This window comes from Herbaspirillum sp. NPDC101397, from assembly GCF_044767325.1.
Classification (GTDB): Bacteria; Pseudomonadota; Gammaproteobacteria; order Burkholderiales; family Burkholderiaceae_D; genus Herbaspirillum.
Genome location: NZ_JBIWNS010000010.1, coordinates 1 through 113777, shown reverse-complemented (window position 1 = coordinate 113777; position 113777 = coordinate 1). Strand labels below are relative to the sequence as shown.

107 protein-coding genes (1 of these 107 running past the window's edge) are annotated in these 113777 nt (G+C 61.9%); 59 read left to right on the top strand and 48 right to left on the bottom strand.

Going from position 1 to position 113777, the window contains the following annotated elements; genetic code table 11:
* The 5 genes in view from ACIROW_RS22235 to ACIROW_RS22215 are tightly spaced (at most 48 nt apart) and all read left to right on the top strand, a layout consistent with a single transcriptional unit that may run on beyond the window.
* Nucleotides 1-400 carry the 3' portion of an ABC transporter ATP-binding protein gene (locus tag ACIROW_RS22235; protein WP_402278951.1) on the top strand. Its footprint begins 380 nt before the window's first position, so 400 of the gene's 780 nt are visible here — the last part of the coding sequence; its start codon lies beyond the left edge, outside the window; it ends in the stop codon at nucleotides 398-400.
* Entirely contained in the window at nucleotides 397-1101 is a 705-nt protein-coding gene (locus ACIROW_RS22230; protein WP_016833809.1) for an ABC transporter ATP-binding protein, read from the top strand. The genes ACIROW_RS22235 and ACIROW_RS22230 overlap by 4 nt, the downstream gene beginning before the upstream one ends.
* A 48-nt stretch (nucleotides 1102-1149) precedes the next feature.
* Entirely contained in the window at nucleotides 1150-2406 is a 1257-nt protein-coding gene (locus ACIROW_RS22225) for a Zn-dependent hydrolase (RefSeq protein WP_402278949.1), read from the top strand.
* 24 nt (nucleotides 2407-2430) lie between these two features.
* A complete protein-coding gene (locus ACIROW_RS22220; RefSeq protein ID WP_402278947.1) occupies nucleotides 2431-3930 on the top strand; it encodes a M81 family metallopeptidase in 1500 nt (499 codons plus the stop codon).
* 43 nt (nucleotides 3931-3973) lie between these two features.
* A complete protein-coding gene (locus ACIROW_RS22215; protein WP_402278945.1) occupies nucleotides 3974-4897 on the top strand; it encodes a DMT family transporter in 924 nt (307 codons plus the stop codon).
* Here ACIROW_RS22215 and ACIROW_RS22210 read toward each other — a convergent pair whose 3' ends face one another.
* A complete protein-coding gene (locus tag ACIROW_RS22210; RefSeq protein ID WP_402278943.1) occupies nucleotides 4898-6952 on the bottom strand; it encodes a putative bifunctional diguanylate cyclase/phosphodiesterase in 2055 nt (684 codons plus the stop codon). It abuts the gene before it with no gap.
* A gap of 294 nt (nucleotides 6953-7246) precedes the next feature.
* On the opposite strand from ACIROW_RS22210, the gene ACIROW_RS22205 reads away from it, so the two are divergent.
* Nucleotides 7247-8953, top strand: a complete 1707-nt coding sequence (locus tag ACIROW_RS22205; RefSeq protein WP_402278941.1) for a methyl-accepting chemotaxis protein — start codon at nucleotides 7247-7249, stop codon at nucleotides 8951-8953.
* A gap of 119 nt (nucleotides 8954-9072) precedes the next feature.
* Here the strand turns inward: ACIROW_RS22205 and ACIROW_RS22200 are convergent, their stop codons facing one another.
* The 5 genes from ACIROW_RS22200 to ACIROW_RS22180 form a co-directional block, all read right to left on the bottom strand.
* Nucleotides 9073-9597: a peroxiredoxin family protein gene (locus tag ACIROW_RS22200; RefSeq protein ID WP_402278972.1), complete on the bottom strand. Its 525-nt coding sequence runs from the start codon at nucleotides 9595-9597 to the stop codon at nucleotides 9073-9075.
* Between the two features lie 209 nt (nucleotides 9598-9806).
* Nucleotides 9807-10469 carry a BON domain-containing protein gene (locus ACIROW_RS22195; protein ID WP_402278939.1) on the bottom strand — a complete coding sequence of 221 codons (663 nt, stop codon included), beginning with the start codon at nucleotides 10467-10469 and terminating at the stop codon, nucleotides 9807-9809.
* Entirely contained in the window at nucleotides 10462-11058 is a 597-nt protein-coding gene (locus ACIROW_RS22190; protein ID WP_402278938.1) for a phosphoheptose isomerase, read from the bottom strand. Before ACIROW_RS22190 ends, ACIROW_RS22195 begins: the two co-directional genes overlap by 8 nt.
* Nucleotides 11059-11221: 163 nt before the next feature.
* Nucleotides 11222-11626 (bottom strand): YraN family protein, encoded by a 405-nt coding sequence (locus tag ACIROW_RS22185; protein WP_402278936.1) that lies wholly within the window; start codon nucleotides 11624-11626, stop codon nucleotides 11222-11224.
* Nucleotides 11627-11632: 6 nt separating this feature from the next.
* Nucleotides 11633-12853, bottom strand: a complete 1221-nt coding sequence (locus ACIROW_RS22180; protein ID WP_402278934.1) for a penicillin-binding protein activator — start codon at nucleotides 12851-12853, stop codon at nucleotides 11633-11635.
* Nucleotides 12854-12864: 11 nt separating this feature from the next.
* Between ACIROW_RS22180 and rsmI the strand changes: the two genes are divergently transcribed.
* Nucleotides 12865-13785 carry a 16S rRNA (cytidine(1402)-2'-O)-methyltransferase gene (rsmI, locus tag ACIROW_RS22175; RefSeq protein WP_402278932.1) on the top strand — a complete coding sequence of 307 codons (921 nt, stop codon included), beginning with the start codon at nucleotides 12865-12867 and terminating at the stop codon, nucleotides 13783-13785.
* A 17-nt stretch (nucleotides 13786-13802) separates the two neighbouring features.
* Here the strand turns inward: rsmI and ACIROW_RS22170 are convergent, their stop codons facing one another.
* The 7 genes from ACIROW_RS22170 to ACIROW_RS22140 form a co-directional block, all read right to left on the bottom strand.
* Nucleotides 13803-14135, bottom strand: a complete 333-nt coding sequence (locus ACIROW_RS22170; protein WP_016833797.1) for an SMR family transporter — start codon at nucleotides 14133-14135, stop codon at nucleotides 13803-13805.
* 31 nt (nucleotides 14136-14166) lie between these two features.
* Nucleotides 14167-15243 carry a septal ring lytic transglycosylase RlpA family protein gene (locus ACIROW_RS22165; protein ID WP_402278930.1) on the bottom strand — a complete coding sequence of 359 codons (1077 nt, stop codon included), beginning with the start codon at nucleotides 15241-15243 and terminating at the stop codon, nucleotides 14167-14169.
* Nucleotides 15244-15372: 129 nt separating this feature from the next.
* Nucleotides 15373-16482 carry a rod shape-determining protein RodA gene (gene rodA / locus ACIROW_RS22160; protein WP_402278929.1) on the bottom strand — a complete coding sequence of 370 codons (1110 nt, stop codon included), beginning with the start codon at nucleotides 16480-16482 and terminating at the stop codon, nucleotides 15373-15375.
* An 8-nt stretch (nucleotides 16483-16490) separates the two neighbouring features.
* A complete protein-coding gene (gene mrdA, locus ACIROW_RS22155) occupies nucleotides 16491-18431 on the bottom strand; it encodes a penicillin-binding protein 2 (RefSeq protein WP_402278928.1) in 1941 nt (646 codons plus the stop codon).
* Nucleotides 18432-18449: 18 nt separating this feature from the next.
* Nucleotides 18450-18962, bottom strand: coding sequence for a rod shape-determining protein MreD (mreD, locus tag ACIROW_RS22150; RefSeq protein WP_053195515.1), 513 nt, complete (start codon nucleotides 18960-18962; stop codon nucleotides 18450-18452).
* Complete coding sequence (mreC, locus tag ACIROW_RS22145) at nucleotides 18959-20017, bottom strand: rod shape-determining protein MreC (protein ID WP_402278927.1); 1059 nt, start codon at nucleotides 20015-20017, stop codon at nucleotides 18959-18961. Before mreC ends, mreD begins: the two co-directional genes overlap by 4 nt.
* A gap of 249 nt (nucleotides 20018-20266) precedes the next feature.
* Nucleotides 20267-21310 (bottom strand): rod shape-determining protein, encoded by a 1044-nt coding sequence (locus ACIROW_RS22140; RefSeq protein WP_050463753.1) that lies wholly within the window; start codon nucleotides 21308-21310, stop codon nucleotides 20267-20269.
* 272 nt (nucleotides 21311-21582) lie between these two features.
* On the opposite strand from ACIROW_RS22140, the gene gatC reads away from it, so the two are divergent.
* The 5 genes from gatC to ACIROW_RS22115 all read left to right on the top strand — a co-directional run bounded on the left by gatC (nucleotide 21583) and on the right by ACIROW_RS22115 (nucleotide 26741).
* Complete coding sequence (gatC, locus tag ACIROW_RS22135) at nucleotides 21583-21885, top strand: Asp-tRNA(Asn)/Glu-tRNA(Gln) amidotransferase subunit GatC (RefSeq protein WP_402278925.1); 303 nt, start codon at nucleotides 21583-21585, stop codon at nucleotides 21883-21885.
* An 82-nt stretch (nucleotides 21886-21967) separates the two neighbouring features.
* The gene (gene gatA, locus ACIROW_RS22130) at nucleotides 21968-23434 is read left to right on the top strand and encodes an Asp-tRNA(Asn)/Glu-tRNA(Gln) amidotransferase subunit GatA (protein WP_402278924.1); all 1467 of its coding nucleotides are present in this window, start codon (nucleotides 21968-21970) and stop codon (nucleotides 23432-23434) included.
* A gap of 47 nt (nucleotides 23435-23481) precedes the next feature.
* A complete protein-coding gene (gene gatB, locus ACIROW_RS22125; RefSeq protein ID WP_402278923.1) occupies nucleotides 23482-24942 on the top strand; it encodes an Asp-tRNA(Asn)/Glu-tRNA(Gln) amidotransferase subunit GatB in 1461 nt (486 codons plus the stop codon).
* Between the two features lie 214 nt (nucleotides 24943-25156).
* Nucleotides 25157-26053 carry a TauD/TfdA dioxygenase family protein gene (locus ACIROW_RS22120; protein ID WP_402278922.1) on the top strand — a complete coding sequence of 299 codons (897 nt, stop codon included), beginning with the start codon at nucleotides 25157-25159 and terminating at the stop codon, nucleotides 26051-26053.
* Between the two features lie 175 nt (nucleotides 26054-26228).
* Entirely contained in the window at nucleotides 26229-26741 is a 513-nt protein-coding gene (locus ACIROW_RS22115; RefSeq protein ID WP_116435956.1) for a LapA family protein, read from the top strand.
* A gap of 97 nt (nucleotides 26742-26838) precedes the next feature.
* Here ACIROW_RS22115 and pyrE read toward each other — a convergent pair whose 3' ends face one another.
* On the bottom strand, nucleotides 26839-27504 hold the full coding sequence (pyrE, locus tag ACIROW_RS22110; RefSeq protein ID WP_053195508.1) for an orotate phosphoribosyltransferase: 666 nt from the start codon (nucleotides 27502-27504) through the stop codon (nucleotides 26839-26841).
* A 125-nt stretch (nucleotides 27505-27629) separates the two neighbouring features.
* Here pyrE and ACIROW_RS22105 point away from each other — a divergent pair, with 125 nt between their 5' ends.
* A complete protein-coding gene (locus ACIROW_RS22105) occupies nucleotides 27630-28406 on the top strand; it encodes an exodeoxyribonuclease III (protein ID WP_402278921.1) in 777 nt (258 codons plus the stop codon).
* Between the two features lie 87 nt (nucleotides 28407-28493).
* Here ACIROW_RS22105 and ACIROW_RS22100 read toward each other — a convergent pair whose 3' ends face one another.
* From ACIROW_RS22100 to ACIROW_RS22085, 4 genes are all read right to left on the bottom strand, one after another.
* Complete coding sequence (locus ACIROW_RS22100) at nucleotides 28494-31151, bottom strand: DNA topoisomerase III (protein WP_402278920.1); 2658 nt, start codon at nucleotides 31149-31151, stop codon at nucleotides 28494-28496.
* Between the two features lie 355 nt (nucleotides 31152-31506).
* On the bottom strand, nucleotides 31507-31983 hold the full coding sequence (locus ACIROW_RS22095) for a DUF494 family protein (protein WP_053195505.1): 477 nt from the start codon (nucleotides 31981-31983) through the stop codon (nucleotides 31507-31509).
* A 171-nt stretch (nucleotides 31984-32154) separates the two neighbouring features.
* Nucleotides 32155-33270, bottom strand: a complete 1116-nt coding sequence (gene dprA, locus ACIROW_RS22090) for a DNA-processing protein DprA (protein ID WP_402278919.1) — start codon at nucleotides 33268-33270, stop codon at nucleotides 32155-32157.
* A complete protein-coding gene (locus ACIROW_RS22085; protein ID WP_402278917.1) occupies nucleotides 33267-34202 on the bottom strand; it encodes a hypothetical protein in 936 nt (311 codons plus the stop codon). Before ACIROW_RS22085 ends, dprA begins: the two co-directional genes overlap by 4 nt.
* 54 nt (nucleotides 34203-34256) lie before the next feature.
* Here ACIROW_RS22085 and def point away from each other — a divergent pair, with 54 nt between their 5' ends.
* Nucleotides 34257-34769 carry a peptide deformylase gene (gene def, locus ACIROW_RS22080; protein WP_402278915.1) on the top strand — a complete coding sequence of 171 codons (513 nt, stop codon included), beginning with the start codon at nucleotides 34257-34259 and terminating at the stop codon, nucleotides 34767-34769.
* Between the two features lie 65 nt (nucleotides 34770-34834).
* On the opposite strand, the gene ACIROW_RS22075 is transcribed toward def, so the two are convergent.
* Nucleotides 34835-35902, bottom strand: a complete 1068-nt coding sequence (locus ACIROW_RS22075; RefSeq protein ID WP_402278913.1) for an MBL fold metallo-hydrolase — start codon at nucleotides 35900-35902, stop codon at nucleotides 34835-34837.
* Nucleotides 35903-36062: 160 nt separating this feature from the next.
* Here ACIROW_RS22075 and ACIROW_RS22070 point away from each other — a divergent pair, with 160 nt between their 5' ends.
* The 11 genes from ACIROW_RS22070 (at nucleotide 36063) to ACIROW_RS22020 (ending at nucleotide 47940) form a co-directional block, all read left to right on the top strand.
* Complete coding sequence (locus ACIROW_RS22070; protein ID WP_402278911.1) at nucleotides 36063-36503, top strand: MerR family DNA-binding transcriptional regulator; 441 nt, start codon at nucleotides 36063-36065, stop codon at nucleotides 36501-36503.
* 121 nt (nucleotides 36504-36624) lie between these two features.
* Nucleotides 36625-37809: an isovaleryl-CoA dehydrogenase gene (locus ACIROW_RS22065; protein ID WP_402278909.1), complete on the top strand. Its 1185-nt coding sequence runs from the start codon at nucleotides 36625-36627 to the stop codon at nucleotides 37807-37809.
* A gap of 36 nt (nucleotides 37810-37845) precedes the next feature.
* Entirely contained in the window at nucleotides 37846-39051 is a 1206-nt protein-coding gene (locus tag ACIROW_RS22060) for an acetyl-CoA C-acetyltransferase (protein ID WP_402278907.1), read from the top strand.
* A 14-nt stretch (nucleotides 39052-39065) separates the two neighbouring features.
* Entirely contained in the window at nucleotides 39066-39677 is a 612-nt protein-coding gene (locus tag ACIROW_RS22055) for a 2-hydroxychromene-2-carboxylate isomerase (protein ID WP_402278905.1), read from the top strand.
* Nucleotides 39677-40093: a YchJ family protein gene (locus ACIROW_RS22050; protein WP_402278904.1), complete on the top strand. Its 417-nt coding sequence runs from the start codon at nucleotides 39677-39679 to the stop codon at nucleotides 40091-40093. The genes ACIROW_RS22055 and ACIROW_RS22050 overlap by 1 nt, the downstream gene beginning before the upstream one ends.
* A 29-nt stretch (nucleotides 40094-40122) precedes the next feature.
* The gene (locus ACIROW_RS22045) at nucleotides 40123-41745 is read left to right on the top strand and encodes a carboxyl transferase domain-containing protein (protein WP_402278902.1); all 1623 of its coding nucleotides are present in this window, start codon (nucleotides 40123-40125) and stop codon (nucleotides 41743-41745) included.
* Between the two features lie 20 nt (nucleotides 41746-41765).
* Nucleotides 41766-42926 (top strand): dienelactone hydrolase family protein, encoded by a 1161-nt coding sequence (locus ACIROW_RS22040; protein ID WP_402278900.1) that lies wholly within the window; start codon nucleotides 41766-41768, stop codon nucleotides 42924-42926.
* 50 nt (nucleotides 42927-42976) lie between these two features.
* Nucleotides 42977-44998 carry an acetyl/propionyl/methylcrotonyl-CoA carboxylase subunit alpha gene (locus ACIROW_RS22035; RefSeq protein ID WP_402278899.1) on the top strand — a complete coding sequence of 674 codons (2022 nt, stop codon included), beginning with the start codon at nucleotides 42977-42979 and terminating at the stop codon, nucleotides 44996-44998.
* A gap of 24 nt (nucleotides 44999-45022) precedes the next feature.
* Nucleotides 45023-45958: an MBL fold metallo-hydrolase gene (locus tag ACIROW_RS22030; RefSeq protein WP_402278897.1), complete on the top strand. Its 936-nt coding sequence runs from the start codon at nucleotides 45023-45025 to the stop codon at nucleotides 45956-45958.
* A 65-nt stretch (nucleotides 45959-46023) separates the two neighbouring features.
* On the top strand, nucleotides 46024-46953 hold the full coding sequence (locus ACIROW_RS22025) for a 2-hydroxyacid dehydrogenase (RefSeq protein WP_402278896.1): 930 nt from the start codon (nucleotides 46024-46026) through the stop codon (nucleotides 46951-46953).
* Between the two features lie 78 nt (nucleotides 46954-47031).
* Nucleotides 47032-47940 carry a hydroxymethylglutaryl-CoA lyase gene (locus ACIROW_RS22020; protein ID WP_402278894.1) on the top strand — a complete coding sequence of 303 codons (909 nt, stop codon included), beginning with the start codon at nucleotides 47032-47034 and terminating at the stop codon, nucleotides 47938-47940.
* A gap of 75 nt (nucleotides 47941-48015) precedes the next feature.
* On the opposite strand, the gene ACIROW_RS22015 is transcribed toward ACIROW_RS22020, so the two are convergent.
* Both ACIROW_RS22015 and ACIROW_RS22010 read right to left on the bottom strand, forming a co-directional pair.
* Nucleotides 48016-49851: a methyl-accepting chemotaxis protein gene (locus ACIROW_RS22015; protein WP_402278892.1), complete on the bottom strand. Its 1836-nt coding sequence runs from the start codon at nucleotides 49849-49851 to the stop codon at nucleotides 48016-48018.
* A 115-nt stretch (nucleotides 49852-49966) separates the two neighbouring features.
* Nucleotides 49967-50089 carry a hypothetical protein gene (locus ACIROW_RS22010; RefSeq protein ID WP_402278890.1) on the bottom strand — a complete coding sequence of 41 codons (123 nt, stop codon included), beginning with the start codon at nucleotides 50087-50089 and terminating at the stop codon, nucleotides 49967-49969.
* 242 nt (nucleotides 50090-50331) lie between these two features.
* On the opposite strand from ACIROW_RS22010, the gene ACIROW_RS22005 reads away from it, so the two are divergent.
* Together ACIROW_RS22005 and ACIROW_RS22000 are read left to right on the top strand one after the other, a co-directional pair.
* Nucleotides 50332-51303, top strand: coding sequence for an NAD(P)H-dependent flavin oxidoreductase (locus ACIROW_RS22005; protein WP_402278888.1), 972 nt, complete (start codon nucleotides 50332-50334; stop codon nucleotides 51301-51303).
* A 141-nt stretch (nucleotides 51304-51444) separates the two neighbouring features.
* The gene (locus ACIROW_RS22000; RefSeq protein WP_116435977.1) at nucleotides 51445-51711 is read left to right on the top strand and encodes a hypothetical protein; all 267 of its coding nucleotides are present in this window, start codon (nucleotides 51445-51447) and stop codon (nucleotides 51709-51711) included.
* Between the two features lie 194 nt (nucleotides 51712-51905).
* Here the strand turns inward: ACIROW_RS22000 and ACIROW_RS21995 are convergent, their stop codons facing one another.
* Genes ACIROW_RS21995 through ACIROW_RS21985 form a run of 3 tightly spaced genes read right to left on the bottom strand, consistent with a single transcriptional unit; the run spans nucleotide 51906 to nucleotide 54282 of the window.
* Nucleotides 51906-52601 carry an alpha/beta fold hydrolase gene (locus ACIROW_RS21995; protein WP_402278885.1) on the bottom strand — a complete coding sequence of 232 codons (696 nt, stop codon included), beginning with the start codon at nucleotides 52599-52601 and terminating at the stop codon, nucleotides 51906-51908.
* 27 nt (nucleotides 52602-52628) lie between these two features.
* Nucleotides 52629-53081, bottom strand: coding sequence for an META domain-containing protein (locus ACIROW_RS21990; protein WP_402278884.1), 453 nt, complete (start codon nucleotides 53079-53081; stop codon nucleotides 52629-52631).
* Nucleotides 53082-53103: 22 nt separating this feature from the next.
* On the bottom strand, nucleotides 53104-54282 hold the full coding sequence (locus ACIROW_RS21985) for an MFS transporter (protein ID WP_402278882.1): 1179 nt from the start codon (nucleotides 54280-54282) through the stop codon (nucleotides 53104-53106).
* A gap of 103 nt (nucleotides 54283-54385) precedes the next feature.
* Between ACIROW_RS21985 and ACIROW_RS21980 the strand changes: the two genes are divergently transcribed.
* Nucleotides 54386-54973, top strand: a complete 588-nt coding sequence (locus tag ACIROW_RS21980) for an HD-GYP domain-containing protein (protein ID WP_402278880.1) — start codon at nucleotides 54386-54388, stop codon at nucleotides 54971-54973.
* A 106-nt stretch (nucleotides 54974-55079) separates the two neighbouring features.
* Complete coding sequence (locus ACIROW_RS21975) at nucleotides 55080-56300, top strand: YbfB/YjiJ family MFS transporter (protein WP_402278878.1); 1221 nt, start codon at nucleotides 55080-55082, stop codon at nucleotides 56298-56300.
* On the opposite strand, the gene ACIROW_RS21970 is transcribed toward ACIROW_RS21975, so the two are convergent.
* Nucleotides 56297-56752 (bottom strand): carboxymuconolactone decarboxylase family protein, encoded by a 456-nt coding sequence (locus ACIROW_RS21970; RefSeq protein ID WP_402278876.1) that lies wholly within the window; start codon nucleotides 56750-56752, stop codon nucleotides 56297-56299. The two genes, ACIROW_RS21975 and ACIROW_RS21970, sit on opposite strands and share 4 nt — an antisense overlap.
* 104 nt (nucleotides 56753-56856) lie before the next feature.
* Here ACIROW_RS21970 and ACIROW_RS21965 point away from each other — a divergent pair, with 104 nt between their 5' ends.
* From ACIROW_RS21965 to ACIROW_RS21955, 3 genes are all read left to right on the top strand, one after another.
* A complete protein-coding gene (locus ACIROW_RS21965) occupies nucleotides 56857-57759 on the top strand; it encodes a LysR family transcriptional regulator (RefSeq protein WP_402278874.1) in 903 nt (300 codons plus the stop codon).
* A gap of 120 nt (nucleotides 57760-57879) precedes the next feature.
* Nucleotides 57880-58491, top strand: a complete 612-nt coding sequence (locus ACIROW_RS21960) for a glutathione S-transferase family protein (RefSeq protein ID WP_402278873.1) — start codon at nucleotides 57880-57882, stop codon at nucleotides 58489-58491.
* Nucleotides 58492-58516: 25 nt separating this feature from the next.
* Nucleotides 58517-60571, top strand: coding sequence for a pyridoxamine 5'-phosphate oxidase family protein (locus tag ACIROW_RS21955; RefSeq protein WP_402278871.1), 2055 nt, complete (start codon nucleotides 58517-58519; stop codon nucleotides 60569-60571).
* 32 nt (nucleotides 60572-60603) lie between these two features.
* On the opposite strand, the gene hisC is transcribed toward ACIROW_RS21955, so the two are convergent.
* Entirely contained in the window at nucleotides 60604-61671 is a 1068-nt protein-coding gene (gene hisC / locus ACIROW_RS21950; RefSeq protein WP_402278869.1) for a histidinol-phosphate transaminase, read from the bottom strand.
* A gap of 216 nt (nucleotides 61672-61887) precedes the next feature.
* Here hisC and ACIROW_RS21945 point away from each other — a divergent pair, with 216 nt between their 5' ends.
* Nucleotides 61888-62466 (top strand): DUF4337 domain-containing protein, encoded by a 579-nt coding sequence (locus tag ACIROW_RS21945; protein ID WP_402278867.1) that lies wholly within the window; start codon nucleotides 61888-61890, stop codon nucleotides 62464-62466.
* A gap of 44 nt (nucleotides 62467-62510) precedes the next feature.
* Here ACIROW_RS21945 and ACIROW_RS21940 read toward each other — a convergent pair whose 3' ends face one another.
* From ACIROW_RS21940 to ACIROW_RS21870, 15 genes are all read right to left on the bottom strand, one after another.
* Nucleotides 62511-63098: a molybdopterin-dependent oxidoreductase gene (locus ACIROW_RS21940; RefSeq protein WP_402278866.1), complete on the bottom strand. Its 588-nt coding sequence runs from the start codon at nucleotides 63096-63098 to the stop codon at nucleotides 62511-62513.
* Between the two features lie 114 nt (nucleotides 63099-63212).
* Complete coding sequence (locus ACIROW_RS21935) at nucleotides 63213-64133, bottom strand: bile acid:sodium symporter family protein (RefSeq protein WP_402278864.1); 921 nt, start codon at nucleotides 64131-64133, stop codon at nucleotides 63213-63215.
* Between the two features lie 243 nt (nucleotides 64134-64376).
* Nucleotides 64377-64670 (bottom strand): hypothetical protein, encoded by a 294-nt coding sequence (locus ACIROW_RS21930; protein ID WP_402278862.1) that lies wholly within the window; start codon nucleotides 64668-64670, stop codon nucleotides 64377-64379.
* Nucleotides 64671-64791: 121 nt separating this feature from the next.
* Complete coding sequence (locus ACIROW_RS21925; protein ID WP_402278860.1) at nucleotides 64792-65949, bottom strand: branched-chain amino acid ABC transporter substrate-binding protein; 1158 nt, start codon at nucleotides 65947-65949, stop codon at nucleotides 64792-64794.
* 209 nt (nucleotides 65950-66158) lie between these two features.
* Nucleotides 66159-67826 carry an energy-dependent translational throttle protein EttA gene (gene ettA / locus ACIROW_RS21920; protein ID WP_402278858.1) on the bottom strand — a complete coding sequence of 556 codons (1668 nt, stop codon included), beginning with the start codon at nucleotides 67824-67826 and terminating at the stop codon, nucleotides 66159-66161.
* Nucleotides 67827-67885: 59 nt separating this feature from the next.
* Complete coding sequence (rarD, locus tag ACIROW_RS21915; RefSeq protein WP_402278856.1) at nucleotides 67886-68764, bottom strand: EamA family transporter RarD; 879 nt, start codon at nucleotides 68762-68764, stop codon at nucleotides 67886-67888.
* Nucleotides 68765-68900: 136 nt separating this feature from the next.
* Entirely contained in the window at nucleotides 68901-69425 is a 525-nt protein-coding gene (locus ACIROW_RS21910; protein ID WP_402278854.1) for an ureidoglycolate lyase, read from the bottom strand.
* A complete protein-coding gene (locus ACIROW_RS21905; RefSeq protein ID WP_402278853.1) occupies nucleotides 69412-70623 on the bottom strand; it encodes an amidase in 1212 nt (403 codons plus the stop codon). Before ACIROW_RS21905 ends, ACIROW_RS21910 begins: the two co-directional genes overlap by 14 nt.
* A 61-nt stretch (nucleotides 70624-70684) precedes the next feature.
* Entirely contained in the window at nucleotides 70685-71689 is a 1005-nt protein-coding gene (locus ACIROW_RS21900) for an ABC transporter ATP-binding protein (RefSeq protein WP_402278851.1), read from the bottom strand.
* Nucleotides 71682-72731 (bottom strand): ABC transporter ATP-binding protein, encoded by a 1050-nt coding sequence (locus ACIROW_RS21895; RefSeq protein WP_402278849.1) that lies wholly within the window; start codon nucleotides 72729-72731, stop codon nucleotides 71682-71684. Before ACIROW_RS21895 ends, ACIROW_RS21900 begins: the two co-directional genes overlap by 8 nt.
* On the bottom strand, nucleotides 72728-73642 hold the full coding sequence (locus ACIROW_RS21890) for an ABC transporter permease (RefSeq protein ID WP_402278847.1): 915 nt from the start codon (nucleotides 73640-73642) through the stop codon (nucleotides 72728-72730). The genes ACIROW_RS21895 and ACIROW_RS21890 overlap by 4 nt, the downstream gene beginning before the upstream one ends.
* Nucleotides 73639-74592 (bottom strand): ABC transporter permease, encoded by a 954-nt coding sequence (locus tag ACIROW_RS21885; protein WP_402278845.1) that lies wholly within the window; start codon nucleotides 74590-74592, stop codon nucleotides 73639-73641. The genes ACIROW_RS21890 and ACIROW_RS21885 overlap by 4 nt, the downstream gene beginning before the upstream one ends.
* 98 nt (nucleotides 74593-74690) lie before the next feature.
* Nucleotides 74691-76343, bottom strand: coding sequence for an ABC transporter substrate-binding protein (locus tag ACIROW_RS21880; protein WP_402278843.1), 1653 nt, complete (start codon nucleotides 76341-76343; stop codon nucleotides 74691-74693).
* An 85-nt stretch (nucleotides 76344-76428) separates the two neighbouring features.
* Nucleotides 76429-77115, bottom strand: a complete 687-nt coding sequence (locus tag ACIROW_RS21875) for a FadR/GntR family transcriptional regulator (RefSeq protein ID WP_402278841.1) — start codon at nucleotides 77113-77115, stop codon at nucleotides 76429-76431.
* 319 nt (nucleotides 77116-77434) lie between these two features.
* On the bottom strand, nucleotides 77435-78658 hold the full coding sequence (locus ACIROW_RS21870; protein ID WP_402278839.1) for a Bcr/CflA family multidrug efflux MFS transporter: 1224 nt from the start codon (nucleotides 78656-78658) through the stop codon (nucleotides 77435-77437).
* Between the two features lie 395 nt (nucleotides 78659-79053).
* Here ACIROW_RS21870 and ACIROW_RS21865 point away from each other — a divergent pair, with 395 nt between their 5' ends.
* The 3 genes from ACIROW_RS21865 to ACIROW_RS21855 all read left to right on the top strand — a co-directional run bounded on the left by ACIROW_RS21865 (nucleotide 79054) and on the right by ACIROW_RS21855 (nucleotide 84102).
* Entirely contained in the window at nucleotides 79054-80376 is a 1323-nt protein-coding gene (locus tag ACIROW_RS21865; protein WP_402278837.1) for an ABC transporter substrate-binding protein, read from the top strand.
* 47 nt (nucleotides 80377-80423) lie between these two features.
* On the top strand, nucleotides 80424-82151 hold the full coding sequence (locus ACIROW_RS21860; RefSeq protein WP_402278835.1) for a diguanylate cyclase: 1728 nt from the start codon (nucleotides 80424-80426) through the stop codon (nucleotides 82149-82151).
* A gap of 223 nt (nucleotides 82152-82374) precedes the next feature.
* Complete coding sequence (locus ACIROW_RS21855; protein WP_402278833.1) at nucleotides 82375-84102, top strand: methyl-accepting chemotaxis protein; 1728 nt, start codon at nucleotides 82375-82377, stop codon at nucleotides 84100-84102.
* A gap of 91 nt (nucleotides 84103-84193) precedes the next feature.
* Here the strand turns inward: ACIROW_RS21855 and ACIROW_RS21850 are convergent, their stop codons facing one another.
* The 4 genes from ACIROW_RS21850 to ACIROW_RS21835 form a co-directional block, all read right to left on the bottom strand.
* On the bottom strand, nucleotides 84194-85738 hold the full coding sequence (locus ACIROW_RS21850; protein WP_402278831.1) for a methyl-accepting chemotaxis protein: 1545 nt from the start codon (nucleotides 85736-85738) through the stop codon (nucleotides 84194-84196).
* A gap of 156 nt (nucleotides 85739-85894) precedes the next feature.
* On the bottom strand, nucleotides 85895-86440 hold the full coding sequence (locus ACIROW_RS21845) for a chlorite dismutase family protein (RefSeq protein WP_402278829.1): 546 nt from the start codon (nucleotides 86438-86440) through the stop codon (nucleotides 85895-85897).
* A 76-nt stretch (nucleotides 86441-86516) separates the two neighbouring features.
* Entirely contained in the window at nucleotides 86517-87563 is a 1047-nt protein-coding gene (locus ACIROW_RS21840; protein WP_402278827.1) for an oxidoreductase, read from the bottom strand.
* A gap of 25 nt (nucleotides 87564-87588) precedes the next feature.
* Nucleotides 87589-87930 (bottom strand): zinc ribbon domain-containing protein YjdM, encoded by a 342-nt coding sequence (locus ACIROW_RS21835; protein ID WP_402278825.1) that lies wholly within the window; start codon nucleotides 87928-87930, stop codon nucleotides 87589-87591.
* A gap of 142 nt (nucleotides 87931-88072) precedes the next feature.
* On the opposite strand from ACIROW_RS21835, the gene ACIROW_RS21830 reads away from it, so the two are divergent.
* The 3 genes from ACIROW_RS21830 (at nucleotide 88073) to ACIROW_RS21820 (ending at nucleotide 90924) form a co-directional block, all read left to right on the top strand.
* Nucleotides 88073-88504, top strand: coding sequence for a hypothetical protein (locus ACIROW_RS21830; RefSeq protein ID WP_402278824.1), 432 nt, complete (start codon nucleotides 88073-88075; stop codon nucleotides 88502-88504).
* A gap of 122 nt (nucleotides 88505-88626) precedes the next feature.
* Nucleotides 88627-89610 carry a sulfonate ABC transporter substrate-binding protein gene (locus ACIROW_RS21825; RefSeq protein WP_402278822.1) on the top strand — a complete coding sequence of 328 codons (984 nt, stop codon included), beginning with the start codon at nucleotides 88627-88629 and terminating at the stop codon, nucleotides 89608-89610.
* Between the two features lie 9 nt (nucleotides 89611-89619).
* A complete protein-coding gene (locus tag ACIROW_RS21820; RefSeq protein WP_402278820.1) occupies nucleotides 89620-90924 on the top strand; it encodes an LLM class flavin-dependent oxidoreductase in 1305 nt (434 codons plus the stop codon).
* A 79-nt stretch (nucleotides 90925-91003) separates the two neighbouring features.
* On the opposite strand, the gene ACIROW_RS21815 is transcribed toward ACIROW_RS21820, so the two are convergent.
* Nucleotides 91004-93688 (bottom strand): DbpA RNA binding domain-containing protein, encoded by a 2685-nt coding sequence (locus tag ACIROW_RS21815; RefSeq protein WP_402278818.1) that lies wholly within the window; start codon nucleotides 93686-93688, stop codon nucleotides 91004-91006.
* 239 nt (nucleotides 93689-93927) lie between these two features.
* The gene (locus ACIROW_RS21810; RefSeq protein WP_402278816.1) at nucleotides 93928-94182 is read right to left on the bottom strand and encodes a hypothetical protein; all 255 of its coding nucleotides are present in this window, start codon (nucleotides 94180-94182) and stop codon (nucleotides 93928-93930) included.
* A gap of 473 nt (nucleotides 94183-94655) precedes the next feature.
* Here ACIROW_RS21810 and infA point away from each other — a divergent pair, with 473 nt between their 5' ends.
* From infA to dapA, 5 genes are all read left to right on the top strand, one after another.
* Complete coding sequence (gene infA / locus ACIROW_RS21805) at nucleotides 94656-94919, top strand: translation initiation factor IF-1 (RefSeq protein ID WP_007881321.1); 264 nt, start codon at nucleotides 94656-94658, stop codon at nucleotides 94917-94919.
* A 25-nt stretch (nucleotides 94920-94944) separates the two neighbouring features.
* A complete protein-coding gene (locus ACIROW_RS21800) occupies nucleotides 94945-95256 on the top strand; it encodes a hypothetical protein (protein WP_402278813.1) in 312 nt (103 codons plus the stop codon).
* A gap of 230 nt (nucleotides 95257-95486) precedes the next feature.
* Nucleotides 95487-95699 carry a cold-shock protein gene (locus ACIROW_RS21795; protein WP_016836527.1) on the top strand — a complete coding sequence of 71 codons (213 nt, stop codon included), beginning with the start codon at nucleotides 95487-95489 and terminating at the stop codon, nucleotides 95697-95699.
* A gap of 218 nt (nucleotides 95700-95917) precedes the next feature.
* Nucleotides 95918-96604: an HD domain-containing protein gene (locus tag ACIROW_RS21790; protein WP_402278811.1), complete on the top strand. Its 687-nt coding sequence runs from the start codon at nucleotides 95918-95920 to the stop codon at nucleotides 96602-96604.
* 325 nt (nucleotides 96605-96929) lie between these two features.
* Nucleotides 96930-97799, top strand: coding sequence for a 4-hydroxy-tetrahydrodipicolinate synthase (dapA, locus tag ACIROW_RS21785; RefSeq protein ID WP_402278809.1), 870 nt, complete (start codon nucleotides 96930-96932; stop codon nucleotides 97797-97799).
* 8 nt (nucleotides 97800-97807) lie between these two features.
* On the opposite strand, the gene ACIROW_RS21780 is transcribed toward dapA, so the two are convergent.
* A complete protein-coding gene (locus ACIROW_RS21780; RefSeq protein WP_402278807.1) occupies nucleotides 97808-98746 on the bottom strand; it encodes a LysR family transcriptional regulator in 939 nt (312 codons plus the stop codon).
* 109 nt (nucleotides 98747-98855) lie between these two features.
* On the opposite strand from ACIROW_RS21780, the gene ACIROW_RS21775 reads away from it, so the two are divergent.
* The 15 genes from ACIROW_RS21775 (at nucleotide 98856) to ACIROW_RS21705 (ending at nucleotide 113052) form a co-directional block, all read left to right on the top strand.
* Nucleotides 98856-100103 (top strand): MFS transporter, encoded by a 1248-nt coding sequence (locus tag ACIROW_RS21775; RefSeq protein WP_402278805.1) that lies wholly within the window; start codon nucleotides 98856-98858, stop codon nucleotides 100101-100103.
* 103 nt (nucleotides 100104-100206) lie between these two features.
* Complete coding sequence (locus ACIROW_RS21770) at nucleotides 100207-101043, top strand: ferritin-like domain-containing protein (protein ID WP_402278970.1); 837 nt, start codon at nucleotides 100207-100209, stop codon at nucleotides 101041-101043.
* 223 nt (nucleotides 101044-101266) lie between these two features.
* Entirely contained in the window at nucleotides 101267-102520 is a 1254-nt protein-coding gene (urtA, locus tag ACIROW_RS21765) for an urea ABC transporter substrate-binding protein (protein WP_265215780.1), read from the top strand.
* Between the two features lie 206 nt (nucleotides 102521-102726).
* Nucleotides 102727-104343: an urea ABC transporter permease subunit UrtB gene (gene urtB, locus ACIROW_RS21760; protein ID WP_402278803.1), complete on the top strand. Its 1617-nt coding sequence runs from the start codon at nucleotides 102727-102729 to the stop codon at nucleotides 104341-104343.
* Complete coding sequence (gene urtC, locus ACIROW_RS21755) at nucleotides 104340-105464, top strand: urea ABC transporter permease subunit UrtC (protein ID WP_402278801.1); 1125 nt, start codon at nucleotides 104340-104342, stop codon at nucleotides 105462-105464. Before urtB ends, urtC begins: the two co-directional genes overlap by 4 nt.
* The gene (gene urtD, locus ACIROW_RS21750) at nucleotides 105461-106315 is read left to right on the top strand and encodes an urea ABC transporter ATP-binding protein UrtD (protein ID WP_402278799.1); all 855 of its coding nucleotides are present in this window, start codon (nucleotides 105461-105463) and stop codon (nucleotides 106313-106315) included. The genes urtC and urtD overlap by 4 nt, the downstream gene beginning before the upstream one ends.
* Nucleotides 106316-106347: 32 nt before the next feature.
* The gene (gene urtE, locus ACIROW_RS21745; protein WP_402278797.1) at nucleotides 106348-107046 is read left to right on the top strand and encodes an urea ABC transporter ATP-binding subunit UrtE; all 699 of its coding nucleotides are present in this window, start codon (nucleotides 106348-106350) and stop codon (nucleotides 107044-107046) included.
* Between the two features lie 129 nt (nucleotides 107047-107175).
* The gene (locus tag ACIROW_RS21740; protein ID WP_402278795.1) at nucleotides 107176-108078 is read left to right on the top strand and encodes an urease accessory protein UreD; all 903 of its coding nucleotides are present in this window, start codon (nucleotides 107176-107178) and stop codon (nucleotides 108076-108078) included.
* A gap of 32 nt (nucleotides 108079-108110) precedes the next feature.
* Nucleotides 108111-108413 carry an urease subunit gamma gene (locus tag ACIROW_RS21735; RefSeq protein ID WP_094561945.1) on the top strand — a complete coding sequence of 101 codons (303 nt, stop codon included), beginning with the start codon at nucleotides 108111-108113 and terminating at the stop codon, nucleotides 108411-108413.
* A gap of 11 nt (nucleotides 108414-108424) precedes the next feature.
* Nucleotides 108425-108748, top strand: coding sequence for an urease subunit beta (locus tag ACIROW_RS21730; protein ID WP_402278793.1), 324 nt, complete (start codon nucleotides 108425-108427; stop codon nucleotides 108746-108748).
* Nucleotides 108748-110448 carry an urease subunit alpha gene (ureC, locus tag ACIROW_RS21725; RefSeq protein WP_402278791.1) on the top strand — a complete coding sequence of 567 codons (1701 nt, stop codon included), beginning with the start codon at nucleotides 108748-108750 and terminating at the stop codon, nucleotides 110446-110448. The genes ACIROW_RS21730 and ureC overlap by 1 nt, the downstream gene beginning before the upstream one ends.
* Before the next feature lie 9 nt (nucleotides 110449-110457).
* Entirely contained in the window at nucleotides 110458-110967 is a 510-nt protein-coding gene (gene ureE, locus ACIROW_RS21720) for an urease accessory protein UreE (RefSeq protein ID WP_402278789.1), read from the top strand.
* Nucleotides 110968-110982: 15 nt separating this feature from the next.
* Complete coding sequence (locus tag ACIROW_RS21715) at nucleotides 110983-111663, top strand: urease accessory protein UreF (protein WP_402278787.1); 681 nt, start codon at nucleotides 110983-110985, stop codon at nucleotides 111661-111663.
* A gap of 68 nt (nucleotides 111664-111731) precedes the next feature.
* On the top strand, nucleotides 111732-112361 hold the full coding sequence (ureG, locus tag ACIROW_RS21710) for an urease accessory protein UreG (RefSeq protein ID WP_116436027.1): 630 nt from the start codon (nucleotides 111732-111734) through the stop codon (nucleotides 112359-112361).
* A 76-nt stretch (nucleotides 112362-112437) separates the two neighbouring features.
* The gene (locus tag ACIROW_RS21705; RefSeq protein WP_402278785.1) at nucleotides 112438-113052 is read left to right on the top strand and encodes a HupE/UreJ family protein; all 615 of its coding nucleotides are present in this window, start codon (nucleotides 112438-112440) and stop codon (nucleotides 113050-113052) included.
* Nucleotides 113053-113777: the final 725 nt, after the last annotated feature.

Genomic DNA, 113777 nt, shown 5'->3' with positions numbered 1-113777 from the left:
CGACGTCGCAGAGCAACTGGTGGCGCGCCTGAACCTGCAGGCCGTCGCCGATCGCCTGTCCTCCGAGCTCTCGCACGGCCAGCAACGCCGCCTCGAAGTCGGCATGGCGATGGCGGGTCAGCCGAAGGTGATCTTCCTCGATGAGCCGACCTCCGGCATGGGCATCGACGACATCGCCGAGATGAAGAAACTGATCCACAGCCTGCGCGACAACTACACCGTGGTGCTGATCGAACACAACATGGACATCGTGATGGACATCTCCGACAGCATCACCGTGATGCAGCAGGGACAGATCCTGGCGCAAGGCAAGCCCGACGAAATCCGCAATGACGACCGCGTGCGCCGCGCTTATCTGGGCAGCATGATCACCGGTGGAAAGAACGGAGGAAAAGCATGATCCTCAACGTACAGGACATTCACGGTTATTACGGCAAGAGCCATGTGCTGCAAGGCGTGTCGCTGCAGGTTGCGGCCGGCGAAGTGGTGACGCTGCTGGGCCGCAACGGCGCCGGCAAGAGCACCACCTTGAAGAGCATCGTCGGCGTGGTTCAGCCGCGCCAGGGCAAGGTCATGTTCGAAGGCAACAACGTCGCCGGCCTGCCCGCTTACAAGATCGCTGCGCGCGGCGTGTGCCTGGTGCCGGAACATCGCGGCATCTTCAAGCTGCTGACGGTGGAAGAAAACCTCACCATGGCGGCACGCAAGGATTCGGCCTGGGGACTCGAAGACGTGTACAAGATCTTCCCGCGCCTGAAGGAACGCCGCAAGAACGGCGGCGGCCAGTTGTCCGGCGGCGAGCAGCAGATGCTGGCGATTGCGCGCGCGCTGATGACGCATCCCAAGGTGCTGATGCTGGACGAGCCGGTCGAGGGACTGGCGCCGGTGATCGTCGACGAGATCGTCGCGCAGATCAAACTGATCAAGGCCACCGGCATGTCGATCATCCTGGTCGAGCAGAATCTGGAGGTCTGCACGCAACTGGCGGATCGGCATTACATTGTGGAGCAGGGACGCATTGCCTATACCGCGACCAATGCGGAATTTCTCGCCGACGACAGCGCGAAAGATCGCTATCTTGGCGTGAATTTAGCTGCATGAGTAGCTGCCTGATTTAACCCAAACACTATCGCATTTGACGGAATCATCATGAACACGACAACCAGCATCACCAATTTACGCATCGACGGCAAACGCCTGTGGAACTCGCTGATGGATCTCGGCGCGATCGGCGCGACACCGAAGGGCGGCGTCTGCCGTCTGGCGCTGACCGATCTCGACAAGCAGGGCCGCGATCTCGTCAGCAGCTGGGCCAAACAGGAAGGCATGAGCGTCACGGTCGACCAGATCGGCAACATCTTCATGCGCCGCGCCGGCCGCAATAACGACCTGCCGCCGGTGGTCACCGGCTCGCACATCGATACGCAACCGACCGGCGGCAAGTTCGACGGCAACTACGGCGTGCTGGCCGGCATGGAAGTGATCCGCACGCTGAACCAGCACAACATCCAGACCGAAGCGCCGATCGAAGTCGCGGTGTGGACCAATGAAGAAGGGTCACGTTTCGTGCCGGTGATGATGGGTTCGGGCGTGTTCTGCGGCGCATTCACGCTGGAGCATGCTTACAGCGCGACCGACACTGACGGCAAGAACGTCAAGGATGAATTGACGCGCATCGGCTACATCGGTGAACAGAAGTGCGGCGATCATCCGATCGGCGCGTATTACGAAGCACACATCGAGCAAGGTCCGGTGCTGGAAAACGCCGACACCGTCATCGGCGTGGTGCCGGCCGTGCTGGGCCTGTCATGGTACGACTGCACGGTCACCGGATTCGAATCGCACGCCGGTCCGACGCCGATGGAAATCCGCAAGGACGCGCTGCAAGTGTCGACGTACATCATGCAGGAAGTCGTAGCGATCGCGAACCGCTATCCGCCCTACGGCCGCGGCACCGTCGGCCAGGTGCAAGTGATGCCGAACAGCCGCAACGTGATTCCGGGCCAGGTGAAGTTCTCCATCGACCTGCGCAACGTCAGCGATGAAACCCTGAACCAGATGCACGAAGACTTGCTGGCGTATCTCGAACAAACCCGCCAGAAGACCGGGCTGAAGATCGAGCTGGAACGCGTGTCTTATTTCCCACCCTGCCCTTTCCATCCCGACTGCGTCGGCGAAGTCCGCAATGCGTCGGCGATGCTTGGCTACGCCACCATGGATGTGGTTTCGGGTGCAGGTCACGATGCCATCTACGCCGCGCGCCTGGCTCCGGCCGGGATGATTTTCGTGCCGTGCAAGGATGGCGTCAGCCATAACGAAATCGAGGACGCCAAACCCGAACATCTGGAAGCCGGCGCCAACGTGCTGTTGCATGCGATGCTGGCCAGCGCAAAAGTCGTCGCCTGAATAAAGAACCCGCAAGGAATAGTCATGCCGTTAAAGATTGTCGTCGCCCGCCTCAACCACGAGACCAATACCTTTTCGCCGATCCCGACGCCGCTGGAGGCCTTCCTGCCGCAATGGGATGCCGCGGCCTACCAGGATCAGAAAGGCGCGCGCACTGCGATGGGCGCCTTCCTCGATATCGCTGACGGCCTGTCGGCCACCATCGTGACGCCCTTGTCCGCAACGGCCAACCCGAGCGCAACGGTCGCGGCCGATGCTTATACGTTGATGACCGACGCCATCGTGCGCGCCATCGAAGCCGGTTGCGACGCCATCATGCTCGACCTGCATGGCGCCATGGTGGCGGAGAACGCCGACGACGGCGAAGGCGCGCTGCTGGAACGCATCCGCAAGATCGCCCCGCGCGTGCCGCTGTGCGTGGCGCTCGACCTGCACGGCAACGTCACGCAAAAGATGGTCGACAACGCCGACATCATTGTCAGCTTCAAGACCTATCCGCACATCGACATGTATGAAACCGGAGAACACGCCGGACGTCTGCTGGTGGAATTACTGCGGGAAAAATCGCGCCCCGTCACCGGCTGGCGGCAGGTGCCGCTGCTGTCGGCGACGCTGACCAGCAATACATCAGCCTCGGCAATGCTGCGCGCAGTAGAGCAGGCCAAGCTTGCGGAAAAGCAGACCGGCGTATTGGCGGTATCGGTGCTGGCAGGATTTCCACTGTCCGACTTCCGCGATGCCGGCATGTCGGTGGTGGTGGTGACCGACAACGATGCGGCGCTCGCGCAAACCGTCGCCGACACGATTGCGAAACAGATCTGGGCCGAGCGCGATGATTTCGTCTACGACAGTCAGCCGCTGCGCCACTCATTGGCGCATGCGCGCGAAATCGCTGCGGGTTCGGGCAAGGGCCCGGTGCTGTTGCTTGACCATAGCGACAATGTCATGTCAGGCGGCACCTGCAACACCATGGACGTACTGGAAGCGGCGCTGGCCGAAGGAATGAGCGGCATCGCCGCCGGTCCGATCAGCGATCCGGAAGCGGTCGCGCAATTATTGAAAGCGGGAGTGGGCGGCACAGTCACGCTGGCGGTCGGCAACAAGGTGGCGCTGACGCAGCAGGGCATCGTCAAGACGCCACTGCAACTGACCGGCAAGGTGCTGGCGATCACCGACGGCGTGTTCCGCGTGTCGGGCCCGATCTATACCGGATCAATCATCAACATGGGCAACAGCGTGCTGTTCGATATCGGCGCGGCAAAGATCGTCATCACCGAAGAGCGCGTCGAACCGTATGACCTGGGCGTGTTCACCAGCCTCGGCCTGGATCCGGCAAGCATGGATTACGTCATCCTGAAGTCGCGCATGTATTGCCGCCCAGTGTTCGTGCCGATCAGCAAGGGCCTGGAAGAATGCGACTCCGACAGCGGCGGCCCGACCAGTTCCAACTTCGACCTGTTCCCGATCCGCAAGGTGCGTCGCCCAGTCTATCCGCTCGACGTTGCAACGCCTCCACCCGTCTGACGGTCTGACGGTCTGACGGTCTGACGATCTGAGTAATACGACCATGCCATCGACGAGCGCGCAGGGCCGCAAGGACAGCGCCAAGGCCAGACTGTTGCTGCTCGTCCTCGGTGTGCTGTGGGGACTCAACTGGCCTGCGGTGAAGGTGTCGCTGAGCGGAATTTCGCCATGGACCTTGCGCAGCATCGGCCTCGGCGCTGCGGCGTGCACGCTGTTCGCGCTGGCGTTCGCACGCGGGCGCAGCCTGCATATCAGCCGGCGCGATCGTCCGCACATCGTCATGACGGGACTGCTCAATATCGCGCTGTTCAATATCCTGCTGACCTTCGCACAGCTCGGTGCGGCGACCTCGCGCGTGGCGATCATCACTTATTCCATGCCGTTGTGGGCGACGCTGTTTGCGCGCATTGCACTCGGCGAAAAACTTGATCGCGTGCGCGGCATCAGCCTGGCGTTCGGCGCCGGTGGCCTGGCCGTATTGATCGCGCCATTGATCGGCGGCGGCTTGCTGAATCTGCCTCACGGCATCCTCTACGCATTGGCCGCGGCGCTGACCTGGGCGGCCGGAACCGTCTATATGAAATGGGCCAGGATCAATGCGGAACCGCTGGCGGTCGCCGCCTGGCAATTGCTGATCGGCGCGCTGGTGGCGCTGGCCGGCTTGCTGTCGTTCGAAGGCTGGCCGCACCTGGGCGCGCTGCATCTGACGGTGATGATCGCGCTGGCGTATCACATCTTTTTCGGCATGGCCGCGGCCTATATCCTGTGGTTCGAAATCATTGCCAGATTGCCGGCCGGCGTCGCCGCATTGGGCACTTTGCTGGTGCCGGTGGTCGGCGTCAGCAGTGCGGTGTTGCTGCTCGGTGACCGGCCCAGCATGCCCGACCTGGTTGGCTTCGCGCTGATCTTCGGCGCCGCCGTTTGCGTGCTGCTGCCCACGGGGTCCCTGCGCCTGAACAGGGCCTGATCAGCTCTGCGCTGTCTGCAGAGAATTGACGAAGGCGGTCTTGAGCACGTGATGCGGCACGTAGAGCAAATCCGTCACCGTCTCCGGCGCCAACGCGCGCGAAAAGAAAAATCCCTGTCCGAAATCGCAACCGATGTTGCGCAGGTGGTCGACCTGCATCTCGGTCTCGGTTCCTTCCGCCACCACCTCGATGCCGAGATTGCGCGCCAGCGTCATGATGGTCTGCACGATCTGCAAGCGCTCGTGATCCTCGTTCATGCGCATGACGAAGGAACGATCGATCTTCAACACGTCCAGCGGGAAACGGTGCAGGTAACTCAGGGATGAATAGCCGGTGCCGAAATCGTCAACGCTGAAGCGCACGCCGATCTCGCGTAGTTGCGACAGGATACGGATGGTGCGCTCGACGTCGCCCATGGTCACGCTCTCGGTGATCTCCAGGCGCAGCGTATTGGGATCGATGCCGGTCTCGGCGACGATCTGCTTGATCTGGTCCACCAGATTCGGCTGGACGAACTGGCGCGGTGAAATATTGACGCTGATGGTGAGCGGTTTGGCGCGCGGGAATTGCCGGTGCCATTGATGCATCTGGCGGCAGGCTTCGCGCAGCACCCACATGCCGATGTAGAGGATCAGGCCGGTGTCTTCGGCGACATCGATGAAGTCGCCCGGATAGACCAGCTCGTCCGGCCCACGCTGCCAGCGCACCAGCGCTTCGACACCGACGATGGTGCCGCCCTGCAGCTCGATGATGGGCTGGTAGTGCAGCACGAATTCGTTGTTCTTCAGGGCATGGCGCAAGGCGGTCTCGATGGTGAGGCGGCTGACCGCCCCCTTGCGCATGCTGCGGTCGAACACTTCGTAGCGGCTCTCGCCCATCGACTTGGCGCGGTACAGCGCCAGATCGGCGTCTCGCAGGACTTCATCAGCCAGGGTGTGGCCGACGTCGCCGAACACAATGCCGGTGCTGGCGCTGGCGTAGATCTCCTGGTCACGGATCAGGAACGGCAAGGCCATCGCTGCCTGGATGCGCTCGGCGATGCGCACCGCTTCGCCGACGTCATCGATATCGCTCAGCAGCACAGTGAATTCATCGCCACCCATGCGCGCCAGCGTGTAGCTGGGGCTGACGCCGTCGACGCGCAAGGTGTCGGGGGAGGAAGGCGCGGCGGGGTGATCCGGACGCAAGGCATTCCTGAGACGCGCCGCCACCTGGATGATCATGCGGTCGCCGGCGAGGTGGCCGAGGCTGTCGTTGACGATCTTGAAACGGTCGAGATCGATGAACAGCACCGCAAAGCGCGCGTTGTCGTCATCCCACTGGCGCTGCAGCGCCAGGTCCAGCTGCTGCAGGAACAGGTTGCGATTGGGCAGGCCGGTCAGTGCATCATGCGAGGCATCGTGCGCCAGCCGTCGCATTGCCTGCGCGCGCTCGGCGACGTGCCCCAGGCGCGTGCCGATCTGGCGCATCAGGTTCATCAGGCGCAGCAAGTGGTCGTCCAGCGAGAGGATGCGCACTGAGAAAAATTCCAGCACCGCCACAACATCTCCACCGCTCATCACCGGAAAGGCGATTGCCGCGCGGATGCCTGCCGACCGTGCGACGTCGGCGCGCAGCGCATCGCGATCGGCGCCGAGATTGACGATCCAGACCGGCGCGGCCTCCGCGAGCACGCGGCCGGGCAGGTCCTGCTCGGCGAGGAATTGCGGGTCGCCGGACATGCAGCGGAAGGCGGAAAATTCAGGCCGGTGGGCGCCATGCCAGATACCGCTTGAAACCAGGGCGGATGGTCTGGCGCTTTTGCGCACGTGGAAACAATGACCCAGCGGCCAGCCGGTGTAGCGGCAGATCTCGTCGACGGCGAATTGCAACGCCTGCTCGAACGTGTCGGCTTCGTTGGCGGCCGCGGTGACGGCTTCCAACACTTGCAATCGGCGCAGGCTGCTTTCCGTGGCGGCATCGGCCTGCAGGCGGGCATCGCGGTCACGCACCAGCGACTGCGTCAGTTTCTCTAATTCCGCGGCATGCGCTGCCACGTCCGGTTTTGTTGTCATGTGATCGTGAGAGTGATCGTGAAGCGAACAAGACGGCAGCCATGCGCATTGCCGTAGTGCACTTCCGAAGCACTGGATTATAGCGGCACGTTGTCACTATTGCATGAAGGCATTTCGCTCATGCCGGCTTAATTTGCCCCAATCCTGACGCAGAGTTGACAAAAGGCCATACAAACCATCGCTCACCTGCGATTTGAAGCCATTTCGCTGTGATACGCTGAACCGATAACAATAATTCAACGCCCGCGCATACCGGCGCGGAAATGAAAAGCAGTACGGGAAAAGGAGACGGCCATGAAGAACTACAGGATAGGTGTACGGCTCGGTATCGGTTTTGTGGCGATGCTGATGTTGATGGCGGTCATGGTGGGTATCGGCGTATGGCGCCTGCAAGGCATCGGCGACGCCACCGACGACATGGTCAAAAATGCCCTGCAAAAAGAACGCGACGCCTCCCGATGGCACGCCGCCATCAAGGAAAACGGCGTACGCACCTTCGCCGTGATGCGCAGCGACGACGCCGAATTCCAGAAATACTTCCAGACCCAGATCGATGCCGAGTCGAAGAAGGTCAGCGATACCCAGAAACGGGTGGAGGCGGCGATTTCGTCACCGGAAGAAAAACAGCTGTTCGACGAAGTCGGCAAGCTGCGTACCGCCTATCGCACCGCGCGGGAAGATATTTTCAAGATGAAGGCAGCCGGAAACGCAGAGGAAGCCAAACAGCTGACCAACACCAAGTTGGTCAAGATGATGGACGATTACTCCGGCAGCGTATTGAAGTACGCCAACTACCAGACCGAGATCATCAATCTGGCCGCGCAACGTATCAACGACAGTTATCAATCGGGACGCACCCTGCTGCTCAGCCTGGGGATGATCGAACTGATCCTCGGCGGGCTCCTCGGCTGGCTGCTGACGCTGAGCATCACGCGTCCGCTCAACCAGGCGGTGAACATCGCCGAGACGGTGGCCTCGGGCGACCTGACCTCGCACATCGACGGCAGCGGCAAGGATGAAACCAGCAAGTTGCTGCAGGCGCTCAAGACCATGAACGACAACCTGCTCAATATCGTCGGCGAAGTACGCAGCGGCACCGACACCATCGCCACCGCCTCGAGCGAGATCGCCAGCGGCAATCTCGACCTGTCGGCGCGCACCGAAAGCCAGGCCGGCGCGCTGGAAGAAACCGCCTCGGCCATGGAAGAACTGACCTCGACCGTGAAGCAGAACGCCGACAACGCACGCCAGGCTAACCAGCTCGCGGTATCCGCATCCGAAGTCGCGGTGCAGGGCGGCAGCGTGGTGGGCCGGGTGGTCGATACCATGGGTGCGATCAATGAATCATCGAAGAAGATTGTCGACATCATCAGCGTGATCGACGGCATCGCCTTCCAGACCAACATCCTGGCGCTGAATGCCGCAGTGGAAGCAGCGCGCGCCGGTGAACAGGGCCGCGGCTTTGCGGTGGTGGCATCGGAAGTGCGCAGCCTGGCGCAGCGCTCGGCGGCGGCGGCGAAGGAAATCAAGGCGCTGATCGACGACTCGGTGGAAAAGGTAGGTTCCGGCAGCAGGCTGGTCGAACAGGCCGGCGCCACCATGACCGAAGTGGTCGCCAGCGTCAAACGCGTGACCGACATCGTCGGCGAAATCAGTTCGGCCAGTCAGGAACAGAGCGACGGCATCGAGCAGGTCAACCGCGCCATCACGCAGATGGATGAAACCACGCAGCAGAACGCCGCACTGGTGGAGCAGGCCGCAGCGGCAGCGCAATCGCTGCAGGATCAGGCCAGTACGCTGACCCAGGTGGTCAGCGTGTTCAAGCTGGATAATACCGGCGTGGCGGTCAAGCCGGCGCTGCGCACCGTCGATATCACGCCGCAGCGCAAGCCGGCTGCAACGATGCGCGCGCGCGTACTGAAAGCGGATACACCCAAGCTGAAGCAGGCGCCGGCGCAGGTCCCCGCCAAGGCATCGGAAGGGGACTGGGAACAGTTCTGATGGTGATGTTCAACTCGAGATTCAGCTAGAAATTCGGCTGAGAGTACTCAGATCTGGAAGCCCCATGAAAAACGCCGGCATGCAGCCGGCGTTTTTTGTTGCTGAACCAGATACCTGCCTCAGGCGGCCAGCGCCTTTTCCAGCAGCTGATGCAGTTCGGCGAACTGCGGCTCGCCGACATAGCGCTTGAGGATGCTGCCATCCTTGCCGATGACGAAGGTGGTCGGGGTCAGCTTGACGTCGCCGAAGGCCTTGGCCAGCGTGTCTTGCGGATCAAGCGCAACCTTGAACGGCAGCTTGCGGGTCTCGGTGTAGTTGAGGACGTAGTTCGGCGGATCGTAGCTCATGGCGACGGCGACGAAGTCCAGGCCCTGGTCCTTGTACTTGTTGTAGGTCGAAATCATCTGCGGCATTTCGCCGATGCAGGTAGTGCAGCTGGTGGCCCAGAAGTTGACCATCACGACCTTGCCGCGCAAGTCCTTGAGTGCGACCTTTTGACCGTCCAGCTTGACGAAGGTGACGTCCGGAGCGGCGTTGCGCGCCGACAGCGAACTGTAGCCGAACAGGGCGACGGCGGCGACGACGGCCAGTCCGCCCAGCTTGAGGCCGAGGCGACGACGGGGCGCGGCAGCGGCTGCGGGCATTGATGAAGTGGCGTTTTTGGCTTCCATGTTCTTTCCGTAGCGGTATTGCCGGATGACAAGGCGACAACATGAAGCATGTGTCAGCCATCCGGAAACATCAGTCGATCAACACATTATAGACGCGCCATGAAAAAGCCGCCGGGCCATGAATAATCACGGACCCGGCGGCTCCGGCCTGCTGCAGAGACTTGCCCTGCGGCGGGCTCAGCTTACTTGGCCGGATCCGGCGGCGCCTGGCGGGAATACTGCTTGAGTTCTTCTTCCGAGATGTATTCGTACAGCGTCACGACCTTTTGCACGCCGCTCACGCCGCTGGCGATATCCGCCCCACGCTTGCCTTCGCGTTCCGTCACGCGTCCCATCATGTAGACGATGCCGCGTTCGGTAGTGACCTTGAATGCGCTGGAATACAGATCCTTGGCGTCAACCAGGCTGGCCAGCACCTTGCTGGTCACGAGCGCATCGCCGGAACGCGCCGAGAAGTTGGACGAACCGGAAATGGCGAGTTCATTGTAGACGGTCTCAACGCCGGGCAAGCTCTTGATTTCACGTTCGGCGGCGGCCTTGGATGCTTCGTCAGGCACCTCGCCGCTCAGCAGGACCTTGCGGTTGAAGCTGGTGACGTTGACGTGGGAGCCCTGCGGCACGACGCCGGGGATGTTCGCTTCGCCCTTGACCACGATGGACTTGTCCTCGGTCTGCGCGCCCAGCGTGCGGCGATCGGTAGCGGCAAAAGTGCCGGCCAGCAAACCGCCGGCCAGTACGCCGAAGCAGCCCTGCAAACCGATTGCCAGCATGCCGCATACGGCGGCGGCCGCCAGCGGACGGCGCAACTTCAACAACGTGGTCCAGCCAGCCTTGACATCATTCATACACATCACCTCCAAAGAGCGCGACATCGATACCGTCGCAAATACAATGTAAAGTCAGCAGATGTACTTCCTGGATGCGCGCGGTACGGTCATGCGGCACACAAATATGCACATCGGCATCGGTCAGTTTCTTGCCGATGGCGCCACCGCCCTTGCCGGTCAGCGCCACCACGCGCATGTCGCGTTCCTGAGCGACCTCGATCGCCGCCAGCACATTGCCGGAATTGCCCGAGGTGGAGAAAGCCAGCAACACGTCGCCGGCCTGGCCGAAGGCCTGGACCTGCTTCGAGAAGATTTCCAGGTAGCTGTAGTCGTTGCCGACTGCGGTCAGGATCGAAGTGTCCGTCGTCAATGCCAGCGCCGGCAGCGGCAGGCGCTCGCGTTCAAAACGACCGACCAGTTCAGCGGCGAAATGCTGACAGTCCGCTGCCGAACCGCCGTTGCCGCAGGCAAGAATCTTGTTGCCATTCGACAGCGCCGTGAACATAAGTTCAATCGCCTGCTCGATCGGCTGCGCCAGCACGGCGCCGGCGTGGATCTTGAGTTCGGCGCTTTCCTGGAAATGCGAAAGGATACGTTGATTGGTCATGGTGCGAGTAAATTTAACGATGCATGAAGAGCGACATTGTCTGGCGCGTCCGCCCGGGTTGCCGGCCTGGAACCGGCAGGCCGCGGCAGACAGTGCCAATAAGCCCGGCAATTATAGTGTAGTTGGGCGGCGGCTCCGCCGATGCAAGCGGCGAAGAAGCGTATCAATAGGCGTCCGGACTTGCTTCCACGGCATTTTTCAGCCAGTGCATGCGATCGTGGTCGTAGCCGATCACGTCAAAGCGGCAAGCCGGCGGCATGCGGTAGCGTTGCAGGAAAATCTGGGCCGCAACGATCAGGCGGCGCTGCTTGGCGCGTGTGACGCTGGCCAGTGCGCCGCCGTAGCTGTCCTTGCTGCGCTTGCGCACCTCGACGAACACCAGCGTGTCGCCATCCTGCATGATGAGATCGATTTCGCCACCCTTGCAGCGGAAGTTGCGCTCGACCTGGCGCAGCCCCTCGCCTTGCAGGAACGCCAGCGCGGCATCCTCGGCGGCGTCGCCGCTGACTTGCTTGCTGGTGCGCGGAGCGGTGTCGGCCTTGCCGCGCAGCCGGTCGAACAAGGCCATGCGCGCTCAGCGCTGGTTGGCCACCGGCACCGCGATGCCGTCCTGGTAGACGGCCTGGGTTTCCTTGCGTTGGAAATAGGTGGCGCCGGCGCCCATGTTGACGTTGATCTGGCCGGTCACGCCATCGATGTCGAAGCCGGAGTGCTGCGCGGCGATTTCACTGGCGACCCGGAAGGCGTCGATGCCGAGCGCGTACAGACGCTCAAGGTCGGCGTTGGGCTTGCCGTCGATATTGGCGACCGAGCGCGGATACGCCGCCACAGCGGCATGGTCGGCCTGCAATTGCCACGGCATGTCGACCAGGTGCACGCCGTCAAGCTCGGGCAAACGGCTGTCGTTGGCCGGCGGTGCGGTGTTGGTGGCGGCCGCTTTCGCTGCCGCATTGATTGCTGCCGTCGCCGTCGCCAGCGTCAGGGGATTGAGCTGGGAAGTGCCATAAAGTGGAATCTCGTTGCCGATGGCGCTGCGCAGCTGGATAGTCTGCGCGGCATCGAGTGCGACGAACAGCAGCGCCGGTTTTTCCGCCTGGATGCGCTGACCGAGTTGCGCCAGGCCACTGGCGCTGAGCGCATTGTTGGGCACGCTCAGTTCCAGATTGTCGACCGTCAGACCGATCTGCCGGGCCTGCTGTGTGAAGGCCTTGGCGGCGCGGCGTTGCCAGGCGATGTTGGTGGAGATCGAAAAGATCTTGCCGGGCGTCTTGACGCGTTCGGTCCAGGCCGCGACCTGGCGCGCTTCATCCTCGATCGACAAACCCATCAGCAGCAGTTGGCGCGGCAGGCGCTGATCGGCGCCGTCGGGAAGATCCGGCTGCGCCAGCGCGATGGTCGGCTTGACGATATTGTTCGATTGCGCCAGCGCGGTCACGGCGCTGCGCGCCAGCGGGCCGACGATGATGTCGTACTTGACGGCGGCGTCGTTGTACGCGCTCAGGACGTCCTGCACCGAGTCGCCGGTTTCGATGATGGTGATGACGAGATTGTCGCGCGTGCGTTCGGAGGCGGTCAGGAAACCGGTGCGCACCGCATCGGCGGCGGCGCCGAATACGCTGGAGCGCAGCGGCAGCAGCAGCGCCAGGCGTTTGGGTGGCGGCGCGTTGTCGCTTTGTGCGAGCGGCGCCGGTTCAGCCGGGGCATTTTCCGCAACGGTTGTATTTGCCTGCACGGAAGCGCACAATCCGCTCAGCATGACAGTCTGCAAGATGACTTTCGCCCATTTTCCCAACATTATTTTCTCCAATGAGTCACCCCAACTCCAGCGCGGCAGCCGCGTCGTCAGTCCTGAGCGAGGCCGCGCAGCAGACGTATCCTGAGTCGGCATTATATGTGCTGGCCACGCCCATCGGAAATGTTTGCGATGTGACGTTGCGCGCTTTGCACGTCCTGGCCATCGCCGACGCGGTCGCCTGCGAAGACACCCGCAACACCAGCCACCTGCTTACGCGCTACGGCATCAGCCAGACGCTGATCGCGGCGCACGAGCACAACGAGCGCGAGGCCGCCGAGAAGATCATCGCGCGCCTGCAGCAGGGCCAGCGCATCGCCTTGGTGTCGGACGCCGGAACGCCGGCGGTGTCGGATCCGGGCGCGCGCATCGTCGAGGCCGTACGCGCGGCGGGACTGCGGGTAGTACCGCTGCCGGGCGCATCGGCGGCGGTGACGGCGCTGTCGGCGAGCGGACTGGTCAACGATGCTTTCCGCTTCGTCGGCTTCTTGCCAAATAAATCAAAACAGCGCGAACATGCACTGCAAAAACTGGCGGGTGATACGGCCACGCTGGTGTTCTATGAAGCGCCGCATCGCATCGTCGAGACCATCGATGCGCTGCGGCTGGCCTTCGGTCCCGAGCGCCACGTCGTCCTGGGACGCGAACTGACCAAGCTGTTTGAAACCGTGCACCGTTGCCCGCTGGCCGAAGCGCCGGCCTGGCTGGCCGAGGATGCCAACCGACAGCGCGGCGAGTTCGTGGTGCTGGTGGAAGGCGCACCAGCGGCCGGCGACGACAACGACGCTGAAGCCGAACGCGTGTTGCGTATCCTGCTGGAAGAATTGCCGCTGAAGCAGGCGGCCGGATTGGCCGCGCAAATCACCGGCCAAAAGAAAAACGCGCTCTATGAGCGCGCTCTTCAGATCAAGGATGCGGGTGAAGCGTCGACGTGACGCCCCGTGCACTGATCTCAGTGCACGGTCGATTTTGAAAACAGGTTGAGCACGACCACGCCGACCAGGATCAATGCCATGCCGATGATGGCGGGCAGGTCCAGCGATTGGCCGTACAGGAAGTACGCCACCACCGAAATCAGCACAATCCCCAACCCCGACCAGATCGCGTAGACGATGCCGACCGGGATCGATTTCAACGTCAGCGACAGACACAGAAAAGCCACCGCATAGCCGATCACCACCATGATCGACGGCAGCAGGCGGGTAAACCCTTCGGCCGCGCGCAGGGCGGAGGTGGCAATGACTTCGGCCACGATGGCGATGCCCAGCAATAAATAGGGATGCATGTGTCTGTCCTGTAACGTGAGTTGAAGCGAATCAGCGTTCGACCACGAACGGCGTCACGCTGCTGCGTTGACGCACCACCTGGGCGGCGTCCATGGCCGCCGGGCGAGTAGCGTAAGGGCCGGCGTACAAGCGATACAGACCGTTGACGACGACCGTTTCCATTTTCTCAACAGCGCCGCCGAGGCCTTGCATCAGCTTGTCGCGCGCAGCCAGGGCGTTGGCTTCCTGCGCATAGGCGCCGAACTGCAGGTAGAAACCGCTGGCCAGCGCTGCGCCTGCGGGAGCTGAGGCTGAGGCTGGTGAAGAGGAAAAGGCCGCGACCGCCGGCGCAGTCGTCATCGCCACCGGCATGATCTGTCCGGGTGGCGCCACACTGCCGACCGATACAGGTTCTGCCACAGGCGCGGCGGCGGCGGTATCCGGAATGCCATTGCGCTTGTTCTCGGCCATGCGCGTGATTTCATCTGGCAGCAGGCGCTCGACTTCCAGTTCGCTGCTGCCGGACGACAGGTAGCCCAGCTTGAGCGCTGCGGTATAGGACAAGTCGATGATGCGCGTGGAATGGAACGGTCCGCGGTCGTTGATCCGCACGATCACCTGCGCGCCGGTCTTGAGGTTGGTGACGCGCGCATAGGACGGGATCGGCAACGTCGGATGCGCGGCCGACATCTTGTACATGTCGTAGAGCTCGCCCGATGATGTCTTCTGGCCGTGGAATTTCTTGCCGTACCAGCTGCCGATGCCGCGTTGCTTGAACGGACGGTTATCGCTGATGGGGGTGTAGGTCTTGCCGAAGACAGTGTACGGACGCAGCGCCGATTTCGAATACGGCTCGACGCGTGGTTCGGCGTCAGGAGTCTCGAGCAAGCCTTCCGGCGGCTGGTCGCCCGGACCGTCGTCCTTGTAATAGCCGCCGCGGCCGGAGCCCGCAGCAGGCAGCGCCGGCAATGGCTTGCCGTTGGCGCTGCGCGCCACCGGTGTCGGGCTCGACGTCGCCGACGGCGACGGATTGAGTGGCGGCGCGCTGCTGCACGCCGCCAGCGCCAGCGGCGCCAATAAGGACAACCAGCGCATCACGCGCGGCGTCGAGACAAGAAAATCCCGCATTTGCAATGTTCCCTGAGCTTGTATTGTTGTGTGACTTCGAGCGCAACGATACCAGAGTATCCACGATGCTACGTGGAAATGCCCGCTGCGCCCACCGGCCGTTACAAAATCAGGTCGCCGGCCGGGTTGTCAGGTTTGCACCAGTTTGCGATGGCGCTGGATACTCATCAGGATGCCCGCTCCCAGTCCCAGCGTCACCAGCGCGGTGCCGCCGTAGCTCATGAACGGCAACGGCACGCCGACCACCGGCAGGATGCCGCTGACCATGCCCATGTTAACGAAGGCGTAGGTGAAGAAAATCATCGTGATGGAGCCGCCCAGCAAACGCGTAAACAGCGTTGGTGCGTTCGCCGTGATCATCAGGCCGCGGCCGATCAACAGCAGGTACAGCACTACCAGGATGGTGTTGCCGATCAGGCCGAACTCTTCGGAGAACACCGAGAAAATGAAGTCGGTGGTGCGCTCGGGGATGAATTCCAGATGGGTCTGCGTGCCCATCAGCCAGCCCTTGCCGGTGACGCCGCCGGAACCGATGGCGATGGTCGACTGGATGATATGGAAGCCTTTGCCGAGCGGATCGGAAGTCGGGTCGATCAGCATCATCACGCGCTGGCGCTGGTAGTCGTGCAAGACCGACCAGATCACCGGCAGGCTGGCGGCGCCCGCTATAGCCAGGCCAGTCAGCACTTTCCACGACAGGCCCGCGAAGAAGATCACATAGAAGCCCGCCGCCAGCACCAGCACGCCGGTGCCGAGATCGGGCTGGCGAATGATCAGGCCGACCGGCACCGCCAGCAGCAAGCCTGCGATCAGGAACACCGGCCAGCGGATCATGCCTTCGCGCTTCTGGAAGTACCAGGCCAGCATCAGCGGCATGGCGATTTTCATGACTTCCGACGGCTGCACCACCATGCCGATGTTGAGCCAGCGCCGCGAGCCTTTCTTGACGATGCCGAACACCGCCACGGCAATCAGCAGTGTCACGCCGACGGTGTAAATCGGCACCGCAAACCGCAACAGCGTCTGCGGCGAGACATTGGCTGCGATCCACATGACGATGAAGGCAACCAGAATATTGCGCAACTGGTCTTCGACACGGCCGGGGAAATTCATGCCGGCCGAATACAGCGTGACGATGCCGACCGACATGATCAGAAAGATGATCAGCGACAAGGCGCCGTCGAACACCGCCAGATGCGGTTTGATGATTTGCCACAAAGGTGGTCGATGGAGACTCATAGTATTGTTCAGTCCCTGAGATCGTTGCCGACCGCGTCCGTTGCGGGTTGTGAGGTGGCTTCGCTATCCTTGGCGGCCGCAGCCTTGGCCTTGTCCCCGGGACGTTTGCCAAGCAGGTAGAAGTCGATCGCCTTGCGCGCCAGCGGTGCAGCGGCTTCGGCGCCCCAGCCACCGTTTTCGACGATGACCGACAGCGCAATGCGCGGTTTGTCGGCCGGGGCGAACGCCGTGAACAAGGCATTGTCCAGCAAGTGCGTGGCCAGGCGCTTGGCGTCGTACTTCTCGTTCTTCTTGATCGAGACCACCTGCGCGGTGCCGCTCTTGCCGGCCGAGGTGTATTCCGCGCCGGCGAACACGCGCGCACCGGTGCCTTCCTTGTTGACGCCGACCATGGCCTGCTTGATGACGTCGATGTTTTCCTGCTTCAGCGGAATGCGATAGCTTTCCTTGGGCACGGTGATGGTGCGGTCATGCGTGACGCCGTCTTCGATCATCTTGACCAGATGCGGCTTCATCACGATGCCGTTATTGGCCAGCGTCGCGGTGGCGTGCGCCATCTGGATCGGCGTGAACGCGTTGTAGCCCTGGCCGATGCCCAGCGAGATGGTTTCGCCGGCGTACCACTTGCGCTGCTCCGGCTTGCGGTAGGCGTTGCGCTTCCATGTCGTGGAGGGCAGCAGGCCCTTGCGTTCGTGTTCAAGGTCGATGCCGGTCACCTGGCCGAAACCGAACGGCTTCATGAAATCGTGGATGGCGTCGACGCCGAGGTCGTTGGCCAGCATGTAGTAGTAGGTGTCGCAGGAGACCACGATCGAGCGGTACATGTCGACCACGCCGTGACCGCCCTCTTTGTCGTCGCGGAATTTATGGTTGCCGAGCCAGAAGAAGCCGGGGTCGCGGATGGAGTCGGCCGGCTTGCGCTTGCCCAGCTCCAGCGCGGCCAGCGCCATGAACGGCTTGTAGGTCGAACCGGGCGGATAGGTGCCGGACAGCGGGCGGTTGATGAGCGGGCGATCGGGTGAGTTGTTGAGCTCGTCCCAGGTCTGCTGGTCGATACCTTCGACGAAAACGTTGGGATCGAACGATGGCTGCGAGACATAGGCGAGGATATCGCCGGTGGCCGGATCGATCGCCACCAGCGCGCCCTTGCGGTCGCCGAAGGCTTCTTCGATCACTTTTTGCAGCTCGATGTCGATCGACAGGATCAGGTTCTGGCCTGGACTCGCAGGCGTACGCGAAAGCGTGCGCACGGCGCGGCCGCCGGCGGAAATCTCGACTTCTTCGTAGCCGGTAGTGCCGTGCAGCTGGGTCTCGTAGCTCTTCTCCAGGCCTTCCTTGCCGATGTAGTCGGTGCCGTTGTAGTTGGCTTCGTCGTCGGAGTCGGAGATGCGGTCGGCGTCGCGCTGGCTGATGCGGCCGATGTAACCGATCACGTGCGCGGCGGTTTTGCCGTACGGGTATTGGCGGAACAGGCGCGCCTGGATGTCGACGCCGGGGAAGCGGTAACGCTGCGCGGTGAACTTGGCCACTTCTTCGTCGGTCAGGCGCGTGCGGATCGGCAGGCTTTCGAAGTTCTTGGATTCTTCCAGCAGCTTGCGGAAACGGCGCCGGTCCTTCGGCTGGATGTCGACCAACGCACTGAGTTGATCAACCAGATCGTCGAGGCTGCCGGCGATCTTGGAGGGCGTGATTTCGAGCGTATAGGCGGAGTAATTGCGCGCCAGCACCACGCCGTTGCGGTCCAGGATCAGGCCGCGATTGGGCACGATGGGCACCACCGAAATGCGATTTTCTTCGGCCTGAGCGGCGTAGGCGTCGTGGCGCACGATCTGCAGCCAGACGAAGCGCGCCATCAGCAGGCTGAAACACACCAGCACCAGCACCGCGACCGCGAACAGGCGCAGCCGGAAGAGCTTCAGTTCATGCTCGGTGTTTTTGAACTCTGTCATATCGGCGCGTGTTGTGACCTAGATCGGACGATTGTCGTCGCGATTGATCGCACGTCGTTGCGGCGCCAGCAGCAGCCACGCCACCACCGGCCACAGCAGGGCGCAGACAAAGCTTTCGCTGAAGTAGTACCAATGCGGGAATTTGCCGCTGACAATCAGGCGCACCACCAGCTGCACCGCCTGCGTCAGTAGCAGCAACGGCAGGATGTGCAAGGCCTGGGTGCCGACAGGGAACCACAGCACGCGGCGATGGATCATGATCGAAAAATAGGACAGCAGCGTATAGGCCAGCGCGTTTTCGCCCAGCAGCGTGGCTTCGTTGACGTCCATTAGCAGGCCCATCATGAAGGCGATGCTGATGCCGATCTTGCGCGGTTCGTGGATCGCCCAGAACACCAGCACCAGCGCCACGAAATCAGGCACCCCGACCCATTGCCCCCACGGCAGCAGGTTGAGCAGGAAGGCGGCTACCAGGCTCAGTGCGATGAACAGCGGATTGGCCGGCAGCAGGATGTAATGCGGATCGTTCATCGGGCGCTCTTGGCGGGTTGCGCCGGCGTTGCCGCGGGCGTTGTGGCTGGTTTGGCGGCAGGCGCGGCAGCCGAAGTAGCCGCAGCGGGAGCGACGCCCTTGCGTTCTTCGGTCGGCGCATCCTTGGGCGCCACGGCGTCGCTCTCCTTGGCGCTGTCGCGCAGGCGGCGCTTGAGCAGCTTGTCGACCTTCTCGCCGGCGCCTTCAGGGTCGGGACGCGGCGCAATGCTTTGCTCAACCAGCAGGATCAGCAATTGTTTGTGGCGGTCGACGCCGGCAGCCGGCAGGCAGACGATGTGGGCGAAGGCGTCGGTCGACTTGGTTTCGACCTGTTGCACCGTCGCCACCGACAAACCGGGGGGATAGATGCCGTCGATGCCTGAGGTGACCAGTGCGTCGCCCTTCTGGATGTCGGCGTTGGCTGCCATGAAGCGCAGATCCAGCACGCCCGACTGGCCGCGACCGTAAGCCACGCTGCGCAGGCCGTTGCGCAAGACCTGCACCGGGATCGCCTGGTCCTTGTCGGTCAGCAGCGTGACTTCGGCCGTGAACGGGAATACGCGTGTGACCTGGCCGACGATGCCGACGTCGTCGATCACCGGCTGGCCGGGCGCGACGCCCTGCTGCGAACCGCGATTGAGGATGATCTTGCGGGTGAACGGATCGCGCGCATCGTAGAGAATTTCACCGACCACCGATTTGTTGGTCATGCGTTGCTGCATGCTCAGCAGCTTGCGCAGCTGGCTGTTTTCGGCGGCCATCTGGCGTTCCTGCTGCATCAGCTGGGCGTTCATGGCCTGTTGGCGGCGCAGCCCGTCGTTTTCCTTTTGCAGCGCCGTCAGGGAATTGAAGTAGTCATCGACCTTGTAGGCGGCATCGCGCGGCACCATGGCGACCACCTGGAACGGATACAGCACCGTGCCGACCGCCTGGCGCACCATCGACAGCGCATGCATGCGCGAATCGATCACCAGCATGATGATCGCAATCAACGCGAAAAAGCCGGCGCGGGCGCGGGCCGAGGCGCCTTGCTTGAAGAGTGGTGGGATATCCATGTGTCGTCAGGCCGAGACCGATGCCGGGTAAGCTGAAAACCGCAACAGCCCGCACACGGCGGGCTGGAGGGAGAAGAGCGGGCGGATACCGGGAAGATTCCGGCCAATGTCAGGAAGGCAACGCGCTGCAGCAGTCGAGATTTGGCCGTTGTGCGAACGTTTGGTTCGCAGCACCGACCCAATCTGCTTGTGCTCAGTCATAGGCGCGTTTCGGTTCCTCGAGGTTGGCCGGACTCCTGTGGCGGAGAATTATTCGTTGGAGAAGATCGAACCCAGTTTGTCCATGCGATCGAGCGCCATGCCGGAACCGCGCACCACGCAAGTCAGCGGGTCTTCCGCCACGATCACCGGCAGGCCGGTTTCTTCCATCAGCAAACGGTCCAGATCGCGCAGCAGCGCACCGCCACCGGTCAGCATCATGCCCTTTTCGGCGATGTCGGCACCCAGTTCCGGGGGCGTCTGTTCCAGCGCGTTCTTGACGGCGGACACGATGTTGTTGAGCGGATCGGTCAGCGCTTCCAGGATTTCGTTGCTGGAAATGGTGAACGAACGTGGAATGCCTTCGGACAGGTTGCGGCCCTTGACTTCCATTTCCTTGACTTCGGAGCCCGGGAAAGCGGAACCGATGGCCTTCTTGATCGCTTCAGCGGTTTGCTCGCCGATCAGCATGCCGTAGTTGCGGCGGATGTAGTTGACGATGGCTTCGTCGAACTTGTCGCCGCCAACGCGCACCGAACCCTTGTACACCATGCCGCCCAGCGAAATAATGCCGACTTCCGTGGTGCCGCCGCCGATGTCGACCACCATCGAGCCGGTGGCGTCCGAGACCGGCAGGCCGGAGCCGATTGCCGCAGCCATCGGTTCTTCGATCAGGTAGACCTGCGAAGCGCCGGCGCCGAGCGCCGATTCGCGGATCGCGCGGCGTTCCACCTGGGTCGAGCCACACGGCACGCAGATGATGATGCGCGGGGACGGACGGAACAGCTTGGAGTCGTGCACCATGCGGATGAATTGCTTGAGCATCTGCTCGGTGACGGTGAAATCGGCAATCACGCCGTCTTTCATCGGGCGGATCGCCTCGATGTTGCCGGGAACCTTGCCCAGCATCTGTTTCGCTTCCTTGCCGACCGCCTGGATGGTCTTCTTGCCGTTCGGACCGCCTTGCTGGCGGATGGCGACCACGGACGGTTCGTCGAGGACAATGCCCTGACCGCGTACGTAAATCAGTGTGTTTGCAGTTCCAAGGTCAATTGCGAGGTCGTTAGAGAAATAACTGCGTAAAAATCCAAACATGAATTGTCCTGATGCGCCAGAGTCGCGCGCGTTGCATTTGGTAAGTGGGGGTGTCTTTTTAAGCCGCGGCGACACAAATACGGCGCCCGCAAGGCATTAGTCCTACATTCTACCTTATAATTTGGCAGAAACCAGCAGGCAAAATAGCCAGCCATCCTTGCCTGATAAGAGATTTTTCTGCGTTTTTGCAGGCTTTTACCTGCGCATTTGCCGTCATGGCGATCCGATTTTTCAACACATTAGTTTTTGCGCCCGACGCGCACCTTCCTATCATGACTCTTGCCCTTTCCGATGTGAAACGCATTGCCAACCTGTCCCGTCTCGAGTTGACGGATGAACAAGCAGGCCAAACCCTGGAAAAACTCAACAGCATCTTCTCGCTGGTGGAACAGATGCGGGCCGTGGATACGACGGGCATCGAGCCGCTGAGCCATCCGATTGCGGCGCTGACGGCCGACCTGTCGCTGCGCCTGCGCGACGACAAGGTGACCGAAAGCAACCAGCGCGAGGCCTACCAGCAACCGGCGCCGGCGACCCAGGACGGCCTGTACCTGGTGCCCAAGGTCATCGAATAAATCACGCTGCTGTGCAAAAAACTGCACACAAAAAAAAGACGCTTCGGCGCCTCAGCCTCACCGAACCTGAAACGACATTTTCATGCATACCAAGACCATCAAAGAGCTGTCGACGCTCTTGCAGACCAAGAAAATTTCCGCGGCCGAACTGGCCACGCTGTTCCTCGACCGCATCGGCCAGAGCGACCTCAACGCCTTCCTGCATGTCGACCGCGAACTGACCTTGCAGCAGGCCGTACAAGCTGATCAGCGGATCGCCGCAGGCGACGTCACTCCGTTGACCGGCATCCCGATCGCGCACAAGGACTTGTTCGTGACGCGCGGATGGCGCACCACGGCCGGCTCGAGGATGCTGGAAAATTATGTAAGCCCGTTTGATGCAACCGTGGTGGAACAGTTCAACGCTGCCGGCACTGTTACATTGGGCAAGCTCAACTGCGATGAATTCGCGATGGGTTCGGGCAACGAAAATTCTTATTTCGGCGCCGCGAAAAATCCGTGGGACAAGCGTGCCGTGCCGGGTGGTTCGTCCGGCGGTTCGGCCGCCGCGATTGCCGCGCGCCTGGCGCCGGCCGCCACCGGCACGGATACCGGCGGCTCGATCCGCCAGCCGTCGTCGCTGTGCGGCGTGACCGGCATCAAGCCGACTTACGGCAGCGTCTCGCGCTACGGCATGATCGCGTTTGCGTCGTCGCTCGACCAGGGTGGCCCGATCGCCAAGACCGCCGAAGACTGCGGCCTGCTGCTCAACGCCATGAGCGGTTTCGATCAGCGCGACTCGACCAGCATCGAGCGCCCGAAGGAAGATTTCACGCGTTCGCTCAACGACAGCATCAAGGGCTTGCGCATCGGCGTGCCGAAGGAATTCTTCGGCGCCGGCCTGGCCGCTGATGTCGAACAAGCCGTACGCGCTGCACTCGCGGAATACGAAAAACTCGGCGCCACATTGGTCGACATTTCGCTGCCGAAAACCGAACTGTCGATCCCGGTCTACTACGTGATTGCGCCGGCTGAAGCATCGTCGAATCTGTCGCGTTTCGACGGCGTGCGTTACGGTCATCGCGCCGCCGACTACAAGGACCTCGCAGACATGTACCAGAAGTCGCGCGCGGAAGGCTTCGGCGATGAAGTGAAGCGCCGCATCCTGGTCGGCGCCTATGTGCTTTCGCACGGCTACTACGACGCCTACTACTTGCAGGCGCAAAAAATCCGCCGCCTGATCGCGCAGGATTTCCAGAACGCGCTGACCGGTCAGGACCGCAAGTGCGACGTCATCATGGGACCGGTCTCGCCGACCGTGGCATGGGACCTGGGCGACAAGACCGACGATCCGGTGGCCAACTACCTGGCCGACATCTTCACGCTGTCGACCAGCCTGGCGGGCTTGCCGGGCATGTCGATTCCGTGCGGTTTCGGTCAGGGCGAAAAGAACAGCAAGCGTCCGGTCGGCCTGCAAATCATCGGCAGCTACTACGATGAAGCGCGCCTGCTCAACGTCGCCCACCAATACCAGCAAGTCACCGACTGGCACCTGCGCGCGCCGGCCTGAGCGACGTTTGCCAAAGTAAAACAGATACAGAATCAGCGAGGAATACTATGCAGTGGGAAGTCGTCATCGGTCTGGAAACGCACACGCAGCTTTCGACCGAATCCAAAATTTTCAGCGGCTCGTCGACGCAGTTCGGCTCCGCTCCCAACACCCAGGCCAGCCCGGTCGACCTGGCCTTGCCGGGCGTCTTGCCGGTGCTGAACAAGGGCGCGGTCGAACGCGCCATCCAGTTTGGCCTGGCGATCGGCGCGACGATTGCGCCGCGCTCGGTGTTCGCGCGTAAAAACTATTTTTATCCCGATCTGCCCAAGGGTTACCAGATCAGCCAGTTTGAAATCCCGGTGGTCCAGGGCGGCAAGATTTCCTTCGTGCTCGAAAAAGACGGCAAGGCCGAAATCAAGACGCTGCAACTGACCCGCGCCCACCTCGAAGAAGACGCCGGCAAGTCGCTGCATGAAGACTACCAGGGCATGACCGGCATCGACCTCAACCGCGCCGGCACGCCGCTGCTGGAAATCGTCACCGAACCCGACATGCGCAGCGCCGCCGAAGCCGTGGCCTACGCCAAGGCCCTGCACTCGCTGGTGATGTGGCTGGGCATCTGCGACGGCAACATGCAGGAAGGCTCGTTTCGCTGCGACGCCAACGTCTCGGTGCGCCCGGTCGGCCAGAAGGAATACGGCACCCGCTGCGAAATCAAGAACCTCAACTCGTTCCGCTTCATGGAAGACGCGATCAATTACGAAGTGCGCCGCCAGGTCGAACTGATCGAAGACGGCGGCACCGTGGTGCAGGAAACCCGCCTGTACGATCCGGACAAAAAGGAAACGCGCTCGATGCGCAGCAAGGAAGACGCGCAGGATTACCGCTATTTCCCCGATCCCGACCTGCCGCCGCTGGTGATTGCGCAAGAATGGATAGAACGCGTCAAGGCCACCATGCCGGAATTGCCGGGCGCGATGCGCGAGCGTTTCGTCGGCGATTACGCGCTGACCGAATACGACGCCGCCGTGCTGACGCAATCGAAGGCGATGGCGTCCTATTTCGAAGCGGTGGTCGCCGCAGCCGGCAAGGAGCAGGCCAAACCCGCCGCCAACTGGCTCATGGGCGACGTCGCCTCGACGCTCAACCGCGAAGACACCGACATCGCCGCCGCGCCGGTCAGCGCCGTGCAATTGGCGCTGCTGCTGAAACGCATCGCCGACGGCACCATTTCCAACAAGATCGCCAAGGAAGTCTTCGCCGGCATGTGGGAAGCCAGGTCCGGCAAGGACACGCTGGCCGACGACATCATCGAAGCCAAGGGCTTGAAGCAGATTTCCGACAGCGGCGCGCTGGAAGCCATCGTCGACCAGGTGCTGGCGGCCAATGAAAAGTCGGTGGCGGAGTTCCGCTCCGGCAAGGAACAGGCCATCAACGCCCTGATCGGCCAAGCCATGAAGGCCACCAAGGGCAAGGCCAATCCGGCGCAACTGACCGAGTTGCTGCGCAAGAAGTTGACATCCTGACCATCATTTTTGCTGCAAGAACGACGAAAGCCGCTGCTGTTGCAGCGGCTTTTTCTTTTCTGGATTTCGCATGGCGCAAAAAACGCATATGGTTATGAAAACTTATTACTTGCTGGCCCGGCCGGTGAGGCGTGTAATCCTTGTTTTACCCATACTCGGAGCGGGGTCGCCAGCTGCAAGCTGACCACCGCCCGGCAACGGAGCAAGATTCATCATGTCCAGCGCAAGCGCACTGCAAACCTCTTCCGTCCAGACGGAACAAGATTTCACCATCCGCGCCTTCGGCGGCCCGCTGGGCGCCGAAATCACCGGCCTCGACCTCAACCTGCCGGTGTCGGACCGTGAACTGGCCGAGATCCGCGCAGCGCTGGTCAAACACAACGTGGTGGTGTTTCGCGACCAGCGCATCACGCCGGACCAGCACGTGGCGTTCAGCCGCCGCTTCGGCCCGCTGCAGGTGCATGTGCTCAACCGCTTCCACCTGAAGAATTATCCGGAAATCCTGATCGTCTCCAACGTGCTCGAAGACGGCAAGCCGATCGGCCTGGTCGACGCCGGCGCCGACTGGCATTCGGATCTGTCCTACATGCCCAAGCCCAGCCTGGGGGCGCTGCTGCATTCGCAGGAGCTGCCGGCGGAACAGGGCGACACCTTGTTCGCCAACACCGCCGACGCCTACGACACGCTGCCGGCCGAGATCAAGAAGCTGCTGGAAGGCAAGCGCGCGGTCCATTCCTATGTCTACCGCTACGAACGCCTGCGCAAGCTGTCGCCATGGCGTCCGGAACTGACGCAAAAGCAGATCGACGAAGTGCCGCCGGTGGAACATCCGGTCATCACCACGCATCCGGAAAGCGGCCGCAAGATCCTGTTCGTCAGCGAAGGCTTCACCTCGCACATCGTCGGCATCCCGCGCGATGAAAGCGATGAGCTGCTCAAGACCCTGCACGCGCATATCACGCGCCCCGAGAACGTCTATCGCCATCAATGGCAACCGCACGACATCGTGTTCTGGGACAACCGCAGCACCCAGCACTATGCCGCGATCACGCCGCAACACCTGCGCCGTACGCTGTACCGCACCACGGTCGAAGGCGACGTGCCGGTCTGAAGCTTGCTCATCCGACAAGATTCAATAAAAAAAAGCCCTCGCATGAGGGCTTTTTATTGCCTGCAAGGCATTGTTTCCGATCGATAAGGAACGGCGACGCCCGCCGCCGGTCCAAACTTTGGACGGCCCTGCCTTGCGCCTGCGGCCTTATTCGAACAACAACAGGAGAATGCTCATGAAATTCCGTACAACCTTTATGATCGTGGTGCTGGCGCTGGTCGCCATCTTTGCCGCCGTCAATTGGGAAGCCTTCCTGGCGCCGACGCCGCTGACGCTGGTGTTTACCGACTTCCAGGCGCCGCTGGGACTGGTGATGCTGGGCGTGGTGGTGATTCTCACCGCGGTTTTCCTGATGTACGTGATGGCGCTGCAAACCAGCGCGCTGTTCGAAGCGCGCAGGCTGACCAAACAGCTCGATACGCAGCGCGAGCTGGCCGACCAGGCTGAAAAATCGCGCTTCATCGAATTGCGCGGTTACCTGCAAAGCGAATTGCAGCAGTTGCAGCAGCGCCAGAACGCCCACCTGAGCGCGTTGACCAACAAGATCGAATCGGTGCAGCAGGACATCCAGCAACGCGGCCAGCTGACGGAGAATGCGGTCGCTGCACAGATCGGCGAGCTTGACGATCGCCTGCAACGCCTTGGCGTCGGTACGACCGGAGTAGCAGGCGTCAGAGCCACCGTCTGAAGCTCGCTGCAAAAGCACAAGCGTCAGCAGTAAAAAAAAGCCCCGGGTCGCAATGACCCGGGGCTTTTTCAATGCCTGCAGCTTTACGGGGATTGCTCTATTGCACGCCGTAACGCGCACGGTAAGCCGCCACCGCATCCTTGTACTGCGACAGCTGCGCATCGGCGCCGGCCTGCGCCAGGTATTGCAGCAAGTCGTTGAGGTTGCCGATCGAGATCACCGGCATGTCGTAGGCCTTGCCCACCTCCTGCACCGCTGAAAGCGCCGACAGGGCGTCGTCCTTGCCGGAGCGCTCCATGCGGTCCAGCGCGATGAGCACCGCGCAGGGGGTGGCGCCGGCGGCACGGATCATGTCCACCGATTCGCGCACCGAGGTGCCTGCCGAAATCACGTCATCGATGATCACCACGCGGCCTTGCAGCTTGGCGCCGACGATGGTGCCGCCTTCGCCGTGGTCCTTGGCTTCCTTGCGGTTGTAGGCGAACGGCACGTTGCGGCCCTGGCCCGCCAGCGCAACGGCGGTGGCCGACGCCAGCGTGATGCCCTTGTAGGCGGGACCGAACAGCATGTCGTATTGCAGGCCGGACTCCTGCAAGGTCTGGGCGTAGAACTGAGCGACTCTGGCCAGCGCCGCGCCTTCGTTGAACAACCCGGCGTTGAAGAAGTAAGGCGAAGTGCGGCCGGCCTTGGTGACGAACTCGCCGAAGCGCAACACGCCTGCGGACACGGCGAACTCAATGAACTCTTGTCGTAAGTTGCTCAAAATACATTCCTGAAAAGTAAGATGCGAAGCGGCCCTGACAGTGGAAAAGCGCTGCGCAGGCCGCAAGACCCACATTTTAAATGAATCAGGTATGCTACGCGCCTGACTTTTACGTGAGTTTCCCCATGCCAAAAATCGTCTCCGCCAATCTCAACGGCATCCGCTCCGCCGCCAAAAAGGGTTTCTTCGAATGGATGGCCAAGGAATCCGCCGACTTCATCTGCGTGCAGGAACTGAAGGCGCAGGAAGCAGACATGTCGCCGGAGTTCCTCGCACCCGAGGGCTACGTCGGCCATTTTCACTACGCCGAGAAAAAGGGTTACTCGGGCGTGGGCGTCTACAGCAAGCGCACGCCAAACGCGGTGCGTATCGGCTTCGGCGTACAGGAGTTCGACGACGAAGGCCGCTATGTCGAATGCGACTTCGGCGACCTCACCGTGATCTCGCTGTACTGCCCGTCGGGCTCGTCGAGCGAAGAGCGCCAGCAGGCCAAGTTCCGCTTCATGGAAGTGTTCCTGCCGCACTTGCAGGAGTTGAAAAACAGCGGCCGCGAGATCGTCATCTGCGGCGACTGGAACATCGCCCACAAGGAAATCGACCTGAAGAACTGGAAGAGCAACCAGAAGAACTCGGGCTTCCTGCCGGAAGAGCGTGCCTGGCTGACGCGCGTGTTCGACGAACTCGGCCTGGTCGACGTCTACCGCACCATCCATCCGGAAACCACCGGCGACGCCTACACCTGGTGGAGCAACCGCGGCCAGGCCTGGGCCAACAACGTCGGCTGGCGCATCGATTATCACATCGCGACTGCCGGCATCGCCAAGAAGGCCAAGACGGCGGCGATCTACAAGACCGCGCGCTTCTCGGACCATGCGCCGCTGACGATCGATTACAAGGCGTGAACCTGAATGCAGACTGAGCGTTTGCATTCGCACCAGCCATGAAAAAAGCCCTCGCTAGCGAGGGCTTTTTTATGCACCGCTGAATGCTTAAGCAGCGGCGACTTTCTTCGGTGCAGCCTTTTTCGCAGCGGGCTTTTTAGCCGCAGGTTTCTTGGCGGCCGGCTTCTTTGCGGCTGCCGCCGCCGGCTTGGCCTTGGCCTTGCTCGCCGTTGCAGTCGCTGCGTCCTCGTCACCTTCCGCAGCAGCTGCCGCAGCCTTGCCCTTGGCCGGCGCCTTGGCCTTGCGTTCTTCGAACTCGAAGCTGATCTTGCCGTCCTTGCCGCGCGTCAGGTACGCCTTGAACGGACGGCGCGTGCGTTGCGAGATGAAGCCCGGCAGCAAATCGGTCTTGCCTTCGTTGAGCAGCTTGGCCATCTGTTCCGGCAGGATTTCCTGCTGCAGGATGATACGGCCGCTGCGGAAATCGCAGGCCTTCGGCTTCGCGACCTGCTTTTCACAGACGTACGCCAGGCCCATTTCGTACACGCCGCTGCCGCATTTCGGGCAAGGACCGAGCGGGGTCTGCTCGCTGAAGTCGACCGGTTCACCGCTTTCGTCGTCGTTCTGGCCGAAGTCGAATTCCAGCTTGAAGTTCTTGATTTCTTCGTCGCGTGAAATCTTCAGGATCGCCGCAAACGGTCGTCCCATCTTGGAGCGGAAACCCTGCAGCGGACCGATGGTGCGATTGGCCAGCAACTCCTCCACTTCCGGGATCTCAAACTGGCGACCGGCCGGCGTCTTGCTCATCGAGAATTCGCATTTGGTGCAGGCGAAGCGGCGATAGTTTTCCTTCACCACGCTGCCACAATTCGGGCACGGCGTCTTCAGCGTCGCATAGTCGCCGGGGATGGTGTCGTTGTCGTATTCCTTGGCGCGCTTGACGATGATTTGCGTCATCTGGGCGATCTCGCGCATGAATTCTTCACGGCTGATCTTGCCGCGTTCCATCTGCGCCAGCTTCTGCTCCCATTCACCGGTCAGCTCAGGTTCGGTCAGTTCGTCCACACCCAGGCCGTGCAGCAGCGTCATGAGCTGGAACGCCTTGGCGGTCGGCATCATTTCGCGGCCTTCGCGCAGCAGGTATTTTTCGTTGAGCAGACCTTCGATGATGGCCGCACGCGTCGCCGGCGTGCCGAGGCCCTTGCCGGCCATCGCTTCGCGCAGCTCGTCGGAATCGATCAGCTTGCCGGCGCCTTCCATGGCCGACAGCAGCGTCGCTTCGGTGTAGCGCGCAGGCGGTTTGGTGACCAGGCCGTTGGCGGTGATCTTGTCGGTCTTGACCTTTTCATCCTTGGCGACGGCGACCAGCGTGCCGCTGTTTTCGTCTTTCTCGTCGACCACGTCCTTGCCGTAGATCGCCAGCCAGCCGGGGTTGGTCATGACCTTGCCTTCGGTCTTGAACTGATGGCCGGAGACTTCGGTGAAGCGCGTGGTGACCTGGAATTCCGCAGCCGGGAAGAACACCGCCATGAATCGGCGCGTCACCAGGTCGTACAGCTTTTGTTCCGGTTCGGACAGATTCTTCGGTGCTTGCGTGGTCGGGATGATCGCAAAGTGATCACTGATCTTGGTGTTGTCGAAGATGCGCTTGTTCGGCTTGACCCAGCCCTGCTTGAGGATCTGCTTCGAGAACTGATGGTAATTGTTGCTCTCGGACAGGGTGTCGAGCGTGTCCTTGACGGTCTGCACGTAATCTTCCGGCAGATGACGCGAGTCGGTACGCGGATAGGTCAGCACCTTGTGCTTTTCATACAGCGCCTGGGCCAGGCCGAGCGTGTTCTTGGCCGAGAAGCCGAAGCGCGAGTTGGCTTCGCGTTGCAGGCTGGTCAGGTCGAACAGGCCAGGCGCCATTTGCGTGGTCGGCTTGGATTCTTCGGTGACGTTGCCGATCTTGCCGCGGCAGGCGGCCACGATCGATTCGGCGGCAGCCTTGCTCCACAGGCGCTCAGGGCGCTTCTCCGGATCGTTCTCGTCCTTCTTGTGCTGTTTGTCGAGCCAGCGGCCTTCATAGATGCCGGCGGCGCAGACGAAGTCGGCGCGTACTTCCCAGAAATCGCGGGAAACGAACTTCTTGATCTTCTCTTCGCGCTCGACCACGATCGACAGGGTCGGCGTCTGTACGCGACCGACGGTGGTCAGGTAAAAGCCGCCTTCCTTCGAATTGAAGGCGGTCATGGCGCGCGTGCCGTTGATGCCGATCAACCAGTCCGCTTCGCTGCGGCAGCGGGCGGCGTCGGCCAGCGGCAACATGTCTTCGTCCTTGCGCAGGTTCGCGAAACCGTCGCGGATCGCGCCCGGCGTCATCGATTGCAGCCACAGGCGCTGCACCGGCTGCTTGGCCTTGGTGTATTGCGCGATCAGGCGAAAAATCAGTTCGCCTTCCCGCCCGGCGTCGCAGGCGTTGATCAGGCCGGTGACGTCCTTGCGCTTGATCAGCTTGTTGAGCGCCTTGAGGCGCGACTCGGTCTTGGCGATCGGATTGAGCGCGAAGTGCGGCGGAATCATCGGCAGATGGGTGAAGGTCCACTTGCCGCGCTTGACGTCGTATTCCTCGGGCACCGCGATTTCCAGCAGATGGCCCACGGCCGAGGACAGAACGTATTCGTCGGATTCGAAATACTCATCGTGCTTGGTAAAGCCGCCGAGCGTCTTCGCGATGTCGTTCGCGACAGAGGGCTTCTCGGCAATGATGAGGGTCTTGCTCATAAATGTGTTCTCAAAAGAGGATGCAAAGGGGTCGTAGGCTGATGCCCGGCCGCGCCAAAATGCGACGCTGAGGCGCAATTTGTATTGCGTATTGGCAATATGCTTTTTATATAGTAGCTAATATTTGAGCAGTGCGGGGGAATGATAAGCGCGTTGCAGAACAAACGGCAAGCACTGCGCTGCGGCCGTGACTCTCCGGTGACTTGGCGGTTTTGGACAATCTGCAGGCAAATCCGGATAAAACAAGCGCTGATCGCGCCGCCCTGCAGCGGGCATGCAAAGTGTCGGCCGCATGAAAAACGGCGTCGCAATGGACGCCGTCTTTCGTTGCACTCGATGCAAGTTTGGTGCAGGTTCAGTGCAACAGCCGCGGTTCGGCGTCGTCTTCGTCAAGGAACAGTTCGTCGAACATCAGGCCGTCCGGTTCCTTGCCTTGGCTCCACAAGACCATCAACACGATAACCTTGAGCTTTTCCAGCGATACCGGCGCGTCGCCGACCGCGAGGGCGCGTTCGATGACGATTTCGCGCTGCACGGCGTTGAGCATCTTGGCGGATTCGAGGAACTGGATGAAGCCGACGGCTTCGGTGCCGAGCACATCCATCTCTTGCTGGGCGTAAATGCGGATACCGAAGGAGAAGGCGGTTTGCTGAGGATACTGATCAGCGAACTCGTGATTGGCTTCTTCCAGATCGGTGAGCCAACCGAGCGCCCTGGTGATTTCCTCGTCCTCAAAACCAATGGCGGTCAATTTCTTGACCAAGGCCGCTGGTTCAGGGCAGGCATCGGGGCGGTAATAGGTTTCGTACAGATAAACAAGGACGTCAAACATGGCTCTACTCTATCGCGAAGGTTGACACAACACAAGTCTACGAATCCAGTATGGCAGGATTTTGAGATTTGCGCAGAATATCTTGCGAGTTGTTGTCTGACCATTATCTGATTATTCACGTCTTGTTTGACGTCCGTTTTCAGCATGATTTTTCAGCGCTATTTATCTCCGTCAGTTCACGCGCCGATAGCGTCCTCCGGGCAGACATTCCACTGCGCCGTCGAGCTCCAGCGCGAGCAGCCGTTCGCTCAACGCGGCGACGCCGAGACCGCTGCGCATGCTGAGCGCATCGGCATCGACGGGATCGAAACCCATCGCGCCGAGCAGCGCGTCGGCGGCACTATCTCCAGGCGCAATGACTGGCATTTGCTCACGCCGCGCAGGTAATGGCAGCTTGCCGAGTTCTTCGAGGATGTCCTGTTCCGACTCGACCAGTTTGGCGCCCTGCTTGATCAGTTGATGACAGCCCTTCGACAGCGGCGAATGAATCGAACCGGGAATCGCGAAAACATCGCGCCCCTGCTCGGCCGCCGTGCGCGCTGTGATCAGCGAGCCTGATTGCGCCGCCGCTTCGACAACCAGCACCGCACGCGCCAGGCCGGAAATGATGCGATTGCGGCGGGGGAAATTGGCGGCCACCGGCGGCATGCCGAGCGGGTATTCGCTGACGATGCAGCCCTCTTCCTCCAGGCGTTGCGCCAATCCCCGATTGCGCATCGGGTAGACGATGTCGATGCCGGTGCCGATCACGGCGACGCTGGAGCCGCTGCCGCGCAGGCCACCGTGATGCGCCGCCGCGTCGATGCCCAGCGCCAGCCCCGACACGATGGTCAGCGCCGCGCGGCTGGCGGCTTCGGAAAATCGCTCGGCGTTCTGTATCCCCTGCACCGTCGCGTTGCGACTGCCGACGACCGCCAGCGAGGTGGCCGACAACAATGCGCTGCGTCCCTTTATGTAGAGCAGGATCGGCGGATCGGCAATGTTCAGCAGCGCTTGCGGATAATCGGCATCCGCCAGCGTGAGGATGCGATGGCCGGGTTGTGCCGCCCAGTCCAGCGTCAGCCCAAGCCGGTTCTGCATCATCGCGGTCGGCGGTCGCAGCAAGGCCCGCGCGATGCGTTCCGGCGCAACGGCGCGCAGGTCGTCGAAGCCGGCGCTGAAGATGTCGCCCGGCAGACCGAAGGTTGATAGCAATCTGCGCGCCATGTCGACGCCGACACCGTCGGTTTGCATGAAGCGGATCCAGTCGCGCAGTTCCGCTGCGTCGTTGAGGTTGGCAATGGTCAATGTGGTGTGTATTCCATGAATGGCGCGAACGCCTTGTCCCCCACCTGCAGCGCTTCGACTGACTCCGTGATGAGCCCGTACGACACGCTGTCATAGACGCGAAATATCAACAGGCGACCGCTCTCGTTTCCCGGCGATCTTGTTGCCTGCTGCTGCGTATTTTTTGCCATCAGCCCCAGCGACATGCCTGCGGCAATGTGGTCGCGAGCGCCTTTGTTGATGCCGACCGCTTGGTGCTGCGCCGCATGTGCGGCCCCGCCGACGATGGAGATGATCTGTGCGTCCACGGCTGCACCGGGTCGGGTGGTGGTGGAATCTCTGGTCGGAGCGGCATCGGGAATCAGCAAGTCGCCCTGCATGATTTCCTGTGTAGACGACGTGACGATGAAACTGTGCACACTGTCGGCGCCCTCATGCTGCAGCACCGCTTTGCCAAGCACAACAGCTTCGTCGCCGAGATGTTCTCCGCTCAATGGATCGCGTAGTTTCAACGATGGCCGCACCACGCGGAATTCAGACACGCCGTGCAAACTGCCTTCCCCCACGATGCGATCGCCCTTGCCCGCCAACGTACGCCGGTCGGGCATTGCGACGATGCGCAGGGCCTGCGCCAGTTGCGCGGCGTTGATCAGCAGCGGCGCGATCGCAATCGCTTGTCGCGTCCGTTGCACGGGCTGCGGCAACACGCCTGAACGCATCTCCGGCGCCAGCCGTACGACTGCGTCATCGTCCTCCGAAACCGAGACCTGGACCGCGCAGGACAGGTCTGACAAAAGGAGAAGCACGGCGGCTATGATAAAATTTTTCAAAAATCGCGCCCAAAAAGCGATAAATCCCGGCAATTGACCGAATCGGCAAGCTGAAGCATGCACAACTTTGTTGCCACAAAGACAACAAATGCCGATTCTGCCGACAATTCCTTGAACTGGCAAGAACAACCCTCAGCTATCTGTATAGAGCGCAGATAGCGCAGTGAACAGAAAAGTATGGCCTTATTGAATATCCTCCGTTATCCGGACCCCCGCCTGCACAAGGTCGCCAAGCCCGTCACCGTATTCGACGAGCGCCTGAAGAAACTCGTCGCCGACATGGCTGAAACCATGTACGACGCACCCGGCGTCGGCCTTGCCGCGACCCAGATCGACGTGCATGAGCAAGTGATCGTGATCGACGTGTCCGACACCAACAACGAACTGCGCGTGTTCATCAATCCGGAAATCACCTGGTCCAGCGACGAGAAGCAGGTCTACGACGAAGGCTGCCTGTCGGTGCCCGGCATCTACGACGGCGTCGAACGTCCGGCACGCGTCAAGGCGCGCGCCTTCGATGCTGACGGCAAGGAATTCGAAGTGGAAGCCGACGGCCTGCTGGCGGTCTGCATCCAGCATGAGATGGATCACCTCAAGGGCAAGGTTTTCGTGGAGTATCTGTCGCCGCTCAAGCGCAATCGCATCAAGACCAAGATGCTCAAGGAAGAGCGCGAACTGAAGCGCGGATAAGTAGTTACAGGAACCTCGACGCGTCAAAAAAACGGCCCGCACTCTGCGGGCCGTTTTTCATTGCATCAGGAGGCGACCGTGAAACGAAAAATCCCGTCGTCGCCGAGCCGTCTTTGCAGCACGCCGTCAAACCACAGCTTGTGCAAATGCGCTACCGCCTCGCCCAGCGCGAAGCTCAGCTGATGCGTGTCGAGCGGACGCTTGAACATCACCGGCAGGATCTCCACCGCCGTCTTCGGCGTGGCGCATGCCTCCAGCACCTCCGCCAGGCGCGCGCGATGATGATCGTTGAGTTGCGTGATGCGCGTATGCAAGCCGCGGAATGGTTTGCCGTGCGACGGCAGCACCAGCGTGTCATCGGCCAGGCCGGTATATTTTTTCAGCGAATCAAGATATTGCTGCACCGGATTCGCTTCCGGCTCGATGGCGAATACCGACACGTTGGTCGAGATGCGCGGCAGCACCATGTCGCCGGAAATCAGCAGGCGCGCCTCGTCGGCATACAGCGAAACATGTTCCGGCGAATGGCCGAAGCCGGTGATCACGCGCCAGTCGCGCGTACCGATGCGCACCGTGTGCTGGTCCTGCATGCGCGTGTACGCCAAGGGCACGGCCGGCACCAGATCCTTGTAGTAGTTGTTGCGGCCGGAGAGCTTGGAGATCAGTTCTTCATCGACCAGCCCATGGCGGCGGAAATGCGGCGCCGCCGACGTGCCGTCGGCGCCCGGCAATCCGGCCGACATCAAGCGCGCAAAACCGTATTCACCGGTACTCATCCACAGCGGCGCGTTCCAGCGCGCGCACAGCCAGTCCGCCAGCCCGACGTGGTCGGGATGGCAATGCGTGACCAGCACGCGGATGATCGGCAGGCCGCGCAGTTGCGTGGCGAAAATACTTTCCCAGCTTTCCTTCGTGGCGTCGGCGGCGATGCCGCAATCGACTGCGGTCCAGCCGCGTACACGTCCGGTCGGCGTCTCGATCTCGTCTTCCAGCAGCCACAGGTTGATGTGGTCCAGCGCGAACGGCAGGCCCATGCGCAGCCACAAGACGCCAGGCGCGACTTCCAAGGTGGCGCCCACGGCGGGCAAGGTGTCGCCGAAGGCGTATTCGAGCTGGGATTCAAGAGCGTTCATGGGTACCTGACTGTGGACGATGCTTTCCGGCATGTTGGCAAACTGGCAAAACCGAACAAGGGGTTTTCATTTTTTTGCGGACAAGCCTACAATATACTTTACGTTAACGTAAAGTGCCACGACCGCCCCAAAAACCGCAACGCGTCATCCCCAAGAGATCATGCCGACCTACACCATTACCGAGCTGGCCAAGGAATTCGACATCACGCCGCGCGCGATCCGGTTTTATGAAGACCAGGGCTTGCTGAGCCCGAAGCGCGAAGGCAGCGGCGGCCGCAACCGGGTCTATGCAGCGCGCGAACGCACCCGCCTCAAGCTCACGCTGCGCGGCAAGCGACTCGGCCTGACTCTCTCGGAAATCAAGAACCTGGTTGACATGTACGAATCGCCCAAGGATACCGAGGCGCAACTGCAGCGCTTCCTCGGCGTGCTCGCGCAGCATCGCGAAAAGCTTGAACGCCAGCGCGAAGATCTTGAAGTAACGCTGGAAGAAATCGCCGCGCACGAAGCCGAATGCCTGCAATTGCTGGAAACCGACCTGCCGCTCAAAGCGCCCGCAAAGCGCAACGCCCGCACCGCCGCCGCAAGAAAATCCGCCTGACCCCATGAAACGCGCTGCCCATTATTTAGGCATAATTCGCAATTGAATTGACGTTAACGTAAAGCACCACGCCCGCACATAAACCAAGACCAATTACCTTATCCAAACGAGGAGACACAACATGATCCATCTGCCAGGTTTGACCTTCGATCACGGCGAAGACATCGCCGCCTTGCGCGAGAGCGTGGCCGCCTTCGCCCAGGCTGAAATCGCGCCGCGCGCCGCGGAAATCGACCGCAGCGACCAGTTCCCGATGGACTTGTGGAAAAAGATGGGCGACCTCGGCGTGCTCGGCATCACCGCCGACGAAGAATACGGCGGCGCCGCCATGGGCTATCTCGCGCACATCGTCGCGCTGGAAGAAATCTCGCGCGCCTCGGCCTCCGTCGGCCTGTCCTATGGCGCGCACTCCAACCTGTGCGTCAACCAGATCAAGCGCAACGGCACTAACGAACAAAAGAACAAGTACCTGCCCAAGCTGATCTCAGGCGACTTCATCGGCGCACTCGCCATGTCCGAACCCAACGCCGGCTCCGACGTCGTCAGCATGAAACTGCGCGCCGACAAAAAGGGCGACCGCTACGTCTTGAACGGCAGCAAGATGTGGATCACCAACGGCCCCGACGCCGACGTGCTGGTGGTATATGCCAAGACCGACCTGGAGGCAGGCGCGCGCGGCATGACCGCCTTCCTCGTGGAGAAAGGTTTCAAGGGATTCTCGGTCGCACAAAAACTCGACAAGCTCGGCATGCGCGGCTCACACACCGGCGAACTGGTGTTCCAGGATTGCGAAGTGCCGGAAGAGAACGTGCTCGGCGGCGTCGGCCGCGGCGTCAATGTGCTGATGTCCGGCCTCGACTTCGAACGCGCAGTCTTGTCCGGCGGACCGCTGGGCATCATGCAAGCTTGTATGGACGTCGTCGTCCCTTACGTGCATGACCGCAAGCAGTTCGGCCAGGCCATCGGCGAGTTCCAGCTGATGCAGGGCAAGATCGCCGACATGTATTCGACCATGATGGCCTGCAAGGCCTACGTCTACGCCGTCGGCCAGGCCTGCGATCGCGCGAAGACGCCGGACGCGGCGCGCGCCCTGCGCAAGGACGCCGCCGGCGCTATCCTCTACTCTGCAGAAAAAGCCACCTGGATGGCCGGCGAGGCGATCCAGACGCTGGGCGGCAACGGCTACATCAACGAATATCCGGTCGGTCGCCTGTGGCGCGACGCCAAGCTCTACGAAATCGGCGCCGGCACCAGCGAGATCCGTCGCATGCTGATCGGCCGCGAGCTGTTTGCCGAGACCATGTAAGCATTTTTGAATCATCCATCCGAGCAGGAGAAGAACATGCAAGACCGTATTGAAGATCGCGTTGAAGACCCTATCGTCATTGTCGGCGCCGCGCGCACTCCCATGGGCGCCTTCCAAGGCGAACTGTCGGCGTTGACCGCCAGCGATCTCGGCGCCGCCGCCATCAAGGCTGCGCTGGAACGCGCCGGCGTTGCGCCCGAGCAAGTGCAGGACGTCTTGTTCGGCAACTGCCTGATGGCGGGACAAGGCCAGGCGCCTGCGCGCCAAGCGGCGATCAAGGCCGGCATCCCGGTCTCGGCCGGCGCCGTCACCTTGTCGAAGATGTGCGGCTCGGCCATGCAGGCGACCATGTTCGGTTTCGACTCCATCCTGGCCGGCACCAATGACGTGGTGGTCGCCGGCGGCATGGAATCGATGACCAACGCGCCCTACCTGATCCCGAAAGCGCGCGGCGGCTATCGCATCGGCCACGGCATGATCTACGACCACATGATGCTCGACGGCCTCGAAGACGCCTACGACAAGGGTCGCGCGATGGGCACCTTCGGCGAAGACTGCGCGGCGAAATACCACTTCACGCGCGAAGACCAGGATGCCTTCGCAATCGCCTCGGTCAAGCGTGCGCAGCAAGCCACCGCGGACGGTTCGTTCAAATGGGAAATCGCACCGGTCACCGTGGCCACCCGCGGAGGCGACGTCGTGGTCGATACCGACGAAGGTCCGCGCAAGGCCAAGATCGAAAAGATCCCGACATTGAAAGCCGCCTTCAAGAAGGACGGCACCATCACCGCCGCGTCGTCATCCTCCATCAATGACGGCGCTGCCGCGCTGGTGCTGATGCGCGAATCGACCGCGAAAAAACTCGGCAGCACGCCGATTGCACGCATCGTCGGCCACGCGCGTCACTCGCAGGAACCGAACTGGTTCACCACCGCGCCGATCGGCGCCATCAACAACCTGTATAAGAAGATCGGCTGGAGCACCGCCGACGTCGACCTGTTCGAAATCAACGAAGCCTTTGCCGCCGTGCCGATGGCCGCGATGAAGGAACTCGGCATCACCCACGACAAGGTCAACATCCACGGCGGCGCCTGTGCGCTGGGTCATCCGATCGGCGCGTCCGGCGCGCGCATCATCGTCACGCTGATCGGCGCGTTGAAGAAGACCGGCGGCAAGCGCGGCGTCGCCTCCCTGTGCATCGGCGGCGGCGAAGGCACGGCGCTGGCGATTGAATTGCTGTAAAACCCGGGACCCCTATGAGCGACCAAAAATCACCCGTCGATTTCTACTTCGACTTCAGTTCGCCTTACGGCTACTTCGCTTCGCTGGAGATTGAAAAGCTGGCGGCGAAATACGGCCGTACGGTCAACTGGCGCGCCATCCTGCTCGGCCCGGTGTTCAAGACCATGAACATCGCGCCGATCGCCAACGTGCCATTGAAAGGCGACTATGCGCGCCATGACATGGAACGCAGCGCGCGCTTCCACAACATCCTGTTCCGCCATCCCGACGTCATGCCGATCGCCACGCAGCATGCGGCGCGCGCGGTGCTGTGGGTGCAGCAGAACAATGCGGCCAAGGCGATCAACCTGATCCATGCCTTCTACAGCGCCTACTTCACCGAGAACATCGACATCAGCGCACTCGAGACGGTGGTGCGCATCGCCGGCGATAACGGCATCGACGTCGGCAAGCTGACCGCCGCGCTCAACGACGACACTGTCAAGGACGCACTGAAAACGGAAGTCGCGGCCTCCATAGCACGCGGCGTGTTCGGCTCGCCGTTCGTGATCGTCGACGGCGAATCGTTCTGGGGCTTCGACCGCTTCGACCAGCTCGAGGCTTTCCTGAAGAACGGAAAGATCTGATGGCAGGCAAGGCAGACAAACAGGCTTGTCCCTGCGGCAAAGGCGTCTACGGCGCCTGCTGCGGCCGCTTCATTGCTGGAGAAGCGGTGCCGGCGACGGCGGAACAATTGATGCGCTCGCGCTATACGGCATTCTCGTTGCGCGAGGAAGACTACCTGCGCGCGACCTGGCATCCCGACACGCTGCCGGACGAGCCGATCACCGCCGAGAGCGACGTCAAATGGATAGGACTCGACGTGATCAAGCACAAGCATGTGAAGGATACCGATGAAGCCACGGTGGAATTCGTCGCACGCTTCAAGGTCGGCGGCCGCGGGCATCGCCTGCACGAAGTCAGCAGCTTCGTACGCCAGCCGGATGCCGCCGGCGTGGCGCGCTGGTACTACGTCGACGGCGCTTTTCCGGACGACGAATAAAAAATATTAAGACAGAGACAAAGGACAATATGCCGCAACTCGACAGCAAACTGAACACGCGCAGCGACGACTTCCAGAGCAACACGGCGGCGATGCAAGCCATCGTTGACGATCTGAAGGAAAAGATCGCCGTCATCGCGCAAGGCGGCGGCGAAGCCGCGCGCAACAAGCATCTGGCGCGCGGCAAACTGCTGCCGCGCGATCGTGTGCAGATGCTGCTCGATCCGGGCACACCTTTCCTCGAGTTCTCGCAACTGGCCGCGTACGCCATGTACCAGGAGAAGGAGGGCAAGGATGCAGCGCCCTCCGCCGGCATCATCACCGGCATCGGCCGCGTCGCGGGGCAGGAATGCGTGATCGTCTGCAATGACGCCACGGTCAAGGGCGGCACCTATTATCCGATGACTGCCAAGAAGCATTTGCGCGCGCAGGAGATCGCCGAGTTCAACCACCTGCCCTGCATTTATCTGGTCGACAGCGGCGGCGCCAACCTGCCGAACCAGGATGAGGTATTCCCCGACCGCGATCACTTCGGCCGCATCTTCTTCAATCAGGCCAACCTGTCAGCCAAGGGCATCCCGCAAATCGCGGTGGTGATGGGTTCCTGCACGGCCGGCGGCGCGTATGTGCCGGCCATGAGCGACGAGTCCATCATCGTCAAGGACCAGGGCACCATCTTCCTGGCCGGACCACCGCTGGTGAAGGCCGCCACCGGCGAAGTCGTCACGGCCGAAGAGCTGGGCGGCGGCGACGTCCATACGCGCCTGTCGGGGGTGGTCGATCATCTGGCGCAAAACGATCTGCACGCGCTGTCGATTGCGCGCAGCATCGTCGCCAACCTCAACCGCACCAAGCCGCAGCAGTTGGCGATGCGCGACGTCCGTGAGCCCAAGTATCCGGCGCGTGAACTGTACGGCGTCATCCCTACCGACACGCGCAAGCCCTTCGACGTACGCGAGGTGATCGCGCGCGTGGTCGACGGCAGCGAGTTCGACGAATTCAAGGCCCGCTACGGCACCACGCTGGTGTGCGGCTTCGCGCACCTGTACGGCATGCCGGTCGGCATCATCGCCAACAACGGCATCCTGTTCTCGGAGTCGGCGCTCAAGGGCGCGCACTTCATCGAGCTGTGCTGCCAGCGCAAGATTCCACTGATCTTTCTACAGAACATCACCGGCTTCATGGTCGGCAAGAAATACGAAAACGAAGGCATCGCGCGCAACGGCGCCAAGATGGTGACGGCGGTGTCGACCGCCGCCGTGCCGAAGCTGACGATGATCATCGGCGGAAGTTTCGGCGCCGGCAATTACGGCATGTGCGGCCGCGCGTTTTCGCCGCGCTTCCTGTGGATGTGGCCGAATGCGCGCATCTCGGTGATGGGCGGCGAGCAGGCTGCCAGCGTGCTGGCGACCGTCAAGCGCGATGGTATCGAATCCAAGGGCGGCAGCTGGACGGCGGAAGAAGAAGCCGCCTTCAAGACGCCGATCCGCGAACAGTACGAACACCAGGGCCATCCGTACTACGCCTCGGCGCGCCTGTGGGACGACGGCGTGATCGATCCTGCCGATACGCGCATGGTGCTTGGACTGGGATTGAGCGCGGCGTTGAATGCGCCGATTGAAGAGACGAAGTTCGGCGTATTTCGCATGTAAATCTTTCGTACGCGATAAAAATGAAAAAGCAAGTCTCCATCGCCTTGTTGGTTGCGTTCTGTATGTGCCTGGTTCCGGCTTTTAGCGCCGAACTGCCGCGGAACAAAGGATTGCGCGAGGAAGTCGTCATGACTCCCTCCGGCACGGGCATGTTTTCCGTGAATTTGGAAACCACAATCTACAAGCCTCCCGGCGATGGACCTTTTCCACTACTCATCATGAATCACGGGAAAGCTGCCGGGATACCGGCATTCCAACTCCGTGATCGCGGCATATCCATCAGCAACGAATTTGTGCATCGCGGCTATGCGGTCATCATTCCCATGCGCAAAGGCTTCTCCAGATCCGGCGGGCTCTATGTCGATGGTGGCTGCAATATAGGCGGCAACGGCGATGCCCAGGCGGAAGATGTGCAAGCTGCGCTGGACTATGCGATCCAGCAACCCTGGGTCGACAAGGACAATGTCATCATCATGGGGCAATCGCATGGCGGTCTGACGACGATGGCTTTCGGCGCGCGCAATCCTCCGCACGTCAAGGCATTGCTCAATTTTGCCGGCGGGCTGCGCTACGACATGCTGGGCTGCGGCTGGAAACCGGCATTGATTGACGCTTTCGAACGCTATGGCAAGACCACGCATATCCCCAGTCTCTGGTTCTATGGCGAAAACGACAGTTACTTCAATCCGGAGTTGGTCCGCAAGATGCATGAGGCGTACATCCGATCCGGCGCCGATGCCAAACTGATTGCCTACGGCCCGTTCAAGAATGATTCGCACGGCATGAGTGGCAGCCGCGATGGCGTTGCCATCTGGTGGCCGGAGACAGAAGCACTGCTCAAGCGTCTGGGGTTGCCGACCGAAAAGACGGTTGTGTTGGCGGATGAATTGCCGAAGACCGATTTTGCCAAATTGGAAAATAGCGCTGCGGTCCCGTATCTGAATCAAAAAAACCGAGAACACTACGAGGCCTTTCTCAAACTCGCGTTGCCTCGGGCATTTGCCATTTCATCGTCCGGTGCAACCGGCTGGGCTTGGACCGGAGAAAATACAACTGAACGTGCTCTGCAGCAATGCCAGAAAAATTCCAAGGACGCTTGCCGTCTCTACGCCATCGACCGGAACGTGGTCTGGATCGACGACAAACAAAATGAGAGTGACAAGAGCGCCGCCTTGCACTGACGTATCTACATATCGGCACATAACAAACAGGTCACATTGAAGGAGACAAGATGTTCAGCAAAATTCTGATCGCCAATCGCGGCGAGATCGCCTGCCGGGTAGCTGAGACCGCGCGCAAGCTCGGCATCAAGACGGTCGCTGTCTATTCCGAAGCCGATGCGCACGCCAAGCATGTCGCGGCCTGCGACGAGGCGGTTCTCATCGGCCCGGCGCCGGCCAAGGAAAGCTACCTGCTCGGCGACAAGATCATCGCCGTGGCGCTGGCCACCGGTGCGCAGGCGATCCATCCCGGCTACGGCTTCCTGTCCGAGAACGCCGGTTTCGCCGAGGCCTGCGCCAGGGCCGGCCTGGTCTTCATCGGCCCGCCGGCGTCGGCAATCCATGCGATGGGTTCCAAGTCGGCGGCCAAGGCCTTGATGGAAAAAGCCAACGTGCCGCTGGTGCCCGGCTATCACGGCGACAACCAGGATGCCGATTTCCTGCAGCAGGAAGCCGACCGCATCAGCTACCCGGTGCTGCTCAAGGCCAGCGCCGGCGGCGGTGGCAAAGGCATGCGCATTGTCGAGAAATCGGAAGACTTCAAGGCTGCGCTGGCATCTTGCAAGCGCGAAGCCATCAACAGCTTCGGCGACGACAAGGTGCTGGTGGAACGCTACCTGACGCGCCCCCGCCATATCGAAATTCAGGTGTTCGCCGACGGCCACGGCGCATGCGTTTACCTGTTCGAACGCGATTGCTCGGTGCAGCGTCGTCATCAGAAAGTGCTGGAAGAAGCGCCGGCGCCGGGCATGAGCGAAGAACGCCGTCGCGCCATGGGCGACGCCGCCGTGGCGGCGGCGAAAGCGGTCGGTTATGTCGGTGCGGGCACGGTGGAGTTCATCGCAAACCAAGATGGCTCGTTCTACTTCATGGAGATGAACACCCGCTTGCAGGTCGAGCATCCGGTCACCGAAATGATCACCGGCCTCGATCTGGTCGAATGGCAATTGCGCGTGGCCTCCGGCGAACGCCTGCCGCTGCGCCAGGAGCAGTTGCAACTCAACGGCCATGCCCTCGAGGCGCGCATCTATGCCGAGAATCCGGAGAAAGGTTTCCTGCCGTCGATCGGCACGCTGCGTTATCTGCATACGCCGCCGGCAGTCAACTTCCGCGTTGATAGCCTTGACAGCCATGTGCAGACGCCGGCTGCCGTGCGCATTGATTCCGGCGTGCGCGAAGGCGATGCAATTTCGCCGTTCTACGATCCGATGATCGCCAAGCTGATCGTCTGGGGCAAGGATCGTGATGCTGCGCTGGCGAACATGGCGGCAGCGCTGGCGCAGTACCGCATCGTCGGATTGGCCACCAATATCGGCTTCCTGCAGCGCCTCATTGCCGGCCAGGCATTCTCCACGGCGGATCTCGATACCGGGCTGATCGAACGCAATCACGATCAGCTTTTCCCTGCCGTGCAACCGGCATCGACTGCCACGCTGGCGCTGGCAACTTCGTTGCTGCTGGCGCAGGAAGCCGACCGTATCGGCGACGCTCGCGATCCATGGGCGCACACCAGCGGCTGGCGCATGAACGGCAGCCTGCTGCGCGCCTTGCAGTTTGCCGACGAAGCCGGCGCGTATCGGATCGGCGTCGAGTATCGCAGCGAAAAACAATGGATCCTGCATCGCGACGGCGTACAGCATGCCCTGCACTTTGAACGCCAGGGCGACACCGGCCTGCGCGTGACATTGGACGATCAGATCATCGCCGGCAACGTGGTGCGCGACGGCGACATTTTCCACGCCTTCCACCAGGGCCGGCATGCCTTGCTGACCTGGGATGATCCGCTGGCGCACGCCGGTCATGTCGAAAGCGAAGGCGGCCGCCTCACCGCGCCGATGCCGGGCAAGATCGTCGCGGTGCTGGTCGGAAAAGGAGACAGCGTGACCAAAGGCGCGCCGCTGCTGATCATGGAAGCGATGAAGATGGAGCACACGATTGCCGCACCGGCCGACGGCGTCATCGATGAGCTGCTGTACGCAGTCGGCGACCAGGTGACGGAAGGCGCACAGTTGCTGGCGTTTACGCCGGGCTGAGCGGTCACTGATCACTGATCCCCGATGAGAGCCCATCCTTACGGTTTGCCATCCAGCGTGTATGTGTTGGAACGCGGCTGGTTGTCTTCCAACAACGTGCTGTTTCTGGGCACGCACGAGACCGCGCTGGTCGACACCGGCTACGTCACCCATGCGGCGCAGACCCTGGCGCTAGTCGACCACGTCCTCAACGAAAAAGGTCGCGCGCCGCAACTTGACCGCGTGATCAACACCCATCTGCATTCCGATCATTGCGGCGGCAACGCCGCCTTGCAGGCGCGTTATGCCTGCCGCACCAGCATTCCGCACGCCGATGCCGACAAGGTGACGCGGTGGGATGGAGATGCACTGAGCTATCGCGCCACCGGCCAGCAATGTCCGCGCTTCGCTTTCGACGACACTTTGCAGGACGGCGACACGCTGATGCTGGGCGATCTGGAATGGTCTGCGCTCGCCGCGCCGGGACACGATCCGCATTCGCTGATCCTGCATTGTGCGCACGAGGGCATCCTGATTTCAGCCGATGCGCTGTGGCAAAACGGCTTCGGCGTGATCTTCCCCGAACTGGAAGGCGAATCCGGTTTTGCCGAGGAACGGGCGACGCTGGATCTGATATCGGGACTTGATGTGCGCGTGGTGATTCCCGGTCATGGCGCGCCGTTCACGGACGTGAAGCAGGCGCTGGCGACGGCGTATTCGCGCCTCGATTATCTGCAGGCGGAACCGATGCGCAACGCGCAGAACTGCGTCAAGGTGATGCTCAAGTTCCTGCTGCTGGAAAGACAGGAGATTCCCCTGCCCGAGGTGGCGGCGCTGATGGCTGGCGTTCCCTTGCTGGCGCTGTGCAACCGTCGCTATTTCCATCTCTCCGACGATGCACTGGCGCAGTGGGCGAGCGCGCAACTGATCAAGGCTGGCGCAGCGAGCAGCGACGGCGTCTCGCTGCTGAACGCCGGCTGACGACGACCGGTTTGCGTTGCAGGTAAAATCACCGGCTTACTCCACTCACTCCCCAGCCCGCTCCGATGCGCATCCTTTTCCAGACCGCCGATCCCACCAACCAGGACGCCTGGCTGCACGACCTTCGCGCGGCCCTGCCGCATGCCGAGATTCGCATCTGGCAATCCGGCGACACCGCGCCGGCCGATTACGCCATCGTGTGGAAACCGCCCTTCGAGATGCTGCAAGGCCGTCCTGATCTGAAGGCGGTATTCAATCTCGGCGCCGGCGTCGACGCCATCCTGAAGTTGAACGTGGTGCCGGACCATCTGCCCCTGGTCCGCATCGACGACGGCGGCATGGCGGTGCAGATGGCGGAGTTCGCCACGCATGCGGTGCTGCGCTATTACCGTCGCCTGGATCAATACGAACGGCAGGCGCGCCTTGGCCAGTGGAAGCCGCTGCCGCCGTTCGAGCGCGCCGACTTCGGTATCGGCGTGCTGGGTCTGGGCGTGCTTGGACAATGCATCTGCGAGAGCCTGCAGCATTTCGGGTTTCAAGTCAGCGGCTGGAGCCGCAGTCCGAAAGCGCTGCCCGGCGTGAAGGCCTACGCCGGCAGTGAGCAGCTCGACCAATTCCTGCGCGGCGCGCGCGTGCTGATCTGCATGTTGCCGCTGACACCCGACACCGCCGGCATCCTCAATCGCGAGACCTTGTCGCACTTGCCGCGCGGCGCCTATCTGGTCAACCTGGCGCGCGGCGGCCATCTGGTGGAGGCGGACCTGCCGCCCTTGCTGGACAGCGGCCAGATCGCCGGCGCCACGCTGGACGTGTTCCAGGAAGAACCGCTGCCGCCGCACCATCCGTTCTGGCAAGATCCGCGCATCGCCATCACGCCACATATTTCGGCACTGACCGTGCGTAGTGAAGCCGCACGGCAGATCGCCGAAAAGATCGTCGCCTTGCAGCGCGGCGAACCGGTGGTCGGACTGGTCGATCGCAGCAAAGGTTATTGAACGGCGTCAGCCGACGCGAAGAACTCAAACTGATATCATCAAAAAAGCCGCCAGGCAGATAAGTCGAGGAGACAACCCATGAGCTTGCCCAAGAAAGTCAAAATCGTTGAAGTCGGTCCGCGCGACGGCTTGCAGAACGAGAAGGAAACCATTTCAGCCGAGGTGAAGATCGAGCTGGTCAATCGCCTGACTTCGGCCGGTTTCGTCAACGTCGAAGCGGCGTCATTTGTTTCGCCGAAATGGGTACCGCAAATGGCGACCTCCGGCGAAGTCATGCGCGGCATCGCGCGCAAAACCGGCGTACTCTATTCAGCGCTGACGCCCAACATGAAGGGCTTCGAAGCGGCCCTCGAAGCGGGCGCGGACGAGGTGGTGATTTTTGGCGCGGCCTCGGAGGCGTTTTCGCAAAAGAACATCAACTGTTCCATCGCCGAATCGATCGAGCGTTTCCGCGAAGTCGCACAGGCGGCAAAGCAGCACAAGATCCGTTTGCGTGCGGCGGTCAGCTGCGCGTTCGGCTGTCCGTATCAGGGTGAGGTGCCGCTGTCGTCGGTGTCTGATGTGGTTGGTCGTTTTCGCGATCTTGGCTGTGATGAAATCGACATCGCCGACACCATTGGCGTAGCCACGCCCAATAAGGTGGCGCCGGTGATGCAGGCGGCGATCCGCGAATTCAACATCGACGGCTTGTCGGGACATTTCCACGATACCTATGGCCAGGCGCTGGCGAACATTTACGCCAGCCTGGAAGTCGGCATCACGATTTACCACTCGTCCGTGGCCGGTCTGGGCGGCTGCCCTTACGCCAAGGGCGCGACCGGCAACGTCGCCTCGGAAGACGTGCTGTACATGATGCAAGGCCTGGGTATCGAGACTGGCGTCGATCTCGACATCGTGGTCGATGCCGGCCAGTTCATTTCCCAGCATCTCGGCCGCAAGGCCGTCAGCCGCGCAGGCAACGCCATCGCGGCGAAACGGTTGGGATAGCCGGAAAGACACTGGTCGTAAAAAGCGGCATGATCGGTGCGCGATCATGCCGCTTTTTTCATGTCGCGGCCGGCGTCAGAACTCTTCCCAGGAATTGCCGTCATCCGCACCGGCGGTAGCAGGCTTGAGAGCGCCTGACGATGCAGAGGTCTTGCCTTGCGTCAGCTTTGGCGCCGATGCAGGCGCCTTCACAGGTTTGGCGGCGGGCGCCGGCGTGTATTTGCGCGCGGCAGGCGATGCCTTTGCTGCGGCGGCGACCGGAGCGGAGTGCCTGACCGGCTGCACATGACCATGGCCATGATCGCTCCCGGACAGCTTGAAGACACTGACGGCCTTCGCCAGCAAGTCCGCCTGTTCCTGCAGACTCTCGGCAGCAGCAGCGGCCTGCTCCACCAGCGCGGCATTCTGCTGCGTGATTTCATCCATCTGCGTGATGGCGCGATTGACTTCCTCGATGCCCGTGCTCTGCTCCTGGCTGGCGGCGGTGATCTCGCCCATGATGTCGGCCACGTGTTTGACCGACGTCACGATCTCGCCCATGGTGGCGCCCGCTTCGTCGACCAGCTTGCCGCCGGCGTCGACCTTTCCGACCGAGTCGCTGATCAATTCCTTGATCTCTTTCGCCGCTGACGCCGAGCGTTGCGCCAGGCTGCGCACTTCACTTGCCACCACGGCAAAGCCGCGGCCCTGCTCGCCGGCGCGCGCCGCTTCCACCGCTGCATTCAGGGCCAGGATGTTGGTCTGGAAGGCGATGCCGTCAATCACACTGATGATGTCGACGATCTTGCTCGAGCTTTCCTTGATCGAACCCATGGTGTGCACCACGTCGCCGACCACCTTGCCGCCCTTGACGGCAAGTTCGGAGGCCGAAGTTACCAGCGAGTTGGCCTGCCGGGCATTGTCGGCGTTCTGGCGTACGGTCGAGGTCAACTCTTCCATGGAGCTGGCGGTTTCTTCAAGGCTGGAGGCCTGCGATTCGGTGCGGTTGGACAGGTCGGCGTTGCCGGTGGCGATTTCGCGCGAGGCGACATTGATGGTTTCCGTACCGGTGCGTACATTGCCCACTACGCTGGCCAGTCCCTCTCCGATACCGTTGATGGCACCCATCAGGCGGCCGATTTCGTCGTCGCGTTCGACTTCCAGTTCGGCAGTGAGATCTCCGGTGGCGAGACGTTCAGCAACCGCGAGGCTGCGGTCGAGCTGCTTCTTGATCAGTACGTACAGCGCATACAGCACGGCGACCGAAATCACCACCGTCAAGGCCAGCATGGCCAAACCGACGGCGTAGGCAATGCTGCCGTCGCGGCGCGCCTTGTCGAGTTCGCCGTTGGTGCGCTGATCCATCAGTTTTTCAAAGTCGTTGATCGGGCGCATGATGGCGGCAGCGTTCTTTTCATAGACGTCGTCGTGCACCAGCTTGCGTGCCTTTTCGAGATCGGGCGCATCCTTTTTGGTGAACTTCCCTGCGCCGTCGTCATACTCGCCCTTGACGGCGTGCATGGCGATCTCTTCCGTCTTGATCAGCGCGGTGGAGAGCGATTGCGCCTCATTGAGCTTGGCGAATTCCTGGTCGGTGAAGCCGGCCTGTTTCATGAGATCCGTCATCGAGACGGTGCGGCCGTCGGCGCGCGGTTTCTTACCGGTACTGATGGCGACGATGTCCCAATAGATCGCTTCGTAGCGGGGATCGCCGGTGACTACATAGCTGCGTACTGACTGGGTCAGGTGTTCGGAGTTGCTGCGTACTTCATTGGCGAGTTTGTAGGACTCGTAGCGCGAGTCGCCGGCTCTTTCGATTTCGTGTTGCGCTCGCAAGATCATCTGCAATGCGCCGAACATCAGCAGCGATAACGCCGCAAGGATGATGAAGAAGAAGAAAAAACTCCGCTTTAGCGTAAACAATTTGCGCATTGCCGTTCCCCTATTTCCGTGAGAAATCCCGCCCGTAAAAAGTACAGGCGTGTGAAGGCATCGTGGCGCCGTGCGAGACGGCGCCACGTGTCAGATGGCGATCAGATGAAAAGCGTCAGTGTTTGTAGCGACTGCGGGTGCGCACGTGTCGGAGGCGCGCCTGCAGATGGCGACTATGAATGGTCGCAGCGACGATGAGTCCGCCGGCGATGGCGGCCACGATCAGGAAGGTATCCATATATCCCCCTAGGAAAAGATTACCTTTTATAGGCCAGAACGGCACTGCTACGCACCTGTGGATAGGCATGACATACGGATGCGTAGAACTGTCTTCGACTGACTTGTGGAAAACATAACATGTTTACAAAATAATATGTCTTGGCAAAAGTAAAAAATATTCTAAGCAACAACATAAAAAGCACGGTCGTAATATTTTATGTCCTATAATCTTTCGATTACCTACAACAATGAGACGCCGCCATGCCTACTTCCGCCCTTCCAGCCGTGCTGCAGAACCTGCGCCTTCCCGTGATCGCTTCGCCGATGTTCATCGCCAGCAGCCCGGCGCTGGTGGCGGCGCAGTGCAAGGCGGGGATTGTCGGCTCTTTCCCGGCCCTCAATGCGCGCCCGGCAGAACAACTCGACGTCTGGCTGACGCAATTGCAGACCGAACTGGCGGCGTACAAGGGGGCTCATCCCGACGCCATCATCGGTCCGATTGCGGTCAACCAGATCGTGCACCAGTCCAATGACCGCCTTGCCCACGATGTGGAAGTGTGCGTGAAGCATCGCGTGCCGATCATCATTTCCAGCCTGCGCGCGCCACCGAAGGAAATGCTCGATGCCATCCACAGCTACGGCGGCATCGTGCTGCATGACGTAATCTCGATCCGTCATGCACAGAAGGCGCTGGAAGCCGGCGTCGACGGTCTGATCCTGGTGGCCGCCGGCGCCGGCGGCCATGCCGGTGCGCTGTCGCCGTTCGCGCTGGTGGGCGAGGTGCGCAAGTTCTTCAAGGGTCCGCTGATCCTGTCCGGCGCCATCGCCACTGGCGACGCCATCCTGTCGGCGCAGGCCATGGGTGCCGACCTGGCCTACATCGGCTCACGCTGGCTGGCGACCCAGGAAGCCAACGTCAGCGACGAGTATCGCCAGGCCATCGTCGACTCCAGTGCAGCCGATGTGGTCTACACGAATCTGTTCACGGGCGTGCACGGCAACTACCTGAAGAAGTCCATCGTCAACGCCGGGCTCGATCCGGACAATCTGCCGGAAGCGGACAAGACCAAGATGAACTTCGGTTCCGGCGGCGACACCAAGGCCAAGGCCTGGCGCGACATCTGGGGCGCCGGCCAGGCGGTCGGCCTGATGGACGACGTGCCGACCGTGGCGCAGATGGTCGATCGTCTGGAAGCGGAGTATGCGGCGGCGCGACAACGCTTGGCGCTGTAGTTCAACGACGGTTTCGAAGCCGCTCCGACAGACAGGTTCTGTCGGACAACGCCGCTATTTGCAAATGACTTTGTAACTAATGGCACTTCTCACGCACTTGTATGTCGTACGGTCTCAGACACCATACAACGTGAGGACTTTATGACCAGCTTTCTGCGCACCAGAAAAGATCGCCATCCAAAACCGGAAAACAAGGCGCGTCTGCCCCATGAGCATGACCAGTCCGGTGACAGCCAGCGCAGCGATGTCGACCAGAAGGAAATGCGACGCGCCTATCAGGACATCCGCGAAGGCCAGGTGGACACCGATCTGCGCGGCAGCGGCGGTCTCGACGAGATGAACAAGGGTCCCGGCAAACGCGCCAGCGAAGCACCGCGCAAGGATGACCCGTTCGACAAGTCACATTGAACCTTGCGTATGCATCGGGCGTACTCAGCAGCGCGGAACAGCGCGCATTGACAGAAAATCAAGAGACGAAATTTTCCGGTAAATTGGCCTGAACAGGCTGCCATGCCGCCAAACGATACGCCGCTGATCAGCGGCGTATTGCATTTGGGCGATCCGTTTGTGCCGGGCCCGGCCCGGTAACGCCGCAGCGTCAGTCAAAGCCGGGAAGCGGCAATCCAGTCGCGGATGATGGTGAATAATTCCTGCGGCTTTTCCATCGGCGTCATGTGGCCGCAATCGCGGACGATTTCAAAATGCGCTGCCGGAATGCGCTGCGCCATTTCTTCCGACTCTTCCACCGTACGCAAACGGTCGGCATCGCTGGCCACGATCAGCGCCGGGCAATCGATGCGGTGCAGGTCGGCATAGCTGCCGTCGCGCAGCGTCGACAACTGGCGCAGGAACACTTCCTTGCCGTTTTTCAGCGCCATCGCTTGCAGGCGTTGCAACAGCGCAGCGTCGCCGGCACGGTCGGGATGCAGCGACGACGCCAGCGCACGCGAAGTCAGCCCCTTGAACGGCGCCTTCTCCGCCAATGCAATCTGCGCCAGCGTAGCGGCCGATTCCTGCGCGCTTTGCGGACGCGACGAAGTATTCAGCAAACCCAGGCCGAGCACCCGCTCCGGCGCTTTCAGCGCAATCGCCTGGGCCACGAAACCACCCATCGAAAATCCGAACAGCACAAATTGTTCCGGCGCATTGGCCAGCACCCGATCAGCCATGGCGTCCAACGAATTGTCCTGGCCGAGGTCGCCGAAATGCAGCGTGCCGAGCGTGGCCAGATCGCTGCGCATGTCGTCCCACAAGGACGCGTTGAGCATGAAGCCCGGTAAAAAAACCAGATCCCGCATGTTGTTGTTCTCTTCCCAATCAGCTGATTATTTTTGCATCGCCGGTTTCTCGCGCGCCTGCAACGTCATGACATCGCCGTCCGCAGCAAACAGCTCGAGCGTGCGGCCGGTGATCTTGTAGCGCTCCAGCGCCTGCAGCCAGTCGAGGAAAGTCGCCTCGAATTCCATGGCCTTGCCCGGACAGGCCATGCGTGTTGCCGCGGCATGCCCGATCGTCAGGCGCCCGCCGTCGCGCAGCACGTATGGGGCGGTAAACGGATTGCACCAGGCGCGGCCGCTGACACTTGCCTGGGCGCCGTCGTCCTGAAAGCTCAGGATCACCGGCGCGCTGCCCTCGCCGCCGCGCGGGATCTCATGGCCCGGCCAGCTGGTCAGTTCCCAGCGCACGCTGGTCAACGCGGCGCCGTCGGCACCGCTCGGTTGCGAAGCGCAGCCTGCCAGTCCAAGCAGCGCCGCCAGCATTGCAAGATATCGTTTCATGATGCCCTCTCCATGGTGAAAATCATTCCAGCCATTTGGCCCGGCTGGCCGCCAGCGCCACCGCGATGCACAGCGTGCCGATGAATGCCAGGCCCGCCTGCAGGCCGAAGCCATGCGCCAGGAAACCGACTACCGGCGGCCCGATCAGGCCGCCGCTGTAACTGAGCGTGGCGACACCGGCCAGCGCGATCGCGCCATGCCGTCCGGCCGCACTGAACACGAACGGGAACACCATCGCCACGCCGGTGCCGGCGATCGCGAAACCGATGATGGCCATCGGGATATTGATCGCCGCGACCGCAATGAACACGCCCGCCGCCGCCAGCAGCGAACCGAAGCCGACCACCTTGCGCGCGCCCCAGCGCTCCTTGAGGCGATCGCCCACCAGCCGCGCCAGCAGCATCATGCCCGCGAACCCGGCATAAGCCAGCGGTGCGCCGCCGTCGCCGGCGTGCATGTGGTCCTTCATGTACAGACCGCTCCAGTCGGCAATCGATCCCTCGACAATCGCGCCGCAGAAGCCGATCAGGCCAAGCGCCACCAGATGGCCGTGCGGAATGGCGAAGATCTTCTTGTCGGCGCTGGGTTCCGGCCGGTCGTTCGGCATCGCCTTGTAGCCCAACCGCAGCGGCAGCAGGAACACCACGGCAAGCGCCGCGAAATGCCAGAACGGCGTGACCTCAAGCGCCGCCACCGCGCTACCCAGCAAGGCGCCGCTGAAGGTGCCGACGCAGAACCATGCGTGCAGCAGCGACATGATGGAACGTCCGGCCTGCTTCTCCGCTACCGCGCCCAGCGCGTTGATGGCGACGTCGAAGCAACTTGACGCAGCGCCATAGATCGCGCTGAACAACATCAGCAGCGCCAGGTTGGGGGCAATTCCCAGCACCGGCAAGGTCAGCAGCAGCACCAATCCGGCATACCACGCGGTACGTCGCGGCCCGTAATGCGCGTTGAGCCATGCCGCCAGCGGAAACGAGCCGACCGCACCGATGCCGCCGCACAGCAAGACCATGCTCAGCGTGGCCGCGTCGAGCTGCAGGTTGTCGCGGATTGACGGGATGCGAGCCGCCCAGCTGGCGTACAGCAGGCCCAGCAGGAAAAAGAAAAATGGTATGGCGCTGCGGCGCCAGCGAGCGCGCAATGTCGATATGTCGGAAGTCACGTCGAGGGTGGGGCCGAGAGTCTGGTCGGTTGTCATGCAATCAAGAGAGGAATAAACTTCGGTCAGCTGCCATTATCTCCCATCCCGCATGCGCGATGATGTACATTCCATTCACCATAGCAGCGGTTTCAACTTTTGCATGCCCAACCTCTCCGACCCGACACTTACACTCCAGACCCAGGCCCTCGACGCGCTGCTCGCGCTGCAACACCTGATCGACGATTACACGCCGCTGCATGAAGACCGTGTCGCGACCCTCGCACTGCAGATCGGCCGCCGCCTGCAATTGGATGCGCCGCGCCTGGAAGCGCTGCACATGGCCGCGCGCGTGCACGACATCGGCAAAGTCGACATCCCGCTGGAAATTCTCAACAAGCCCGGCAAGCTCAGCGATGCCGAATTCACCGTGATCCAGACGCACGCACAGACCAGCTACGATGTGCTCAGCCGCATTTCGTTCACGCTGCCGGTGGCCGACATCGTCCATGCGCATCATGAATACCTGGACGGCTCGGGTTATCCGCGCGGCCTGCGTGGCGACGACATCCTGCTGGAGTCGCGCATCCTCACCGTCGCCGACATCGTGGAGTCGATGTCCGAAGACCGCCCCTATCGCAAGAGCCTCGGCATGCCCGCCGCGCTTGAAGAAATCAGCCGCCTGCGCGGCATCCGGCTCGACCCGGACGCGGTCGACGCCTGCCTGCAGGTCTGCGGCAACGCGCCCTGACAAGTTCCGCTACACTCTTGGCATTGCCGCGACAGTACGGACGCGCGGCGCCATAACAATCAGGCAGCGCCTCACCGGTAGCCGCCGATATCCAAGAGACAATCTCATGCCAGAACCGATCGCCGCCACACAGCGGGATTTCATCGTGCGCCATCCATTGCTGACCGCCCTCGCCCTGTCGCTGGGCACCGCCATCGCACTCGGCGTGGCGCGTTTCTCCTACGCGCTGCTGTTGTCGCCGATGCGCGCCGACCTCGGCTGGCCCTACCTGATCGCCGGCGGCATGAATACCGGCAACGCGCTCGGCTACCTGCTAGGCGCGCTCGTCACGCCGCCGCTGATGCGTCGCTTCGGCACCCACAAGTTGCTCATCGGCGGGGCGCTGGCGACGGCCTTTTTCATCATCCTGTCGGGATTGTTCACCGATACCGCGACGCTGCTGGCGCTGCGTATCGTGACCGGCGCGGTGAGCGCCTTCATCTTTATCTCCGGCGGTATCCTGATCAGCCGACTGGCGGCGCTGCATCCGCAACGCGCAGGATTTCTGCTGGGCCTGTTCTACGGCGGCAGCGGTATCGGCATTGTCGCCTCGGCCTGGCTGGTGCCGGCCACCATGGCCGCCGCCACGGCGCACGGCGTGGCTCATAGCTGGCAGTGGGCATGGCTGGCGATGGGACTGCTGAGCCTGGTGGCGACCGCTTTCATGGCGCCGCCGGCGCTGCGCATTCCGGCGTTGCCGCCGCAGGCGCATGGCGCAGGACACTTCCGCATGCGCACGCTGAGCTTCGGCCTGACCGGCTATTTCATGTTCGGCCTTGGCTACATCGGCTACATGACGTTCGTGATTGCGCTGCTCAAGGAACAAGGCATGGCGGCGCCGATGATCACGCTGTTCTACACCCTGCTGGGTCTGGCAGTGATGGCGTCGTCGCGGCTGTGGGCCGGCATGCTGGACAAGTTCAAGGGCGGCGAATCGCTGGCCATCCTCAACGCGCTACTGAGCGTGGCGACGCTGCTGCCGGCGGTGACGGCAGCGCCCGTCGCGGTATTCATTTCGGGCTTGCTGTTCGGCGGCGTGTTCCTGTCGGCGGTGGCGTCGACCACCGCGCTGGTGCGCCACAACCTGCCGCCGGCCAGCTGGTCGCTCGGCATCAGCGCCTTCACGATTGTGTTCGCGGCGGGCCAGATCGTCGGCCCGAGCATCGTCGGCTGGATCGCCGACCGCAGCGGAGGGCTGCAGCAGGGCTTGCTGTTTTCGGCGCTGTCGCTGCTGGTCGGCGCGCTGCTGGCATGGCGCCAGCGACCGCTGCACCTGCTTCAGAATTAAGCACCCAGTTTCACACTGACAGTGGGGAAAACTATCTCCACCTGGCTTGCCTTGCCCAGCATGTCGGTCAGGAAGTTCAGGCCGACGTGGGTGATGATCTCGACAATGTCGGCATCGCTGTAACCGGCGCTGCGCACCTCGACCAGGTCCAGCGCGCCGATCTTTCCCTTCTTCTCCAGCAGGCTGCGCGCAAACTTCACGGCGGCTACCACCTGCGGGTCTTCTCGCGCGACGGTTCTTTGCGCCGAGGCAATGCGTGCACGCACCGGCGTAGCCAGCGTGCCGCCGTCGGTAATGCCATGCAGGCCGAGGAAAGCGCGCAACGCCGCCGGCGAGTTGGCGAAGACCTTCAGAAAATCCGGCACCATGCCGAGCTGATCCTCGATGGCGGCCAGCAAGGCGGCCTGTTCCGGACTGGCGTCGGCGGTGTCGACGAGTTTGATGCGTGCCATGCGGGCGGCCTTGACGATGGTGGAGATGCGAGAAGTGTCCCCGATCTCGGGCATAATCCGAATACCCTGAAATCACAATTAGCCATTACAAAAACAGGAACAATATGGACCGACTCGAGTCGATGGCGATTTTCCTGGCGGTGGTCGATGAAGGCGGATTCGCCGCCGCCGCGCGCAAGATGAAGATCTCGCCCCCCGTCGTCACGCGCGCCGTGAGCGACCTGGAAGCAGCCATCGGCGTGCGCTTGCTGACCCGCACCACGCGCATCGTGCGCGTCACCGACGTCGGCGTGCGCTACGCCGAGGATTGTCGCCGCGTGCTGGCCGACGTCACCGAAATGGAAGACCTGGCCGCCGGCGCCCACGGCGCGGTACGCGGCCGGCTGGTGGTCACGGCATCGGCCATGTTCGGCCGCATGTACGTCACGCCGATCGTGATGGAATATCTGCGGCGCTATCCCGAAGCCGAAGTCGAATGCCGTTTCGCCGACCGCATCATTAATCTGATGGACGAGGGCATTGATGTGGCGATCCGCATCGGCCAGTTGGCCGACTCCAGCTATCAGGCGATCCCTGTCGGCACGGTGCGACGTGTTGTCTGCGCCTCGCCTTCCTATCTTGCCGAACACGGCACGCCGCAGACGCCGGACGAGCTCCGGCAGCACGTGATCGTCTCCTCCAACGGCATCTCGACCTCGCCGGACTGGCGTTTCACCAAGGGCGATGCGACCACCATCGTGCGCATTCAGCCGCGCATGACGGTCATGTCAAATGATGAGGCCATCATCGCCGCGCTCGACGGCTTCGGCATTACGCGCGTGCTGTCCTACATGGTGGCGGCGCCGCTCTCGGACGGCCGGCTGGTGGAAGTCTTGCGCGGCCATGAAACGCCGACGCTGCCGGTGCATGTGGTGCACCATGAAGGCCGCCACGCCGCGCGCAAGGTGCGCGCCTTCCTTGACCTTGCTGTCGGGGAACTGCGCGGAGAGCGACCAGGCGTGGATTGAGCGGCTAGGGAGAGGGATTATTCTCGAAACGGGAATAGTCCATTGTCCCGGGCGGCGATTCTCATCATCTGCGTTATCAGCAACACTGGTGACTCCTACAACACACCACCTGGAGCTGCCATGAAACTTTACTACCATCCCCTGTCCGGCCATTCGCACCGTGCCCGCCTGTTCCTCTCGTTGCTGGGCGCGCAACATGAACTGGTGCTGGTCGACCTGAAAAAGGGCGAGCAAAAATCGCCTGAACTGCTCAAGCTGAACCGCTTCGGCCAAGTCCCCGTATTGCAAGATGGCGACACCGTCGTCAGCGATTCCAACGCCATCCTGATCTACCTGGCCAAGTCGTTCGGACGCACCGACTGGCTGCCGGAAAACCCAGCCACCGCAGCCGCCGTGCAACGCTGGTTGTCGGTCGCCGCCGGTGAAATCGCCCGCGGTCCGGCTGCCGCCCGCCTGGTCACCGTGTTCGGCGCACCGATCGATGCCGACGATGCCATCCGCCGCGCCCACGCCATCCTGACTCTGGTCGAGCAAGAACTGGCTACACGCACATGGCTGGCGGCGGACCAGGCCACCATCGCCGATATCGCGCTCTACTCTTATATCTCCAGCGCACCCGAAGGCAATGTCGACCTGAGCGCCTATCCGCACACCCGCCAATGGCTGGCGCGGATCGAAGCGCTGCCGGGCTTCGTCGCATTCCAGAAAACCGCCGTCGGCCTGGCCGCTTAACCCATAAGGCATAAGGAGCGCCATCATGACTTCGACACAACCGACGCCCACAGCATCGCCCCCGCCGTCCGCCTCTCCGTGGCATGAGGGCGAGCTAACCATGCAGCGCAGCGTCGGTGTCGTCGAACGCATGGTCGGCCCCGGCCGCAACCAGATGGGGCGGACCTGGATGCCCGACCAGCATCGCGAGTTCTATGCGCAGTTGCCGTTCGTGATCCTCGGCGCCGTCGATACCGAAGGTGAAGTGTGGGCCACCTTGCGCGCCGGCCGGCCAGGCTTCATGCACGCCGACGTCGCAGAGAAACTCACCCTCGAACTGGCGCGCGATCCGCGCGATCCTGCCGACGCCGGCATGGAAGACGGCGACGGCATCGGCATGCTCGGCATCGAACTGCATACGCGCCGCCGCAACCGCATGAACGGCCTGGTCAGCCGGCAGTCGGACGAACGTTTCAATATCGACGTGACCCAGGCCTACGGCAACTGCCCGCAATATATCCAGTTGCGTCAATATGAATTTACCGATGCGCCGCCCGGACCGGTGAGCAAGCTGTCGGCGCTGGATGCCGACGCCGCTGCCATGATCCGCGCAGCCGATTCGTTTTACGTCGCTTCGTATGTGGTGCGCGACGGCAAGAAACAGGTTGATGCCTCGCATCGCGGCGGCAAACCGGGCTTCGTGCGCATCGACGACGACGGCGTGCTGACGATTCCGGATTTCTCCGGCAATCTGTTCTTCAACACGCTGGGGAATTTTTTAGTGAATCCACGCGCCGGTCTGGTGTTTGTCGATTTCCGCAACGGCGATCTGCTGCAACTGAGCGGACGCGCCGAGGTCATCCTCAATGCGCCCGAAGTGGCTGCCTTCATGGGTGCGGAGCGCATGTGGCGCTTCACGCCGCAACAGATCGTGCGCCGCCCCGCCGCGCTGCCGCTGCGTTGGATCGACGTTGCTGCCGGAGCGTCGCCTAACGCACTGATCACCGGGAGCTGGGAAGACGCCGCCGCACGGCTGAAGGCGGCAGAACTGGCCACGCAATGGCGGCCGTTCCGCGTCAGCAAGATCGTCGACGAGACTGCGGCCATCCGCTCGTTTCATCTGCAGCCGAACGACGGCGCCGGCATGCCGGGCGTCTTGGCCGGACAGCATGTCTCGGTGCGGCTGCCGCTTGCCGGAGGTGACACCCAGATCCGTCAATACACCTTGTCGAGCGCGCCCTCGGATGCGTTCCTGCGCATCAGCGTCAAGCGCCAGGGATTGTTCTCCGAGCACCTGCATGCGGCGATCAAGGTCGGCGACATCATCGAAGCGCGTGCACCAGCCGGCAATTTCGTCATCGATGCGTCGGCGCGCCGTCCCGCCGTGTTGCTGGCGGCAGGCGTCGGCGTCACGCCGATGCTGGCAATGCTGCGCCACCTGATCCACGAAGGCATGCGCAAGCGTTACCAGCGGCCGGTGTGGCTGTTCCAGTCGGCGCGCAGCAAGGCCGAGCTGGCCTTCGGCGAAGAGATCGCGGCGCTGGTCAATGCCGGCAAGGGCGAGGCGCGTCATGTGCGTGTGGTGAGCCAGGCCGACGACGGGAGCGCGGCTGCGGGGCGTATCGATATCGCCTTGCTCAAGCAGACGCTGCCTTTTGACGACTATGATTTTTATCTGTGCGGACCGGCGTCATTCATGCAGCAAATGTATGACGGCTTGCGCGCCCTGAACGTGACCGATGCGCGCATCCATGCGGAAGCGTTCGGCCCTTCCGGGCTGCAACGCCAGGTCGACGAACAAGCAATACAAGTTCCGTTGAAACCAGCTGCGACCGACGCGGTGCCGGTGCTGTTCATGCGTTCGGCCAAGGAGGCGCGCTGGACCGCCGAGAGCGGTTCGCTGCTGGAGCTGGCCGAACAACGCGGCTTGAATCCCGAATCAAGCTGCCGCGACGGCCGTTGCGGCACCTGCCGCACACGTGTGCTGCAAGGAGAAGTGACTTATGCGAAGACGCCTGAGTTTGCCGTGGCGGAAGATGAAGCGTTGATCTGCTGCGCGCTGCCGGCGGAAGGTTGTGCGACGCTGCACCTCGAGCTGTAATCCGCCCGAAATGCAGCGCCGCGATCCATGCGTCAAGCCAGATGCTTGCGCAGCGAATCGGTCAGCGCGCCGCAGGCTTCATCAGTGCCGACCGTGATGCGCAGGAACTGATTGATGCGTGCGCTGGTGAAGTGACGCACGATGATGCCGTCGCCGCGCAGCTTGGCGGCAAGGCCGGCGGCGTCATGTTGCGGATGGCGCGCGAAGACGAAATTGGCAGCCGACGGCAGCACCTCGAAACCAAGCGCCGTCAGTTCGCCCACCAGCTTGCCGCGGCTGGCAATGACGGCGTTGCGGGTGCTGTCGAAATGCGCGTCGTCTTCCATCGCGGCCGTCGCGCCGGCAATCGCGATGCGATCCAGCGGATAGGAATTGAAGCTGTTCTTGACGCGTTCCAGGGCACTGATCAGGTCGGCGTGCCCGACCGCAAAACCGACCCGCAGGCCGGCCAGCGAACGCGACTTCGACAGCGTTTGCACCACCAGCAGATTCGGATGCTGCGCCACCAGGTCGATGGCGCTGTCGCCGCCGAAATCGATATACGCCTCATCGACAATCACCACGCGGTCCGGATTGCCGGCCAGCAGACGTGCGACTTCGTCGAGCGCCAACAGGCAACCGGTCGGCGCGTTCGGATTCGGGAAGATGATGCCGCCGATGGCGTCGCCCTGGCCGAGATAATCGTCGACGCGGATCGTGAAATCCCCGGCCAGCGGCACTGCCCGATAATCCACCTCATACAGGCTGGCGTAAGTCGGATAAAAGCTGTAGGTGATGTCCGGGAACAGGATCGGCGCGCCATGCTTGAGCAACGCCTGGAAGGCATGCGCCAGCACTTCATCGGAACCGTTGCCGACGAACACCTGCGCCGGCGACAGACCGTGGCGCTTGGCGATGGCCAGCTTGAGCGGTTCGGCATCCGGATTCGGATACAGGCGCAGATTGTCGCCGATTTCCTGCGCCATCGCGGCGATCGCCTTGGGCGACGGACCGTAGGGATTCTCGTTGGTGTTGAGCTTGACCAGCTTGCTGATCTTGGGCTGCTCACCGGGGGTGTAAGGCGTCAGGCGGCTGACGATGGGGCTCCAGAATTTGCTCATGGGAATGGTTTTCGCGCTGGTTCTGCAATAAAACAGCAATGGTAACAAACCCGGACGCGGCACGCGTCAACTGGGAAGGCTGCTGGCGCATTAAGGGCATGCGCAAGGAGGGTTGCGCGACGTGCCTGGGAGCAACTGCGCATTCAAAAAATGCGATGCCGGGCTCGACATAACAATTCGATAACAATCGATAACGATACCGAAGGAAGCACCTGCATGGCCACAGAATACGAAGTCCCAAGCCCGCACGAACATCACCTGGAACACGTCGCCGAACATAATCACGGCAGCGGCGACAACTTCGCCGGCAAGATCGCCGTCATGACCGCCATCATGGCGACCGTGGGCGCGTTGTTCAGCTACCAGGCCGGCTCCACCGAGAGCGCGGCCGCGATGAACAAGAACAACGCCGCCATCAAGAAGACAGAGGCCGCCAACCAGTGGAATTACTACCAGGCCAAATCCAGCCGCCAGAACCTGGCCGAGCTGGCGGCAACGATTCCCGGCGTGGATTCCGCCAAGTACAACGCCGCCGCGGAACGCTACAAGTCGGAGAAGGAAGACATCCGCAAGATCGCCGAAAAGCTGGAAGCGGAATCGAAGGAATGGGACGAGCTGTCGGAAGTCAAACTTCACCAGCATCACCGCTGGGCGCAGGCCATGACGGCGATCCAGATCGCCATCTCGCTGGCGGCGATCACCCTGCTCACGCGCAAGGACTGGCTCAAGAAGATTTCGTACACCGCAGCAGGCGCCAGCGTGATTCTGGGCTCGCTGGCGGCGATGCATATCTGAGCCACTGAAACGGCTCTGCTCTCGCTGCGCGGCGAGAGCAGGGCTCAGGTCTTTGCTTCGATGTGATACATGCCCCACGGGCATAACGCGAAGCGCGCGCTGATAGGCCTGTCCATGATCTCCGAAAAACTGTCGGCGTCATACACCGCCCACAAGGGGCCGAGGCCGCCCAACGGGATCGCCTTGCCGTCCAGATGCGTGGCGACGATGAAGCGATATTTGCGGATGTCGGCGGTCGCCACCTGCACGGCGTAGCCGTCGACGGCGCGCAGCAGCACATCGCTTGCCGCACCGGCGCCGGCGGATTTCAACACCTCGCTCAACAAGGGACCGCTCAGCACATGCTGCTTGTTGTCGTATTCCAGCGTGGGCTTGATGGTGGTTTGCGGCAAGGCGTTCAATGCCGCGAAGTCAAAGGTGTGCGCGCGGTTGAATTGCAGCTTCTGCTTGGCCATCATCTGGTCCAGCGCCGGATCGAGCGCGCCGCGATTGCCCGCGCCGATGGCGCCGGTCACCGTCAGCAACACCGGACCGATGTCATTGCTGCAAGCTGCATCGCGCTTTTTGCTTGCCGCCATGGCAACGCTGCTCATGCCGAACAAGCCGGTGACGAGGAACTGTCTTTTCTTCATTGCTGGCTCTCCTTTTTCCTTTGACGATGCGCAGCATGATGCACGATAAACGCCGGCGGGGGATATAAAAAAGCGGACCGGAGTCCGCTTTTTTCACTTATATCAGAGACCGTCTCAGGCCTGGTCCTTCGGCGGACGACCGCGCCAGTAGCCGGCCAGCATCGAACCCGACAGGTTGTGCCAAACCGAGAACAACGCGCCCGGCAATGCCGCCAGCGGCGTGAAGTACAGCTTGCCCAGCGCAGCCGCGAGGCCGGAGTTCTGCATGCCGACTTCGATGGCCAGCGTGCGGCAGATGGCTTCGTCGAAGCCGAGCAGACGACCACCCCAGTAACCGCCCAGCAGGCCGATGGCGTTGTGCAGGATGACGCCCACCAGCACCACCAGGCCGACTGAAGCAATACTTGCCTGGCTGCCGCCGACCACCGCTGCAATGATCAGCAGAATCGCCACCATCGACACCAGCGACAGGTAAGGTTCGATGCGGCGGATCAGCTTGCTTGCGAACAGATTCAGCACCAGGCCGACCACGATCGGCACCACCACGATCTGCACGATGCTCATCAGCATCGCGTGCGCGTCGAAGTGGATCGAGGCGTCGACATACAGTTCAGTCAGCAGCGGCGTGGCGAATACGCTCACCAGCGCCGACAGCGTGGAGATCGTCACCGACAGCGCGACATCGCCGCGCGACAGATAAATCATCACATTCGAGGCCGTGCCGCTGGCGACGCTGCCGACCAGCACCATGCCGGCGGTCAGGTCAGGCGGCATGCGCAACAGCTTGGCGATGACCCAGGCCGCCAGCGGCATGACCAGGTAATGCAGGATGATGCCGGCGGCCACCGGCGCCGGGCGTTTGACGATGCGTTTGAAATCGTCCAGCGTCAGGGTGACGCCCATGGTCAGCATGATCAGCGTCAGCAACAAGGTGACGTGAGGTCCGATAGGCGTGAACGTGGCGGGAGAAAAATAGGCGGCGGCGGACAGCAGCAGCGCCCAGAGAGGAAACAGGCGGGTAAGACTGGCAAGCATAATTGAGATCGATTCAGCGGAGTAGAGAGTTTGTTATTGGAAGTAGCTCCGCGGATGGCGCGCGAGTGGTGTACAAGGAAGCGGCGGATGCGAGGAATAAAAACCTGTCATGCGATCGCGCCGGCCTCGGCCGTGCGTCTTGTGGAAACACGAAGGCGACATTTTACCCGCGCGCGCAAATCCTTGCCGGCTGGCGCTTTGCAGGGCAGACACTGACGTATTGCTGACGCCGTTGCACACATGTCATGCGACGCATTTGAACATCACCACGCTCTTCGACGGCCATATGCCGATGACACCGTCGGAAGTTTCGGCGCCGGTCATCTGCATGCGCCTGCCGCGTTCCTTGCAATAGGCGTCGGCCTGGCGCACGCCGGCGGCCGCGCCCTCGGCGTTGCCCAGGCGCGATTGCGCGGTGACCATGTAGGTGTCGCGGTCAAGTTGCGTGACGACGCCGCCGGCGCAGCCGCTCAGGAGCACACACAGGATGGCGGCAGGCAGCAAGAGGCTGGAGCGATTCGGCAGAGGGAATGACAAGTTGCGCTCCGTGGCGATGAAGGTGCGCCAGACTATCCCGGAAATCCATGCCGTGCGCAGGTGTAAAGGCCGAATTTACCTTCCCCTGCACTTGCTTTACAAAATACGCGGCAGCCTCGTCTCAGCGTGTCGTGTTCGTCCTCTGCGCCATCCATTTCTGGTTCTGCGCTTCGTAGATGGTGTAGGACGGCGAACGCGGGTTGCCGCCGGCGTCAAACGCGATGGTGCCGGTCAATCCCTTGAAGCTGATCTCGTGCAAGGCGCTGGCGATCTTGCGCGGGTTGAGCGAATTGGCCTGGCGCACCGCGGCCATCAGTACATGGGCGGCATCGTAGGCGTACGGCGTCATGCTGTAGACCTGGAAATCGAAGCGCTGGTTGAAGTCGGCTTCGAACTTCTTCCAGCCCGGCATCTTGTTGAACGGAATGCCGGCTTCCTGTGCGACTGCGCCATTGGCCGCGACACCGGTGGAGATCAGGAACGACGAGCCGACGATGCCGTTCATCGAGGTCACCAGTCGCGCCTTGACGTCGAGGCGCAGCATGCTTTGCGCCAGCATGCTGGTCTGGGCCGAATAACCGCCGAAGAACACGGCGTCGACGTCCTGCTGTTTGACCCGCCGCAGGATCTCGCCGAAATCGATCAGTACGTCGCTGACCGAATCGCGGCTGACGACCACCGCGCCATGTTCGCGCGCCACTTCGGCGAATCGCGTGCTGACGCTGACGCCGAAGGCGGTGCCGTTGTCGACCACCGCGATGCGCTGGGCGTGCAGTTCCTTGACGACATATTCGCCCAGATAGATGCAGGCCTCGTCGTCGATGCCGACCATGCGGAAGGTAGTGCGGAACCCTTGCTCGGTATATCTGCGCAAGCTGGAGGTAGGCGAGATCTGCGGGATGTCGGCATCGGCCAGGATCTTCGAGGCCGCGATGCTGGTGTTGCTGTTGGTGCCGCCGATCACGCCGACCACGCCGGCCTGCACCAGCGCGTGCGCGACACGTTGCGTGCGCTCGGCATCGTTGCGGTCGTCCATGCGCAACAGGCGAAACTGTATGCGCTTGCCGTCCAACTTGAAAGGAATGCGATTGGCTTCGACGATCGCCAGCTCGGCGGCATTGGCGAGGCTCTTGCCGAAACTTTCCGACACGCCGCTCAGCGCGCCCACAAAGCCTATCGTCACGGTCTGGATTTCATCGCCGGCAACCGCCCCGGTGGAGTGCAACGCCAGCGACAACACGCAAAGCATCAGCATGCGTCGATATTTGAGGAAATGCATGTCACCTCCGTAGGAACTTTGTCTTAGCAAACGCTGTTCTTATACCTTACGCAGCGTTAGGACACGATCAAAAAAATACGAAAAGGCAGCATCATTGCATCGCGACGCCATCGTCACGGCCAAAACGACAATGCCCCGCATGGCGGGGCATTGTCACAGGGAAACCAATACGCGGTACGGTGAACGCGTCGCGATCGTTGCGTCGTCGCTTAGCGCGTCACCGGCTTGTAGCGGATACGCTTGGGCTTGGCGCCTTCTTCGCCCAGGCGCTTCTTCTTGTCGGCTTCATATTCCTGATAATTACCGTCGAAGAAGCTGACCTGCGAGTCGCCTTCAAACGAGATGATGTGCGTGGCGATACGATCGAGGAACCAGCGATCATGGCTGATGACCAGCACGGTGCCGGCGAATTCCAGCAAGGCGTCTTCCAGCGCGCGCAAGGTTTCCACGTCAAGGTCATTGGACGGTTCATCGAGCAGCAGGACGTTGCCGCCTTGCAGCAGCGTCTTGGCGAGATGCAGACGGCCGCGTTCGCCGCCGGACAGATTGCCGACGATCTTTTGCTGGTCGCCGCCCTTGAAGTTGAAGCGGCCCAGATACGCACGCGACGGCATTTCGAAACGACCGACCGTGAGGATGTCGGCGCCGCCGGCGACGTCTTCGAACACGGTCTTCTTGTTTTCCAGGTCTTCGCGCGACTGGTCGACCAGCGAGATGCGCACGGTAGGTCCGAGCACCAGTTCGCCGCTATCCGGCTGTTCGCGGCCCGCCAGCATGCGGAACAGTGTCGATTTACCGGCGCCGTTGGGGCCGATGATGCCGACGATGGCGCCCGCAGGAATCTTGAAGTTCAGGTTGTCGATCAGCAGGCGATCGCCATAGCCCTTGCTGACGCCCTTGAACTCGATGACTTCATTGCCCAGGCGCTCGGCCACGGGGATGAAGATTTCCGAGGTCTCGTTGCGTTTCTGGTATTCGTGTTCGGAGAGTTCATTGAAGCGCGACAGACGCGCCTTGCTCTTGGCCTGGCGACCCTTGGGGTTCTGGCGCACCCATTCGAGTTCCTTGGCGATGGTTTTCTGGCGCGCAGATTCAGTGGCCTCTTCCTGCTTCAGGCGCGCTTCCTTCTGCTCCAGCCAGGACGAGTAATTGCCCTTCCATGGAATGCCGTGGCCGCGATCCAGCTCCAGGATCCATTCGGCGGCGTTGTCGAGGAAGTAGCGATCATGGGTGATCGCCACGACGGTGCCGGGGAAGCGCAGCAGGAACTGCTCCAGCCAGTCCACCGATTCGGCGTCCAGATGGTTGGTCGGTTCGTCGAGCAGCAGCATGTCGGGCTTGGACAGCAGCAGCTTGCACAATGCCACGCGGCGCTTTTCACCACCGGACAGCACGGCGATCTTGGCGTCCCATGGCGGCAGGCGCAGCGCGTCGGCGGCCATTTCCAGCTGCTGGTTCAGGCTGTTGCCGTCGGAGGCGGAGATGATCGCTTCCAGGCGCGCCTGCTCGGTAGCGAGCGCGTCGAAGTCGGCGTCTTCTTCCGCGTAGGCGGCGTAGACGGCGTCGAGCTTGGCTTGCGCTTCGAACACTTCACCGAGCGCGCTCTCGACTTCCTGGCGCACGTTCTTTTCCGGATCGAGCTGCGGCTCCTGCGGCAGGTAGCCGATGTTCAGGTTGGGCGCCGGCGTCGCTTCGCCTTCGATTTCCTTGTCGATGCCGGCCATGATCTTGAGCAGCGTCGATTTGCCGGAACCGTTCAGGCCGAGCACGCCGATCTTGGCGCCGGGGAAGAAGGACAGCGAAATGTCTTTCAGGATCTGACGCTTCGGCGGCACGATCTTGCCGACGCGGTTCATAGTGAATACGTATTGAGCCATGTTTGGATGCCAATAATGAGGATAAAAATGAGGGTAAGACTACTTGCCGGATTCCGTGATCAGGCGCTGAGCGCGCGGCCCTTGGCGGACCACAGGCGCCACAATCCTTCCACGGAGTATACAGCCAGCGCGGCCCAAATCACCACGAAACCTGTCAGGCGCGGCCCGTCGAACGGTTCGTCATAGATGAAAACCCCGGTCAACAGCTGCATCGTGGGCGAAATATACTGCAGCAATCCCAACAAGGACAAGGGAATCCGGCGCGCTGCACGGGCGAACAGCAGCAGCGGAATCGCCGTCACCGGCCCCGACAGCGCCAGCAGGATCTGCGAGGTCGGCGAGGCCTGCAGGAAGCCGTTGTTGCCGTGCACCGCAGTGACCGCCAGGATCGTCAGCACCAGCGGCGCCAACAGGATGGTCTCCAGCGCCAGGCCTTCCAGCGCACCGAGATGGGCGATCTTGCGCAGCAGACCGTAGATGCCGAAGGTGGCGGCGATGACCAGCCCGATCCACGGCAGCGCGCCATTGATCCAGGTCAGCCACAACACCGCGCCGAGCGCCATGAAGACCGACAACCATTGCAAGGGACGCAATTTTTCCTTGAGGATCACATAGCCCAGCAGCACGCTGATCAGCGGACTCATGAAGTAACCGAGGCTGGCGTCGACGATGCGGCCGCTGTTGACCGCCCACACGTACAGCACCCAGTTGCCCGACAACAGCAGCGCGCTGATCAGGAAACCAAGCAGCACGCGTGGCTTGCGCGCCACTTCGCCGAGCCAGGCCCACTGGCGCTTCCAGGTCAGCACGGCGACCAGGAAAAGCAAGGACCAGAAGATGCGCTGCACCACGATGTCGAACGACGAGACGTCCTGCAGCAGCTTGAAGTACAGCGGGAACAATCCCCACAGGAGGAAACAGCTTATCGCGTAAAACATGGCGACCTAAAGGAAGGAAAGTGGAATCGCAAAAATGGAAGCGCCGCGAAAACTCGGTAAAGTTTCGCGGCAGGACGCCATTATTGCAGGATTCTTCTTTTCCGACCGGCAACGCCGAAGTTCAGATGCGTGAGGATTACAGCGTGACGACGAAGCGGCCCTTGATCCGCGCAATCTCGCAATCGACTTCCGCCGCGCGGCGTTCGATCACGAACACGTCGGCGCCGCCGATGGTGATCATCGGGTGATGCCAGACGCCGCGCCGCAGCGTGACGCCCTGGCCCGGTTCGACGATGAAAGCCTGGATGGCGTCTTCATCGGGCGAGTCGTCGCCCTGCGTCACCACCACCAGCACCCGCCCCTGCGCCATCGGCACGAAGCTCTGGCTGCCCAGCAGGTGCCGCTCGAACATGGTCAGCGCATAGGGCGCCACATGCGTGCCGTCCTGCGTGCGGAAGATCGCCACGCAGGCCTCGCCGCCCTGCTCGTTCACATCCAGCTGCGTCAGGTCGTCGAAGCGTTGCGCGGTGCCTTCGTTGATCGGCGAGCTGTTGCCGTTCCGCGCAGGCACGATGACGTCGCCGAAGGGCGCGAACGCCGCCGGCGTCAACGCCTGTGCCGTGATGAACCGATGCGACGGTGACGATTCAGGCGAGCTCATCGATGAGCTTTCTCGACAGGCGGATCAATGCCTGGTCGCTGCCTTGCGGGCCGATGATGGAGAAGCCGAACGGCGCGCCGTCCAGTGTCATCAGCGGCAGCGAAATCTGCGGACAACCGGACAGGCCCGCCAGACACAGCATGCGCACGGCCTGGTTGCGATAGTCCTCCAATACCTCTTCGGAATCACTCAGCAGCGGCGCGATGTCCGGCATGCTCGGCAAAACGATTACGCGGTCGTTGCCGAGCAGGCGCAGGAAGTCTTCCGTGAAGCGCTGACGCACGTTGCTGTGCTCTTCGATCTGCTGCGGCGTGATCCGGCTCGACCAGGAAAAACGCTCGGCGACGCCGGGGCCGAGTTGCAGGCCATGGCGGGTGATGGCGTCGCCGTGGTTCTGCCACGCTTCGTATCCCTGGATGTGACGGAACGCCCAGTACAGGGCGTCGAACGACGGCGTCGCGGTCTTGACCGGCAGCGGCGTGCCGATCAGACCGGACAGGCGCTCCAGCGTCTGCATGAACACGTCCTGCACGCGCGGCTCCAGCAAGGCCAGCACGTCGGCCGCCACCAGCACCTGCGGCATCGCCGGTGCGCCGTCGGGCAACAGGCAGGTGTCGTCGCGCAGCAGCACTTCGCCGACGCGCGCGAAGCTGTCGATATCGCGCGCGAACCAGCCGCAGGTGTCGAACGACGGCGCCAGGTCCATGCAGCCCTTGAGGCTCACGCGCGCATGCGTCGGACGCAGGCCGATCAGCCCGCAGTGGCTGGCGGGAGCACGTACGGAACCGCCGGTATCGGTACCGAGTGCAACATCCGCCAGCCCATTGGACACCGCAGAGGCCGACCCCGAACTGGAGCCGCCTGGAATCCGGTCGGGCGCGCCGCCGTTGCGCGGCGTGCCAAAGTGGGCGTTCTTGCCGTTCATCGAAAACGCCAGCTCGTCGGTGTAGGTCTTGCCGACGAAGGTGGCGCCGGCCTGCGCCAGCGCCACCACCGACGGCGCCGACGCGGTCTTGACGCCAGACAGCGCCAGCATGTGCGGATTGCCGCAGCCGGTCGGATAGCCGGCGACGTCGAAGATGTCTTTCACCGCAAAGCGCAGGCCCGACAGCGGGCCCGATGAAATCGCCGTCAACGTCGGCGCAGGATAGGGAACGAAACAATGTGCTGCAGAGCTTGCTGGCGCGTCGACTGGCATGGATGGTTCTTTCGGACGGGAAGAGGAAGTATCGATCTGATCGTTCATGGCGAGGGATGGTTCAAAGCGCCGCTGCGGCGATCGGATTGATCAAAGGAATCTGATGCACGCGCAGGCAACTGACAACATGCCCCGGCGACAACACCTCGTCACGCGGTTGCACACTGCTGCATTCGGCAACGGCGTATTTGCAGCGTTCGGCAAATGCGCAGCCGGCCGGCAGGTTGCTCAGGTCCGGCGGCGCGCCGCCGATGGTTTCCAGGCGCTGGCCTTTTTGCATGGCGCCGTGGCTGCGGCTCTTGAGCAGCGACAAGGTATAGGGATGGCGCGGGCGCGTCAGCAACTCGGCCGCGGGGCCTTGCTCGATGATCTTGCCGGCATACATGACGGCGATGCGATCGGCCACTTCCGCCGCCGCGCCGATGTCGTGCGTGACGAAGACGATGGACAGGCCGAGTTCCTTTTGCAGGTCGCGCAGCAACAGCAGGATCTGGATCTGCACGGTGGCGTCGAGCGCCGTGGTCGGCTCATCGGCCAGCAGGACTTTGGGCGAGCACGACAAGGCCAGCGCAATCATTGCACGCTGGCGCATGCCGCCGGACATCTCGTGTGGATACGCATCGAGGCGGCGCTCGGGGCTCGGGATGCGGACTTTCTCGAACAGGCTCAGCGCCTGCTTGTGCGCCTCGGCTTTCGACACTTTCTTGTGGCGGCGAATCGCTTCGATGATCTGCGCGCCGACGGTGTAGACCGGATCGAGTGCCAGCAGCGGTTCCTGAAAAATCATCGCGACCGTGTCGCCGCGCAGCGCCGCCAGCTCGCGCTGCGACATCTTCAGCACGTCCTTGCCGTCGACTTCAAGGCCGCCGCTGATGCGCGTCGAACGTTCAGAATGGAGACGCATGATGGAGCGCAAGGTGACGCTCTTGCCTGAGCCGGACTCGCCGATGAGGGCCACCACTTCGCCCTGGCCGACGGTGAGATTGACGCCGTTGACGGCGCGTATCAGTTTCTTCGGCGCGAAGAACTGCACCTGCAGATCGCGCAAGGTAATCATGTCATGCATGGCTGGCCTCGCTGGAAGCATGGTCAAACAGAGATGCGGTATCGGCTTCGTAACGCAGGCAAGCGACGCCGTGACCCGTATCATCGCTGGAGAACGTCGGCGCGCGCTGGCTGCACACCGGCTGGGCATAGGCGCAGCGCGTATGGAAACGGCAACCGCTCGGCGGGTTGATCGGATTGGGCGGATCGCCGGCCAGCGGCGCTTCCATCGTACGTTGCAAGGGATCCATGCTGGGCATCGATTTCAACAGGGCGCGCGTGTAGGGATGCTTGGGCTGATCGAACACCTGGTCGGACGAACCGATCTCCACCACCTGGCCGAGATACATTACCAGCACACGGTCGGAGATGAAGCGCACCACATTGAGGTCGTGGCTGATGAACAGATACGTCAGGCCGAACTCCTGCTTGAGGTCGAGCAACAGATTGAGCACCTGCGCCTCGACCGACTTGTCGAGCGCCGAGACTGCTTCGTCGAGTATCACCAGGCGCGGCTCCAATGCCAGGGCGCGCGCGATATTGACGCGCTGGCGCTGGCCGCCGGACAGCTCGTGCGGATAGCGGCCGGCGAAACGTTCCGGCGCCAAACCCACGCGCGCCAGCAGGTCGCGTGCACGCGTGATCGCTTCGCGCGGCGGCAGGCCGTGCACAGTGGGAGCAAAAGCGATGGAATCCTCAATCGTCATACGCGGATTGAGCGAGGAGTAACTGTCCTGGAACACCATCTGCGTCTGCCGGCGGAATTGCCGCAGCGGCAGGGCGCGCGAACCGACCGTTTCACCATCGAACACCAGCTCGCCGCTGTCCTGATTGATCAGCTGCATCAGCACGCGCGCGGTGGTCGACTTGCCGCAACCGGATTCACCGACCACGCCCAGCGTCTCGCCCTTGAGGATGTCGAAGTTGACGCCATCCACCGCGCGCACCGCACTGCGTGGTGAAGCAAACGGCAAGCCCTTGCCCTTGAGCGGAAAATGCTTGAGCAGATCGCGCACCTGCAGCAGAGGCTGGCGCGGTCCGCCGATGTCGCGTTCGTCTGTCATTGCTTGACCTCCATCGCCGAACGCAAACCGTCGGACAACATGTTGAACGAAATCGATGTGATGAAAATGAATGCGCCAGGCAACGCCGCCACCCAAGGCTGGGTATAGATCGCCGTGCGCAGCGTGTTGAGCATCAGGCCCCACTCCGGCTCCGGCGGCTTGACGCCGAGACCAAGGAAGGACAAGCCCGAGGCCAGGATCATCGACACCGAAATCAGACTGGTCGAGTACACGAAAATCGGCCCGAGCACATTGCCCAATACGTGGGCGCGCACGATGGTGAAGGCACTTGCCCCCGACGCCCGCGCCGCGTCGACGTAGTCACTGCGGCGCACTTGCGTGGTGACGCTTTCGGCAATGCGCGCGATCTGCGGAATGAAGACGATCGTCAGCGAGGTCAGCGCATTGACGATGCCGGCGCCGAGTGCACCGGACAGCGCAATCGCCAGCAGCACCGACGGGAACGCATACAGCACGTCGATGGTGCGCATGATGGCGGTGTTGGTGAAGCCGCCGGCATAACCGGCGAGGATGCCGATGCCGCTGCCGATGACGAACGCCATCAGCACCGGCGTGATGCCCATGAACAGCGACAGGCGTCCGCCCAGCATCAGGCGCGACAACAGATCGCGGCCCAGTTCGTCGGTGCCGAATACATGGCCGGGTGTGCCGATGGGTTTCAGGCGCGTGAACATCGACGTGGCGAAGGGATCGGCCGGCATGATCCAAGGCGCGAACACGGCGATGCCGATCAGCGCCAGCAGGATGACGGCGGCGGTCATCGCCAGCGGATTGCGCACGATGCGCGCGGCGACGTTGGCCCAGTGGCCGCGCGAACGCTTGTATGCCGGCGGGTTGATGGCGGAAGTTGCGGGAATTGCAGCAGTTGCTTGCAGGGTCGACATGGTCATGCCCTTTCTATGCGTGGGTCGAACACGGTTTGCAAAATGTCGACCAGCAGGTTTAGCGACACGAAAAACAAGGCCAGCACCAGGATCGTGCCTTGCAGCAGCGGCAGGTCGCGCTGGAAGATCGCCTGGTTCAGCAGGAAGCCGGTGCCGGGCCAGGAGAACACGGTTTCAATCAGGATCGAGCCGCCCAGCAGGTAGCCGAGCTGCAGGCCCATCACCGCCATCGCGGTTGGTGCGCAGTTCTTGACCACGTGGCGGAACACGCCGAACTCACCGAGGCCGCGCGCCTTGAGGCCGATCACGAATTCCTGCGACAGGATGTCGGCTACCAGCGCGCGCACCGTGCGTGCAATGATGCCCATCGGGATGAAGGACATCGTCACGGCCGGCATGATCAGGTATTTGACGTGCTCGAAGTCCCAGATCCATGCCGCCGATCCATCCGGCCCAGCGCCGGTGGCCGGCAGCCACATCAATTGCGACGAGAAGATGATGACCAGCACCATGCCGAGCCAGTAGTGCGGCACGCTGACGCCGACCACGGAAATGAAGGAGGCGATCTTGTCGACCCAGGAGTTGCGGAAATAGCCGGCGACAAAGCCGAATAGCGAGCCGAAGAAGAAACCGATCAGCGTCGCTAACGCGGCGATCATGAAAGTGTTGCCGACCGCCTTGAAGACTTCTTGCGCGACCGGACGTCCGGTGGCGATGGAGCTGCCGAGGTCGCCGTGCATGGCGCGCCAGACCCAGCTGAAAAATTGTTCGGGATAACTGCGATTGAAACCGTAGAGCTCCATCAGCTGCTTCTGCAGATCGACGGACGCATCCGGCGGCAGGATCGCCACCAGCGGATCGCCCGGTGCGATATGGACCAGCATGAAGCACAGGAACGCGACGCCCAGCATGATGGGCAAGGCATACAGTACGCGGCGGATCAGATAGGAAATCATGGGCGGTCTTCGGTAAGTATTGCGCTGCTTCTCTTGCTTGCGTCCGGCGCTGCCCTCGCAGTACCGGACGCAATGTTCATTGCATCAGTTCAACCTGCTCAGTCCATCGTCATCGTGGCGATGTCGATGAACCAGCTTTGCGGCTGCACTACGCCCTTGACCTTGGCCGAAATGGCGCGCGGACCGGTGTCGTGCGCCACCCAGACGAACGGCGCTTCATCGACGATCTTGGCGTGCAATTGGGCCAGCAAGGCGTCGCGCTGTTTGGCGTCGAAGGTGGTGCGCGCCTTGGCGATGATGGCGTCGACTTCAGGGTTGCTGTAGAAACCCCAGTTGTTCGACACCGGCGGCGCCGCCTTGCTGCTGACGAAGCGCACCATCGCGAAGAACGGATCCATCGCCGCGAAGCTGATGTTGACCGCGTCCGAGCCATGCGCACTCGGATCCTTGGCGCCGATGCGCCAGTTGGTGTACAGCGTGTTCCACTCGATCACGTCGAACTGCACGTCGATGAAGCAGGCCTTCAGGTTCTGCTGCATGAATTCATTCATCGGCAGCGGTTGCATCTGGCCGGAACCGGACGCCGAAATCTGCACCTTCACCTTGAGCGGCTTGGCGGCCGAATAGCCGGCTTCGGTCATCAGCTTGCGCGCGCCGTCCGGGTCGTACTTGATGTGGAAGCTCGGGTTGCCGCGCCATGGATGGCCCGGCTCGACGGTGCCGGTGGCTTCGCCCATGAGGCCGCCCAGCAACTGCTTCATTGCAGGACGATTCACGCACAGGTTGGCGGCGTAGCGCACGCGCTTGTCGAGCCACGGCGAACCTGGCACGAAGGACAACTGCCACGGCCACACGTGCGGCTGCGGGTTGGAGTAAATCTTGAAACCGCGCGCTTTGATGGTGTCGAGCGCATCAGGCGCCGGCGCTTCGATCCAGTCGACCTGGCCGGACAGCAAGGCGGCGGTGCGCGAGTTGGCTTCCGGCAGCGGCAGCATCACGACCTTGTCGATTTGCGGACGGCGCTTGGCATCCCAGTATTCCGGATTCTTGGCCAGCTCGAGACGCTCGCGCGGCACGAACTTGGTCATCTTGAACGGGCCTGTGCCGGAGGCGTCCGCAGCGAATGCCGCCCAGGCCTGCTTCGATCGCTCGGCCTTGTCGCTCACCGAGCCCGGCACGGCGGCCAGCTTCTTGGCCCATTGCAGCGGCGAGGCCATGAACAGGTTGGTCAGGTTGATCGGCAGGAAGGAGTCCGGCTCGGAAGTCGTCAGCTCGACGGTAAGGTCGTCGATCTTCTTGGCAGTGCGCAGCGTCGGCATGCGCGACGCCGTCACGCCGACCTGGCTGGGATCGAAGTTGGGCGCGTCCTTGTCGAGCACCTTGGCGACGTTCCACACCACCGCGTCGGCGTTGAAGGCGGAACCGTCATGGAACTTGACGCCGGGACGCAACTTGAAGATCCATTTGGTCTTGTCCTTGCCGTCGACCGCCCACGACACAGCCAGGTCGGGAATCACTTCGCTGGCCTTGTCGGCCTTGGACAGATCCCACTGCGTCAGGCTGTCGTACATCGGAATGCCGGTGAAGCGATTGCCTTCGAAGCCCTGGTCGGGCTGGCCCAGCGTGCGCGGAATGTCGCCGGCGGTCATGGCGATGCGCAGCACTTTTTCTGCGTGCGCGCCGACGGATGTCAGCAAGCCAAAGGCCAACGTACAGGCCAGGGTGATTGCGCTTGGTTTGGTCAGTTTCATGTCGATGCTTCCTTTTGTTGTTGAGGACGACGAGGGGTGATGGGTGATGCTTACGGGCTTGAGGTCGGTGCAGAAAATCGGTTGATCAGGGTTGGAGAAACTCGATGCCGGCGCGCGCCGCGGTGTGCAGCAAATGACGTTGCATGGCGGCACGGGCGCCCTCGGCATCGCCCGCTGAAATGGCGGCGGCGATGGCGCGATGTTCTTCGGCGGTTTCCCAGATGCGCGAATGGTCGGCAAACGGCAGGCGCTGGCTGTGGCAGATGCGCGTCTCAAAATCGCGCACTACCTGCATCAGCCCGCCGTTGCCGGACAACTCGGCGAGCAGTTGGTGGAATTCGAGATCGGCCTGCGAGGCGGTGACCAGGTCGACGTTTTTCAGCGCTTCTTCAAAGCGCGCCTGTACGCCCCACAAGCGCGGCGTGGTGTGGGCATTGATGACGCGCGCAGCCAATGCGGCGGCGGCCGGTTCGAACACATAGCGCAGCTGGAAGGTGGATTGCAACTCGGCCGACGACGGCAGCGCCGCGCCGGTGCGCGCAGGGGCGGTGGCTGTGCTGCTGCGCCCGGAGGTCACCAGCGTGCCTTTGCCGGGCATGGCGCGGATGAAGCCGAGCGCTTCGAGCATCGACAGCGCTTCGCGCAACGACGCGCGGCTGATGCCGAGCGACTCGGCGAGGTCGCGCTGACCCGGCAGCATCTGGCCGGTCTTGTACGTTCCGGACAGGATCTGGCGCTGCAAAGTCTGTGCGGCGATATTGGGCATGCTCATCGGTTTCCCCTTTTTGGTCTGACTGGTCAGACCGCAAGAGGCGATATAGCAATTGACATGCCACCTGTCCGCAAAAACGGCGATTGCGCAGCGGCGGCGGAGCTTACGGGGGAGATTGCGGGTGGGTTTCCAAGCGCCGTGGGCAACCGGAAATATGCTTCGGAACAAACCACTGCACGAATTTCATGCAGGCGCATGCAGCGAAAATGTGCACGCTCTGAAAAATCGAAAATGAAGAGAACGCCCTGCACGTCCGGGCGCGGTTTTCAGCGCCCAGTGACGATCAGTCAACTTGCATCGTCACCGGCGAAGAAGAGATTCAGGCGGGAGTCGGCGTCTGCGTCGTGTGGCGCGCAACGTAGCGGTACAACAGCAGCGCAGCGATACCGCACACCGCCATCAGCGTCGTCAGCGGCAAGGCAGTGCCGTCGTGCCATACGCCCATGATCACGCCCGACAGCATGCCGATGCCGAACTGCAACGTGCCCATCAGCGCCGCGGCCGTGCCGGCTTGCTTGCCTTGCTGCGCGAGTGCGATGGCCGACGCGTTGGGACCGACGAAACCATGGCAGGACAGGAAACCGAAGAAGCCGACCAGCAACAGCGGCAGGCTTTCATACCCACAAGCCACCAGCACCGCGACGATGGTGGTCAGGATGGCCGGGATCCAGATGATCTTGCCGAGCACGCGATCGGCGCTGCGCTTGATGACCAGGCGCGCATTGATCTGCGAACAGGCGATCAGGCCGATGGCGTTGGCGCCGAATACGAAGCCAAAGTTTTGCGGCTTGATGCCGTGCAGTTCGATCAGTACGAACGGGCCGCCGGAAATATAGGCGAACAGTCCGGCCTGGATCAGGCCGCCGCATAATACATAAGCCATGAACTGGCGATGGCGCAGCAGGTCGAGGTACTGGCGCAGCACGCGCCCAAGATGCAGCGGCACCACGTGCGCCTGGTCGCGCGTCTCTTCCATCACGCGATGGGTGCAGATCAGGCAGATCGCGCCGAACACGGTCAGCGTCGCGAAGATCGCGCGCCAGGTTGAAAACGTCAGCAGCAGGCCGCCGATGAACGGCGCCAGGATCGGCGCCAGGCCGAACACCAGCATCAGCATCGAGAACGCGCGCGCGGCGCCGTCGGCGCCCATCTTGTCACGCACCACCGCGCGCGGGATCACCATGCCGGAGCTGCCGCCCAGGCCCTGGAAGAAACGCAGCACCAGCAGCGTTTCAATATTGGGCGCGAAGGTACAGCCGATCGAAGACACGACATACAGGCAGATGCCGAAATACAAGGGCGGTTTGCGACCGAAGCGATCGCTGATCGGTCCGTAGAACATCTGCCCGAGCGCAAGGCCGATCAGGAACGTCGACAGGGTCAGCTGGATGGTGTTGCTGGCCACGCCGAGGTCTTTGGCGATGAAGGAAAAACTGGGCAGGTACATGTCGATCGACAAGGCGCCCATCGCCGTCAGCGCGGCCATGAGGATCAGCCAACCGGGAAGGCGTTTGCCCTGAAAAGGCGAAGAATCTGTTTGCATGAGGAAAGTACAAAAAACCGTGTCCGGCCGATAAAAGGCACGGCAGGAAACGATCAGAGCATGAGAGGGGGAAGCGTGGCGCGCAGGGAAGCGCGCATGCCGCATTATACCGGTTGGCGACACTTCCTTCAGGCGGCGGTTGCGGCAAGGCAACGTGGCGGAGACAAATATGGCGCGCCTTGCGACTGTTGCAGCCGGGCCTGGCGGTTACCGCTCCCGCAATCTTTTTTTTGAAGATCACTCAACATTCGTTCAGCAATTCAAGAAAAAGATGGCACACTGATTGCAAACAATAATTCGACGAAATGCCGTCAAGAATTCGCAAATTTGGCCGACATTTTCATACTACTCAGAATATTTTTGTTGTCATCTTGGGGAAGTGTTCAGGAAGATTCATGGGCAAGGGAAGAATAAAAAGAATCGCGGCGCGGGCCGTCTTTTACGTTTCCCGCTTGCTTCCCGGTTTCCTGTTGTGCCTGCTGGCGGCGTGCGGACAAGACGATACCGCCTCCCCCCAACGGAATGCATTTGCGCAAACGCAAATCACCGCACTGGTGTGGGCGCCCGACTGGCCCGACGAAATGCATCGCATCGCCGACGAGTTCCACCGCGCCCATCCGAACATCAGCGTCGACGTGCAATTCATGATCGGCAACTCGGTCGAGGAAAACCTCAAACCCAAAGTCGCCACCCACAACCTGCCCGACCTGGTGTCGGTCAATCCCAACGCCTACAGCGCCGAACTGGCTGAGCAGGGACTATTGGCAGACCTCGGCGAGACCGTAGCGTGGGGCAACATGCTGGAATCGCTCAAGCCCGACTGGACCAGTCGCCGCGGCAAGCGCTTCGGCATTTCAGGCGGCGTCGCGGCGACGCTGATCTACTACAACAAAGAGATGTTCAAGCGTGCCGGCATCACCGCGCCACCGGGCAACTTCGAGGAATTCATGGCGGCGTGCGCCAAGCTTAAAAAAGCCGGCTTCACGCCGATGGTCTGGACCGGCGCCTTTCCCAATACGCTGGCCAACGGGCCGTTCAGCTACGGCTTCGCCAACGGCGTCGCTGCGCGTCATCCGCATGACTGGAAGCAGCGTATCGCCGATGGCAGCCTTGACCTCGGCAACGGCGACGCCGTCGACATCTTCGCCAAAATCAAGTTGATCGCCGACAAGGGATACCTGCAGCGCGGCTACATGAACACCAGCTACGACGAAGGCATACAGCTGTTCGCCGACGGCAAGGCGGCGATGGCGTTCCAGGGAACCTGGTCCTCGGGCGCGCTGATGCACGGCAAGGACTTCAACACCGGCGTGTTCGTGCCACCCTGGAATGCGCGCGGCAAAGCGGCGGTGCCGGTGGTCGGCAGCGAGACCGGCTTCGCCGTCTGCGACACACGCAACAAAAAGGCGGCGCTGCAGTTCCTCGAGTTCATCTACGGTCCCGGCTTTGCGATCCAGCAGAACAAGCGCCAGAACATCCCGCCGCTCAAGCAGGCCAGCGGCCAGGTGGTGAGCGACCCGCAAATCGTCGATTATGTGCGGCAGGTGACGCAGGCGCCGCTGACGGCGCCGCTCTATTACTCCTACCTGCCGACCAACACCATCGACTTGCTGCATCCGCTGCTGCAGGAAGTCCTGCTCGGTAAGGTCTCGCCGCGCCAGGCGGCCCTGACGCTCGACAGATCGATCCGCCATGAAGCGCGTACGGAGAACAAGTAAGCCATGCACTCACCTGCTCCCGACCAACGCCGGAAGGACATCGCCGCATGAAGAAGATGCTCGACCTGCTGTCGCTCAAACTGTTGCGCCGGATCGAGATCCGCTATCGGCTGATCAATTCATTTTTGCTGGTGTCGATGCTGCCGCTGCTGATCGCCGGCATCGTGGCGTATCGCGAATCGAGCAACGCCTCGCAGGAAAAAGTCCGCATCTTCGCAGGCGAAGTGGTCAAGCAAGTCGCGCAGAACATGTTGCAGCAGATTGAAAAAATCGAATCCTCGAGCGAAGAACTGGCGATGTCCGAACGCATGCAGCATGCGCTGGCCGCCTACTACAGCAAGAGCCCGTCAGAGCGCGCCGCCGGCCACGGCGAGATCATTCGCCTGCTGCTGGAGAACTACGGCTCCTTCGAATACGTCAACCAGAAATACGTGCTCGACCGCCGCCATCGCATCATGGATCCGCAGGTATTCGCCCGGCTCGGCGACGGCGTGGCGCGCTTCGCCGAAGATGCGCCCGACATGAAAGGCCGGCCATACTGGGACGTCTACAGCACCGCCGCCGGACAGAAGAGCGTGGTGATGCTGCGCGACATCCTGTTCAAGAGCAACAACCGCATCGCCGGCACGCTGTTCGTCGGCTTGCGGCCACTGCACTTCTCACGCATCTTCGAGTCTGTCGACCTCGGCTACGGCTCGCGCATGCTGGTGATCGACGCCCGTGACGGCCACGTCATCGTCAGCGCGAATGCAGCGAACGCGACGAACGACGATGCGCCGGAGTCTGGTCTGGTCGCCGCGATCGCGCGTAGCTTGGCGGAAGGACGCGACAACTTCGTGTCTTACCGCGATGGCGACAACAAGAAACAGCTCGCCGCTTTCGCGCCGGTTCCGCGCACCAGCTGGATGGTAGTGAACATCACGCCGCTCAATGCGCTCAACACCGAGGTACGTTCGATCCGCAACAAGATCATCGTCATCGGCGTGTTGTGTTTCATCCTGGCGGTGGTGCTGTCGTTCATCATCGCGCGCAGCATTTCGCTGCCGCTCAAGCAACTGGTCGGTGTGATGAAGGCGACCCGCACCGGCAACTATCTGATCCGCATGGATTACGAAGGCAAGGATGAAATCGCGGAGTTGTCGCGGCGCTTCAACGATATGGCCAGCAAGGTGCATCAGCACAATGAACGATTGGAAGAGCTGGTGGCCGAACGCACCCGCGAGCTGGAGCAGGCCAACCAGCAACTGGAAGCCCTCAGCGCCACCGACAGCCTGACCGGCATCGCCAACCGGCGCCGTTTCGATGAAGCGCTGGGCGGTGAATTGCGGCGCGCAGTACGCTCGTTGAAGCCGTTGTCGCTGATGATGCTCGACGTCGATTATTTCAAGAATTACAACGACCGCTACGGCCACCTGGCCGGCGACGATTGCCTGCGCGCCATCGCCCGCGTGCTGCGCACCAGTTCGCGCCGCGCCACCGACCTGGCGGCGCGTTACGGCGGCGAAGAATTCGCCGTGATCGTCGCCGAAAGCGACAGCGCCAACGCCATGCAGCTCGCCGAAAACATCCGCAACGCCGTCGCCGCATTGCAGATCCCGCACGAGGATTCACCCTTCGGCTGCGTCACCTGCAGCATCGGCGTCACAGCCTTGCAAGTGGATGAGAGCATGAGCACCGACACCCTGCTGCGCCTGGCCGATGTCGCCCTGTATCAGGCCAAGGCGCTCGGCCGCAATCGCGTGGCGTTGAGCGATCATGCCGGCGCAACCGGTTAGCACGCCGCGCCGGCGCGCGAGAACGTAGACGACCCGACAACTTTGCTGCACTGCGCTGCCGCGGCGATCGCCGACAGCGTTTGCCGACGTCCTTAACTGGCGTCCATTTCCCGGCCTTTTCCTGCGATTGCAGACCGCCGCAGCGGACTACCATGCAGAGCTGGTCCTGCCCCTCCCCTGCGCAGGTTGCACAAAAAACAATATTGAGACGAAAGAAAATCAAATGAAAAATATGCGCATCGGCTCGCGCCTGGGCCTGGGTTTTGCATTGGTGTTGTCGCTGCTGGTATTGATGACGATCATCGGCGTATGGCGACTGCAGGACATCGGCGGCCGCACCGCCACCATGATCGCGCTGGACTTGCAGAAAGAACGCCTGGCCACCGAATGGGCCGCCAACATCGACGCCAACGGCGTACGCACAGTGGCGGTCATCAAGAGCAACAACGCCGATCACCAGAAGTTCTTCAAGGACCAGATGGCGGGCACGGTCGACCGCACCAGCGCGGTTCAGAAACAGCTCGATGAACTGATCAAGTCAGAGGAAGGGCGCAAGCTGTTCGACTCCCTGCTGGCGCAACGCAAGGTCTACAACGACCTGCGCAACAAGGTCATCAAGATCAAGGAGAGCGGCGACGAAGCGGCGGCGCTGAGCGCACTCGAGGGCGAACTGATTCCCGCAATGAAGGAATACTCTGCGCGCGTGAGCGCCGTGGCGACGCATCAGCGCGACGTCATCAACCGTAATGCGACGATCGTCGACCAGCAATATCGTTCAGGCCGCGCAATCCTGATCGCGGTGGGCGTGCTGGCGCTGCTGGTCGGCATCATCGCGTCGTGGCGCCTGTCCGACGGCATCACCCGACCGTTGCGCCGCGCGGTGCAGGCCACTTCCGCAGTCGCCGCGGGCGACCTCAGCACGCACGTGGTGGTCGATCGCAAGGATGAAATCGGCCAGTTGCTGCAAGGCCTGCACGACATGTCGCAGAACCTGCTCAAGACCGTGCGCGAAGTGCGCAGCGGCGCCGACACCATCGCCACCGCGTCGTCCGAAATCGCCACCGGCAATCTCGACCTGTCGTCGCGCACCGAACAACAGGCCGGCTCGCTGGAAGAAACCGCCTCGGCCATTGAACAACTGGCATCGACCGTGAAGCAGAACGCCGACAATGCGCGGGAAGCGAATCAACTGGCGCTGACCGCCTCCAACGTCGCCGTCGAAGGCGGCGCCGTGGTCGGCCAGGTAGTCGACACCATGGGCGCCATCAACGAATCCTCGCGCCGCATTGTCGACATCATCAGCGTGATCGACGGCATCGCGTTCCAGACCAATATCCTCGCGTTGAATGCCGCGGTGGAGGCGGCGCGCGCCGGCGAACAGGGGCGCGGCTTCGCGGTGGTGGCAAGCGAAGTACGCAGCCTGGCGCAACGCTCGGCTTCGGCCGCCAAGGAAATCAAATCGCTCATCGACGACTCGGTCGACAAGGTCGGCTCGGGCACGCGCCTGGTGGAACAAGCCGGCAAGACCATGACCGAGGTGGTCAGCAGCGTCAAGCGCGTGAGCGACATCGTCGCCGAAATCAGCGCCGCCACACAGGAGCAGAGCACCGGCATCGGCGAAGTCAACCACGCCATCACGCAGATGGATCAGGTCACGCAACAGAATGCGGCGCTGGTGGAAGAAGCGGCTGCGGCAGCCGGTTCGCTTCAGGAACAAGCGGCAAAGCTGGCGCAGGTGGTGAGCGTATTCAAGCTCGACGACAATCAGGTAATGGCTGCGCCGAAGCAGGCAGCGGCGATGCGCAACATCACGCCGCAGCGGCCGGTCATCGCCTCCGCGAAACCGGCGCCGGCAGGCAGCAGCAATGCGCCGAAGACCCGCGCCATCGCCGCGCCGCAGCCGCGGCAGGCGCCGGCCAAGGAAAACGCCGATGACTGGGAAACATTCTGATACGCGGCGAGCGCGTGCGCTCATGACGCAGCGCTAAACAAAAAGGGCGCCCGACTCACATCGGGCGCCCTTTTGATTTTCTGCTGCCAGCTTACAGTTTGAAGTGCCGCCCGGCTTCCGCCAGTTTGCCGGCCTGCGTCTGCAACAGTTCCGACGTCGCCGACGCCTGCTCCACCAGCGCCGCGTTCTGCTGCGTGGTGTTGTCCATTTCGGTGACGGCCTGGTTGATCTGCTCGATACCCTGGCTTTGTTCCTGGCTGGCGGTGGCGATCTCGCTCATGATGGCGGTCACGCGCTTGACGCTTTCGACCATCTCGCTCATGGTCGCGCCGGCCTGCTCCACCAGCTTGCTGCCGGAACCCACTTTTTCCACCGAATCGCCAATCAGCTCCTTGATCTCCTTGGCGGCCGCTGCCGAGCGTTGCGCCAGGCTGCGTACTTCGCTTGCCACCACCGCGAAGCCGCGGCCCTGTTCGCCGGCGCGCGCCGCTTCCACTGCCGCATTCAGCGCCAGGATATTGGTCTGGAAGGCGATGCCGTCGATCACGCTGATGATGTCGACGATCTTGTTGGAGGACGCGTTGATCGCGCCCATCGTGTCCACGACTTGCGACACCACGCCGCTGCCCTTGACCGCGACGTCGGAAGCGTTCTGCGCCAGCTGATTGGCCTGGCGTGCGTTCTCCGCGTTTTGCTTGACAGTGGAGGTGAGCTGTTCGATCGAGGCGGCGGTTTCTTCCAGCGAGCCGGCCTGCTGTTCGGTGCGCGATGACAGGTCGAAGTTGCCGGAAGCGATTTCGTTGGCTGCCGTGGAAATCGAATCGGTGCCGATCTGCACTTCCGAGACGATCTTGCGCAGCCCGGTATTCATGTCGTCGAGCGCTTGCATCAGTTCGGCGATTTCGTCCTTGCCCTGCTTCTGGATGGTGGCGGTCAGGTCGCCGGCGGCCACCATCTTGGCGACCTCCAGAGCACGCTTCAACGGCGTCGTGATGCTGCGCGAAATGATCAGCACCGCGACCACGCTGATGAGCACCAGCAGCACGCCCAGCGCCATCATCAGTTGCATGCCGCGTGTACTGGAGCGGTCGATGTCGACGGCCATCTGGTCGATGGCTTTGCGCTGCATCGCCAGCAGCGCATTGACCTTGTCCGCATAGGCCTTGGACGCCGGCTCGAACACCTCCTTGTAGGCTTTCTCGGCGGCGGCGGCGTCACCGGTTTTGCGCGTATTCATCACCAGTTCCTTGGCGGCCTGGTATTTGTTGCGCGCTGCGATGATTTCCTTGAACAAGGCCTTCTCGTCCTCCGAACTCAGGAGTGGTTCGATCTTCTTGATGATGCCGCTGCCGGACACGACGCTGGCGGCGATCGCCTCCTTGAAGGTGTCTGCCAGATTGGCGTCAGAACTGCGCGCGATCATCGACGTACGCACGATCGCCGAATACGTCAGCACGAACCAGTCGGCGACCAGCCTTTCCTTGGCCAGCGGCAATTCCATCATGGTGCGAGTGGATTCTGCATTGCGCCTGGCATTGATCAATCCCATCGAAGTGGAAATGGTCGCCAGAATGAGAACGATGGCAAAGCCGAAAATCAGGCGGCTGGAAATCCGCATGTTGGAAAGTTGTTTCATGATGGTTGCGTCCCCGCGTACTGTCGTTGTGTTTATATTTCCCTGGCGCCGGTTCTGGTCCGGGCTCTGATGCAGGTTACCGCGTTTTTTCGCGATGGCAAACACAAGTTTGGGCGAAAGCAACACTGCTGCGCAGCAGCATGCAAGACGGTCCGTTCAGCGCTCCACGCGCACCTCGACTTCGCGCTCGACATAGTCCCATTCGGGCGTGGCGCGCAGTGCCGCCAACAACTCGTCAAAGGCGGCAGCATCGGCCGGGGCAAACTCGAACCAGGTGAGGAAATCGAAGGGCTGCACCGCGGCCAGATCGCGGCAATGGTGCAGGCGGCGCGCAATGGGTGGCAGGTAGCGCAGGCCGATTTCGATGTGGCGCGAACGGGCTTCCAGGATGTCGCGCCGCTCCTGCTGGGTCAGGGCCCACCAGGCGGCGCTCTTGCGAATGGGAATCAAGGCGGCGCAGGTCGAGCCGGGACGATTCAAGCCTTGCTGAACGGCAAGCAGGCGTTGTTTTTCAGCCTGTTCGGTATAGCGCTCGTTGCTGGTGACGCCCTGCAGGGCCCACGTGCTTGCTGCAGCGGATTCGCCGTTGGCGATGGCGAGGTGTGTCGCCGGCGGCAGCGTCGCGCCTTTGACGGCGTGGATTGCAGTGATGCGCCACGCACCCTGTGCGCCGCCCGCGAACGTCCACAAGCGTTCATTCATTTCCGCCTCCCTTGTTGCATTGCTCATGGCAGATTGGTCGCGAGGCGACGGCGTTTCTTACAAGGGAAGCAAATCGCTATGTCAGGCGCGTGAACGGCACACGCACGCCTTCGGCATCGCTGCGCAGCGCCAGGTCGATGATGGCCATGACGTCGACCGCATCCTGCGCCGGAACGGGGAAGGCCTTGCCGTCCAGCAGCGTGTCGGCCAGCGCGCGGTAGAAGCCGGCGTAGTCGCCGTCCAGCGTGGCGTGCTCACCTTGCCTGTCCTGATCGCCGTCGACTTGCCGCAACCATCCCGCAGGATTCTTGCCGAAGCCGGCGTCGCCGGGACGCAAGCCTGCCTTCAGTTGATCTTCCTGCACGTCGAGGCCGTTGATCAGGTAGCTGCCGCGCGTGCCGTGCACGGTAAAGCGCGGCGGCGGCAAGGCGCTCAGCGCACTGGCGTGCAGCACCACTTCCTTGTCGGCGTAATGCAATTGCAGATGGACGTAGTCCGGCACCTGCGCGTTGTCGCGCTGCTGCCGCACGGTGGCCGACAGCGACTGCGGCGCGCCGAACAAGGCCAGCGCCTGATCGATCAGATGCGGGCCCAGATCGAACAGCAGGCCGCCGCCGTGGGCCGCTTCTTCGCGCCAACGTTTTGGAATGACCGGACGGAAGCGATCGAAGTGCGATTCGAAATGCGTCACGCGGCCGAGCCCGCCGTCGGCAATCAGTGCGCGCAGCGTCATGAAGTCGCCATCCCAGCGACGATTGTGGAACGGCGCGAACAGCAGGCCGCGCTGCATCGCCAGCCGCGCCAGTGTTTGCGCGTCGGCGGCGGACAAGGTGACCGGCTTGTCGATCACGACATGCTTGCCCGCTTCCAGCGCACGGTGCGCTAACGCGAAATGGGTGTCGTTGGGCGTGGCGATGACGATGCAAGCGATGTCGTCACGCGCGATCAAGGCGTCGAAATCCGGCACGATGTCGGCTGCGGGGAAATCGGCGCGAGCGCGTTCCGCCTGCGAGGTGGCGATCACGGCAAGTTCAGTGCGCCAGCTGCGGGCGATCACCGGCGCATGGAAGGTGGCGCCGGCGAAGCCGTAGCCCATCAAACCCAGTTTCAATTTCCCGGACATGGAAGCGCTCCTCGTTCTGTGTGCTTCAGACTTTTTTGACGAACTCGGTCTTCAGGCCCATCTGGCCGAAACCGTCGATCTTGCAATCAATGTCGTGGTCGCCCTCGACCAGGCGGATGTTCTTGACCTTGGTGCCGATCTTGACCACACCGCCACCGCCCTTGAGCTTGAGATCCTTGATCACGGTCACGGTGTCGCCGTCCTGCAGGATGTTGCCGGCGGCATCGCGCCAGACCTTGCTGCTGTCTTCCGCGGCTTCGGCCGGCTTGATGGACCATTCATGGGCGCATTCGGGACAGACGTACAGGGCGCCGTCTTCGTAGGTGAATTCGGACTGGCATTGGGGACAGGGTGGCAAGGTGCTCATGATGACTTTCGTGACGATGCGGCGGACACGCCGGATGCGTGTCGCCAGGTGCGCAGTATACCGCCCGCACATCGACGCCAACCATGTTCGCCAACCGCTATACTAGCCATTGTCGTTGAATGACTTTTTAGCAGGAGTTGGCATGCTGCAGTCGCTTTCCGGTATTCCCGTCCATACCTTGCGCAAGGAATGTCCTCCGGGCGCCTGTGTGTGTGATCGCGAGAGCCTGCTCGACAGCGCCGCAGCAAACCCCGACACCGACGTGCGCGTGCTGATGCTGACGCAGGAACAGGAGCGCAGGCTGCTCGAACGCATCGAGCAGATTTCCAGCTACGACGATTTGCAGCACGTCGCCGGCCTGCTCTACAAACAACTCGGCGTGGTCTTGCGCATTGCGCCGAGTCCGCGCGAGGTGCGCACCGTGCGCGGCTTCCTGATCCTGCTGGAAGAACGTCCGGGCCTGTGCAAGAAAACCCGCCAGGCGGTGCCGGCGGCAATCCGCAAGTGCCTGGAAAGCAATCCCGACATCGCCTTTGCCATCCTCAATGCCCACGATCTGCTGGGCGGCGCCTGATCCTGGTTCTTCCATCGCGCTGAGATATTCAGAAATCGCGTAAGCATCATCGAAAGCATTCCTTCTGCTAAAACGTCGCTTTGTTTAGTCTTGATCCCTTGATAATTTTTCCGGGGCAGGGCATGACAACAACATCCACCACATCCACAACGTCGAACAAACGCCGCCTGGTATTGCAGGGCGCCGCGGCTGCCGCACTGGCCGGCGCGGCCGGCTGGGGCAATGCCGCCGAAGAACGCACGCTGCGCATCGGCTATCAGAAGTTCAACACGCTCAATATCCTCAAGGGCACCGGCAACCTGGAAAAGGCGCTGGCGCCGCTGGGCTGGAAGGTGAAGTGGTTCGAGTTCGCGGCCGGGCCCCAGCTGACCGAAGCGCTCAACGCCGACGCCATCGACTTCGGCCACGCGGCCGACACGCCGTCGGTGTTCGCCAACGCCTCCGGCGTGAACGCAGTGTATCTGGCCGCCGAACAACCGTATCCGAAAGGCATCGGCATCTTTGTCGCGCAGGATTCGACCATCCGTTCGATCAAGGAACTCAAGGGCAAGAAGGTCGCGCTGGGTCGCGGCTGGAACGTGCAATACCTGCTGGTGCGGGCACTCGAAGAAGCCGGTCTCAGCTACAACGACATCGTGCCGGTGTATCTGTCCAACGCCGCCGACGTGCGGGCGACTTTCCAGTCGGGCAATGTTGACGCCGCCGGCTTGTGGGATCCGTTCCTGGCCGGCCAGGAAATCTCGACGCGCCCGCGCATCCTGCGCGACGGCACCGGCTTGTCGAACAACCGCACCTTCCATCTGGCCACGCCGAAGTTCGTCGAACAGAACAAGAACATCATCCGCATCCTGTTCACCGAACTGAAGAAGACCAACAACTGGACCCAGGCCCATCCGCAGGAAACCGCAGACCTGCTGGCGCCGCAGCTGGGCGTCGATCCCAAGGTGCTGCGCCTGGCCACCGAGCGCCGCAACTACACCACAGTGCCGATCGACGCGGGCATCATCCAGGAACAACAGCAAATCGTCGAAGCCTTCTACAAGCTCGGCCTGATCAAGAATCAGGTGCAAGTCAAGGACAAGGTTTACGGCGAAGCCCTGCTGTAAGAACGCGTCATGACGATACATCTTGCGGCCTTCCTGATCGCCGGCAATGCGGCCCACAGCCAGGTGCTGTGGCGCCATCCTCGCAGCACGCCGGGCGGATTCCTGACGCTGGACTATTACAAGCGCATTGCGCAGACGCTGGAACGCGGCAAGTTCGACCTGCTGTTCTTCGCCGACCGGCTGGCGGTGTCGACGCGCTTCGGTGGCAGCCATCGCTACGGTGTGGCGCATGGCGACCAGGATGCGACGCGCATGGATCCGCTGCCGGTGCTGGGTGCGATTGCCGCAGTCACCTCGCATATCGGACTCGGCGCCACACGCTCGACCACCTATTCGCAACCGTACAGCCTGGCGCGCGAATTTTCCACGCTCGATCATTTGTCGGCAGGACGCGCGGCGTGGAATGTGGTGACCTCAGTGAACCAGGGCGAGGCCGACAACTTCGGCCTGCGTGAAACCCTGGGACACGACGAACGCTACGACCGCGCCGACGAGTTCCTCGAGGTCACGCACAAGTTGTGGAACAGCTGGGATGCGGAGGCGCTGTTGCTGGACGCCGGCAGCGGACGCTACGCCGATCCCGACCACGTCCATGCGATCGATCACCACGGTACGCATTTCGACGTGCGCGGTCCGCTCAACATCCCGGCCTCGCCGCAGGGAGGACCGGTCATCATCCAGGCCGGTTCATCGCATCGCGGCCAGGATTTTGCGGCGCGCTGGGCTGAAGTAGTGTTCGGCATCCAGCCCGACCTGGCGCGCATGCAGCGCTTCTACCAGGACCTCAAAAGCCGCACCGGAAAATTCGGCCGCAAGCCTGCCGACATCAAGGTGCTGACCGCGCTCATGCCCTTTGTCGGCGCGAGCAAAGCGGAGGCCGAAGACAAGCGCACGCAGCACAATGCGATGGTCGATCCTATCGTCGGCCTGTCGACCTTGTCGAGCCACATGAACGTGGATTTTTCGGCGCACGCGCTGGACGCGCCGATCGACGATATCCAGGTGGCCGGCATGCAGGGCCTGTTCGGACTGGTGAAGGAATTGTCCAGCGAAGGCCGTCTCACGCTGGCCGACATCGGCAGGCTGTACGCGAGCGGCGTGCTGGTGCCGCAGGTGGCGGGCACCGCTGCAGACGTGGCCGACTGGATGGAACACATCGTGGCGCAGCAAGGCGCGGACGGTTTCGTGATCACGCCTGCGCATTTGCCGGAAGGTTTTGACGACTTCGTCGATCTGGTAGTGCCGGAGCTGCAGCGGCGCGGACAATTCCGGCTGGATTACGAGGGCGATACCTTGCGCAGTTATCTGCGCTGAAGACCGGTTGCGGCATCAATGAAAAAACGGCGCGAATCACTTCGCGCCGTTTCCATTTCATCATGCCAATTATTGCAAGTTACTCAGACTTGCCGCCCTTGCGATGCGGTTTGGCCTGGCCAGACACGCGGGTGTCCGGGCCACGGCTGTCACGCTTGTCCGAGCGTTTGTCGCCGGGACGACCGGCACGCGCGCTGCTGTTGACCTTGGGCGGCGTAGCGTTTTTTGCCGGGGTCTTGTCGTGATGCTCGGTGCCGGTGCCGATGATGCTGATGTTCATCTTGCGACCGTCGATCTCCACCACTTTCAACTGATGCAGCAATGGCTTGGGCATGCCGGCAGGCAGGTCCAATGTGCTGTGGTCGTCGTGGATGTCGATGCGGCCGATGTGCTTGGCTTCGAGTCCGGCTTCGGTGGCGATGGCGTTGACGATGCTCGCCGGCGTCGCTGCATGGGCGCGACCGATCTCGATGCGGAAAGTCTGCATCTGGAACTCGGGCTTGCCTTTTTCCTTGCCCTTGGTCTTGCGCGGCTCTTCAACAGGACCCGAACCGGAAGCACGAGCAGGAGCGGACTCGGCGCGTTCGTGACGGTTGCCATGCTCGCTGCGCTCCGGACGATCGCCACGTTCAACACGTGGGCCGCGTTCGGCGCGCAGCATCGGCGGACGTTCGTCGGTGATGCTGATCTTGAGTTGCTGGCCGGCGACCCAGACCTTCTTCAGGTGCTGCAGCAAGTCGTCGGGCATGTCGCCCGGCAGGTCGAGCACGCTGTGGTCGTCGAAGATTTCGATGCGGCCGATATGTTTGGCGTCCATGCCGGCTTCGTTGGCGATGGCGCCGACGATGTTGCCGGGCTTGACGCCGTGTTCATGGCCGACTTCGATACGATAGGTCTGTGTCGTGTGGGCGGCGAAATCGGCCTTGGTCGGACGGGCACGCTCGGTGCGCTCCGGACGTTCAGTACGCTCGGCACGTTCGACACGCTCAGGACGTTCCTTGCGCTCGCTGCGCTCCGCACGCGGTGCGGCGCCTGCAACGCCGCCGTCACGGCTGATCTGCAATTGCTGGCCGGCTACCCGTACCGACTTCAGGTGATCGATCAGGTCCGGCGGCATGTCGTCCGGCAGATCGAGGACGCTGTAGTCGTCATAGATTTCGATGCGGCCGATATGCTTGGAATCCATGCCGGCTTCGTTGGCGATGGCGCCGACGATGTTGCCCGGCTTGACGCCGTGCTGATGGCCGACTTCAATGCGGAAGGTCTGCATCCCGGGATCGGCGGCGCGGACGATGCGCTCCTTGGGAGCGTAGCCTGGACGTTCGCTGCGGTCATTGCGGTCACCGCGCTCAGGACGGTCGCCACGCTCTGCACGCGGCGAACGATCAGGACGTTCGCGCGGTGCACGGTCGTCGCTGCGCACGAACTCCGGCTCGCGCTGGTTCTTGTCGAGCAGCAGCGGCACGTCGCCGCGGGCCATCTTGGCCAGCGCAGCGGCGATGTCGACGGCTGTGACGTTCTCCTCGCGTTCGTAGTCTTCGATCAACGAGCGGAACACGTCGAGATCGCCGGCGGCCAGCGTTTCACCAATCAGCTCCTTGAAGCGCGCCACACGCACGTCGTTGACGGCCTGCACGCTCGGCAGGTTCATTTGCGTGATCGGCTGGCGGGTCGAACGCTCAATGCTCTTGAGCAGGTTCTTTTCGCGCGGAGTGATGAACAGGATGGCTTCGCCGCTGCGACCGGCGCGGCCGGTGCGGCCGATGCGGTGGGTGTAGCTTTCCGGATCGTAAGGCACGTCGTAGTTGATGACGTGGCTGATGCGCTCGACGTCCAGGCCGCGTGCGGCGACGTCGGTGGCGATCAGGATATCGATCTGGCCGTCCTTCAGTTGCTGGATGGTGCGCTCGCGCTGCTGCTGCTGGATGTCGCCGTTGATGGCGGCGGCGGCAAACCCCCTCGCCTTCAGTTTGCCGGCGAGCTCTTCGGTGCCGAGCTTGGTGCGCGCAAAAATGATCAGACCGTCGAACGGTTCGACTTCCAGGATGCGCGTCAACGCGTCGAGCTTGTGCATGCCGCTGACCAGCCAGTAACGCTGGCGGATGTTTTCGGCGGTGCCGGTCTTGGCGGCGATGGTGACTTCGGCCGGATCGCGCAGGTAGGTCTGGGCGATGCGCTTGATGGCCGACGGCATGGTGGCCGAGAACAGCGTGGTCTGGCGTGAGGCCGGGGTCTTTTGCAGGATCGATTCGACGTCGTCGATGAAACCCATGCGCAGCATTTCATCGGCTTCGTCGAGCACCATGGTCTTCAGTTGCGACAGGTCGAGCGAGCCCTTGTCCAGATGGTCGATCACGCGGCCGGGGGTGCCGACCACGACGTGCACGCCGCGGCGCAAAGCGCTCAGCTGCGGGCCGTAGCTCTGGCCACCGTAAATCGGCAACACGTGGAAACCCGGGATGTGGGTGGCGTAGCGCTGGAAGGCTTCGGCCACCTGGATCGCCAGTTCGCGCGTCGGCGCCAGCACCAGCGCCTGCGGCGCAGTCTGGCGGATGTCGATGCGCGACAGGATCGGCAGCGCAAACGCGGCGGTCTTGCCGGTGCCGGTCTGGGCCTGGCCCAGCACGTCGCGGTTGCTGAGCAGGATGGGGATGGTCGCGGCCTGGATCGGCGACGGCGATTCGTAACCGAGCTCTTTCAGTACGCGCAACAGCGGTTCACTGAGATTGAGGTCGGAAAACAAGGGAAGGGGGGCTTCGGACATGAGGACTCACTGGTTCTTTTTTGGGACCGCAGGGCGCGGCCGCATGGGGATGCAGTTTACCCGCTTGTGACGCGCTGGGCGATGTTAAGTTGCAGCCGCGCGTACGCCGGCAGCGGAAAATGGGCGCTTTCTGGGCCGACGGCAGGGGAAGATGTTGCCCGGAAGACAAACAATTCCCGGCGACAAGAAACGGAAAGCCGGGCGAACATCGGACGGCAAAACCGCCCGCCGGGATAAATTTACTGGAAGGTGTTCGGTGTCAGCTGCAGTGGCGAGCCTTGCACGCCGGCATGCACCAGGCGGCGTGCAACGCCGGTAATGTTGGCTTCCAGTTCGCGGAAGGTGCGCATCGGTCCGATTGCGTTGAACATCTGCGAGGCCAGTTTGATCAGCGCTTCATTGGAGATGAAGCACTCGCGGTCGACGAACTCCACGCATACAGAAAAAATCACGCCGGCGTTGGTCAATTTCACTTCGGTAACAGACTGCGACATGGCTTTTCCTTTAATCGGACTATCGACCTATAGTGCGCGTAAGTCCGGCGAATAGCAATCAAAATCGGCGATCACGCCGGGCTGGCGCGGCTTCCGAAGGGATTGGCGGGGTTCACTGCAGACAATGTATAATAGAGGCTCGTTGGGCGGTTTCGCCCTTTTTCGGACCGGCCCGCAATATCATCTCCAAGCGCGCCAGTCTCCACTCTTTCCGGCCGCGCCAGCCTTTCGTTTCACTTGTTTTCCGGCACGCGGCCCGTCCTGTAGCAGTCCTGCCGCCGGCGACATTGTGCATCCGGCGCCAAGTCTCTCCGCATGTCTGCACGTGCACGCGGCGCTGCTCCCGGGGCGAAAAGCAAAACGCACTGGTCCGCTCAGGCGGTAACCGGCCTCTTTTTTCTGCGATCTTCGGCGGATGTTGTTGCAGCCTCTTGCGAGCTGCCGCCTGCCGGTCGCCTTATTTGGAAACCACCATGGCTAAAGAAGAACTACTTGAAATGAACGGCCTCGTCGAAGAAGTCCTGCCCGATTCGCGCTTCCGCGTGAACCTGGAAAACGGCCATCGACTGATCGCCTACACCTCCGGCAAGATGCGTCAGAACCATATCCGCATCCTGGCCGGCGACAAAGTCACTCTGGAACTGTCTCCTTACGACCTGAGCAAAGGCCGCATCACTTTCCGTCATCTGGAAAAGCGCGGACCGGTCGGCGGCGGACAGCAACGTCGTCGCTACTGATATCTCGATCCGTAACGAGATTGCGATGCCGACCGCAACACCTCTAGAGCGCAGCAATGGCGCTGCGGCGATTTCCGCCAAGGCGGTCGCGTTGGCGGCTGCGCTGGAAGTCGAGCTGGTCGAGTGCGTCTGGGATATCGGTGCCGACCTCACGCATGAACATGCGCATCGGCTCGATCTGATCACGGCGGCCAAATCCGTGCGCGTGTATTTTCCGGATCTGGAATTGACCTCGTCCGGCAATGCGTCACGCACCAAGCGCATCGAAGAACGCCTGCAACGTGCCATCGTCCAACTGCAGCAGCGCACGCCGGCGCCGACCTACGGGTTTCGCTGAACGCTGCAGCGCTCCCGGACGTATCGCGAATTAAATCTCGATATGTTTAGGTAATCTTCAGGTTTACCTGTATATTTAAATTTGCACTTACATCAAGTCGTCGTTATTGTTGGTCTCTTCTCTTGAGCTCGCTTGCGAGCCTCCTCTGTCGGACTCTCTTCGGTTACATCTTTCTTGGTCTCGGGTGCGCTTCGGGCGTTGTCCCTCATTTTTTTCAAGGAAGTAATAACATGTCTACAAGTCAAACAGGTACGGTCAAGTGGTTCAACGATGCCAAGGGTTTCGGTTTCATCACGCCTGATCAAGGCGGCGACGATCTGTTCGCGCATTTCCAGGACATCCAATCGAACGGTTTCAAGAGCCTGGCCGAAAACCAGCGCGTCTCGTTCGAGCGCGGTACTGGTCCTAAGGGCGAAAAAGCTACCAATATCAAAGCGATCTAATCGCTTGATCTGACGTGAAGGCCAAGGTCTTCACGACATCCAAGTCCGGGATCGACAAACCGGCGGCACCACGCAGATAGCATGGGTCGCTGATGGAAAAATCCCCGGCACCGCAGTTTCTGCGGAATGACAAAGCTCGCTACGGCGGGCTTTGTTGCATTTGGACCCGGCATGCTTCGGCTATCATCGCAGTTCCGCGATTTTCTCCGGCGACGCCCATGCACCCTGCTTCACAAAATCCCCTGCAAGATCTCCCAAAAAATTCCCGGCAAGACTGGTCTGAGCGACTGACTGCGCTGGCTGGCGCAATCAGCGACGCCGACGACGGTGCGCACGACATCAACCATCTGCATCGCGTCTGGCAGGCCGCACGCATTTTGCTCGACGAGTACCCGGCCGCCAATGCGCTGGTGGTGCAAGCCGCCTGTTATCTGCACGATCTGGTCAATCTGCCCAAGGATGATCCGCAACGCCATCTCGCCTCGCGCCAGGCAGCGCAGCTTGCGCGCCGGCACTTGCAGCAACTTGATTTCCCGGCGGGCCAACTCGACGCGGTCGCACACGCCATCGAAGCGCACAGTTTTTCCGCCGGCATTGCCCCGACCACCATCGAAGCACAGATCGTACAGGACGCCGATCGTCTCGACGCGCTCGGCGCGGTCGGACTGGCGCGCATGTTCTACACCGCAGGCCGCATGGGTAGCCTGCTGGCGCATGCCGACGATGCGCGCGCCACCCATCGCGCGCTGGATGATCGCCGCTATGCGCTCGACCACATCGCCTGCAAACTGGAAACCCTGCCGGCGACGATGCAAACCGACGCCGGACGCCGCCTCGGCGAACAACGCGTGCAATGGCTGCGCGACTTCCGCACCCGCTTTCTGGCAGAATGGGAAAGCGCCTGAAACCAATTTTTGGAATGCTGCTAGAATTAATCCATCGCATCAATTCATCGTTTTACTTTGCCTTCATCCTTCATGTTCATCGCCGCCCTGTCCTGCCTGTTGTCGCTCAGCCTGTATGCCCTGGCTGCGCGAGCGCGTGCACGCACCGTCGCGGCCGGTAAACAAAAGAAACAGTCGCTCATCTGACCGGGGCGCGCTGTCCTGTCAGGTGGGCTGACAGGATGGCCAACGCAGACCGGACACGTTCCCCTCGCTACTTCTCTCCTTGCAACCTGCCGACAGACATTCACGGTCTGTAATGCAGTAAATTTTATGGAGAGCAGCAATGCGTTCTTTCGACGGTATCTGGATTCCCCTGGTCACGCCCTTCCACGACGGCAAGATCGATTTCCCCGCTTTGCAGGCGCTGGCGCGCAGCATGTTCGACGCCGGCGTATCCGGCCTGGTCGCCTGCGGCTCCACCGCAGAAGCGGCTGCGCTCGACGATGCTGAACAACTGGCGGTGCTCGATGCCATCCTCGATGCGGTGCCCGGCTGTCCGGTGGCGATGGGTCTGGCCGGCAATCGGCAGGTGGCGATGCTGGAGAAGATGCAGAAAATCCAGCAGCGCCCGGTCGCGGGATTGCTGATTCCGGCGCCGTATTACATCCGCCCCTCGCAGGAAGGCTTGCGCGCGTTTTACCTGGCCATGGCCGATGCCGCCGAGGCGCCGGTGATCGTCTATAACATCCCGTACCGCAGCGGCATCAACATCGACGCCGCCACCATCCTCGCGCTCGCCGGCCATGAACGCATCGTCGCCGTGAAGGATTGCGGCGGCAGCGCAGCGGCCACCATGGACCTGATCGCGCATGGCGGTTTGCAAATTCTGGCGGGAGAAGACGAACAGATTTTCACCACACTGTGTCTCGGCGGCAGCGGTGCGATCACGGCGGCGGCGCACATTCGTCCCGACCTGTTCGTGCGTGTGGCGCGGTTGGTGCAGGCGCAGCGTCTGGTCGAAGCGCGCGAACAATTCTATGAATTGCTGCCACTGATCCGCCTGTTGTTCGCCGAGCCGAATCCGGCCGTGATCAAGACCGCGCTGGCGATGATGGGCATGCTGCGCGATGAATTGCGTGCCCCCATGCAAGCCAGCTCACCGGAGCTGCATGAGCGCTTGCACCGCGAGCTGTCGCGGCTCGGTTGCCTGTAAGCATGCAGCTAAGGCAAGCCCGTCACGGCGGCGCCGCTGGCGATGCCCTGCTCGCGCAGGATGTCGGCCAGGCTGCTGCGAAAGCGCAGCAGCGGTGCCGCCAGACGGCCGCTGGCCAAACCCGGTGCGTGCACCAGCCAGACGCCCATGCCGTTGTCGAACTCGGGCACCGCCAGCACGCGGATCTGTTTGCGGAACGCACTGCGCTTGAGCGCACTCGGCGTGGTGATGCCGATGCCAACGCCGCGCGCCACCAGCGACAATTGCAGCTCGGCGCCGAAGGCTTCCACCGCTACCGTGAACGGTTGGTGGCGCGCTTCGACGGCCAGCCGGATCGCGCTGCGCAAACCGCAACCATCCTGATTGAGCACCCATGAATGCTGCGCCAGTTCGGTCAGCGTGAGTTCGCCGCGCGGCAGCTTCAGCGACTTACCTGCCACCACCAGAGCCGGCTCGCGACCCAGCTTGTGAACCTGGAAACGCTCCGGCGGCGGTACGCCGTCGGGCACGATGATGGCGGCGGCATCGATCATGTTTTTCTCCAGCATGTCCATCAGGCCGGGCGACCAGGCAGCGGTCACGCGCACGCTCAGCTTCGGGAATTCGGTGCGCAGGCAATCGAGCGGCGTGGTCAATGCGGCCTCCGACAAAAACGGCGGCACGCCCAGGCGAAGTTCACCGATGGCATCGGCATGCGGCGACACGCGATCGATCATGTCGTCGACTGAAGCCAGCACGCGGCGCCCCATTTCGTAGACATCGCGTCCAGCCGACGTCGGCTTGAGCGGCTTGGACTGGCGATCCAGCAGCTCGACGCCAAGCATGCTTTCCAGGCTTTGGACACGGCGCGTGATGCCCGGCTGCGTCAGATGCAATCGCGTGGCGGCGGCGACGATGGAGCCGGTTTCAATGACGGCGACGTAGGCTTGCAGGTCTCGCGTGTTCAAAACAATCTCGCATATTGTTTATGATAATAATTCAATTGTCGCATAGTTTGCCGCTACCTATACTGGCCTCCCGCAAACCTCTACCGCATCAGCGACACCTGGAGCCGCCATGGAACAATGCAGCAAGCTTTCCCCTCCGCCTGCGAAGATCGTCGCACCGGCAACGCACATGAGCGCGGCGATGACGCTGCTGTTCGCTGCCGCGGTCGGCGTGATCGTCACCAATCTCTACGCCGTACAACCTTTGCTGGCCGCCATCGGCGCGACCATGCACATCCCCGGCGGCGCCATCGGCCTGATTGCAATGCTGCCGCTGCTGGGCTATACCTGCGGCCAGTTCCTGATCGTGCCGCTGAGCGACCTGCATGAGAATCGCCGCCTCATCGTACGGCTGCTGACGGGTTGCGCCGCATGTCTGGGCATCGCCATGTTCAGCGCGCAAACATGGTTGTTCCTGACCACGATTTTCCTGGCCGGCGTCTTGTCGAGCGCGATCCAGATGCTGGTGCCGATGGCGGCTTTCATGAGCGAGGAAGCACATCGCGGCCGCGTGATCGGCAACGTGATGAGCGGCCTGATGCTGGGCATCATGCTGTCGCGCCCGGTGGCCGGCTGGCTGGCGAGTGTGGCCGGATGGCGTGCGGTGTACGGCCTGCTGGCGCTGATCGTGGCGCTGCTGGCGCTGGTGCTGTCGCGCGTGTTGCCGGAACGTCATCCGCAACAAACCCAAGGCTATCGCGACATCCTGAAATCGCTGTGGCAATTGCTGTGCAGCGAACGCGTCCTGCAATACGGCGCGCTGACCGGCGCGCTCAGCATGGCGGCGTATATGTCTTACTGGACCACGGTTGCGTTGTTGCTGGTGCAGCAGCCGTTTTTGCTGGGTGCAGGCGGCATCGCGGTGTTCGCACTGGTCGGCGCCAGCGCGGTATGCGCAACGCCGTTCGCGGGCCGGGCCGGAGATCGTGGACGCGGACGCCTGGCCTCTCATCTGAGCCACCTGGGGATGTTGGCGGCGGCCTTGATCGCAGGCGTCGCCGGCAGCGGCTGGGGTGGCTTCGACGTCCATCTGCACGCGGGCCTGGCGCTGGTGCTGCTGGGTGTCGCCGCGATCCTGCTGGACGGCGGCGTGGCGGCCGACCAGACGCTGGAACGCCGCAAGATCAACCTGCTGTCGCCACAATTGCGCGGCCGCCTGAACGGCCTGTTCGTCGGCTTCCTGTTCATCGGCGGCGCGATCGGCGCGGCGCTGTCCGGATTCGCATGGAAGCTCGGCGGCTGGAGCGCGGTGTGCCTGCTGCAATTGCTGTTCTCTGCGACGATCACCTGCTTGGCATACGGACAAGATCGCCGCTGAGTCTGGTGCGCTGTTACAAATCGCCAACATGCGGCAGCGAACCAAGGCTTGCACGTTTCGTCATACCGTTATCGCAATCTGTCGAGGAGGTAACGTGGCAAGCCTGGAATCGCAGCAACCGCATCAACAATACCGACCACGCTGGCGTATCGCCGATCTGGATTTTTCGCGCATCGATCTGCAGCGCGTGCGTCACGATGAAAACACCTTCTACCTGGTGACCTGCGCCTCGTTCGTCGAAAGCGGCTCCGATCTGTATACTCACAACCTGATCGACTTCTTCCACGACAATGAAGAAGTGGCGACCTGGCTGCGTGAGCAATGGGAAGTGGAAGAATTGCAGCACGGCGCGGCGTTGCGCGCCTACGTCGAGCACGTCTGGCCCGAGTTCGACTGGCAACAAGCCTACGACAGCTTTCTCGCCGAGTACGCAGGCTACTGCAAGGTCGAACTGCTGGAGCCGACCAAGGCGCTGGAGATGGCCGCGCGCTGCGTGGTCGAGACCGGCACCGCCACCTATTACCGCGCGCTGTCGCGCAGCGTGCAGGAACCGGTGCTGCAGGAACTGGCGGCGCGCATCTCCAACGACGAGGTCAATCACTACAAGCATTTCTATCAATACTTCCGCCAATACCGTCGGCGCGAAGGCATCGGCCGCTCGCGCGTGCTGGGTACGCTGAGCCGCCGCACGCTGGAAATGCGCAACGAAGACGCCGACTGCGCCATCCGCCATGCGCTGAAATTCCGCGATCCGGCGCGGGCCGGCGACGTCGCCTATTTAAGAGAGCTGAGCGCGCGCATGAGCGCCACCGTGCGCACCAATTTGACGCCGGACATGACCTTGAAGATGATTTTGCGCCCGCTGGAGCTGCCGCCCAAGGTGCAAAGCTGGGTGCAATATCCGATCCGCCAACTGATGCATTACGTGTTTTTGCGCTAAAAGCAAACACAAACCCTGTAATTTGCTCCTTTCTGGGGCGCATCGTCGTTTACCGCACCGCCACCATTTTTGACATCCCTAAAATGGTGCGATAGTGCGCGGCGGCTTCTGCAAAGCCGGAAAAATCACAAGAGATTGACGTTTTGTCATTGGCACGCATTCTGCTAAAGCAGGAAGGCAGTCAACAAACTCTCATTGATTCTTCTAACTGTAGGAGCACTTCATGTCACGTCGTACTATCCTAAAAGCAACAGCACTCGGCGCGTTCGCACTTGCAGCTTCTTCCTGGCTCCCTGCCGCATTCGCTGCGGACACCATCAAAGTCGGCATCCTGCATTCGCTGTCGGGCACCATGGCCATCTCCGAAACATCGCTCAAAGATGTCGCGCTGATGACGATCGATGAAATCAACGCCAATGGCGGCGTCAACGGCAAGAAACTCGAGCCCGTGATCGTTGACCCTGCATCCAACTGGCCTCTGTTCGCTGAAAAAGCGCGCCAGCTGATTTCGCAAGACAAGGTTTCCGTCGTGTTCGGCTGCTGGACTTCGGTCTCGCGCAAGTCTGTCCTGCCGGTCTTCAAGGAACTGAACAGCCTGCTGTTCTATCCAGTCCAGTACGAAGGCGAAGAGCTGGAAAAGAACGTCTTCTACACCGGTGCAGCGCCTAACCAGCAAGCCATCCCTGCCACCGAATACCTGATGTCGAAAGAAGGCGGCGGCGCCAAGCGTTTCGTCCTGCTGGGCACCGACTATGTGTACCCACGCACGACCAACAAGATTCTGCGCGCCTTCCTGCATAGCAAGGGCGTGAAAGATTCCGACATCGACGAAGTCTACACACCGTTCGGCCACTCTGATTACCAAACCATCGTCGCCAACATCAAGAAGTTCGCAGCCGGCGGCAAGACTGCAGTGATCTCGACCATCAACGGCGACTCCAACGTGCCGTTCTACAAGGAACTCGGCAATGCCGGCCTGAAGGCGACTGACGTGCCTGTCGTCGCGTTCTCGGTGGGTGAAGAAGAACTGCGCGGGGTTGACGCAAAACCGCTGGTCGGCCATCTGGCTGCCTGGAACTACTTCGAATCCGTGAAGAACCCGGTCAACACCGCCTTCATCAAGAAGTGGAAAGCCTACGCCAAGGCCAAGGGTCTGCCGAACGCCGATACGGTCGTGACCAACGATCCGATGGAAGCGACTTACGTCGGTATCTACATGTGGAAGCAAGCCGTTGAAAAAGCCAAGACTACCGACACCGACAAGGTGATCGCAGCGATGGGCGGCCAGACCTTCAAGGCACCGTCCGGCTACACGCTGGAAATGGACAAGACCAACCATCACCTGCACAAACCAGTGATGATCGGCGAAATCAAGGCCGACGGTCAGTTCAACGTGGTCAACAAGACCAAGACCACCATCCGTGCGCAACCATGGAGCCCATACATCCCGGGCAACGAGAGCAAGCAAAAGATGTAATGCAGTTGCTTGCCATGTTTGGTTAGCTGAGCAGTTCCCCGCTGCATGTTCCATGCAGCGGTTTGCAAGACCTTGCACCGGGCGTCCGACATCCCGTCCGGTGCAATCACTGCGGCGATTCCATCTCCGGAATCGCATGCATGAATCTCAGACAAGCGTCGTAAGACCGACTTTCTTTCCGTCTTGCCTTGCCACCGAAAAGAACCATGAGACTTCTCCCCAAGATAATTGCGTCCGCCTTGCTGACAGGCTGGCTGTGCACCCAGGCGATCAGCGCGCATGCTGCGATCGATCCGGCGCTGCTCAAGCCGCTGGCCGGCGACGACCCTGACGCGCGCATCGCCGCCGTCACGCAGATTGCTGCGCTGGCCAATGCCGACGCGCAAAAGATCCTCAACGCCATCAACAGCGATGCCCTGTACGCCACGCCTGCCGGCGACGTGCTGATCATCGAAGACAGCGACGCCTTCAATCCCGCCACCGACAAGACCGGTCCGGCCCCGGATGACGCCGAAGGCATCACCGTCAACAACCGCCTGCGCGGCGTAGTCGAAGGCGCCTTGTCGGGACTCAAGCTGTTCTCGCCGGACCGCGCCACGCGCCTGACCGCCGCGACCGAATTGCTGAAGACCGCCGACGCCGCACAGACCCCGTTGATCAGCAAAGCGCTGGCGGCGGAAAAAGATCCGCAAATCCAGGAAGTGTTGAAGCAAGTCGTCGCTACGGCCAACCTGCACGCGCCTGACGCAGCCGCACGCAAGGCCGCCGTCAAAGCCCTGGCCGACACCACCAACGCCAATCTGAAACCGGTGCTGGAACAGATGCTGGCCAAGAATCCGGACGGCAGCTATGTCGAAGCCGATGAGGGCGTACGCATCGAAGCTGTACGCACAATGTCGGCGCTGGACCGTCATCTGGCGATTACCGAATTTGTCGGCAAGCTGTTCTACGGCGTCTCGCTGGGCAGCGTGTTGCTGCTCGCCGCGCTCGGCCTGGCGATCACCTTCGGCCTGATGGGTATTATCAACATGGCGCACGGTGAACTGCTGATGATCGGCGCCTACACAACTTATGTATGCCAACTGGTGTTCCGCAAATTCTTCCCGGGCGCGATTGACGCTTACATCGTCGTTGCACTGCCGGCCGCCTTCATCGTTGCCGCCGCGGTGGGCATCGCGCTGGAACGCCTGGTGATCCGCTGGCTCTACGGCCGGCCGCTGGAGACCCTGCTGTGCACCTGGGGCATCAGCCTGATGCTGATGCAGGCCGTACGCTCCATCTTCGGTGCGCAGAACGTCGAAGTCGCCAACCCGAGCTGGATGTCGGGCGGCATCACGGTGCTGGGTTCGCTGGTGCTGTCGTACAACCGGATCGTGATCATCTTCTTTGCGCTGTTCGTGGTGTTCGCAGTGTGGCTGATCCTGAACAAGACACGCCTTGGCCTGTTCGTGCGCGCCGTCACGCAAAACCGCCGCATGGCCGATTGCGTCGGCGTCTCGACCGGCAAGATCGACATGATGACCTTCGGCCTCGGCTGCGGCATCGCCGGTCTCGGCGGCGTGGCACTGTCGCAGCTCGGCAATGTCGGCCCCGACCTTGGCCAGGGCTACATCGTCGACTCCTTCATGGTGGTGGTGCTGGGCGGCGTCGGCCAACTGGCGGGCACCGTGATCGCTGCGTTCGGTCTGGGCGAGGTGAACAAGTTCCTGGAGCCGGTCGCCGGCGCCGTGCTGGCCAAGATCGCCATCCTCGTGTTCATCATCGTGTTTATCCAAAAGCGCCCGCAAGGCCTGTTTGCACTGAAAGGCAGGAGCGTGGAATGAGTACCCTCAATCTCCCATTGAAACCTTCGTTGTTTTCGCGTCCGGCATGGATCGGGATCGTGGTCTTTACCGTAATCCTGGGTCTGCTGCCGATCCTGAATCTGATCTTCCCGGCCGGCCATCCGCTGTCCATCTCCAGCTACACCATCGCGCTGATCGGCAAGTTCATGTGCTATGCGATGGCGGCACTGGCGCTCGATCTGGTGTGGGGCTACACCGGCATCCTGTCGTTGGGCCACGGCGTGTTCTTCGCACTGGGCGGCTATGCGCACGGCATGTACCTGATGCGCGCCATCGGTCACGACGGCGTCTATCAGAGCGACCTGCCGGACTTCATGGTGTTCCTCAACTGGAAAGCCTATCCGTGGTACTGGTGGATGACCGAGCACTTCTGGTTCGCCATGCTGCTGGTGGTGCTGGTGCCGGGCGTGCTGGCCTTCGTGTTTGGCTACTTCGCCTTCCGTTCGCGCATCAAGGGCGTGTACTTCTCGATCATCACGCAGGCGATGACCTTCGCCTTCATGCTGCTGTTCTTCCGCAACGACACCGGCTTCGGCGGCAACAACGGCTTCACCGACTTCAAGCGCATCCTCGGCTACACCATCACGGCGCCGTCGACCAAGGCGGTGCTGTACCTGGTGACGCTGGCTTTCCTGCTCGGTTCGCTGCTGCTGTGCCGCGCCATCGTGACATCAAAACTGGGCCGCGTACTGCAGGGCGTGCGCGACTCCGAGTCGCGGCTGATGTTCATCGGCTACAACCCGCTGTGGTTCAAGCTGTTCGTGTGGACTTTGTCGGCGGTGTTGTGTGGCATTGCGGGCGCGCTGTATGTGCCGCAGGTCGGCATCATCAATCCGTCGGAAATGTCGCCGGCCAACTCGATTGAAATGGTGATCTGGGCTGCCGTCGGCGGACGCGGTTCGCTGATCGGCCCGATCATCGGCGCGTTCACCGTCAACGGCCTGAAGAGCTGGTTCACCGCCGCCTTCCCGGATCTGTGGCTGTTTGCACTGGGTCTGATCTTTATCCTGGTGACGCTGTTCCTGCCGCAAGGCATTGTGGGACTGGTCAAGAAACTCAAGAAGCAAGACCCGCAAGATCGCATCAAGGAGGCCGCATGAGCGAAATGTACAATCGCGCCGCGCCGCAAGACAGCGTCGATAACGGCCAGCACGCCGATCACGGCACCTCGTATGCGCGCATCAAACCGGAAGGCGTCGACACCACGCACGGCGCCATCCTGTACCTGGAAAACATCACGGTCTCGTTCGACGGCTTCAAGGCGATCAACAACCTGAACCTCGACATCTCGGTCGGCGAACTGCGTTGCATCATCGGCCCCAACGGCGCCGGCAAGACCACGATGATGGACGTCATCACGGGCAAGACGCGGCCGACGGCGGGCACGGCCTTCTTCGGCCAAAGCATCGACCTGACCCGGATGACCGAGTATGAAATCGCCCATGCCGGCATCGGCCGCAAGTTCCAGCGGCCGACCGTGTTCGAGCAGCATTCCGTCTTCGAGAATCTTGAGATGGCGATGAAGATGGACAAGCGCGTGAAGACGACCTTGTTCGCGCGCCTGAACTCGGAACAGATCGGCAAGATCGAAGAGATCCTCAAGCTGATCCGTCTGAACGGTCAGGAAAACCGCGTCGCCGGGCTGCTCTCGCACGGCCAGAAGCAGTGGCTGGAAATCGGCATGCTGCTGATGCAGGAACCGCAATTGCTGCTGCTGGACGAACCGGTGGCCGGCATGTCCGACGCCGAGACCGTGCGCACCGCCGAGCTGCTCAACGAGCTGCGCGGCAAGCATTCGATCATGGTGGTGGAACACGACATGGGCTTCGTCGAAGAGATCGCGCAAGGCGGCAAGGTGACCGTGCTGCACGAAGGCTCGGTGCTGGCCGAAGGCACGATGCAGCAGGTGCAATCGGATGATCGCGTGATTGAAGTGTACTTAGGCCGCTGAGAGTAACGCTCTAAACCCGGGACGAGAAGAATATGCTGCAAGTCAATCAATTGAATCAATATTACGGCGCCGCGCACACCCTGCGCGGCGTGTCGATCAACGTCGAAAAGGGCAAGTGCCTGTCGCTGCTCGGCCGCAACGGCGTGGGCAAGACGACGCTACTGAAATGCCTGATGGGCGTGCTGCCCGTCGCGGCCGGCAACGTCACGCTGGAAGGCAAGGACATCACCAAACTGAAACCGCATCAACGCGCTGCACTCGGCATCGCTTACGTACCGCAGGGCCGTGAAATCTTTGCACGCCTGACCGTGGAAGAAAACCTGCTGATGGGCATGGCGACCAAGTCCGGCCGCAAGGCGTCGACCATCAAGGGTGAAGTGTACGAACTGTTTCCGGTGCTGAAGGAAATGCTGCACCGTCGCGGCGGCGATCTGTCGGGCGGACAGCAACAACAACTGGCGATTGCGCGCGCGCTGCTGGCCGAGCCGAAACTGATCATCCTCGACGAGCCGACCGAAGGCATCCAGCCGTCGATCATCAAGGATATCGGCCGCGTCATCAGCCTGCTGCGCCAGCGCGGCGACATCGGCATCTTGCTGTGCGAGCAGTACTTCGATTTTGCACGCGAACTGGCCGACACCTTTGTCGTGATGTCGCGCGGCGAAGTGGTGGCGTCAGGCGTGCAGGCCGAGATGGATAACGAGGACGTGAAGAAGCATCTGGCGGTGTAGCCATTTTCCTGTTCGAGCACATGTTGCCGGATGATCAAGTCCGGACGGCGTGCGTTTTCACGGCAGGTCTGCTATAAACGAAGGTCCGCTCCGCCGCTCCATCCTCACGTCGCACCATCAGAACATTGCATGAAACGCATCATCGATCCTGCCGCTGCCGTCACGGAATCAGGCCAGACCGCCGTGGTCTCTGCCATTGCCGCCTCACGCCATCAGCAGGCGCGGCTGACGCTGGGCTTCGCCGACGATGCCGGCACCACGCGCATGATCGAGCGCAGCCACTTCGGTCCGCTGCGCGTGCAGAAGCCGCTGTATCCGGAACACCCCGCCGTCTGCCATGCGGTCATCGTGCATCCGCCGGGCGGAATCCTCGGCGGCGACGTTCTCAACATCACCGCCCATGTCGGCGATAACGCCCATGCCCTGCTGACCACGCCGGGCGCCGGCAAGTGGTATCGCGCCAACGGCTTTGTCTCGCAACAGCAAGTGTCGCTGGCGGCGACCGCCGGCGCGGCGCTGGAATGGCTGCCACAGGAAACCATCTTCTTCAACGATGCCGACGTGCGCATGGAACACTCTGTCGAGCTGGCTGCCGACGCAACGTATATCGGTGGCGAGATACTGTGCTTCGGCCGCACTGCATCCGGAGAATCGTTCAACAGCGGTCGCGTCAGCCAGCGCACCAGCATTCGCCGCGGCGGCAAGCTGGTCTGGTTTGAGCAGGGTGCGCTGCGTGCGGGAACATCGTCGATGACAAGTCCGCTGGCGCTGGCCGGGTACACCGTGAGCGCCACGTTGATTGCCGTGGGGCTGCCGCTCAACGCCGCCTTCCTTGGCGAACTACGCGAACAAACCAGCGCGCTGGCCCATGACGGCCGCAGCGGTGCAACGCAAATGAAACAGGTATTGGTGCTGCGTTATCTGGGCAACTCCAGCCAGGTGGCACGGCAATGGTTGACGCATGCATGGCAGCGCATCCGTCCTGAATTGATGCAGCGTGAGGCGATCGTCCCGCGCATCTGGAATACGTAGAAAAGTAAGACTGACAGAATCAAGGAGAACGCATGGAACTGACCCCACGGGAAAAAGACAAGCTGCTGATTTTTACGGCAGCCCTGGTGGCTGAACGGCGCAAGGCGCGCGGCCTGAAACTGAATTATCCGGAAGCAGTGGCGCTGATCACCGCAGCCATCATGGAAGGTGCGCGCGACGGCCGCACCGTCGCCGAGCTGATGTCGGAGGGTACCAAGATTCTGACCCGCGCCGACGTCATGGATGGCGTGGCGGAGATGATCCCCGATATACAGGTTGAAGCGACTTTCCCGGACGGCAGCAAGCTGGTCACGGTTCATCACCCCATTCCTTAAGAGGCGCCATCATGATTCCAGGCGAAATGCTGGTTGAGCCGGGCGACATCGAACTCAACGTCGGCCGCCGCACCGCGAGCGTCACCGTCGCCAACAGCGGCGACCGTCCGATCCAGGTCGGATCGCACTTTCACTTTTTCGAAACCAATCCCGCGCTGAAATTCGAGCGCCAGATCGGCTACGGCATGCGCCTCAACATCGCCGCCGGCACGGCGGTCCGCTTCGAGCCGGGCCAGGAGCGCACGGTGGAACTGGTGGCATTGGCGGGCGACCGCAAGGTCTACGGTTTCAATGCCAAGGTGATGGGCGCACTCGACAAGAAGGGAAATAAATAATGGCCAAGATTTCACGCCAGGCTTATGCCGAGATGTTCGGTCCCACCGTCGGCGACCGTTTGCGTCTGGCCGACACCGAGTTGTTCATCGAGGTCGAAAAGGATTTCACGACCTATGGCGAAGAGGTCAAATTCGGTGGCGGCAAGGTGATCCGCGACGGTATGGGTCAATCGCAGCGCAACTATAAAGACGTCATGGATACGGTGATCACCAATGCAGTGATCGTCGACCACTGGGGCATCGTCAAGGCCGACATCGGCTTGAAGGGCGGCAAGATCGCGGCCATCGGCAAGGCCGGCAATCCGGACATCCAGCCCGACGTCACCATGGCCATCGGCGGCGCAACGGAAATCATCGCCGGTGAAGGCATGATCGTCACGGCCGGCGGCGTCGACACGCACATCCATTTCATCTGCCCGCAGCAAATCGAAGAAGCGCTGATGAGCGGCGTCACCACCATGATCGGCGGCGGCACCGGACCGGCGGTCGGCACGGCGGCGACGACGTGTACGCCGGGTCCGTGGCACATCCATTCGATGCTGTCCGCAGCGGATGCTTTCCCGATGAATCTGGGCTTCCTAGGCAAGGGCAACGTCAGTTTGCCGACGCCGCTGGAAGAACAGGTCCACGCCGGCGCCATCGGCCTGAAGCTGCATGAAGACTGGGGCTCGACGCCGGCGGCGATCGACAATTGCCTGTCGGTGGCGGATCGCCTCGACGTGCAGGTCGCGATCCACAGTGACACGCTCAACGAAGGCGGCTTCCTCGAACATACGCTGGCCGCGTTCAAGGATCGCACCATCCATACCTTCCACACCGAAGGCGCAGGCGGGGGTCACGCGCCGGACATCATCGCGGCGGTGGGACAAGGCAATGTCTTGCCGTCCTCGACCAATCCGACGCGTCCCTACACCGTCAATACGCTGGACGAACATCTGGACATGCTGATGGTCTGCCATCACCTGGATCCCGCCATCGCTGAAGACATCGCTTTCGCCGAATCACGCATCCGTCGCGAGACGATTGCTGCAGAAGACATCCTGCACGACATCGGCGCGATCTCGATGATGTCCTCCGACTCGCAGGCGATGGGCCGCGTCGGCGAAGTGATCATGCGCACCTGGCAGACCGCGCACAAGATGAAGACGCAGCGCGGCTCGCTGGCGCAAGATCCGTCGCGCCACGACAATTTCCGCGTCAAGCGCTATATCGCCAAGTACACGATCAACCCGGCGATCACGCATGGCATTTCGCATGTGGTCGGCTCGCTGGAAGTCGGCAAGGTCGCCGACATCGTGCTGTGGAAACCGGCCTTCTTCGGCGTCAAGCCGTCGATGATCCTCAAGAGCGGCATGATCGCTGCAGCACAGATGGGTGATCCGAATGCCTCCATCCCGACACCGCAGCCGGTGCATTACCGCATGATGTTCGGCGCGTACGGCGGCGGCTTGAAGACCTCGATGACCTTCGTTTCGCAATCCGCTTTCGATGCCGGCATCGGCGACATGCTCAAGCTCAACAAGCCGGTCGTGCCGGTCAAGGGTATGCGCAATCTGCGCAAGCGCGACATGATTCACAATGGCGCGACGCCGAAGATGGAAGTCGATTCCGAAACCTATGAAGTGCGCGCCGACGGCGAGCTGCTGGTGTGCGAGCCGGCCAAGGTGCTGCCGCTGGCGCAACGTTATTTCCTGTTCTGAAGAATGATTATGCTGACCCTGAACACCAAGATTGAACACGCCGAGAAGATCGACGGCGAACTGCTGTTGCCTTACGACCAGCGCGAGAAGAGCCGCCTGCGCGCGACCCTGCTGTCGGGTGAGGACGTGGCCGTCTTCACCGTGCGCGGCACCGTGCTGCGCAATGGCGATCTGCTGCGCGGCGACGACGGCCGCGTGGTGCGCATCAACGCCGCCAAGGAAGCGACTTATCGCGTCCAAGCGAGCTCGCCGCATCAGTTGCTGCGCTGCGCGTTCCATCTCGGCAATCGCCACACGCAGGCGCAAGTCGGCGACGGCTTCCTGCGTATTCGCAAGGACCCTGTTCTCAAGGAAATGCTGGAAGGCCTGGGCGCATTGGTGGTCGAAGAAGAGGCCGCGTTCGAGCCGGAGTCGGGCGCATACGGCGGTGGTCACCATCATCACGGCGACGATCATCATCATCCGCTGGCGCCGATTCCGGTGCGTCAGAAGATCCATCGCCCCGGCGACAAATCCTGATTCGCGGAAACTTCCATGCAAGCACAAGCCCTGCTTCATCTGCTCCAGCTGACCAGCCCGTCGCTGCCCATCGGCGCGTACAGCTATTCGCAGGGACTGGAAGCGGCGATTGAAAACGGCACCGTGAAGAACGAAGCCGCTGCGCGTGCGTGGATCGTCGACTCGCTGCACGAAGTGGTGGCCAGGTTTGAAGCGCCGATTTTGTGGCGCTTGCTGCAGGCCTTTGCCGCGCGCGATGCTGAAGCGGTGGCATTGTGGAACGAACGCTTTCTCGCCGCACGCGACACGGCCGAGTTCCGCGCCGAAACCATCCAGATGGGATATTCGCTGAGCAAACTGGCCATTGATCTGAAGATCGGTGACGCGTCTTTGCTTGCTCTGATGCAGGCGCAAGGCGAAGTTCCGTTGCCGACCGCACTGGCGTATGCGGCGGTGGCGCTGAATGTACCGTACGACGCCGCTTTGCTCGGCATGTTGTTCGCGTGGGCGGAGAACCAGGTGCTGGTCTGCGTCAAATCGGTGCCGCTCGGCCAGGTCGCCGGACAGCGTTTGTTGCTGTCCCTGCAGCCGGAGCTAGAGGCTGCGGCGAAGACGGCGCAGGAATTGGCCGATGATGAATTGTCGAACTGGTCTCCGGGCCTGTCGCTGCTGTCTATGCAGCATGAGGTGCAGTACAGCCGCTTGTACCGTTCTTAGTGTTGATGTCGCATCGGTCGATCAGAACCATTTGAATTTTATAGAATCCGTTTTTAATCGAGATAAACATGAGCAACCCATCCTCTCCCAATCCATTGCGCGTCGGCATCGGCGGCCCGGTCGGTTCCGGCAAGACGGCGCTGTGTGAAATGCTGTGCAAGCGCATGCGCGACCATTACGACATGGCGGTCATCACCAATGACATCTACACCAAGGAGGACATGGAAATCCTGTTGCGCGCCGATGCGTTACCAGCCGACCGTTTGATGGGCGTGGAGACCGGTGGATGCCCGCATACGGCGATTCGCGAAGACGCATCAATCAACCTTGAAGCGATCGCGCGCATGAGCGCAGATTTCCCGGATCTGGACCTGATACTGGTAGAATCCGGCGGCGACAATCTGGCGGCGACGTTCAGCCCCGAGTTGTCGGACCTGACCATTTACGTGATCGACGTCGCCGGCGGCGAGAAAATTCCACGCAAGGGCGGTCCAGGCATTACCCGTTCGGATCTGTTGATCATCAACAAGACCGATCTGGCGCCTTACGTCGGCGCCAACTTGGACATCATGGCGCAGGACGCCAAGCGTATGCGCGGCGACCGGCCATTCGTGTTTACCAATTTGCGTAGCGGCGACGGCGTCGAGACGGTGATTGAATACATCCGCAAGCAGGGCTTGCTGGATGAGAAGAAGTGAAGCTGAAGACTGGTAGCTATTCTGGTTCGTTTGGCGCGTGAGCGCGTTCACAAGATTTATCCGAAGGAGAGAAAACATGTTTCGTATTTCCAGCAAGACTGTCGCGCGCGCAAGTGCATTGACCATCGCTGCCCTGGCCAGCACCAGCGTGCTGGCGCATCCCGGCCACCCCGAATCGCTGATGTCGGCATCGATGAGCTTCGGCGCCGGCTTCAGCCATCCGTTTTCAGGTGTAGATCACTTGCTGGCGATGCTGGCGGTCGGCCTGTGGGCGGCGCAAAACAAGCGCTCTGCCATGTGGGTCTTGCCGCTGGCGTTTCCGCTGATGATGGTGGTCGGCGCACTGTTAGCGTTTTCCGGCTTGAGCATCCCCGCCGCTGAAACCGGCATCGCCGCTTCTGTCGCGGTGCTTGGCTTGCTGATCGCCTTCGCTGTGCGCATGCCTTTGTGGGCGAGCACGGTCGTGGTGTCCTTGTTTGCCGTGTTCCACGGCTATGCGCATGGCAGCGAGTTGCCTCACGGTTCGTCGGCTGCGCTGTATGGCATCGGCTTCGTGCTTGCTACAGCTCTGCTGCACGCCGCAGGTTTGGGTATCGGTTTGTTTGCCGGTCAGCAGATGGCTGACAAGGTCGTGCGCATCGGCGGCGTTGGTATCGCGGCGGTTGGTGCTTATTTGCTGGCGGCTGGCTGATCGGGTGATGTCGTAAATGTTGGTGCGGCATTCCAAGGATGCCAGCACCATCAGGTGTTATGAAAAAGGGCCACGTCGAAGGACGCGGCCCTTTTTTTGTACATGGAGTGGATGTAATTTCATGGAGAATGAAGGGCCAACTTGGATTCGGCTGTTCCCGCACGAGCACTGCCCGGATCTTCGGCATCGCCTCTTCACTTTTTCGGCAATAGGCCAACTCCCGGCATTGCGGGCACAACAGCCGTCATTACAATGCATTTCGTCTGTAGTCCGCGCTTGGATCTACTTAGGGTGCTGCGTGATCTGTGGCCCCGATCAGCAGTTGTCGACGGCCCTATCCCTGACTGCTGGAATAGGAAGAAACCGGTCATTGACCGGTTTTTTACGCCTGGAGGATTTGGGAGGTGGTTATACGGGACGTCCGAAGTTGAATGGCACTCATCTGATCTGAGAGTACGAGTCAGATGATGCGTCGCCTGGCGAAGTCGCTGAGGATAGATACCTTCCTGGTTTATTGCTGAAGATGGCGACGCCATGGGTTCAGCGTATGAGCGAGGGGAGTTGATTGCCTTGATGATTTACTTGAGCGATCGTGGATTTGCTGTGTTACGGAAGGGGGACGAGGTGGCCGGCATGAGCAAGCCGTGGCTGAAGTTGATCCGCTATTGGTGTTCAGTAGCGCAATGGAGGTAAAAGCGGTGAGACAGGGGACGTAAAAGAAGAGA

Excerpts from the sequence above, each read along its gene's own strand:
- ACIROW_RS22230 (WP_016833809.1), top strand. The coding sequence starts at position 397 with ATGATCCTCAACGTACAGGACATTCACGGTTATTACGGCAAGAGCCAT.
- ACIROW_RS22225 (WP_402278949.1), top strand. The coding sequence starts at position 1,150 with ATGAACACGACAACCAGCATCACCAATTTACGCATCGACGGCAAACGC.
- ACIROW_RS22220 (WP_402278947.1), top strand. The coding sequence starts at position 2,431 with ATGCCGTTAAAGATTGTCGTCGCCCGCCTCAACCACGAGACCAATACC.
- ACIROW_RS22215 (WP_402278945.1), top strand. The coding sequence starts at position 3,974 with ATGCCATCGACGAGCGCGCAGGGCCGCAAGGACAGCGCCAAGGCCAGA.
- ACIROW_RS22210 (WP_402278943.1), bottom strand. The coding sequence starts at position 6,952 with ATGACAACAAAACCGGACGTGGCAGCGCATGCCGCGGAATTAGAGAAA.
- ACIROW_RS22205 (WP_402278941.1), top strand. The coding sequence starts at position 7,247 with ATGAAGAACTACAGGATAGGTGTACGGCTCGGTATCGGTTTTGTGGCG.
- ACIROW_RS22200 (WP_402278972.1), bottom strand. The coding sequence starts at position 9,597 with ATGCCCGCAGCCGCTGCCGCGCCCCGTCGTCGCCTCGGCCTCAAGCTG.
- ACIROW_RS22195 (WP_402278939.1), bottom strand. The coding sequence starts at position 10,469 with ATGAATGATGTCAAGGCTGGCTGGACCACGTTGTTGAAGTTGCGCCGT.
- ACIROW_RS22190 (WP_402278938.1), bottom strand. The coding sequence starts at position 11,058 with ATGACCAATCAACGTATCCTTTCGCATTTCCAGGAAAGCGCCGAACTC.
- ACIROW_RS22185 (WP_402278936.1), bottom strand. The coding sequence starts at position 11,626 with ATGGCCTTGTTCGACCGGCTGCGCGGCAAGGCCGACACCGCTCCGCGC.
- ACIROW_RS22180 (WP_402278934.1), bottom strand. The coding sequence starts at position 12,853 with ATGTTGGGAAAATGGGCGAAAGTCATCTTGCAGACTGTCATGCTGAGC.
- rsmI (WP_402278932.1), top strand. The coding sequence starts at position 12,865 with ATGAGTCACCCCAACTCCAGCGCGGCAGCCGCGTCGTCAGTCCTGAGC.
- ACIROW_RS22170 (WP_016833797.1), bottom strand. The coding sequence starts at position 14,135 with ATGCATCCCTATTTATTGCTGGGCATCGCCATCGTGGCCGAAGTCATT.
- ACIROW_RS22165 (WP_402278930.1), bottom strand. The coding sequence starts at position 15,243 with ATGCGGGATTTTCTTGTCTCGACGCCGCGCGTGATGCGCTGGTTGTCC.
- rodA (WP_402278929.1), bottom strand. The coding sequence starts at position 16,482 with ATGAGTCTCCATCGACCACCTTTGTGGCAAATCATCAAACCGCATCTG.
- mrdA (WP_402278928.1), bottom strand. The coding sequence starts at position 18,431 with ATGACAGAGTTCAAAAACACCGAGCATGAACTGAAGCTCTTCCGGCTG.
- mreD (WP_053195515.1), bottom strand. The coding sequence starts at position 18,962 with ATGAACGATCCGCATTACATCCTGCTGCCGGCCAATCCGCTGTTCATC.
- mreC (WP_402278927.1), bottom strand. The coding sequence starts at position 20,017 with ATGGATATCCCACCACTCTTCAAGCAAGGCGCCTCGGCCCGCGCCCGC.
- ACIROW_RS22140 (WP_050463753.1), bottom strand. The coding sequence starts at position 21,310 with ATGTTTGGATTTTTACGCAGTTATTTCTCTAACGACCTCGCAATTGAC.
- gatC (WP_402278925.1), top strand. The coding sequence starts at position 21,583 with ATGACTCTTGCCCTTTCCGATGTGAAACGCATTGCCAACCTGTCCCGT.
- gatA (WP_402278924.1), top strand. The coding sequence starts at position 21,968 with ATGCATACCAAGACCATCAAAGAGCTGTCGACGCTCTTGCAGACCAAG.
- gatB (WP_402278923.1), top strand. The coding sequence starts at position 23,482 with ATGCAGTGGGAAGTCGTCATCGGTCTGGAAACGCACACGCAGCTTTCG.
- ACIROW_RS22120 (WP_402278922.1), top strand. The coding sequence starts at position 25,157 with ATGTCCAGCGCAAGCGCACTGCAAACCTCTTCCGTCCAGACGGAACAA.
- ACIROW_RS22115 (WP_116435956.1), top strand. The coding sequence starts at position 26,229 with ATGAAATTCCGTACAACCTTTATGATCGTGGTGCTGGCGCTGGTCGCC.
- ACIROW_RS22105 (WP_402278921.1), top strand. The coding sequence starts at position 27,630 with ATGCCAAAAATCGTCTCCGCCAATCTCAACGGCATCCGCTCCGCCGCC.
- ACIROW_RS22100 (WP_402278920.1), bottom strand. The coding sequence starts at position 31,151 with ATGAGCAAGACCCTCATCATTGCCGAGAAGCCCTCTGTCGCGAACGAC.
- ACIROW_RS22095 (WP_053195505.1), bottom strand. The coding sequence starts at position 31,983 with ATGTTTGACGTCCTTGTTTATCTGTACGAAACCTATTACCGCCCCGAT.
- def (WP_402278915.1), top strand. The coding sequence starts at position 34,257 with ATGGCCTTATTGAATATCCTCCGTTATCCGGACCCCCGCCTGCACAAG.
- ACIROW_RS22075 (WP_402278913.1), bottom strand. The coding sequence starts at position 35,902 with ATGAACGCTCTTGAATCCCAGCTCGAATACGCCTTCGGCGACACCTTG.
- ACIROW_RS22070 (WP_402278911.1), top strand. The coding sequence starts at position 36,063 with ATGCCGACCTACACCATTACCGAGCTGGCCAAGGAATTCGACATCACG.
- ACIROW_RS22065 (WP_402278909.1), top strand. The coding sequence starts at position 36,625 with ATGATCCATCTGCCAGGTTTGACCTTCGATCACGGCGAAGACATCGCC.
- ACIROW_RS22060 (WP_402278907.1), top strand. The coding sequence starts at position 37,846 with ATGCAAGACCGTATTGAAGATCGCGTTGAAGACCCTATCGTCATTGTC.
- ACIROW_RS22055 (WP_402278905.1), top strand. The coding sequence starts at position 39,066 with ATGAGCGACCAAAAATCACCCGTCGATTTCTACTTCGACTTCAGTTCG.
- ACIROW_RS22050 (WP_402278904.1), top strand. The coding sequence starts at position 39,677 with ATGGCAGGCAAGGCAGACAAACAGGCTTGTCCCTGCGGCAAAGGCGTC.
- ACIROW_RS22045 (WP_402278902.1), top strand. The coding sequence starts at position 40,123 with ATGCCGCAACTCGACAGCAAACTGAACACGCGCAGCGACGACTTCCAG.
- ACIROW_RS22040 (WP_402278900.1), top strand. The coding sequence starts at position 41,766 with ATGAAAAAGCAAGTCTCCATCGCCTTGTTGGTTGCGTTCTGTATGTGC.
- ACIROW_RS22035 (WP_402278899.1), top strand. The coding sequence starts at position 42,977 with ATGTTCAGCAAAATTCTGATCGCCAATCGCGGCGAGATCGCCTGCCGG.
- ACIROW_RS22030 (WP_402278897.1), top strand. The coding sequence starts at position 45,023 with ATGAGAGCCCATCCTTACGGTTTGCCATCCAGCGTGTATGTGTTGGAA.
- ACIROW_RS22025 (WP_402278896.1), top strand. The coding sequence starts at position 46,024 with ATGCGCATCCTTTTCCAGACCGCCGATCCCACCAACCAGGACGCCTGG.
- ACIROW_RS22020 (WP_402278894.1), top strand. The coding sequence starts at position 47,032 with ATGAGCTTGCCCAAGAAAGTCAAAATCGTTGAAGTCGGTCCGCGCGAC.
- ACIROW_RS22015 (WP_402278892.1), bottom strand. The coding sequence starts at position 49,851 with ATGCGCAAATTGTTTACGCTAAAGCGGAGTTTTTTCTTCTTCTTCATC.
- ACIROW_RS22010 (WP_402278890.1), bottom strand. The coding sequence starts at position 50,089 with ATGGATACCTTCCTGATCGTGGCCGCCATCGCCGGCGGACTCATCGTC.
- ACIROW_RS22005 (WP_402278888.1), top strand. The coding sequence starts at position 50,332 with ATGCCTACTTCCGCCCTTCCAGCCGTGCTGCAGAACCTGCGCCTTCCC.
- ACIROW_RS22000 (WP_116435977.1), top strand. The coding sequence starts at position 51,445 with ATGACCAGCTTTCTGCGCACCAGAAAAGATCGCCATCCAAAACCGGAA.
- ACIROW_RS21995 (WP_402278885.1), bottom strand. The coding sequence starts at position 52,601 with ATGCGGGATCTGGTTTTTTTACCGGGCTTCATGCTCAACGCGTCCTTG.
- ACIROW_RS21990 (WP_402278884.1), bottom strand. The coding sequence starts at position 53,081 with ATGAAACGATATCTTGCAATGCTGGCGGCGCTGCTTGGACTGGCAGGC.
- ACIROW_RS21985 (WP_402278882.1), bottom strand. The coding sequence starts at position 54,282 with ATGACAACCGACCAGACTCTCGGCCCCACCCTCGACGTGACTTCCGAC.
- ACIROW_RS21980 (WP_402278880.1), top strand. The coding sequence starts at position 54,386 with ATGCCCAACCTCTCCGACCCGACACTTACACTCCAGACCCAGGCCCTC.
- ACIROW_RS21975 (WP_402278878.1), top strand. The coding sequence starts at position 55,080 with ATGCCAGAACCGATCGCCGCCACACAGCGGGATTTCATCGTGCGCCAT.
- ACIROW_RS21970 (WP_402278876.1), bottom strand. The coding sequence starts at position 56,752 with ATGGCACGCATCAAACTCGTCGACACCGCCGACGCCAGTCCGGAACAG.
- ACIROW_RS21965 (WP_402278874.1), top strand. The coding sequence starts at position 56,857 with ATGGACCGACTCGAGTCGATGGCGATTTTCCTGGCGGTGGTCGATGAA.
- ACIROW_RS21960 (WP_402278873.1), top strand. The coding sequence starts at position 57,880 with ATGAAACTTTACTACCATCCCCTGTCCGGCCATTCGCACCGTGCCCGC.
- ACIROW_RS21955 (WP_402278871.1), top strand. The coding sequence starts at position 58,517 with ATGACTTCGACACAACCGACGCCCACAGCATCGCCCCCGCCGTCCGCC.
- hisC (WP_402278869.1), bottom strand. The coding sequence starts at position 61,671 with ATGAGCAAATTCTGGAGCCCCATCGTCAGCCGCCTGACGCCTTACACC.
- ACIROW_RS21945 (WP_402278867.1), top strand. The coding sequence starts at position 61,888 with ATGGCCACAGAATACGAAGTCCCAAGCCCGCACGAACATCACCTGGAA.
- ACIROW_RS21940 (WP_402278866.1), bottom strand. The coding sequence starts at position 63,098 with ATGAAGAAAAGACAGTTCCTCGTCACCGGCTTGTTCGGCATGAGCAGC.
- ACIROW_RS21935 (WP_402278864.1), bottom strand. The coding sequence starts at position 64,133 with ATGCTTGCCAGTCTTACCCGCCTGTTTCCTCTCTGGGCGCTGCTGCTG.
- ACIROW_RS21925 (WP_402278860.1), bottom strand. The coding sequence starts at position 65,949 with ATGCATTTCCTCAAATATCGACGCATGCTGATGCTTTGCGTGTTGTCG.
- ettA (WP_402278858.1), bottom strand. The coding sequence starts at position 67,826 with ATGGCTCAATACGTATTCACTATGAACCGCGTCGGCAAGATCGTGCCG.
- rarD (WP_402278856.1), bottom strand. The coding sequence starts at position 68,764 with ATGTTTTACGCGATAAGCTGTTTCCTCCTGTGGGGATTGTTCCCGCTG.
- ACIROW_RS21910 (WP_402278854.1), bottom strand. The coding sequence starts at position 69,425 with ATGAGCTCGCCTGAATCGTCACCGTCGCATCGGTTCATCACGGCACAG.
- ACIROW_RS21905 (WP_402278853.1), bottom strand. The coding sequence starts at position 70,623 with ATGCCAGTCGACGCGCCAGCAAGCTCTGCAGCACATTGTTTCGTTCCC.
- ACIROW_RS21900 (WP_402278851.1), bottom strand. The coding sequence starts at position 71,689 with ATGCATGACATGATTACCTTGCGCGATCTGCAGGTGCAGTTCTTCGCG.
- ACIROW_RS21895 (WP_402278849.1), bottom strand. The coding sequence starts at position 72,731 with ATGACAGACGAACGCGACATCGGCGGACCGCGCCAGCCTCTGCTGCAG.
- ACIROW_RS21890 (WP_402278847.1), bottom strand. The coding sequence starts at position 73,642 with ATGACCATGTCGACCCTGCAAGCAACTGCTGCAATTCCCGCAACTTCC.
- ACIROW_RS21885 (WP_402278845.1), bottom strand. The coding sequence starts at position 74,592 with ATGATTTCCTATCTGATCCGCCGCGTACTGTATGCCTTGCCCATCATG.
- ACIROW_RS21880 (WP_402278843.1), bottom strand. The coding sequence starts at position 76,343 with ATGAAACTGACCAAACCAAGCGCAATCACCCTGGCCTGTACGTTGGCC.
- ACIROW_RS21875 (WP_402278841.1), bottom strand. The coding sequence starts at position 77,115 with ATGAGCATGCCCAATATCGCCGCACAGACTTTGCAGCGCCAGATCCTG.
- ACIROW_RS21870 (WP_402278839.1), bottom strand. The coding sequence starts at position 78,658 with ATGCAAACAGATTCTTCGCCTTTTCAGGGCAAACGCCTTCCCGGTTGG.
- ACIROW_RS21865 (WP_402278837.1), top strand. The coding sequence starts at position 79,054 with ATGGGCAAGGGAAGAATAAAAAGAATCGCGGCGCGGGCCGTCTTTTAC.
- ACIROW_RS21860 (WP_402278835.1), top strand. The coding sequence starts at position 80,424 with ATGAAGAAGATGCTCGACCTGCTGTCGCTCAAACTGTTGCGCCGGATC.
- ACIROW_RS21855 (WP_402278833.1), top strand. The coding sequence starts at position 82,375 with ATGAAAAATATGCGCATCGGCTCGCGCCTGGGCCTGGGTTTTGCATTG.
- ACIROW_RS21850 (WP_402278831.1), bottom strand. The coding sequence starts at position 85,738 with ATGAAACAACTTTCCAACATGCGGATTTCCAGCCGCCTGATTTTCGGC.
- ACIROW_RS21845 (WP_402278829.1), bottom strand. The coding sequence starts at position 86,440 with ATGAATGAACGCTTGTGGACGTTCGCGGGCGGCGCACAGGGTGCGTGG.
- ACIROW_RS21840 (WP_402278827.1), bottom strand. The coding sequence starts at position 87,563 with ATGTCCGGGAAATTGAAACTGGGTTTGATGGGCTACGGCTTCGCCGGC.
- ACIROW_RS21835 (WP_402278825.1), bottom strand. The coding sequence starts at position 87,930 with ATGAGCACCTTGCCACCCTGTCCCCAATGCCAGTCCGAATTCACCTAC.
- ACIROW_RS21830 (WP_402278824.1), top strand. The coding sequence starts at position 88,073 with ATGCTGCAGTCGCTTTCCGGTATTCCCGTCCATACCTTGCGCAAGGAA.
- ACIROW_RS21825 (WP_402278822.1), top strand. The coding sequence starts at position 88,627 with ATGACAACAACATCCACCACATCCACAACGTCGAACAAACGCCGCCTG.
- ACIROW_RS21820 (WP_402278820.1), top strand. The coding sequence starts at position 89,620 with ATGACGATACATCTTGCGGCCTTCCTGATCGCCGGCAATGCGGCCCAC.
- ACIROW_RS21815 (WP_402278818.1), bottom strand. The coding sequence starts at position 93,688 with ATGTCCGAAGCCCCCCTTCCCTTGTTTTCCGACCTCAATCTCAGTGAA.
- ACIROW_RS21810 (WP_402278816.1), bottom strand. The coding sequence starts at position 94,182 with ATGTCGCAGTCTGTTACCGAAGTGAAATTGACCAACGCCGGCGTGATT.
- infA (WP_007881321.1), top strand. The coding sequence starts at position 94,656 with ATGGCTAAAGAAGAACTACTTGAAATGAACGGCCTCGTCGAAGAAGTC.
- ACIROW_RS21800 (WP_402278813.1), top strand. The coding sequence starts at position 94,945 with ATGCCGACCGCAACACCTCTAGAGCGCAGCAATGGCGCTGCGGCGATT.
- ACIROW_RS21795 (WP_016836527.1), top strand. The coding sequence starts at position 95,487 with ATGTCTACAAGTCAAACAGGTACGGTCAAGTGGTTCAACGATGCCAAG.
- ACIROW_RS21790 (WP_402278811.1), top strand. The coding sequence starts at position 95,918 with ATGCACCCTGCTTCACAAAATCCCCTGCAAGATCTCCCAAAAAATTCC.
- dapA (WP_402278809.1), top strand. The coding sequence starts at position 96,930 with ATGCGTTCTTTCGACGGTATCTGGATTCCCCTGGTCACGCCCTTCCAC.
- ACIROW_RS21775 (WP_402278805.1), top strand. The coding sequence starts at position 98,856 with ATGGAACAATGCAGCAAGCTTTCCCCTCCGCCTGCGAAGATCGTCGCA.
- urtA (WP_265215780.1), top strand. The coding sequence starts at position 101,267 with ATGTCACGTCGTACTATCCTAAAAGCAACAGCACTCGGCGCGTTCGCA.
- urtB (WP_402278803.1), top strand. The coding sequence starts at position 102,727 with ATGAGACTTCTCCCCAAGATAATTGCGTCCGCCTTGCTGACAGGCTGG.
- urtC (WP_402278801.1), top strand. The coding sequence starts at position 104,340 with ATGAGTACCCTCAATCTCCCATTGAAACCTTCGTTGTTTTCGCGTCCG.
- urtD (WP_402278799.1), top strand. The coding sequence starts at position 105,461 with ATGAGCGAAATGTACAATCGCGCCGCGCCGCAAGACAGCGTCGATAAC.
- urtE (WP_402278797.1), top strand. The coding sequence starts at position 106,348 with ATGCTGCAAGTCAATCAATTGAATCAATATTACGGCGCCGCGCACACC.
- ACIROW_RS21740 (WP_402278795.1), top strand. The coding sequence starts at position 107,176 with ATGAAACGCATCATCGATCCTGCCGCTGCCGTCACGGAATCAGGCCAG.
- ACIROW_RS21735 (WP_094561945.1), top strand. The coding sequence starts at position 108,111 with ATGGAACTGACCCCACGGGAAAAAGACAAGCTGCTGATTTTTACGGCA.
- ACIROW_RS21730 (WP_402278793.1), top strand. The coding sequence starts at position 108,425 with ATGATTCCAGGCGAAATGCTGGTTGAGCCGGGCGACATCGAACTCAAC.
- ureC (WP_402278791.1), top strand. The coding sequence starts at position 108,748 with ATGGCCAAGATTTCACGCCAGGCTTATGCCGAGATGTTCGGTCCCACC.
- ureE (WP_402278789.1), top strand. The coding sequence starts at position 110,458 with ATGCTGACCCTGAACACCAAGATTGAACACGCCGAGAAGATCGACGGC.
- ACIROW_RS21715 (WP_402278787.1), top strand. The coding sequence starts at position 110,983 with ATGCAAGCACAAGCCCTGCTTCATCTGCTCCAGCTGACCAGCCCGTCG.
- ureG (WP_116436027.1), top strand. The coding sequence starts at position 111,732 with ATGAGCAACCCATCCTCTCCCAATCCATTGCGCGTCGGCATCGGCGGC.
- ACIROW_RS21705 (WP_402278785.1), top strand. The coding sequence starts at position 112,438 with ATGTTTCGTATTTCCAGCAAGACTGTCGCGCGCGCAAGTGCATTGACC.